The sequence below is a fragment of the Cytobacillus sp. FSL R5-0569 genome (assembly GCF_038007265.1).
In the GTDB taxonomy this organism is placed as follows: domain Bacteria; phylum Bacillota; class Bacilli; order Bacillales; family Cytobacillaceae; genus Cytobacillus; species Cytobacillus kochii.
The window spans coordinates 3,114,257-3,229,599 of the sequence record NZ_JBBOWW010000001.1 but is presented as its reverse complement, the minus strand read 5'-3'; the positions used below and the strand labels follow the sequence as shown (position 1 = coordinate 3,229,599).

The 115,343-nt window shown below is 36.6% G+C and carries 118 protein-coding genes, 1 other RNA gene, 2 pseudogenes and 1 riboswitch (2 of these 122 running past the window's edge); of the genes and pseudogenes, 102 read left to right on the top strand and 19 right to left on the bottom strand.

Features of this window, described 5'->3' with window-relative positions; all coding sequences use genetic code 11:
• The 17 genes from ybeY to MKX78_RS16310 all read left to right on the top strand — a co-directional run.
• Positions 1–288 carry the 3' portion of an rRNA maturation RNase YbeY gene (gene ybeY / locus MKX78_RS16390; RefSeq protein ID WP_095372525.1) on the top strand. 183 nt of this gene lie to the left of the window's left edge, so 288 of the gene's 471 nt are visible here — the last part of the coding sequence; its start codon lies beyond the left edge, outside the window; it ends in the stop codon at positions 286–288.
• Positions 266–649, top strand: a complete 384-nt coding sequence (locus MKX78_RS16385; RefSeq protein WP_341051610.1) for a diacylglycerol kinase family protein — start codon at positions 266–268, stop codon at positions 647–649. Before ybeY ends, MKX78_RS16385 begins: the two co-directional genes overlap by 23 nt.
• Positions 650–979: 330 nt before the next feature.
• Entirely contained in the window at positions 980–1,378 is a 399-nt protein-coding gene (locus MKX78_RS16380) for a cytidine deaminase (RefSeq protein ID WP_224935947.1), read from the top strand.
• The gene (era, locus tag MKX78_RS16375; RefSeq protein ID WP_307312867.1) at positions 1,371–2,282 is read left to right on the top strand and encodes a GTPase Era; all 912 of its coding nucleotides are present in this window, start codon (positions 1,371–1,373) and stop codon (positions 2,280–2,282) included. Before MKX78_RS16380 ends, era begins: the two co-directional genes overlap by 8 nt.
• Positions 2,283–2,429: 147 nt before the next feature.
• Positions 2,430–2,573, top strand: a complete 144-nt coding sequence (locus MKX78_RS16370) for a YqzL family protein (RefSeq protein ID WP_095372529.1) — start codon at positions 2,430–2,432, stop codon at positions 2,571–2,573.
• A 29-nt stretch (positions 2,574–2,602) separates the two neighbouring features.
• The gene (gene recO, locus MKX78_RS16365) at positions 2,603–3,358 is read left to right on the top strand and encodes a DNA repair protein RecO (protein WP_095372530.1); all 756 of its coding nucleotides are present in this window, start codon (positions 2,603–2,605) and stop codon (positions 3,356–3,358) included.
• Positions 3,359–3,730: 372 nt separating this feature from the next.
• Positions 3,731–4,621 (top strand): glycine--tRNA ligase subunit alpha, encoded by an 891-nt coding sequence (gene glyQ / locus MKX78_RS16360; RefSeq protein WP_095372531.1) that lies wholly within the window; start codon positions 3,731–3,733, stop codon positions 4,619–4,621.
• Positions 4,614–6,686 (top strand): glycine--tRNA ligase subunit beta, encoded by a 2,073-nt coding sequence (glyS, locus tag MKX78_RS16355; RefSeq protein ID WP_307312869.1) that lies wholly within the window; start codon positions 4,614–4,616, stop codon positions 6,684–6,686. Before glyQ ends, glyS begins: the two co-directional genes overlap by 8 nt.
• A 216-nt stretch (positions 6,687–6,902) precedes the next feature.
• Positions 6,903–7,523: a helix-turn-helix transcriptional regulator gene (locus MKX78_RS16350; RefSeq protein ID WP_225230375.1), complete on the top strand. Its 621-nt coding sequence runs from the start codon at positions 6,903–6,905 to the stop codon at positions 7,521–7,523.
• A gap of 33 nt (positions 7,524–7,556) precedes the next feature.
• Positions 7,557–8,375 (top strand): pyruvate, water dikinase regulatory protein, encoded by an 819-nt coding sequence (locus MKX78_RS16345; RefSeq protein WP_095372534.1) that lies wholly within the window; start codon positions 7,557–7,559, stop codon positions 8,373–8,375.
• A gap of 344 nt (positions 8,376–8,719) precedes the next feature.
• On the top strand, positions 8,720–9,154 hold the full coding sequence (locus MKX78_RS16340) for a YaiI/YqxD family protein (protein WP_095372535.1): 435 nt from the start codon (positions 8,720–8,722) through the stop codon (positions 9,152–9,154).
• Positions 9,155–9,198: 44 nt separating this feature from the next.
• A complete protein-coding gene (gene dnaG / locus MKX78_RS16335) occupies positions 9,199–11,019 on the top strand; it encodes a DNA primase (protein ID WP_307312872.1) in 1,821 nt (606 codons plus the stop codon).
• Between the two features lie 122 nt (positions 11,020–11,141).
• Positions 11,142–12,269 carry an RNA polymerase sigma factor RpoD gene (gene rpoD, locus MKX78_RS16330; protein ID WP_095372537.1) on the top strand — a complete coding sequence of 376 codons (1,128 nt, stop codon included), beginning with the start codon at positions 11,142–11,144 and terminating at the stop codon, positions 12,267–12,269.
• A gap of 418 nt (positions 12,270–12,687) precedes the next feature.
• Complete coding sequence (locus MKX78_RS16325) at positions 12,688–13,827, top strand: acyl-CoA dehydrogenase family protein (RefSeq protein WP_095372538.1); 1,140 nt, start codon at positions 12,688–12,690, stop codon at positions 13,825–13,827.
• A 351-nt stretch (positions 13,828–14,178) separates the two neighbouring features.
• A complete protein-coding gene (gene cccA / locus MKX78_RS16320) occupies positions 14,179–14,532 on the top strand; it encodes a cytochrome c550 (RefSeq protein WP_095372539.1) in 354 nt (117 codons plus the stop codon).
• An 81-nt stretch (positions 14,533–14,613) separates the two neighbouring features.
• A complete protein-coding gene (locus MKX78_RS16315; protein WP_307312877.1) occupies positions 14,614–15,318 on the top strand; it encodes a tRNA (adenine(22)-N(1))-methyltransferase in 705 nt (234 codons plus the stop codon).
• A complete protein-coding gene (locus tag MKX78_RS16310; RefSeq protein WP_095372541.1) occupies positions 15,315–16,430 on the top strand; it encodes a Nif3-like dinuclear metal center hexameric protein in 1,116 nt (371 codons plus the stop codon). The genes MKX78_RS16315 and MKX78_RS16310 overlap by 4 nt, the downstream gene beginning before the upstream one ends.
• A 44-nt stretch (positions 16,431–16,474) precedes the next feature.
• Here the strand turns inward: MKX78_RS16310 and MKX78_RS16305 are convergent, their stop codons facing one another.
• Both MKX78_RS16305 and vrrA read right to left on the bottom strand, forming a co-directional pair.
• Positions 16,475–17,431: a 4-hydroxy-3-methylbut-2-enyl diphosphate reductase gene (locus MKX78_RS16305; RefSeq protein ID WP_095372542.1), complete on the bottom strand. Its 957-nt coding sequence runs from the start codon at positions 17,429–17,431 to the stop codon at positions 16,475–16,477.
• 342 nt (positions 17,432–17,773) lie between these two features.
• Positions 17,774–18,424 carry a VrrA/YqfQ family protein gene (gene vrrA / locus MKX78_RS16300; protein ID WP_307312878.1) on the bottom strand — a complete coding sequence of 217 codons (651 nt, stop codon included), beginning with the start codon at positions 18,422–18,424 and terminating at the stop codon, positions 17,774–17,776.
• A 220-nt stretch (positions 18,425–18,644) separates the two neighbouring features.
• Between vrrA and MKX78_RS16295 the strand changes: the two genes are divergently transcribed.
• Together MKX78_RS16295 and MKX78_RS16290 are read left to right on the top strand one after the other, a co-directional pair.
• Positions 18,645–19,949, top strand: a complete 1,305-nt coding sequence (locus MKX78_RS16295; RefSeq protein WP_095372543.1) for a DEAD/DEAH box helicase — start codon at positions 18,645–18,647, stop codon at positions 19,947–19,949.
• A gap of 16 nt (positions 19,950–19,965) precedes the next feature.
• The gene (locus MKX78_RS16290) at positions 19,966–20,859 is read left to right on the top strand and encodes a deoxyribonuclease IV (protein WP_251163394.1); all 894 of its coding nucleotides are present in this window, start codon (positions 19,966–19,968) and stop codon (positions 20,857–20,859) included.
• Positions 20,860–20,951: 92 nt separating this feature from the next.
• Here the strand turns inward: MKX78_RS16290 and MKX78_RS16285 are convergent, their stop codons facing one another.
• On the bottom strand, positions 20,952–21,209 hold the full coding sequence (locus MKX78_RS16285) for a DUF2624 domain-containing protein (RefSeq protein ID WP_095372545.1): 258 nt from the start codon (positions 21,207–21,209) through the stop codon (positions 20,952–20,954).
• Between the two features lie 168 nt (positions 21,210–21,377).
• On the opposite strand from MKX78_RS16285, the gene MKX78_RS16280 reads away from it, so the two are divergent.
• The 3 genes from MKX78_RS16280 to MKX78_RS16270 are packed head-to-tail and all read left to right on the top strand — an operon-like array spanning position 21,378 to position 23,449.
• Positions 21,378–22,166, top strand: coding sequence for a metal ABC transporter ATP-binding protein (locus MKX78_RS16280; RefSeq protein ID WP_307312882.1), 789 nt, complete (start codon positions 21,378–21,380; stop codon positions 22,164–22,166).
• The gene (locus MKX78_RS16275) at positions 22,166–23,014 is read left to right on the top strand and encodes a metal ABC transporter permease (protein ID WP_095372547.1); all 849 of its coding nucleotides are present in this window, start codon (positions 22,166–22,168) and stop codon (positions 23,012–23,014) included. Before MKX78_RS16280 ends, MKX78_RS16275 begins: the two co-directional genes overlap by 1 nt.
• 24 nt (positions 23,015–23,038) lie before the next feature.
• On the top strand, positions 23,039–23,449 hold the full coding sequence (locus tag MKX78_RS16270) for a Fur family transcriptional regulator (RefSeq protein ID WP_095372548.1): 411 nt from the start codon (positions 23,039–23,041) through the stop codon (positions 23,447–23,449).
• Between the two features lie 48 nt (positions 23,450–23,497).
• Here MKX78_RS16270 and MKX78_RS16265 read toward each other — a convergent pair whose 3' ends face one another.
• Positions 23,498–24,070, bottom strand: coding sequence for a 5' nucleotidase, NT5C type (locus tag MKX78_RS16265; RefSeq protein WP_095372549.1), 573 nt, complete (start codon positions 24,068–24,070; stop codon positions 23,498–23,500).
• Positions 24,071–24,279: 209 nt separating this feature from the next.
• Between MKX78_RS16265 and MKX78_RS16260 the strand changes: the two genes are divergently transcribed.
• The gene (locus tag MKX78_RS16260; RefSeq protein ID WP_095372550.1) at positions 24,280–24,654 is read left to right on the top strand and encodes a DUF4190 domain-containing protein; all 375 of its coding nucleotides are present in this window, start codon (positions 24,280–24,282) and stop codon (positions 24,652–24,654) included.
• Between the two features lie 47 nt (positions 24,655–24,701).
• Here MKX78_RS16260 and ispG read toward each other — a convergent pair whose 3' ends face one another.
• The 3 genes from ispG to MKX78_RS16245 all read right to left on the bottom strand — a co-directional run bounded on the left by ispG (position 24,702) and on the right by MKX78_RS16245 (position 27,179).
• The gene (gene ispG / locus MKX78_RS16255) at positions 24,702–25,811 is read right to left on the bottom strand and encodes a flavodoxin-dependent (E)-4-hydroxy-3-methylbut-2-enyl-diphosphate synthase (RefSeq protein WP_180317072.1); all 1,110 of its coding nucleotides are present in this window, start codon (positions 25,809–25,811) and stop codon (positions 24,702–24,704) included.
• 125 nt (positions 25,812–25,936) lie between these two features.
• Entirely contained in the window at positions 25,937–26,275 is a 339-nt protein-coding gene (locus MKX78_RS16250) for a hypothetical protein (protein ID WP_095372552.1), read from the bottom strand.
• A gap of 121 nt (positions 26,276–26,396) precedes the next feature.
• Entirely contained in the window at positions 26,397–27,179 is a 783-nt protein-coding gene (locus MKX78_RS16245) for a DUF1189 domain-containing protein (RefSeq protein WP_307312886.1), read from the bottom strand.
• A 236-nt stretch (positions 27,180–27,415) separates the two neighbouring features.
• Here MKX78_RS16245 and MKX78_RS16240 point away from each other — a divergent pair, with 236 nt between their 5' ends.
• The 10 genes from MKX78_RS16240 to phoU all read left to right on the top strand — a co-directional run bounded on the left by MKX78_RS16240 (position 27,416) and on the right by phoU (position 38,883).
• A complete protein-coding gene (locus MKX78_RS16240) occupies positions 27,416–29,044 on the top strand; it encodes a Na/Pi cotransporter family protein (protein WP_180316948.1) in 1,629 nt (542 codons plus the stop codon).
• Between the two features lie 131 nt (positions 29,045–29,175).
• Positions 29,176–29,658 (top strand): DUF456 domain-containing protein, encoded by a 483-nt coding sequence (locus tag MKX78_RS16235; RefSeq protein ID WP_095372554.1) that lies wholly within the window; start codon positions 29,176–29,178, stop codon positions 29,656–29,658.
• A gap of 110 nt (positions 29,659–29,768) precedes the next feature.
• Entirely contained in the window at positions 29,769–30,377 is a 609-nt protein-coding gene (locus MKX78_RS16230; protein WP_095372555.1) for a superoxide dismutase, read from the top strand.
• Positions 30,378–30,618: 241 nt separating this feature from the next.
• The gene (locus MKX78_RS16225; RefSeq protein ID WP_095372556.1) at positions 30,619–31,824 is read left to right on the top strand and encodes an MFS transporter; all 1,206 of its coding nucleotides are present in this window, start codon (positions 30,619–30,621) and stop codon (positions 31,822–31,824) included.
• A 159-nt stretch (positions 31,825–31,983) separates the two neighbouring features.
• Complete coding sequence (locus MKX78_RS16220; protein ID WP_095373645.1) at positions 31,984–34,083, top strand: peptidoglycan D,D-transpeptidase FtsI family protein; 2,100 nt, start codon at positions 31,984–31,986, stop codon at positions 34,081–34,083.
• 419 nt (positions 34,084–34,502) lie between these two features.
• Positions 34,503–35,477 (top strand): PstS family phosphate ABC transporter substrate-binding protein, encoded by a 975-nt coding sequence (locus MKX78_RS16215; RefSeq protein ID WP_095372557.1) that lies wholly within the window; start codon positions 34,503–34,505, stop codon positions 35,475–35,477.
• Between the two features lie 51 nt (positions 35,478–35,528).
• On the top strand, positions 35,529–36,479 hold the full coding sequence (pstC, locus tag MKX78_RS16210; RefSeq protein WP_095372558.1) for a phosphate ABC transporter permease subunit PstC: 951 nt from the start codon (positions 35,529–35,531) through the stop codon (positions 36,477–36,479).
• Position 36,480: 1 nt separating this feature from the next.
• On the top strand, positions 36,481–37,359 hold the full coding sequence (gene pstA / locus MKX78_RS16205) for a phosphate ABC transporter permease PstA (protein WP_095372559.1): 879 nt from the start codon (positions 36,481–36,483) through the stop codon (positions 37,357–37,359).
• 25 nt (positions 37,360–37,384) lie between these two features.
• Positions 37,385–38,200, top strand: a complete 816-nt coding sequence (gene pstB / locus MKX78_RS16200) for a phosphate ABC transporter ATP-binding protein PstB (protein WP_370873266.1) — start codon at positions 37,385–37,387, stop codon at positions 38,198–38,200.
• Positions 38,201–38,223: 23 nt separating this feature from the next.
• A complete protein-coding gene (gene phoU, locus MKX78_RS16195) occupies positions 38,224–38,883 on the top strand; it encodes a phosphate signaling complex protein PhoU (RefSeq protein WP_180316949.1) in 660 nt (219 codons plus the stop codon).
• A gap of 87 nt (positions 38,884–38,970) precedes the next feature.
• Here the strand turns inward: phoU and MKX78_RS16190 are convergent, their stop codons facing one another.
• Positions 38,971–39,741: an SDR family NAD(P)-dependent oxidoreductase gene (locus MKX78_RS16190; protein ID WP_307312890.1), complete on the bottom strand. Its 771-nt coding sequence runs from the start codon at positions 39,739–39,741 to the stop codon at positions 38,971–38,973.
• Between the two features lie 148 nt (positions 39,742–39,889).
• Here MKX78_RS16190 and MKX78_RS16185 point away from each other — a divergent pair, with 148 nt between their 5' ends.
• Positions 39,890–40,480 carry a TetR/AcrR family transcriptional regulator gene (locus MKX78_RS16185; RefSeq protein ID WP_095372563.1) on the top strand — a complete coding sequence of 197 codons (591 nt, stop codon included), beginning with the start codon at positions 39,890–39,892 and terminating at the stop codon, positions 40,478–40,480.
• A gap of 210 nt (positions 40,481–40,690) precedes the next feature.
• Here MKX78_RS16185 and MKX78_RS16180 read toward each other — a convergent pair whose 3' ends face one another.
• Both MKX78_RS16180 and MKX78_RS16175 read right to left on the bottom strand, forming a co-directional pair.
• Complete coding sequence (locus tag MKX78_RS16180; RefSeq protein ID WP_095372564.1) at positions 40,691–41,137, bottom strand: endolytic transglycosylase MltG; 447 nt, start codon at positions 41,135–41,137, stop codon at positions 40,691–40,693.
• Entirely contained in the window at positions 41,134–41,514 is a 381-nt protein-coding gene (locus MKX78_RS16175; RefSeq protein ID WP_095372565.1) for a hypothetical protein, read from the bottom strand. The genes MKX78_RS16180 and MKX78_RS16175 overlap by 4 nt, the downstream gene beginning before the upstream one ends.
• Before the next feature lie 273 nt (positions 41,515–41,787).
• Between MKX78_RS16175 and MKX78_RS16170 the strand changes: the two genes are divergently transcribed.
• From MKX78_RS16170 to MKX78_RS16105, 14 genes are all read left to right on the top strand, one after another.
• Entirely contained in the window at positions 41,788–42,222 is a 435-nt protein-coding gene (locus MKX78_RS16170) for a hypothetical protein (RefSeq protein ID WP_341051603.1), read from the top strand.
• On the top strand, positions 42,219–43,400 hold the full coding sequence (locus MKX78_RS16165; protein ID WP_095372567.1) for a glycosyltransferase family 4 protein: 1,182 nt from the start codon (positions 42,219–42,221) through the stop codon (positions 43,398–43,400). Before MKX78_RS16170 ends, MKX78_RS16165 begins: the two co-directional genes overlap by 4 nt.
• A 1-nt stretch (position 43,401) precedes the next feature.
• On the top strand, positions 43,402–44,046 hold the full coding sequence (locus MKX78_RS16160; protein WP_095372568.1) for a hypothetical protein: 645 nt from the start codon (positions 43,402–43,404) through the stop codon (positions 44,044–44,046).
• A 64-nt stretch (positions 44,047–44,110) separates the two neighbouring features.
• Positions 44,111–44,260 (top strand): 50S ribosomal protein L33, encoded by a 150-nt coding sequence (gene rpmG, locus MKX78_RS16155; protein WP_057771568.1) that lies wholly within the window; start codon positions 44,111–44,113, stop codon positions 44,258–44,260.
• Positions 44,261–44,444: 184 nt separating this feature from the next.
• On the top strand, positions 44,445–44,996 hold the full coding sequence (locus MKX78_RS16150) for a 5-formyltetrahydrofolate cyclo-ligase (protein WP_341051598.1): 552 nt from the start codon (positions 44,445–44,447) through the stop codon (positions 44,994–44,996).
• Positions 44,993–45,784 carry a DUF92 domain-containing protein gene (locus MKX78_RS16145; protein WP_370873258.1) on the top strand — a complete coding sequence of 264 codons (792 nt, stop codon included), beginning with the start codon at positions 44,993–44,995 and terminating at the stop codon, positions 45,782–45,784. Before MKX78_RS16150 ends, MKX78_RS16145 begins: the two co-directional genes overlap by 4 nt.
• Before the next feature lie 46 nt (positions 45,785–45,830).
• Positions 45,831–46,022 (top strand): hypothetical protein, encoded by a 192-nt coding sequence (locus MKX78_RS16140; protein ID WP_307312900.1) that lies wholly within the window; start codon positions 45,831–45,833, stop codon positions 46,020–46,022.
• 100 nt (positions 46,023–46,122) lie between these two features.
• The gene (locus MKX78_RS16135; protein ID WP_307312901.1) at positions 46,123–47,661 is read left to right on the top strand and encodes a rhomboid family intramembrane serine protease; all 1,539 of its coding nucleotides are present in this window, start codon (positions 46,123–46,125) and stop codon (positions 47,659–47,661) included.
• Between the two features lie 172 nt (positions 47,662–47,833).
• Positions 47,834–49,294, top strand: coding sequence for a spore germination protein (locus MKX78_RS16130; RefSeq protein WP_095372573.1), 1,461 nt, complete (start codon positions 47,834–47,836; stop codon positions 49,292–49,294).
• Positions 49,295–49,411: 117 nt separating this feature from the next.
• Entirely contained in the window at positions 49,412–49,618 is a 207-nt protein-coding gene (locus MKX78_RS16125; RefSeq protein WP_095373646.1) for a YqgQ family protein, read from the top strand.
• Between the two features lie 30 nt (positions 49,619–49,648).
• The gene (locus tag MKX78_RS16120; protein WP_307312904.1) at positions 49,649–50,590 is read left to right on the top strand and encodes an ROK family glucokinase; all 942 of its coding nucleotides are present in this window, start codon (positions 49,649–49,651) and stop codon (positions 50,588–50,590) included.
• A 77-nt stretch (positions 50,591–50,667) separates the two neighbouring features.
• Entirely contained in the window at positions 50,668–51,852 is a 1,185-nt protein-coding gene (locus MKX78_RS16115) for a M14 family metallopeptidase (RefSeq protein WP_095372575.1), read from the top strand.
• Between the two features lie 198 nt (positions 51,853–52,050).
• Positions 52,051–53,169 carry a YqgU-like beta propeller domain-containing protein gene (locus MKX78_RS16110; RefSeq protein ID WP_095372576.1) on the top strand — a complete coding sequence of 373 codons (1,119 nt, stop codon included), beginning with the start codon at positions 52,051–52,053 and terminating at the stop codon, positions 53,167–53,169.
• 66 nt (positions 53,170–53,235) lie between these two features.
• Positions 53,236–53,556 (top strand): MTH1187 family thiamine-binding protein, encoded by a 321-nt coding sequence (locus MKX78_RS16105; protein ID WP_095372577.1) that lies wholly within the window; start codon positions 53,236–53,238, stop codon positions 53,554–53,556.
• 51 nt (positions 53,557–53,607) lie between these two features.
• Here the strand turns inward: MKX78_RS16105 and MKX78_RS16100 are convergent, their stop codons facing one another.
• The gene (locus MKX78_RS16100; protein ID WP_095372578.1) at positions 53,608–53,781 is read right to left on the bottom strand and encodes a DUF2759 domain-containing protein; all 174 of its coding nucleotides are present in this window, start codon (positions 53,779–53,781) and stop codon (positions 53,608–53,610) included.
• A 257-nt stretch (positions 53,782–54,038) separates the two neighbouring features.
• Here MKX78_RS16100 and MKX78_RS16095 point away from each other — a divergent pair, with 257 nt between their 5' ends.
• Positions 54,039–54,677 carry an MBL fold metallo-hydrolase gene (locus MKX78_RS16095; protein ID WP_341051592.1) on the top strand — a complete coding sequence of 213 codons (639 nt, stop codon included), beginning with the start codon at positions 54,039–54,041 and terminating at the stop codon, positions 54,675–54,677.
• Positions 54,677–55,738 (top strand): SAM-dependent methyltransferase, encoded by a 1,062-nt coding sequence (locus tag MKX78_RS16090; RefSeq protein WP_341051590.1) that lies wholly within the window; start codon positions 54,677–54,679, stop codon positions 55,736–55,738. Before MKX78_RS16095 ends, MKX78_RS16090 begins: the two co-directional genes overlap by 1 nt.
• A 63-nt stretch (positions 55,739–55,801) precedes the next feature.
• Here MKX78_RS16090 and MKX78_RS16085 read toward each other — a convergent pair whose 3' ends face one another.
• Both MKX78_RS16085 and MKX78_RS16080 read right to left on the bottom strand, forming a co-directional pair.
• On the bottom strand, positions 55,802–56,047 hold the full coding sequence (locus tag MKX78_RS16085; protein ID WP_095372581.1) for a DUF2626 domain-containing protein: 246 nt from the start codon (positions 56,045–56,047) through the stop codon (positions 55,802–55,804).
• A gap of 84 nt (positions 56,048–56,131) precedes the next feature.
• On the bottom strand, positions 56,132–56,821 hold the full coding sequence (locus MKX78_RS16080; protein ID WP_095372582.1) for a helix-turn-helix transcriptional regulator: 690 nt from the start codon (positions 56,819–56,821) through the stop codon (positions 56,132–56,134).
• 261 nt (positions 56,822–57,082) lie between these two features.
• On the opposite strand from MKX78_RS16080, the gene comGA reads away from it, so the two are divergent.
• From comGA to MKX78_RS16040, 8 genes are read left to right on the top strand one after another with little or no spacing between them, the layout of a single operon-like run.
• The gene (gene comGA, locus MKX78_RS16075) at positions 57,083–58,153 is read left to right on the top strand and encodes a competence type IV pilus ATPase ComGA (RefSeq protein ID WP_095372583.1); all 1,071 of its coding nucleotides are present in this window, start codon (positions 57,083–57,085) and stop codon (positions 58,151–58,153) included.
• On the top strand, positions 58,140–59,171 hold the full coding sequence (gene comGB, locus MKX78_RS16070; RefSeq protein ID WP_328199682.1) for a competence type IV pilus assembly protein ComGB: 1,032 nt from the start codon (positions 58,140–58,142) through the stop codon (positions 59,169–59,171). Before comGA ends, comGB begins: the two co-directional genes overlap by 14 nt.
• Positions 59,171–59,488 carry a competence type IV pilus major pilin ComGC gene (gene comGC, locus MKX78_RS16065; protein WP_095372585.1) on the top strand — a complete coding sequence of 106 codons (318 nt, stop codon included), beginning with the start codon at positions 59,171–59,173 and terminating at the stop codon, positions 59,486–59,488. Before comGB ends, comGC begins: the two co-directional genes overlap by 1 nt.
• Positions 59,425–59,916 (top strand): competence type IV pilus minor pilin ComGD, encoded by a 492-nt coding sequence (gene comGD / locus MKX78_RS16060; protein WP_445662665.1) that lies wholly within the window; start codon positions 59,425–59,427, stop codon positions 59,914–59,916. Before comGC ends, comGD begins: the two co-directional genes overlap by 64 nt.
• A complete protein-coding gene (locus tag MKX78_RS16055) occupies positions 59,900–60,199 on the top strand; it encodes a hypothetical protein (protein ID WP_095372587.1) in 300 nt (99 codons plus the stop codon). Before comGD ends, MKX78_RS16055 begins: the two co-directional genes overlap by 17 nt.
• Positions 60,186–60,644, top strand: coding sequence for a competence type IV pilus minor pilin ComGF (gene comGF, locus MKX78_RS16050; protein WP_307312919.1), 459 nt, complete (start codon positions 60,186–60,188; stop codon positions 60,642–60,644). Before MKX78_RS16055 ends, comGF begins: the two co-directional genes overlap by 14 nt.
• The gene (gene comGG / locus MKX78_RS16045; protein ID WP_341051583.1) at positions 60,625–61,020 is read left to right on the top strand and encodes a competence type IV pilus minor pilin ComGG; all 396 of its coding nucleotides are present in this window, start codon (positions 60,625–60,627) and stop codon (positions 61,018–61,020) included. The genes comGF and comGG overlap by 20 nt, the downstream gene beginning before the upstream one ends.
• A gap of 58 nt (positions 61,021–61,078) precedes the next feature.
• Positions 61,079–61,270: a YqzE family protein gene (locus tag MKX78_RS16040; protein WP_095372590.1), complete on the top strand. Its 192-nt coding sequence runs from the start codon at positions 61,079–61,081 to the stop codon at positions 61,268–61,270.
• Positions 61,271–61,458: 188 nt separating this feature from the next.
• On the opposite strand, the gene MKX78_RS16035 is transcribed toward MKX78_RS16040, so the two are convergent.
• A complete protein-coding gene (locus tag MKX78_RS16035) occupies positions 61,459–62,256 on the bottom strand; it encodes a YqhG family protein (protein ID WP_224935993.1) in 798 nt (265 codons plus the stop codon).
• Positions 62,243–63,922 (bottom strand): DEAD/DEAH box helicase, encoded by a 1,680-nt coding sequence (locus tag MKX78_RS16030; RefSeq protein WP_095372592.1) that lies wholly within the window; start codon positions 63,920–63,922, stop codon positions 62,243–62,245. The genes MKX78_RS16035 and MKX78_RS16030 overlap by 14 nt, the downstream gene beginning before the upstream one ends.
• Before the next feature lie 263 nt (positions 63,923–64,185).
• Positions 64,186–64,281: riboswitch (glycine riboswitch) on the top strand.
• 285 nt (positions 64,282–64,566) lie between these two features.
• Here MKX78_RS16030 and gcvT point away from each other — a divergent pair.
• From gcvT to gcvPB, 3 genes are read left to right on the top strand one after another with little or no spacing between them, the layout of a single operon-like run.
• A complete protein-coding gene (gcvT, locus tag MKX78_RS16025; RefSeq protein WP_341051581.1) occupies positions 64,567–65,673 on the top strand; it encodes a glycine cleavage system aminomethyltransferase GcvT in 1,107 nt (368 codons plus the stop codon).
• A gap of 21 nt (positions 65,674–65,694) precedes the next feature.
• A complete protein-coding gene (gcvPA, locus tag MKX78_RS16020) occupies positions 65,695–67,041 on the top strand; it encodes an aminomethyl-transferring glycine dehydrogenase subunit GcvPA (protein WP_095372594.1) in 1,347 nt (448 codons plus the stop codon).
• Complete coding sequence (gcvPB, locus tag MKX78_RS16015) at positions 67,034–68,494, top strand: aminomethyl-transferring glycine dehydrogenase subunit GcvPB (protein WP_095372595.1); 1,461 nt, start codon at positions 67,034–67,036, stop codon at positions 68,492–68,494. The genes gcvPA and gcvPB overlap by 8 nt, the downstream gene beginning before the upstream one ends.
• A 297-nt stretch (positions 68,495–68,791) precedes the next feature.
• On the opposite strand, the gene MKX78_RS16010 is transcribed toward gcvPB, so the two are convergent.
• Positions 68,792–69,175 (bottom strand): rhodanese-like domain-containing protein, encoded by a 384-nt coding sequence (locus tag MKX78_RS16010; RefSeq protein WP_095372596.1) that lies wholly within the window; start codon positions 69,173–69,175, stop codon positions 68,792–68,794.
• Positions 69,176–69,487: 312 nt separating this feature from the next.
• Here MKX78_RS16010 and MKX78_RS16005 point away from each other — a divergent pair, with 312 nt between their 5' ends.
• The 4 genes and pseudogenes from MKX78_RS16005 to MKX78_RS15990 all read left to right on the top strand — a co-directional run bounded on the left by MKX78_RS16005 (position 69,488) and on the right by MKX78_RS15990 (position 75,088).
• Complete coding sequence (locus MKX78_RS16005) at positions 69,488–70,324, top strand: lipoate--protein ligase family protein (protein WP_341051578.1); 837 nt, start codon at positions 69,488–69,490, stop codon at positions 70,322–70,324.
• Between the two features lie 355 nt (positions 70,325–70,679).
• Positions 70,680–71,498, top strand: a pseudogene (locus MKX78_RS16000) (ribonucleotide reductase N-terminal alpha domain-containing protein); the annotation flags it as partial.
• Between the two features lie 322 nt (positions 71,499–71,820).
• Positions 71,821–73,563, top strand: a pseudogene (locus MKX78_RS15995) (vitamin B12-dependent ribonucleotide reductase); the annotation flags it as partial.
• A gap of 637 nt (positions 73,564–74,200) precedes the next feature.
• A complete protein-coding gene (locus MKX78_RS15990) occupies positions 74,201–75,088 on the top strand; it encodes a patatin-like phospholipase family protein (protein WP_095372599.1) in 888 nt (295 codons plus the stop codon).
• A 55-nt stretch (positions 75,089–75,143) separates the two neighbouring features.
• Here MKX78_RS15990 and MKX78_RS15985 read toward each other — a convergent pair whose 3' ends face one another.
• On the bottom strand, positions 75,144–75,533 hold the full coding sequence (locus MKX78_RS15985) for an SA1362 family protein (RefSeq protein ID WP_224936000.1): 390 nt from the start codon (positions 75,531–75,533) through the stop codon (positions 75,144–75,146).
• Between the two features lie 310 nt (positions 75,534–75,843).
• On the opposite strand from MKX78_RS15985, the gene MKX78_RS15980 reads away from it, so the two are divergent.
• The 5 genes from MKX78_RS15980 to ssrS all read left to right on the top strand — a co-directional run bounded on the left by MKX78_RS15980 (position 75,844) and on the right by ssrS (position 78,791).
• Positions 75,844–76,356: a YqhR family membrane protein gene (locus MKX78_RS15980; protein ID WP_224936001.1), complete on the top strand. Its 513-nt coding sequence runs from the start codon at positions 75,844–75,846 to the stop codon at positions 76,354–76,356.
• A gap of 106 nt (positions 76,357–76,462) precedes the next feature.
• On the top strand, positions 76,463–76,891 hold the full coding sequence (gene aroQ / locus MKX78_RS15975; protein WP_095372600.1) for a type II 3-dehydroquinate dehydratase: 429 nt from the start codon (positions 76,463–76,465) through the stop codon (positions 76,889–76,891).
• A 17-nt stretch (positions 76,892–76,908) separates the two neighbouring features.
• Positions 76,909–77,970 carry a M24 family metallopeptidase gene (locus tag MKX78_RS15970; protein ID WP_095372601.1) on the top strand — a complete coding sequence of 354 codons (1,062 nt, stop codon included), beginning with the start codon at positions 76,909–76,911 and terminating at the stop codon, positions 77,968–77,970.
• Positions 77,971–77,998: 28 nt separating this feature from the next.
• Entirely contained in the window at positions 77,999–78,556 is a 558-nt protein-coding gene (efp, locus tag MKX78_RS15965) for an elongation factor P (RefSeq protein ID WP_095372602.1), read from the top strand.
• A gap of 53 nt (positions 78,557–78,609) precedes the next feature.
• A non-coding RNA gene (gene ssrS, locus MKX78_RS15960) (6S RNA) lies at positions 78,610–78,791 on the top strand.
• Between the two features lie 229 nt (positions 78,792–79,020).
• On the opposite strand, the gene MKX78_RS15955 is transcribed toward ssrS, so the two are convergent.
• Positions 79,021–80,370 carry an alkaline phosphatase gene (locus MKX78_RS15955; protein WP_233435222.1) on the bottom strand — a complete coding sequence of 450 codons (1,350 nt, stop codon included), beginning with the start codon at positions 80,368–80,370 and terminating at the stop codon, positions 79,021–79,023.
• Between the two features lie 158 nt (positions 80,371–80,528).
• On the opposite strand from MKX78_RS15955, the gene spoIIIAA reads away from it, so the two are divergent.
• The 21 genes from spoIIIAA (at position 80,529) to spo0A (ending at position 99,539) form a co-directional block, all read left to right on the top strand.
• On the top strand, positions 80,529–81,452 hold the full coding sequence (gene spoIIIAA, locus MKX78_RS15950) for a stage III sporulation protein AA (RefSeq protein WP_307312928.1): 924 nt from the start codon (positions 80,529–80,531) through the stop codon (positions 81,450–81,452).
• A complete protein-coding gene (gene spoIIIAB / locus MKX78_RS15945; protein WP_307312930.1) occupies positions 81,449–81,964 on the top strand; it encodes a stage III sporulation protein SpoIIIAB in 516 nt (171 codons plus the stop codon). Before spoIIIAA ends, spoIIIAB begins: the two co-directional genes overlap by 4 nt.
• A gap of 38 nt (positions 81,965–82,002) precedes the next feature.
• A complete protein-coding gene (gene spoIIIAC, locus MKX78_RS15940; RefSeq protein WP_095372604.1) occupies positions 82,003–82,206 on the top strand; it encodes a stage III sporulation protein AC in 204 nt (67 codons plus the stop codon).
• Between the two features lie 17 nt (positions 82,207–82,223).
• Positions 82,224–82,613: a stage III sporulation protein AD gene (gene spoIIIAD, locus MKX78_RS15935; RefSeq protein ID WP_095372605.1), complete on the top strand. Its 390-nt coding sequence runs from the start codon at positions 82,224–82,226 to the stop codon at positions 82,611–82,613.
• Between the two features lie 101 nt (positions 82,614–82,714).
• Positions 82,715–83,941 (top strand): stage III sporulation protein AE, encoded by a 1,227-nt coding sequence (gene spoIIIAE, locus MKX78_RS15930; protein ID WP_095372606.1) that lies wholly within the window; start codon positions 82,715–82,717, stop codon positions 83,939–83,941.
• A gap of 12 nt (positions 83,942–83,953) precedes the next feature.
• A complete protein-coding gene (spoIIIAF, locus tag MKX78_RS15925) occupies positions 83,954–84,592 on the top strand; it encodes a stage III sporulation protein AF (protein ID WP_095372607.1) in 639 nt (212 codons plus the stop codon).
• Entirely contained in the window at positions 84,585–85,235 is a 651-nt protein-coding gene (gene spoIIIAG / locus MKX78_RS15920) for a stage III sporulation protein AG (protein ID WP_095372608.1), read from the top strand. The genes spoIIIAF and spoIIIAG overlap by 8 nt, the downstream gene beginning before the upstream one ends.
• 20 nt (positions 85,236–85,255) lie before the next feature.
• The gene (locus MKX78_RS15915; RefSeq protein ID WP_095372609.1) at positions 85,256–85,777 is read left to right on the top strand and encodes a SpoIIIAH-like family protein; all 522 of its coding nucleotides are present in this window, start codon (positions 85,256–85,258) and stop codon (positions 85,775–85,777) included.
• 401 nt (positions 85,778–86,178) lie between these two features.
• Positions 86,179–86,685 carry an acetyl-CoA carboxylase biotin carboxyl carrier protein gene (accB, locus tag MKX78_RS15910; RefSeq protein ID WP_095372610.1) on the top strand — a complete coding sequence of 169 codons (507 nt, stop codon included), beginning with the start codon at positions 86,179–86,181 and terminating at the stop codon, positions 86,683–86,685.
• Between the two features lie 15 nt (positions 86,686–86,700).
• Positions 86,701–88,056, top strand: a complete 1,356-nt coding sequence (accC, locus tag MKX78_RS15905) for an acetyl-CoA carboxylase biotin carboxylase subunit (RefSeq protein WP_095372611.1) — start codon at positions 86,701–86,703, stop codon at positions 88,054–88,056.
• A gap of 17 nt (positions 88,057–88,073) precedes the next feature.
• On the top strand, positions 88,074–88,481 hold the full coding sequence (locus MKX78_RS15900; protein ID WP_095372612.1) for an Asp23/Gls24 family envelope stress response protein: 408 nt from the start codon (positions 88,074–88,076) through the stop codon (positions 88,479–88,481).
• A gap of 306 nt (positions 88,482–88,787) precedes the next feature.
• Positions 88,788–89,186, top strand: coding sequence for a transcription antitermination factor NusB (gene nusB, locus MKX78_RS15895; RefSeq protein ID WP_095372613.1), 399 nt, complete (start codon positions 88,788–88,790; stop codon positions 89,184–89,186).
• Between the two features lie 91 nt (positions 89,187–89,277).
• The gene (xseA, locus tag MKX78_RS15890) at positions 89,278–90,633 is read left to right on the top strand and encodes an exodeoxyribonuclease VII large subunit (RefSeq protein WP_341051573.1); all 1,356 of its coding nucleotides are present in this window, start codon (positions 89,278–89,280) and stop codon (positions 90,631–90,633) included.
• The gene (locus MKX78_RS15885) at positions 90,633–90,866 is read left to right on the top strand and encodes an exodeoxyribonuclease VII small subunit (RefSeq protein WP_095372615.1); all 234 of its coding nucleotides are present in this window, start codon (positions 90,633–90,635) and stop codon (positions 90,864–90,866) included. Before xseA ends, MKX78_RS15885 begins: the two co-directional genes overlap by 1 nt.
• A 5-nt stretch (positions 90,867–90,871) precedes the next feature.
• Positions 90,872–91,762, top strand: a complete 891-nt coding sequence (locus MKX78_RS15880; protein WP_095372616.1) for a polyprenyl synthetase family protein — start codon at positions 90,872–90,874, stop codon at positions 91,760–91,762.
• Between the two features lie 118 nt (positions 91,763–91,880).
• Positions 91,881–93,773, top strand: coding sequence for a 1-deoxy-D-xylulose-5-phosphate synthase (gene dxs / locus MKX78_RS15875; protein ID WP_307312939.1), 1,893 nt, complete (start codon positions 91,881–91,883; stop codon positions 93,771–93,773).
• Positions 93,774–93,777: 4 nt separating this feature from the next.
• The gene (locus tag MKX78_RS15870) at positions 93,778–94,614 is read left to right on the top strand and encodes a TlyA family RNA methyltransferase (protein WP_307313730.1); all 837 of its coding nucleotides are present in this window, start codon (positions 93,778–93,780) and stop codon (positions 94,612–94,614) included.
• 244 nt (positions 94,615–94,858) lie between these two features.
• Positions 94,859–95,308: a transcriptional regulator AhrC/ArgR gene (ahrC, locus tag MKX78_RS15865; protein WP_095372619.1), complete on the top strand. Its 450-nt coding sequence runs from the start codon at positions 94,859–94,861 to the stop codon at positions 95,306–95,308.
• 17 nt (positions 95,309–95,325) lie between these two features.
• On the top strand, positions 95,326–97,014 hold the full coding sequence (recN, locus tag MKX78_RS15860; RefSeq protein ID WP_095372620.1) for a DNA repair protein RecN: 1,689 nt from the start codon (positions 95,326–95,328) through the stop codon (positions 97,012–97,014).
• A 113-nt stretch (positions 97,015–97,127) separates the two neighbouring features.
• Positions 97,128–98,417, top strand: a complete 1,290-nt coding sequence (gene spoIVB / locus MKX78_RS15855; protein WP_095372621.1) for a SpoIVB peptidase — start codon at positions 97,128–97,130, stop codon at positions 98,415–98,417.
• Positions 98,418–98,744: 327 nt separating this feature from the next.
• Positions 98,745–99,539 carry a sporulation transcription factor Spo0A gene (gene spo0A, locus MKX78_RS15850; RefSeq protein ID WP_095372622.1) on the top strand — a complete coding sequence of 265 codons (795 nt, stop codon included), beginning with the start codon at positions 98,745–98,747 and terminating at the stop codon, positions 99,537–99,539.
• 76 nt (positions 99,540–99,615) lie between these two features.
• Here spo0A and MKX78_RS15845 read toward each other — a convergent pair whose 3' ends face one another.
• On the bottom strand, positions 99,616–99,855 hold the full coding sequence (locus MKX78_RS15845; RefSeq protein ID WP_095373649.1) for a DUF2627 domain-containing protein: 240 nt from the start codon (positions 99,853–99,855) through the stop codon (positions 99,616–99,618).
• Between the two features lie 214 nt (positions 99,856–100,069).
• Here MKX78_RS15845 and MKX78_RS15840 point away from each other — a divergent pair, with 214 nt between their 5' ends.
• The 11 genes from MKX78_RS15840 to meaB all read left to right on the top strand — a co-directional run.
• Positions 100,070–102,139, top strand: coding sequence for a sigma-54 interaction domain-containing protein (locus MKX78_RS15840; RefSeq protein WP_095372642.1), 2,070 nt, complete (start codon positions 100,070–100,072; stop codon positions 102,137–102,139).
• Between the two features lie 155 nt (positions 102,140–102,294).
• The gene (yqiS, locus tag MKX78_RS15835; protein ID WP_233435223.1) at positions 102,295–103,197 is read left to right on the top strand and encodes a phosphate butyryltransferase; all 903 of its coding nucleotides are present in this window, start codon (positions 102,295–102,297) and stop codon (positions 103,195–103,197) included.
• Positions 103,198–103,233: 36 nt separating this feature from the next.
• On the top strand, positions 103,234–104,331 hold the full coding sequence (gene bcd / locus MKX78_RS15830; RefSeq protein WP_095372644.1) for a branched-chain amino acid dehydrogenase: 1,098 nt from the start codon (positions 103,234–103,236) through the stop codon (positions 104,329–104,331).
• 114 nt (positions 104,332–104,445) lie between these two features.
• On the top strand, positions 104,446–105,534 hold the full coding sequence (buk, locus tag MKX78_RS15825) for a butyrate kinase (RefSeq protein WP_225230430.1): 1,089 nt from the start codon (positions 104,446–104,448) through the stop codon (positions 105,532–105,534).
• A 22-nt stretch (positions 105,535–105,556) separates the two neighbouring features.
• Positions 105,557–106,975 (top strand): dihydrolipoyl dehydrogenase, encoded by a 1,419-nt coding sequence (gene lpdA / locus MKX78_RS15820; RefSeq protein WP_095372646.1) that lies wholly within the window; start codon positions 105,557–105,559, stop codon positions 106,973–106,975.
• 120 nt (positions 106,976–107,095) lie between these two features.
• Positions 107,096–108,094 carry a thiamine pyrophosphate-dependent dehydrogenase E1 component subunit alpha gene (locus tag MKX78_RS15815; RefSeq protein ID WP_095372647.1) on the top strand — a complete coding sequence of 333 codons (999 nt, stop codon included), beginning with the start codon at positions 107,096–107,098 and terminating at the stop codon, positions 108,092–108,094.
• A 17-nt stretch (positions 108,095–108,111) separates the two neighbouring features.
• Positions 108,112–109,095, top strand: a complete 984-nt coding sequence (locus tag MKX78_RS15810) for an alpha-ketoacid dehydrogenase subunit beta (protein WP_095372648.1) — start codon at positions 108,112–108,114, stop codon at positions 109,093–109,095.
• An 87-nt stretch (positions 109,096–109,182) separates the two neighbouring features.
• The gene (locus MKX78_RS15805; RefSeq protein ID WP_095372649.1) at positions 109,183–110,502 is read left to right on the top strand and encodes a dihydrolipoamide acetyltransferase family protein; all 1,320 of its coding nucleotides are present in this window, start codon (positions 109,183–109,185) and stop codon (positions 110,500–110,502) included.
• Between the two features lie 247 nt (positions 110,503–110,749).
• Positions 110,750–112,534: a methylmalonyl-CoA mutase subunit beta gene (locus tag MKX78_RS15800; RefSeq protein ID WP_341051568.1), complete on the top strand. Its 1,785-nt coding sequence runs from the start codon at positions 110,750–110,752 to the stop codon at positions 112,532–112,534.
• Positions 112,531–114,690 carry a methylmalonyl-CoA mutase gene (gene scpA / locus MKX78_RS15795; RefSeq protein ID WP_307312954.1) on the top strand — a complete coding sequence of 720 codons (2,160 nt, stop codon included), beginning with the start codon at positions 112,531–112,533 and terminating at the stop codon, positions 114,688–114,690. Before MKX78_RS15800 ends, scpA begins: the two co-directional genes overlap by 4 nt.
• Position 114,691: 1 nt before the next feature.
• On the top strand, positions 114,692–115,343 hold the 5' portion of the coding sequence (meaB, locus tag MKX78_RS15790) for a methylmalonyl Co-A mutase-associated GTPase MeaB (protein WP_095372652.1). Its footprint extends 458 nt past the window's final position; only the first 652 of its 1,110 coding nucleotides appear in the window; it begins with the start codon at positions 114,692–114,694; the stop codon falls past the right edge of the window.

The following is a 115,343-nucleotide window of genomic DNA, read 5'->3' as shown; positions in this document are numbered from 1 at the left end:
GACAAGGCTACAGATGTGATTTCATTTGCAATGGAAGAAATGGGGGAAGGGGAAATCCCTCTTATCGGAGAAGGGTTGCCTCGCATGTTAGGCGATATTATCATCTCTATTCCTAAAGCAGTGGAACAAGCAGAAGAGTATGGACATAGTTTTATGAGAGAATTAGGATTTTTATCTGTACATGGTTTCCTACATTTACTTGGATATGACCATGAAACAACCGAGGAGGAGAAAATAATGTTTACTCGGCAAAAGGAAATTTTAGATGAATTCGGATTACAGAGATAAAAATTCACGTAAAAAACAATCATTAGTCTCGTCATTTTATTTTGCATTTATCGGGGTCATTACCGCTTTAAAAGCGGAACGAAACTTGAAAATCCACTTTGTGATGACAGTACTAGTCATTTTTTTCGGTATTATTTTTGAATTGACTAAAACAGAATGGCTGTTGATAGGTTTTGCAATAGCTGGGATGATTGCACTTGAGTTAATGAATACAGCTATAGAGCGTGTCGTTGATCTTGTGACAACAGAGCAGCATCCTTTGGCGAAGCAAGCAAAAGATATTGCAGCTGGAGCAGTTCTTATTTATGCCGTTTTAACCGTGATCATTGGCCTTTCTATTTTTTTACCAAAGATCCTTTAAGTGTATAGCCGCAATTGCGGTTATATGCTTTTTTTGTTTTTTAAAACCATTTGCTTTATTTGTTTTAAATAAGTACAAGATGGTATAAAAATTAGTTTGATTCATGAAAAATAGATTTTCATTTTCTTGATTTCAGTGAAATGAAGATAAAACCGTTTGTATAGTAAGCATGATTAAGCTAAAATGACAGAGCATAAGAAATTTATTAAATGGGCTTATTTACTGAAAATTCAATTATTTTATTACAAAATGACAACAACCCATGATTTTACAAAAAAAATAGTGTAAAATAAAAGAAGGCAATCGGCCATTTCAGAAAGGAAGAAACAATTGAACATTGATAAACTAATCGAAGAAGCGAAAATAGCAAGGGACCGGGCATATGTACCGTATTCAAAATTTAAAGTTGGTGCTGCACTTTTGGCAGTAGATGGTACAGTTTTCCACGGATGTAATATAGAGAATGCCGCATATAGTATGTGTAATTGTGCCGAAAGAACGGCGCTTTTTAAAGCATATTCTGATGGCGTAACAGAATTTAAAATGTTAGCAGTTGTTGCAGATACAGACAGACCTGTATCACCATGTGGCGCGTGCAGGCAGGTAATCTCTGAATTATGTTCAAAAGAGATGCCGGTGGTTCTAACAAACTTAAACGGAGATACACAACAATTAACAGTAGAGCAACTATTACCAGGAGCTTTTTCATCGGAGGATTTACATGAATAATCAACAAGGGCATCAATCAGGGTTTATTTCCATTATCGGCAGACCAAATGTAGGAAAGTCTACACTACTTAACCGTGTCATTGGACAAAAAATTGCGATTATGAGTGATAAACCACAAACAACAAGAAACAAAGTACAAGGTGTGCTCACAACAAATGATGCACAGTATATTTTTATCGATACACCAGGAATTCATAAGCCTAAGCATAAATTAGGCGATTTTATGATGAAAGTTGCACAAAATACGCTAAAAGAAGTCGATGCCATTATATTTATGGTGAATGCTGAAGAAGGGTTTGGCAGAGGGGAAGAATTCATTATAGAAAAGTTCCAATCAGTCAAAACACCTGTTTTTCTTGTCATCAATAAAATTGACAAAATTCACCCAGATGCACTATTGTCTGTCATTGAATCTTATAAAGAGAAATATAACTTCTGTGAAATTGTGCCGATATCCGCTTTAGAAGGGAATAATGTTGATCGCCTTCTAGAGCAGCTTAAGGAATATTTACCAGAGGGGCCACAATACTATCCTGCTGATCAAGTAACAGATCATCCGGAGAGGTTTATTATTTCCGAATTGATACGAGAAAAGGCTTTACATTTAACCCGAGAAGAGATTCCTCACTCATTAGCGGTTGTAATTGATAAGATTGAGCGGCAAGAAAAGAAGGATATCATTCATGTCATGGCTACGATTATTGTAGAAAGAGATTCTCAAAAGGGTATTGTTATTGGTAAACAAGGGAAAATGCTCAAAGAGGTCGGACAACGAGCAAGAGTAGATATAGAAAATCTCATGGGAAGTAAGGTTTTCCTCGAATTATGGGTGAAAGTTCAAAAAGATTGGCGTAACAAAATGACCCAGTTAAGAGACTTTGGATTTAGGGAAGATGAATATTAAACCTGTCAACATAGGTTATTGGTGAAATCAAAGAATTATGCATCCATTTAATTAACAATTTTTTCGTCTTATGATTTTCAGAAGACAGGCTATGATAAGAGTATAGATTTAATTGCTAGTAAAAACACAATAAAGGTGGGGTTATCTATGAAAGATTTTACCTGGAAAGTGTTTTCCCAAACAGGTAATATTGACACATATCTTCTTTTTAAAGAAATTGAAAAAGATTACCATGATATACCCGTAGAACAAGATGAAGAACTAGCAGAATTTGATTTTCCGATTTCATAGGTTGTCATCGTATAAGGATGGTGACATCGATGCTTGAAAAATGTGAAGGCATTGTCATTAGAACAGTCAATTATGGCGAAACAAATAAAATTGTCACACTCTTTACAAGAGAGTGGGGAAAGGTTGGTGTGATGGCACGCGGCGCAAAAAAGCCAAATAGTCGGCTTGCTGCTGTCACCCAGCCTTTTACTTATGGCACTTACTTAATACAAAGAAGCAGAGGGCTTGGGACCCTTCAACAAGGTGAAATTTCACTTTCGATGCGGAGCATAAAAGAAGATATTTTCCTTACAGCTTATGTAAGTTACATAGTAGACTTACTGGATAAAGGAACGGAAGAGAAGAAGCCTAATCCTTATCTTTTCGAACTTGTATTTAGATGCATACAAGCAATTGATGAAGGATATGATGCTGAGATTCTAACACATATTTTCGAAATGAAAATGCTCGGCTTATTTGGCTTATATCCTGAGCTTAATCATTGTGCCGTCTGTCAACGAACGGAAGGAACATTTGCTTTTTCTATTAGCCAAAATGGCTTCATTTGTCATCATTGTTTGGATAAAGATCCCTATCATTTAAAGCTTTCTCCTGCTACCGTTAGGTTACTTCGCATTTTTTATTACATGGACTTGTCAAGGCTTGGGAATATATCTGTAAAAGAACAAACCAAACTTGAATTGAAAAAGGTAATAGAAACATACTATGATGAGTATGCAGGCTTGCAATTAAAAACAAAAAGGTTTTTAAATCAAATGAACAATATGAAGGGTTTCATGCAATAATAAGTAAAAGTAAGCTATTGACTTTCGAAAGAAATTCAGCTATTATTTCATTAAATTATAGCTATGTTTAGCAATGAAGGAGAAAAGTACTTCACTCCCTCTATACAAGCGACTCTAGGAGAGTGTGAGCTAGGGAATAGAAAGTGAACGAAGGGCGCTCTGGAGCAACAGGTGAAGTAAAAGAGGCTACGTAAAAGTAAGTAGCAAATAGGGTGGAACCGCGGGTTAACTCTCGTCCCTATGTCTTAATTAAAGGCATAGAGACGAGAGTTTTTTATGCTTTTAAAAGAAAAAATACTTGTCGAAAAGCAAGTGTTTATCTAATGTAGATACCGGTCTTTGGTGACTGAAAAGGAAAGAAAGAGGTGGCTTATGAATATTCAAAATATGATTTTAACGTTGCAAAAGCATTGGTCAGATCAAGGATGTATCTTGATGCAAGCTTATGATACTGAAAAAGGTGCGGGTACAATGAGCCCGTATACATTTTTAAGAGCGATTGGACCTGAACCGTGGAACGTTGCTTATGTAGAGCCTTCTAGAAGACCAGCAGACGGCAGATATGGTGAAAATCCAAACCGTCTCTATCAGCATCATCAATTCCAAGTAATAATGAAGCCTTCACCAGATAATATCCAAGAGCTTTATTTAGCTTCTTTAGAAGCATTAGGTATTGATCCGTTAAAGCATGATATCCGCTTTGTTGAAGATAATTGGGAAAACCCGTCTTTAGGCTGTGCTGGACTCGGTTGGGAAGTATGGCTTGATGGTATGGAAATTACGCAATTTACTTACTTCCAACAAGTCGGAGGATTAGAGTGTAAGCCTGTTTCTGTTGAGATTACATATGGTATTGAAAGGCTTGCCTCTTATATTCAAGATAAGGAAAATGTATTTGAATTAGAATGGACAGAAGGTTTTACTGTCAGAGATATTTTTGGGCAACCCGAATATGAGCATTCAAAGTATACATTCGAAACTTCAGATGTAGATATGTTATTTAATCTCTTTAATATTTATGAAAAAGAAGCTCATCGCCAAATGGAGGTTGGACTCGTTCATCCTGCATATGATTATGTTCTTAAGTGTTCGCACACATTCAACTTATTAGATGCAAGAGGAGCGATTTCTGTCACTGAGAGAACGGGCTATATTGGTCGATGTCGTACACTTGCTCGAAAAATTGCTAAAACCTTTTATGAAGAACGTGAGAAATTAGGATTTCCGATGATACAAGAAAAGGAGGGGGAAGACCATGAGTAAACAAGATCTCCTATTAGAAATTGGCTTAGAAGAAATGCCAGCCCGTTTTGTAACAGATAGCATGAACCAATTATCGGATAAAGTAAAGGCTTGGTTAGTAGAAAAAGGTATTCAATTTGCAGGGATGAAAGCATACTCTACGCCTAGAAGATTAGCTGTACTTGTAGAAGATGTTGAGGAAGCACAGGAAGATGTCCATGAAGAAGCAAAAGGCCCGGCAAAAAAAATTGCACTGAATGACCAAGGTGAGTGGACAAAAGCAGCGATTGGCTTTAGTAGAGGTCAAGGAGCGACGCCTGATGATATTTTCTTTAAAGAAATTAAAGGTGTGGAATATGCACATGTTAAAACCTTTACTAAAGGACAAGAAACGCTGAAATTACTTCCTGAATTAAAAGAGCTCATTCTTTCTATGCATTTCCCAAAGAATATGAAATGGGCAGACAAAGAAATGCGCTTCATTAGACCAATTAAATGGTTAGTGGCAATGTTCGGTGAAAAGGTGGTTCCTTTTGAAATAACAGATGTACAAACAGGTAATACATCTAGAGGGCATCGTTTTTTAGGAAAAGATGTTATTATTACGAATCCTAAATCATACGAAAAAGCTCTGCTTGCAGAATATGTGATTGTAGATGCTGTGGAAAGAAAAGAAGCCATTCGTAAGCAAATCGATAAATTAGAAGAAGAACAAAATTGGCTCGTCCCAATTGATGAAGACTTACTTGAAGAAGTAAATAACTTAGTAGAGTATCCTACTGCTTTATTCGGCAGTTTTGAAGAGGAGTATTTATCATTACCAGAGGAAGTGCTTGTGACTTCGATGAAAGAACATCAGCGTTATTTTCCTGTTAAATCGAAAAGTGGAGACTTATTGCCTCAATTTATAACAGTGAGAAATGGTGGCCACGAACATTTGGATAATGTCGCTCGAGGAAATGAAAAAGTGCTACGAGCAAGATTATCAGATGCAGCATTTTTCTATAATGAAGACCAAAAAACATCCATTGAAACTTCTTTGAAAAAATTAGAAAAAATCGTTTATCATGAAGAAATTGGAACGATGTCTGAGAAAGTAGGACGTGTACGAGCATTAACGAATCATATCGCTCAATTATTATCACTTTCATCAGAGGATAAAAAAGTAGCAGACAGGGCTGCAGAAATTTGTAAGTTTGACCTTGTGACACAAATGGTTTATGAATTTCCAGAACTTCAAGGGTTCATGGGTGAGAAATATGCCTTGCAAAAAGGAGAAGATGCTGTAGTAGCTCAGGCTATTAATGAACATTATATGCCAAGAAACGCACATGATTCTACTGCAAAATCTGTCCCTGGAGCGATTTTATCTATTGCAGAAAAATTAGATACGATTGTTTCTTGTTTTGCAATCGGGATTATTCCAAGTGGTTCACAAGACCCGTATGCGCTAAGAAGACAAGCGACTGGAATCGTTCAAACATTGTTGAATATGAATTGGGAGATTTCGTTTGAGGAGTTAATTAATCAAGCTATCCACCTTACAGAAAATGCTGGCATTAATAAGCAAAAGAATGAGAAAATAAAAGAAGAGTTAATAGCCTTTTTCCGCTTAAGAATAAAGTATATATTACAAGAAAAAGCCATTCGCTATGATTTAATTGATGCTGTGTTAGGCAGTGCATTAACATCGGTCCCAGCGATTATTGAAAGGGCGAAAGTTCTTCATTCAAACAAGGATAATGACAGTTTCAAGGGTGAAATAGAAGCATTAAGTAGGGTCTTGAATATCGCTCAAAAAGCAGAAAGTATGGAAGATGTTCAAATAGAGCTATTTGAGAATGAAGATGAGCATAAGCTATATAATAAATACATTGAAGTAAGAAATAACCTTGATGAAACAACGAATGCAGAGGTTTATTTTAACTATCTTATATCATTAAAACCAGAAATTGATATGTATTTTGAACATACAATGGTAATGGCTGAAGATCCAAAAGTGAAAGCGAATCGTTTAAGCTTTATGGCCCATTTAGCAACGATGATACAATCGTTTGCACAAATGAATCATATACTTGTGAAATGATTTAAATGGAAAGAACCGTTAAATGCTGCCATATGGTTCTTTCCACCCTTTCTCATTTACTTCAACAAGCAAATTCTTTTCATTTCTGAGAAATAGTATATAATAATTATATAAAAGTATAACCTTATTGCTCGTTCATAATTTGCTTATTTGGGGAAACGTCTACATATGCATAGGTTTACTTAGAAGACGCTCCAACTCAAGGTGGTGAGATCAATGGAACTCAATAAACGGCAGGAAAAAATATTAGAAATAGTGAAAGATAATGGTCCAATTACAGGGGAACATATCGCTGATCAATTACATTTAACAAGAGCTACGCTTCGTCCGGATTTAGCTATTTTAACAATGGCTGGCTATTTAGACGCAAGACCAAGAGTAGGATATTTCTATACAGGAAAAACGGGTGCTCAACTTTTAACTGAGAATATGAAAAAGTTATTTGTGAAGGATTATCAATCAATTCCAGTTGTTATTAGTGAAAATACTTCAGTTTATGATGCCATTGTCACAATGTTTTTAGAGGATGTTGGCACATTATTTGTAGTTGACAAGGACTCTTTACTTGTAGGTGTATTATCTAGAAAAGATTTGTTAAGAGCCAGTATCGGAAAGCAAGAGCTCGGCGCACTACCAGTAAATATCATTATGACGAGGATGCCAAATATCACAATGTGTAAGAAAGAAGACTTACTTATTGATGTAGCGCAACAACTCATTGATAAGCAAATTGATGGTATGCCCGTTGTGAAGGAAGCTGATAAAGGCTTTGAGGTTATTGGAAGAATAACAAAAACTAATTTAACAAAAGCATTTGTTGCACTAGCGGGTGAATAAGTAAAGCTCAAATAAGGAGTTGATTATGCTAGTATGGGTAATATGCCAATTATTTATGTAGTTTCTGATTCTGTTGGTGAAACGGCTGAGCTTGTCATAAAGGCGGCTGCAAGTCAGTTCAATAATGGGGATGTAAGAATTAAACGTTTTCCATACGTCGAGGAACAAGCTCATATCGATGAAGTGGTCGCTTTAGCTAAACTCGACAAAGGATTCATAGCATATACGTTAGTGAAGCCACATATACGTAATTATATGCTTGAAACAGCTAAAAAAGAAAATATCTTCGCCTACGATATTATCGGGCCGATAATGGATCAAATTCAAAATAATTATGGAAATGAACCATTGTATGAACCGGGTGTAGTGAGGAAATTAGATGATGATTACTTCAAGAAGATAGAAGCAATTGAATTTGCCGTTAAATATGATGATGGTAGAGATCCTAGGGGGATTTTAAAGGCTGATATCGTTTTAATAGGGGTCTCTCGGACATCGAAAACACCATTATCACAATATTTAGCTCATAAAAGGTTAAAAGTGGCGAATGTGCCGCTTGTACCAGAAGTCGACCCTCCTGAAGAGTTATTCCTCGTACCAAAAGAGAAGTGTTTTGGTTTGAAGATTAGCCCGGAAAAATTAAATCATATTAGAAGAGAAAGGCTTATTTCTTTAGGACTTAGTGATAGCGCAAGTTATGCAAATATAGAAAGAATTAAAGATGAGATTTCATATTTTGATCGCATTGTAAATCAGATAGGTTGTTCAGTGATTGATGTAACAAACAAAGCGGTTGAAGAAACAGCAAATCTTGTACTGGATCATTATCGTAAAAATCTTTTAAAGGATTAGCACATAATGTAATTGATTATGTGCCTTTTCTTTGTACATTCCAGATTAAAATGTATGCCATTGCCATTTTGCTGCATAAATAGGCTAGCGCTAGTAGAAACATTCTATATAAAACATATGTCTGGAAATTATCTATTTTATATATTATAATAAAAAATCGTGATAAAAAATGATAAAATAGGTTTAGACTTGACTTTTAACGAATAAACTATTTATTGGGAGAAGTCAAGGGAATTATATAAAAAAAATTCGACAATCCTTCCATTATAAAGAAATTTCTTTATAAGGAGGAAATACTGGAGTGATGTAGAATTATAAGAACATCAGACGAACCAACCATCTTAGTGGATGCGGATGCCTGTCCGGTTAAGCAGGAAATTGTCGAATTGGCCAATATTCATTCGGTTGCTTACAAGTTCATTGCATCCTATGCACATATGAAAACAGAGTATCGCTCAGATGAGTGGACATTCGTGGATTCCAGTAAAGAAGCTGTCGACTTATATATCCAAAATTACTCCAAACGAGGAGATGTGGTAATTACCCAGGATATAGGTCTTGCTTCTACACTCCTGTTAAATGGTGTTCATGTTTTATCGCCAAGGGGTAATGTATATGAGGAAGGTCATATTCATACAGCATTAGATATGCGATACCTATCGGCGAAAGCACGGCGTCAAGGTGTTTATGGAAAAGGACCTAAACCGTTCAAGGAAGAAGACCGACAGCGATTTAAGAAAGAACTGACAAAAATATTGTCGAAAATTGAAGGATTTTAGCTTTTTTTCTAGAATACTTCTTTATGTAGTGGGGAGTTGTCGTTATGGCAGAACGTATTCCTGAAGAAAAGATTGATCAAATTCGAAATTCAGTTGATATTGTTGATGTTATTGGAGATTATGTGAATTTAACGAAGCAAGGCCGAAATTATTTTGGACTTTGCCCTTTTCATGGAGAGAATACACCATCATTTTCCGTATCTCCTGATAAGCAAATTTATCATTGCTTTGGTTGTCATGCAGGAGGAAACGCTTTTTCATTCTTAATGGATTTAGAAGGTTTTTCTTTTCAAGAAGCTGTTGTCAACTTAGCAGAGAAAGCAAATATCCCTCTTGATATTGACGTTTCTTCACATGACAAAAACGTGAAACAGTCACCTGAATTGCAACAAATGTATGATGCGCATGAATTATTATGTAAATTCTACCATCATTTACTAGTAAACACAAAGGATGGTCAAGAAGCGTTAGAATACCTTTTAAAACGTGGATTTACAATGGAGTCAATTGAGAAGTATAAAATTGGCTATTCACTAAATTCATGGGACTTTGTCTGTAAATTTTTGCAGAAAAGAAAATTTCCCTTGGATCTCATGGAAAGAGCAGGTTTATTAATCAAAAGAGAGAGAGATGGTAACTTTTTTGATCGATTTCGCCATCGTATCATGTTTCCTATCCATAATGAAAAAGGGAATATTATTGCTTTTTCAGGAAGATCATTGGGGGAAGAAGACCCAAAATATTTAAATAGTCCTGAAACGGCCATTTTCAATAAGAGCAAAACGGTCTTTAATTTTAATCGAGCAAAGAAGCACATTAAAAAAGAGCAAAGAGCTGTTCTCTTTGAAGGATTTGCTGATGTCATTGCTGCTGATGCGGCTGGCGTCATTAATGGAATTGCTACGATGGGTACTTCGCTTACAGATGAACATGTACAATTAATTCGAAAAAGTACTGACCATGTGACGATCTGCTATGATGGGGATACAGCAGGAATTCAAGCAGCCAATCGTGCCTTAGATATGCTTCAATCAGTCGGTTGTAATGTGCGAATTGCTTGGCTTCCGGAAGAGCTTGACCCTGATGATTATATAAAGGAATATGGCGCAGAAAAGTTTAAAAATGAGGTTATTGAGGCTAGTCTTACTTATATGTCCTTTAAAATGAGATATTTAAGACTAGGAAAAAGGTTGAATGATGAAGGAGAACGGCTTCGTTATATAGAAGAAGTACTAACAGAAATCAGTCGTCTAACGAAAGCAGTAGAAAGAGATCATTATTTAAGACAAATGGCTAGCGAATTTTCGCTTTCATTAGATGCCCTACAACAGCAACAAAAACAAATATTTTATTCAATGCAAAAAAATACAAAAAATCAGCCACAGTCATTACCACAAGAACCGTTTTTATTACAACAAAAGTCAAATAATGTATTACGGCCAGCTTTTCAAAATGCTGAGCGTATGTTGTTGGCTCATATGATGAATAATCACGATATTACATTGAAGGTTCAGGAAATGTTAAGTGGCAATGAATTTAATGTGGATGAGCACCAAGCGATTTATACTTATCTTCTTGCATATTATGAAAGTGGTCATGTGCCTGATACAAGTAACTTTATGCAATTTATAAAAGACAAAGAGTTGCGGCATATTGTAGCAGATATTGTGATGATGCCTGTCAATGAAGATTTTACTGAAAAGGAATTATCTGATTATATTAAGCATGTGTTAAATCATCAAAAGATGATTAAAATAAAAGAAAAAATTCATGATGAAAAAGAAGCAGAACGTCAAAAGGACTATGCCAAAGCGGCATTAATTGCGATGGAGATTCTACAATTAAGAAAATCATTAGAAAAGTGATAATCTCTCATCGTGTTAATTATATTATAGACTGCATAAGCAAAAGCAAATGATTACCATAATAACCATTTAAGTGTTATGCTGTCCCAGAGGTTTGTGATTTTTTGGAAGGAGGGGGACAAATGGCTGAAAAATCGGCCCGTTCGAAAGAGGTTGAAACAGAATTGACCCTAGAACAAGCAAAAGAGCAGATTTTAGAAACAGGAAAGAAGACAGGTGTTCTCGCCTATGATGATATAGCAGAAAGATTGTCTCATTATGAGTTGGATTCTCATCAAATGGATGAGTTCTATGAATTCCTTGGTGATCAAGGTGTGGAACTAGTTGGTGATAATGATGACGATGCAGATCCCAATGCGCAAGAATTAGCAAAAAATGAAGAGGAATTTGATTTAAATGATTTAAGCGTACCTCCTGGAGTAAAAATTAACGACCCTGTAAGAATGTATTTAAAGGAAATTGGTCGTGTCGACCTACTAACAGCAGAAGAAGAGATTTCACTTGCAAATAAAATTGAGCAAGGCGACGAAGAAGCGAAGCGTCGTTTAGCGGAGGCTAACCTACGTCTCGTTGTAAGTATTGCCAAGCGATATGTCGGTCGTGGCATGCTGTTTTTAGATTTGATCCAGGAAGGGAATATGGGTCTTATAAAAGCAGTAGAGAAATTTGACTATCGTAAAGGTTTTAAATTTAGTACTTATGCAACATGGTGGATACGTCAAGCAATTACAAGAGCAATAGCTGACCAAGCAAGAACCATTCGAATTCCGGTTCACATGGTTGAAACAATTAATAAGTTAATTCGTGTTCAGCGCCAATTGCTACAAGACTTGGGCCGTGAACCTTCTCCAGAAGAAATTGCTGAAGACATGGATCTAACACCAGATAAAGTACGAGAAATTTTAAAAATTGCTCAAGAGCCAGTCTCATTAGAAACACCGATTGGTGAAGAGGATGATTCTCATCTTGGAGATTTCATAGAAGACCAAGACGCTACTTCTCCATCTGAGCATGCTGCCTACGAGCTGTTAAAAGAGCAGTTAGAAGATGTACTCGACACTTTAACAGACCGTGAAGAAAATGTACTTCGTCTTCGCTTTGGACTAGATGATGGAAGAACAAGGACGCTAGAAGAGGTTGGAAAGGTCTTTGGCGTCACGAGAGAAAGGATTCGTCAAATTGAAGCGAAAGCCCTTCGAAAATTAAGACATCCTAGCAGAAGTAAAAGACTGAAAGACTTTTTAGAATAGAATTCAATTCATGATAGTTTACTCTAAATGGGTAAGCTATCTTTTTTTAGTGCAATATTCACTTCTAGTGGTGTGGATAATTCCTTTATTTGTATATGATACCATATATTAATAAATAAACAAATGTACGGTAATATCCATACTTATATTTACAATTTATTTTACTGAATAGTTAATTATATTGCAAATTACTTTTTGTAAAAAATTCTTAAATTATTTATTATTTAGATAATTATTACTATATTGAGAAACAAAACATGAGAGTCATAAAGCGATTTTATTTAGTTCTAATGTTTAAATCATTATTGAAACATAACTATGTACAATTTTAAATTTTTTAAATCTTGAGAATATTAGAGAGGTGATTATATAATAGGAATTGAAAGCGTATTCAAAAGTCATAAGAAGGAGGATTTATATGAATTTTGACCTTACATCTGAACAAAAGATGATTTTTAAAACGATTAAAGAGTTTGCAATGGAAGAAGTGGAACCTGGTGCATTGGAAAGAGACCGAACGAAAGAATTTCCATTGGAAGTGTTCAAGAAATTATCAGACCTGGGTATGATGGGCTTACCCTTTTCGGAAGAATATGGCGGTGGTGGAGCCGATACAATTAGTTTTGCAATCGTAACTGAAGAATTAAGTAAAGCATGCGCCTCAACAGGTATAACGTATTCGGCCCACATATCTTTGGGTGGCGCACCTCTGTCATTATTTGGTACCGAAGAACAAAAACATAAGTATTTAACACCTATTTGTACCGGTGAGAGTCTTGGTGCATTTGGTTTAACTGAACCGAATGCTGGCTCCGATGCTGGTGGGACAAGAACAACAGCAGTAGAAGAGAACGGGGAATATATCATCAATGGGAATAAGTGCTATATCACGAATGCGAGTTATGCAAAACATTTAGCCTTAACAGCTATCACTAGTATGAATGGTACGGATAAAGAAATTAGTGCGATTATTGTTCCTACCGATGCCAACGGGTTCACTGTATTGGATAATTATGAGAAGATGGGACTTAATGCATCTAATACGACTGAATTGATATTAGAAGACGTGCGCGTACCGACTGAGCACTTGCTCGGTAAAAAGGGTGATGGATTTAAGCAATTTTTAATCACTCTTGACGGAGGAAGAATTGGCATTGGTGCCATGGCAGTGGGCATTGCCCAAGCAGCATATGAGAAGGCGCTAAAGTATGCTAAAGAACGTGAACAATTTAGTAGAAAGTTATCTCATTTTCAAGCTATACAATTCAAACTAGCTGATATGGCGATGAAAATTGAATTGGCGAGAAATATGGTTTATAAAGCAGCTTGGTTAAAAGATCAAGGAAAACCGTTTTCCAAAGAAGCGGCAATGTGTAAGTTATATGCATCTGAGATTTGTATGGAAATCGCTGATCAGGCCGTTCAAATTCATGGTGGTTATGGCTATATGAAAGAATATCATGTAGAAAGATATATGCGTGATGGTAAGTTAACAGAAATTGGAGAAGGAACTTCAGAAATACAACGTATGGTGATTGCCAGACAGATTGGTTGTTAATAGGAGTATATTTTTTGCATTAAAGGAAAATGCTATCTAAGAATGGTTAGAGAGGGTGAATCTTTAGAGACTTTACGTGTATAAAATTACCCAAAACTATTTTTTAGATAGTTTTTCTTTTAAACAATACATGTTATACATAAAATATTTTTAAGGAATGAAAAGGGGTAAAATGGTAAAAAAATAAATGATAGGAAGTAAACTTTTTTGCCAGTTTATTAAAATAATTTTGAATTGCTGATAACAAATTCGTTTTAGGGCTTTTCCAATAGCGTTTTTTACAGTAAAATAGAGATTGTTTGTATATACTTACTTATATTGTGAAGTTCTTACATAAGGGAGGTTTAAACATTGAATCGTAATCCGTTAATACCGTTCGCTCTTATTGCTATCCTTGGGATTGGCGCAATGTTCCTTGTTTCATTTAAAGGATTAGGTGATCACAAAGAACTGACAAGTGAAGGGGACGAGGAAGCAACAGAAGAGGTAGCAGCGTCACCGGAGGAAATTTATCAACAATCTTGTATTGGCTGTCATGGTGACCAATATCAAGGTGGTGTAGGACCCGCACTAACGGGTGTTGGCGAGAGACTTTCAGAAGAAGAAATCGTTGATGTATTAACAAATGGTAAAGGTGCAATGCCAGGGGGACTTGTCTCTGGTAAAGAGCAAGAAATGGCTGAATGGTTAATGACATTGGAATAAACGAGTAAGTCCTTTGCATATGCAAGGGACTTTTTTTATACTATAATCAGAACTTAATACATAGAAGTGGTGGAAAAACGAATGAACACAAATCAATTATCTAATCGATTAAGAACAGTTGCTCAATATATACCAAAAGGTTCGAAAATAGCCGATATTGGCTCAGATCATGCTTACCTACCTTGTTATGCTGTTAAACAAGGGATTGCAAAAGAAGCGATTGCTGGTGAGGTTGTGGAAGGACCGTTTCAATCAGCGTTAGCACAAGTAAAAGCAGATAAATTAGAAGACAAAATCTCCGTGAGAAAAGGAAATGGACTTTCTGTTTTAACGGACGATGAAGTAGATGTAATAACAATTGCCGGTATGGGCGGAACATTGATTGCGTCCATTTTGGAAGAAGGTTCAGATCGCTTAGGTGGAGTAAAACGATTAATTCTCCAACCTAATATTAGTAGCATCTCTATCAGACTTTGGCTGCGTGAAAACGGATGGGCGTTAATAAATGAAGAAATAATCGAAGAAGATGAAAAAATTTATGAGATCTTAATCGCTGAGAAAGGCGATATCAATCGAGGATACGACGATTTAGAAGAAGGTCTTTTGTTAGGACCGTATTTATTACTTGAAAAATCGGCAGTTTTTATTAAAAAATGGAAACATGAACGAAAGAATTGGGAGAGAATAATTAGTCAAATCCAAGCAGCAAAATCATCAAATGAAAATAATGAAAAAATAGTTGCTTTACAGAAGAAAATAGCTATTGTTGGAGGGGTATTATCTTGAAGAAAGCAAATGGACATGAAATCATTCAATTATTTGAACAGTTTTCACCAAAAGCCTACGCAATGGAAGGAGATCCTATTGGGTTACAAATCGGTAGCTTGAACCAAAAAGTAAGCAAAGTAATGGTTGCACTTGATGTGTTAGAGGAAGTGGTTGATGAAGCAATTGACCAAGGTGTTAACTTAATTATTGCACACCATCCACCGATTTTCCGTCCTTTAAAGAAATTAGACAGTGATACACCTGCAGGAAGAATCTATACAAAATTAATTAAGCATGATATAGCCGTTTATGCAGCTCATACGAATTTGGATGTTGCTAATGGTGGTGTAAATGATTTATTAGCAACTGCACTTCAGATGAAAAATACAGAAGTCCTTGTACCAACATATGAAATACCTTTAATGAAACTTGCTGTTTATGTACCTGTAGAGAACGAGGAAGCAGTCAAGCAAGCTTTAGGTAATGCTGGTGCAGGTGCATTAGGTGATTATAGTCATTGTAGTTTTTCAAGTGAAGGGAATGGACAATTTTTACCAAGTAAGGGAGCAAATCCTCATATTGGCCAACCGGGTACACTTGAAAAGGTGAAAGAAAATAAAATTGAAGTAATATTCCCATCTAATTTAGAGAAGAAAGTTATCAAAGCAATGCTTGCGGCTCATCCATATGAAGAGGTGGCCTATGATCTTTATCCATTAGCTAATCAAGGAGAAGTTCTCGGACTCGGTAGAATAGGTGAAATTAAGGAAATGACCTTAGCACAGTTTGCAGAGCATGTGAAGGCGGTGTTGGATGTGCCTAGCGTGCGTGTGGTAGGAGATTTACAATCAGTTGTGAAAAAAGTAGCCGTTCTTGGAGGAGATGGCAATAAATATTATGCAAAAGCGAAGATGAAAGGTGCAGACGTTTACGTTACGGGAGATATGTATTATCATGTTGCGCATGATGCGATGCAAGCTGGTTTAAATATTATTGACCCTGGTCATAATGTCGAAAAAGTGATGAAATCAGGTGTTGCAGAATATATGAAGAAAAAATGTGCTGAAAAAGGGTTAGAGGTGGAGTTTATTGCTTCTAAAGTACATACGGATCCCTTTACATTTGTATAATTGAAGATAGAAAAAGCCATCTCCATTTGGAGATGGCTTTTTGCTTACTTTTGTACAACTTTTGGCTTTTTTATTTTTGGAAGAATTTTAGATAATGGTACTTTCTTTTCTGTAAGCCAAGTTGATTCTTCTTTTGGATCATACTGTTCAATAAAAGAAATCACTTCTTTTGTAATTGGTGTTGGTGTAGAGGCACCGGCCGTTACTGCAACCGTTTGAGCATCCTTAATCCAATCTAAATTAAGCTCGGAAATATCGCCAATACGGTAGGCTTTTGTGCCAGCAATTTCTTCGGAAACTTGAGCAAGCCTGTTCGAGTTATTACTTTTCGGATCCCCAACAACGATAAGGACATCTGCAGCCCCTGCTTGCTCTGCAACCGCTTCTTGACGTACTTGAGTAGCAAGACAAATTTCTTTATGAAATTCAGCTTGAGGATATTTCTCTTTGATTTCTTCCATGATATCGCCGACATCCCACTGGCTCATGGTTGTTTGATTTGTAACAAGAATTTTTTCATTTGTTAGTGTTAACGCTTGAACATCGTCAATCGTTTCAACTAAGTGAACGATCTCAGGTGCAACCCCAACCGCTCCTTCAGGTTCAGGATGTCCCTTTTTACCAATATATATAATTTGATAATTTTCGTCTTTCTTCTGACGAATTAAATCATGCGTGCTACTCACATCCGGGCAGGTAGCATCTAAAGTTACTAACCCTTTTTCTTTAGCTCTTTCTCGAATTTTAGGTGATACACCATGTGCTGTGAAGATAACCGTACCGCTTTGGACTTGGTCTAAAATATCGTCACGGTTTTTCCCATCTAAAGTAATAATGCCTTCTTCTTCAAATGCATCAGTCACGTGTTTGTTATGGACAATCATGCCAAGGATATAAATTGGCCTCGGTAAGGTTTTATCGAGTGATGCGTTTTTAGCAATCACCATTGCGTCTACTACACCATAGCAGTAGCCCCTTGGTGATATTTTGATGACGTTCATTGAATATCCTCCCTATATCTGAAACATATATTTTGTGTTATATAATTTTAAATAAAACATTGGATGAATGAAATTACTCATCTCTTCTAATCTATTATATAAGACATAAAGCAATAACACAAAAAGGAGAATTTATAAAAGAAATCCACGGTGATTTAAGCTCAATTCTATTGTTCCGTAAGGACGAATGAAAATAAGACAATGAAGGTGATAGGATAGATACACTTTGCATATTGGTACTTAAGAGATGACTATAACAATTTTTTTAATTCACTTAATGAAGGAAATGAGCGACTTAAATAAAATAAAAACTCGCCAAAATGGCGAGCGCTAAGCACATGATTAAACATACAGTTTCGGTACAGACTGACCACCAGCTTTTTTAGGGGGTTGTTGAGTTGGCTGGTCTTCTAAAGACTTCATAGTGACTGATGTCTCTTTTTTAGTTTTCGTTACTGACATAGTAGGATGACTATCCTTTATCGGAGATGGTGAGCTAGATTCATTTTCTTCTTCTTTTTCTTCCGTTGTTGAACTCATATTCTTAAGACCGCGATAAAGCTTCCACATTGAAGGGATATTTTTAACCATTGGACCGTACTGTTGAACCATTGGACCGATTTGCCCTGCAGTATTTAAGAATTTTTGTGTATTTGTTAAAAAACCGCTGATATTTGTTGGGTTTGTTAGCGTTTGGAGAATGCCTGCTCCACCAGCGGCTCTAGATTCTGTGGCAGCATTAGTAGCAGTGTTAACGGCTGCCTGCGCACCGGAACCACCTCTACCACCAAGAATTTTGGATAATAGACCTCCACTTCTTGAAGATCCGTTATTTCTCATGCCACCATTATTTCTTGGTTGTGTTGGTCCGTATGGAGTCATACCGGGTGGAAATGGTGGCCTACCTGATAAGTTTTGCATCATTTGTGGTGTTTGGTGTGGTGGTGGGAAGCCTGGTCTCTGCCCTCGATTTGGTCCCATTCCTGGATACATCACATCTCCTCCTCTCAAAAGGGGATTTTACTTTCATTGTATGCAAAAAGGAGAAATGGGTTTATCTTTAATAAAAGGATAAGAAGGAATAACAAGTATAACTGGTTATTTACCTGGAATTTTATTATAATAATATGATGGAGTAAATGTTTGCGATTTTAAGTGATCATGTGTGCAAGTACTTATGATCATTTCATAACGATAATGAGGAGTTAAAAAAATGAATGAAACAAGATTTGAAAGGTATGAGTTTAAACCTTTTATTATAGAAGCAGTAAAGAAGTTAGGGTTTTATGAACCAACAGATATACAGGAAAGATTAATACCGACTGTCTTAAAAGGGGAAAGTGCCATTGGTCAATCCCAGACAGGTACAGGTAAAACACACGCTTATATTCTGCCAATGGTTGAAAAACTTCAAACAAATAAAAAAGGTGTACAAGCAATTATCACTGCACCAACTAGAGAGCTAGCCAACCAAATTTATCAAGAGGTTTTAAAAATCACGAGCCATAGTGAAGATGCTATCGCAGTTAAGCTCTTTATCGGTGGTACAGATAAACAAAGAACAATTGAAAAGCTTAAAACGCAACCGCAAATAGTTGTTGGTACACCGGGAAGAATTAATGATTTAGTGAAAGAGCAGGCATTGCTTATCCATACTGCTTCATTATTAGTTGTGGATGAGGCGGACTTAATGTTGGATATGGGCTTCTTGGAAGATGTTGACCAAATCGCTTCACATATGCAAGAGAAATTGCAAATGCTTGTGTTTTCAGCTACGATCCCAGAGAAGCTTAAACCATTTTTGAAAAAATATATGGAAAACCCAAAATATGTTCATGTAGAGCCGAAGCAACCAACCGCAGCTAAAATTGAACATCAATTATTACCTTCAAGACACCGCAACAAAGTAAATCTTGTGTTTGATGCTTTACAGTCTTTTAACCCGTATTTAGCCATCGTGTTTACGAATACGAAGAAAAAGGCAGATGAAGTCGCGGATGGTTTAATGGCTAAAGGCTTGAAAGTCGGAAGAATTCACGGAGATTTGAACCCACGAGAACGAAAGAAAATGATGAAGCAAATCGTTGATCTCGAATTCCAATATATCGTAGCAACTGATTTAGCTGCTAGGGGTATTGATATTAAAGGAATTAGTCACGTAATTAACTACGAATTACCTACAGACTTAGATTTTTATATTCATCGTGTAGGTAGAACAGCGAGAGCAGGCACTTCAGGTATTGCCTTAACGATTTATGATCCAACAGATGAAGACGCATTAAATAAATTAGAGAAGATGGGCGTTACTTTTACTCATATTGATTTTGTTAAAGGAAATTGGGTAAAACTTGACGATCGTAATAAAAGAAAAAACAGACAACGTCAAACAGATGAGATTGATAAAAAAGCTAGTTCACTTGTACAAAAACCGAAAAAAGTAAAACCAGGATACAAAAGAAAGCGCAAATGGGAAATGGAAAAGATAAAGAAGAGAGAAAGAAGGATTAAAAGAAAATAAGAGAGAGGGATATTGTATGTTGAAAATCGGATCCCATGTTTCGATGAGCGGAAAAAAAATGTTGTTAGCAGCCAGTGAAGAAGCAGCTTCTTACGGGGCGAATACATTTATGATTTACACAGGTGCTCCCCAAAACACGAGAAGAAAGAAAATAGAAGATTTAAATATAGAAGCAGGCCTAGCTCATATGAAGGAAAATGGCATAAGTGATATTGTTGTTCATGCCCCTTATATTATTAATATAGGGAATACAACGAACCCAGCTACATTCGAATTAGGAGTGAATTTTCTACGTTCTGAAATCGATCGTACAGAAGCGCTTGGGGCAAAGCAAATTGTCTTGCATCCTGGTGCACATGTCGGAGCAGGTGCAGAAAACGGTATTGCAAGGATTATTGAAGGTTTAAATGAAGTACTAAATGGGGATGAAAATGTGCAAATCGCGCTTGAAACAATGGCTGGAAAAGGGTCAGAATGTGGAAGAGATTTTGAAGAACTAGCGAAAATTATTGATGGTGTAACTCATAATGAACATTTATCTGTTTGTTTTGATACTTGTCATACTCATGATGCTGGATATGATATTGTTAATGACTTTGATGGTGTATTAAATGAATTTGATAAAATCATTGGTATCGATCGATTAAAGGTTCTTCATATTAATGATAGTAAAAACATTCAGGGAGCTAGGAAAGACCGCCATGAAAATATTGGATTTGGTCATATCGGTTTTAAGGCACTAAACAACATTGTTCATCATCCACAACTTACGACAATACCGAAAATCTTAGAAACACCTTATGTTGGCGAGGACAAGAAAAATAAGAAACCGCCATATCAATTCGAAATTAATATGTTGCGTAAAGAAGCGTTTAATGAAAATCTTTTAGAAGATATTTTAGCACAATAAAAAAGCATGGAGGAGAGGGATCCTCTATGCTTCTTCTTTGCCCTTCTAATGGTCTGTTAAAATCGTAGATGTTAATGGCACTTGTAATCGACTTAAGAATTGGTAAACATAAGAAATATTTGATTGACTGACTTTGCCGTGTCTACACCTGCAATATTGGCAATTTCTTTGACAAGTTTCTTTCGTTCATTTTCATTAAAGATATTCACCTTTTTACCGCGAAGATATTGGGCGATTTGCTCCGCTTCTGAGCGGCTAACTGAGATATTAAATTGTTTTCCATACTTTAATAATTCATCTGCAGTAATGTGATTGACTTTGTGATTAATGATGTTCTCAAAGATTTTCATGTGCATCACTCCTCATTAAACTGTATGCACCTGTGCAGAAAAATTTGCCTATTTTTCTACAAAAATTGATGAAACAAGCCCCATTTCACTCCTTTACAAGGTTAGGAACTTCATGTATACTACTCTTTGTACTAAATCGTAATGATTCTTAAAACGAAGGTGAATAAGATGGAAACACTGCAAGAGCCAGTGATTAAAATAGAGGATGTTTCCTTTAGATATGAAAAGAATAATGTATTAGAGCGGGTAAATTTAATTGTAAATGAAGGAGACTTCTTAGCCATTGTTGGTCCAAATGGTTCTGGAAAATCAACACTTCTCAAGTTAATATTGAACTTATTAAAATTACAAAATGGGAAAATCACTCTTTTCGGGGAAGAAATGAATCAATTTAAGGACAGGCAAAAAATTGGCTTTGTTTCGCAAAAGGCAAATTCATTTAATACAGGTTTTCCGGCAACGGTATTTGAGGTTGTTGCTAGTGGGTTAACAAAAAAGCTGGGACTATTTAAATGGATGAAAAAGGAAGATAGGCGTCATGTTATCGATGCTATAGATTCTGTTGGATTACGCGAATATGAAATGAGTAATGTGGGAGAGTTATCTGGAGGTCAGCAACAACGGGTGTTTATTGCAAGAGCGTTAGTTAGTGAGCCTAAATTACTTATATTAGATGAACCGACTGTTGGTGTTGATGCACAACATGTGCAATCATTTTATCATATGCTTGAAGATCTGAATAAAAACCGTGGCATTACGCTTTTACTGGTTACACATGATATAGGGACAGTTTCTGAGCGGGTATCACATGTTGCATGTATGAATAAAACTCTTCATTTCCACGGGAAAACAGAGGAATTTGAGCGTCTTGATAAAGCTGAAATGTCGACGTTTTATGGACATGACGTTCATATCTTATCCCATGATCATCACCACCATCATGAAGGGGTGAGATGATGATTGCTGCTATATTTGAATATGAGTTTTTACAAAATGCTTTTTTAACTGGTATGATTATTGGTATTATTGCCCCTTTACTTGGTGTGTATATTGTAGTCAGGCGGTTATCATTGATAGCAGATGCGCTTAGTCATGTAACGTTAGCTGGGATTGCAGCAAGTTTATTACTTGAAAAGAAACTAACCGGTTTTAGCGGAGTCAATCCTGTTTATATGGGGATGGCTTTTTCCGTTACAGGATCTGTGTTTATAGAAAAGTTAAGGTCTGTATACAAGCATTATCAGGAGCTTGCCATTCCTATTATACTTTCTGGGGGAACCGGTCTAAGTGTAATATTTATTTCACTCGCTGATGGCTTCAATTCAGATCTGTTTGGTTACCTTTTTGGTAGCGTTAGTGCAGTAAGTAGAGAAGATCTATGGCTTATTATCATCATTTCGGTGATTATTATAGCCATTATTGTTTCTTTATATAAAGAACTATTCTTATTATCTTTTGATGAGGAGCATGCGCAAGCATCTGGTATTCCAGTAAAAATTGTTCATTTTATTTTTATTGTGATGGTGGCACTCGTTATCGCTTCATCTATGCGTATCGTTGGAATTCTCCTCGTATCCGCACTTATGACTTTACCGGTTGCTGCGAGTATGCGGATTGCAAAGGGCTTTAAGCAAACGATTTTATTGTCAGTTATTTTTGGGGAAGTGTCAGTACTTGGCGGTTTATTTTTAGCATATTACTTAGATCTTGCTCCTGGAGGAACCATTGTGATCATTGCTGTGTTAATATTATTAGTAACGATACTTTTAAAGAAAGTAAAGACATCTAGACCAGCTAAAGTATAATTGCAAAAAAAGGGTGAATCAGTCATGAATGTGAGTGGAGCATTAGAACTGTTGAAAAATCGAGGCTATAAGCATACAGGCAAGAGAGAAGAAATGCTTGCACTATTTGCGGATAGTAATAAGTACTTAACGGCAAGAGAAGTCTTAGAGGAAATGAAACCAGATTATCCGGGCTTGAGCTTTGATACCATTTATCGTAATTTATCGTTGTTTGTGGACTTAGATATTCTTGAGATGACCGAGTTATCTGGTGAAAAACATTTTCGGTTTACTTGTTCTCATGAACATCATCATCATCATTTTATCTGTCTGGATTGTGGAAAAACAAAAGAAATAGAAACTTGTCCGATGAATACTCTGGCAGAAAACTTAAAAGGATATGATGTTTCTGGGCATAAATTTGAAATTTACGGAAAATGCCCAGAATGTTGTTAATTGGAAAAACCCCTCATATGAGGGGTTTTTTATGTGAAGATAGTAAGATTACACAGATACTTTTAACCAATTCTCAACCCATGTGGCTGCTTCCTTCCAGCTTGTCACCCGTTTTACGCCGTCTGGAGTCGGTAAGCGGTTATAGGGTGTATCGAACAATATGACGGGAATTTGACACGCCTCATGGATCATAACAGCATTATCATGTTTATCTTCGAAGAATATGTCAATATCATATTGTTTAGCTGCTGAGACTTTATCATGAGAGCCAATAAGATCAATATGATCAAAAGTAATGCCATTCTGTATGAACCAATTTTCAGTTACGCTCATCAAATGAGTTGAGCGTGCACTAATAAAAAATAGTTCATGTTCTTCTTTCCATTGTGTTAATATTGTTTTTGCGTTAGGTACAATGGTTGACTGGCGGTAAATTTCCGGTTCATTTTCTTTAAACCATTGATCGAATGCTTGAGGTTCTATATCTACAAGCGGATACAAGTCATATTGCTTTATGTCTTCTAAAGTAAGTTGTAAACCAAATGCTTTGTTCATAAAAGGAATCATTGCCGCTGGACTCGTGACAGTTCCATCGATATCAATTCCGAATCGTTTTTTCATTTCATTGCTCTCCTTTAAAACTTGAACATTTAACCGTTCACTTCATTTTATCTCTACTTCCTAATTTTAGCTGAAACTTTTCATTATATAAACCATAAAAGCCTTTTTGTTGCTAGAAAATCTTAACACAAGTAAAAGTGTAACGCTTGTTAATAATAATAAATGCTCCACCACAGAAAAAGTGGATACCATTAAAGCGAGGGATCATGATGGCAGATCAGATGCGTAAATATGATGAAGATCAGCTTCGTCGTGACAGAGTTGATGAGAACCAGTATGAAGTCTCAAGCGATTATTCAGAAGAAACTGCAGCCGAAATTGCTGCTCCTGTAACTTATGATGAGGACAGGGGAAGGGATATTGACGATAGAAAAGGAACGCGTAGTGGTGGCCGAGGAGTAGGTATTACTGCTTTAGTATTATCAATCCTTTCACTATTCATTATGCCGATATTTCTTGGAGCTGCAGGGATCGTACTTGGTATTGTTGCAAATAGCAAAGGAGCTAGAGGATTTGGCACTTGGGCGATTGGTATCGGTATAGTATCGCTCTTAGTAGGGATTTTTATTATGCCATTCTTTTAAATAATGAACAACAAGCGCCTAGGAGTATCCCTAGGCGCTTTGTTTATTTAAACTGTTTCTTTGGCGTTTTCTTCTTCTTCTTTTTGTTTTGCAAAGTACTCTTCAGCTATTTTATCAATTTCAATCTTTAATTCATCGACCATTGTATCTTCTGGTACTTTGCGGACAATTTTCCCTTTGCGGAATAATAAACCTTCACCTCGTGCTCCAGCAATGCCAATGTCAGCTTCTCTTGCTTCACCAGGGCCGTTAACGGCACAGCCCAAAACAGCGACTTTAATTGGTGCTTTAATTGTTGAAATATATTCTTCAACTTCATTCGCGATACTAATTAAGTCGATTTCGATACGACCACAAGTCGGACAAGAAATGAGTGTCGCAGCATTCGATGATAAACCGTATACTTTTAACAGCTCTCTAGCCACTTTTACTTCTTCAACTGGATCAGCACTTAATGAAATTCTTAACGTATTTCCGATACCTTTATGAAGAATTGCGCCTAAGCCAGCTGCACTTTTTACTGTACCGGCAAATAATGTTCCGGATTCAGTAATCCCTAAGTGTAGAGGATAATCAAAAGCTTGAGCTGCTTTTTCATAAGCTTCAATCGCTAAATTGACATCTGACGCTTTCATGGAGACGATAATATCATGGAAGTCTAGGTCTTCCAGGATTTTAATATGGTGAAGTGCACTTTCAACCATTCCGTCTGCTGTAGGATAGCCGTATTTTTCTAAAATGCGTTTTTCTAATGAACCTGCATTTACACCAATACGAATAGGAATACCTTTCGCTTTAGCAGCTTTTACAACAGCTTCCACTTTTTCGCGTTTTCCAATATTACCTGGGTTAATTCTAATCTTGTCAGCTCCACCTTCAATGGCTTTTAAAGCTAACTTATAATCAAAATGGATATCAACGACAAGTGGAATATCGATTTGTTTTTTTATATCAGCAATCGCATTAGCTGCCCTTTCATCTGGACATGCTACGCGAACAACTTGGCATCCTGCTTCTTCTAATCGTTTAATTTGCGCAACGGTTGCTTCTACATCATGAGTTTTCGTTGTAGTCATACTTTGAATAAATAATTCATTACTTCCGCCAATGGTTAGCGGTCCCACTTTTACCGGACGAGTTTTCGTACGATGTATCATTTCACTCAATGGAGATTCGCTCCTTTATATATAAAAAATATATTTGAACTTCTCAATGTAAGCTCTTATCATCAACTATTGTATCAATGAAGTGATTGAATTGACAAGAAATAGATGCTAAGCATTTAGTTTTCATTATTATATGAAGGAAATTTATAGGTATTGCCGTATTGAATTTCTTCAGGCTTTATTCCGTTATTTAATGTGCTGAAATCTTCAGCAATAACATTAATTGGAAGATTTTCGATGTTCATATTTTGCTGCTCAATAATGGATAGAACGGTATCTCCCCGATTCACTTCTTTTTCGAAATAAGTAAGGCCTACCTCTTGTTCGCCTTTTTCTAAATTTGTGACCTCTGCGACAACGGGTGCAATATGTTTAGGGAGAGTTCCTTTGGAAAGATCGACGTATACAGCAAATGCAATGATAATAATTAAGATGAAGGCTGAAATTCTTCTCATATTTACAAGCTCCCGTCATTATAGAATAATCATTATCATACTTATGCATGTACATATCTAATTAGAACAGATTATGTATAAAAAAACTGCAGACGGTATAGGCGTCTACAGTATGATTCCATTATTGTTCAGGTATTTCCTTTTTCTGATGAGGTATTTCTTTGATGGCTAACATGAGAATGATGATGGATATTAACCAGTTAATAAGTGCTCCATTTGGAACAACGGTTTGTAGTGTGTCCATGATAATAAAAAATACTGTTGATAACGTGATACTATAAGCGGCTATTCGCCACATGTAGCGATAAGGAAGTGTCTTCTGAACAATTCTCACAATCATTATACCGATTAAGGCAATAATGGAAATTTCTATTAAGCGCATGGCTACAGAAAATAAATACAGTACAATAGCGAAGATACTAATTAAAATGATTAACCAAGAATCTGCCGTTTGTATTAATTCAATAACGGTTGATTTATCAATATTGATATCACCGAGCATACTATAGCTATAGGATTGTTGATTGTTTCCGCTAATGAACACCAATTCGTCTTGTAGAATGGCAATGGTATCATTTGTTTGTAATATTTCATCTTTCTTTACAATATTATTAGAGTCAAAAATAATGGTCACACCATCATTCTCAACAGTAATAGGTGCTGTTTCATTTGCTTGTAATGTCCCATTAGCAATCTCAAATTCAGGCAAATCATCCATTATTGTTGATTCCATTGATTGTACACCATTGAAGACGGATGTACTGAGAAAAAAAATAGTGGGGATAATGGATAGGAAAGTGAGAAAAAAAACATAACCTATAGTCTTTCCTATACCCTGCTGACGAAATGTTGCAATGTCTTTTGGAGAATAAATGCTTCTTATAAATTGTTTGAAGATATTCAAAAATTTTCCACGTCCTTACTTGTCATTATTCTACTTATTTTAACGACAATACTTTCGTCATACAAGAATAATAAGTTTTTTGAATAATTAATCCTTTGTCATCTAATTGTAACATAAGGGAAAAATATTAAAGGTTTGTAAATTTAACCGTTACACTATTTACATTAATAGAGAAAGCTTTAATAATAGTGTGGGGTTTACATTAGTGTTGAAATACTTTCTAGGGGTTGAAAAGCTTGGAATTAGATATTCAAAAGATGATATTTGAGTTTGTCGGTGGATTAGGTATCTTCCTTCTCGGAATTAAAACGATGGGAGATGGTCTACAAAAGTCAGCTGGAGATCGTCTTAGAGATATTTTGGATAGATTCACCACAAATCCATTAATGGGTGTACTAGCAGGAATGTTAGTAACGATGCTTATTCAAAGTAGTTCTGCAACGACGGTGTTAACAGTAGGATTAGTTAGCGCTGGATTTATGAATCTACGTCAAGCGATAGGCGTAATTATGGGTGCGAATATTGGGACAACCTTTACAGCGTTTATAATTGGTCTAGATATTGGTGAATATGCGTTGCCAATCCTAGCGATTGGGGTATTATGCTTAGTCTTCTTTAAAAATAACCGTATGCAAAACATTGGGTCTATTATATTTGGTTTTGGGGCATTGTTTTATGGATTAGAGTTAATGGGCGGTGGTATGAAACCGTTAAGTAACTTACAAAGCTTTCATGACTTGACAGTTAGTATGAGTGAGATTCCAGTATTAGGTGTTCTTGTGGGAACTGTGCTTACAGTAATTGTGCAAAGCTCAAGTGCGACAATTGGAATATTGCAAGGCCTATTTTCTGAGGGGTTAATTAACTTAGATGCAGCTCTTCCAGTTTTATTTGGAGATAATATTGGTACAACGATAACTGCCGTATTAGCTTCACTTGGGGCTACAGTTGCAGCTAAACGAGCAGCGCTAGTTCACGTAACGTTTAATTTAATTGGAGCTACCATCTTTTTAATATTACTTCATCCTTTTACTTTATTGGTTGAAATGTTCCAAGCGAATCTTGGACTGAATCCAGAGCTGACAATTGCGTTCGCTCATGGAACATTTAATATTACTAACACGTTGATTCAACTGCCATTTGTGGCTGTTCTGGCCTATATTGTGACGAAGCTTATTCCGGGTGAAGATACAGTGATTGAGCAAAAAGCCAAACATTTAGATGCTGTTTTTATTCAGCAATCGCCATCAATTGCTCTTGGACAAGCAAAAGAAGAGGTACTTCGAATGGGTCAATTTGCTGTTGAAGGATTAAATGAGACACGATCATTTTTAATAGATGGTTCTCCTAAACATGGTGAAAAAGCTTATCAAATCGAAAGTGCGATAAACAATCTGGATAGACAAATTACAGATTATCTTATTCAGCTTTCTAGAAGTTCTTTATCTAATAGCGAATCGGCTGAACATACGGTTCTAATGGATACGATTAGAGATATTGAAAGAATGGGTGACCATTTCGAAAATATCGTTGAATTAATGGATTATAAGAAAGCCAATAAGGTAAGTATTACGGAATCCGCTATGAAAGATTTAGATGATATGTTCCAATTAACGATCTCTACGGTTTCTGAAGCATTAGAAGCGCTAGATCATAATGATAAAGAAGCAGCACAACATGTTGTACAAAAAGAAGATCAAATAGATAAAATGGAGCGTAAATTACGTAAACAACATATCATTCGCTTAAGTGAAGGAGTATGTTCTGGACAAGCAGGGATTGTATATGTGGATATCTTAAGTAATCTAGAACGAATCGGTGATCATGCAGTTAATATTGCAGAGGCTGTATTAGGCGAAGATTGAGTATTATAAAGAGGTAAGGGTTGGTTCCTTACCTCTTTTTTTAAAATCTTTCGATGGAAAAGATAACATTTTAATGTTTTAATTATGGCGAGACTATGAGAAGTTTTTGTTATGAATAGGAGGGAACGGTTATGGATATTTTAGCTTGGGCACTCATTATCATCTTATTTGTTATAGCTTTTATCGGATTGATTTATCCAATTATCCCGAGTGTACTTTTTATTGCCGCTGGCTTTATTGTTTATGGATTATTCTATTCCTTTGAACCTTTTGGTGTACTGTTTTGGTCCATTCAAATTTTATTTGTAATATTACTATTTGGTGCCGACTATATCTCTAATATGGTTGGTGTGAAAAAATATGGTGGGACAAAAGCTGGAATATGGGGAAGCACTATTGGAATACTAGTAGGTCCTTTTGTTATCCCGGTGGCAGGTATATTACTTGGACCAATAGTCGGGGCAATTATCGCAGAATTAATTGTACATCGTCGCCCATTTAAGGAAGCGGTCTTAGTTGGATTTGGGTCACTTGTAGGATTCATAAGTAGCATCATTACTAAAGGAATTGTTCAAGTAGTGATGATTATCTATTTCTTATTTGTTGTTCTATAAAAAAATTAATTTTTATGTTTGATTCTATGGCAAAGTGGTATAGAAAATATAAGAAGACATTTTAATGATGTCTGCATATGATTATATTTTTTAGTAGGAGGAATGTTTACATGGCTTATGAACTACCGAAATTACCGTATGCTTATGATGCTTTAGAACCACATATCGACAAGGAAACAATGAATATCCATCATACGAAACACCATAATACTTATGTAACTAACTTGAACAATGCAATTGAAGGAAAAAGTGCATACGCATCGAAAAGTGTAGAAGAATTAATTACCCATATAAATGATATTCCTGAAGATATCCGTACAGCTGTCAGGAATAATGGCGGTGGACATGCCAACCATTCTTTATTCTGGGAAGTTCTTTCACCAAATGGAGGGGGTACACCAACAGGCGATTTAGGAGATGCGATAGCTAGTAAATTTGGTAGCTTTGACGACTTCAAGGATGAATTTGCTAAAGCAGCTACTGGTCGCTTCGGATCGGGTTGGGCATGGTTAGTTGTTGATAATGGAGAATTAGCCATAACGAGCACACCTAATCAAGACTCGCCATTAATGGAAGGCAAAACACCCCTTCTTGGGCTAGATGTTTGGGAACATGCTTATTATTTAAACTATCAAAACAAACGTCCTGAATATATAAAAGCGTTTTGGAATGTTGTCAATTGGGACGAAGTAGGCAGAAGATATCAAGAAGCGAAGTAAAAGCCAAAATAAATCTATAATCTTAAAAAAAGCGCTATTCATTGGAATAGTGCTTTTTTACATTGCTGTCTAATAAATGTCACTCTTTCCTAATGTATGGGCTTTGATTGTCTAACCATAATTGTTCTTTGTAAGAAGACCAAGTGACATGAAATATTTTTTCAATGAGGATCTTCCTTTTCTTGCATAACTCCATCGTTTTTGAAGGAGACTATTTGTAGAATCGAAGGGGAGTTTTTTTATGAGTAAATTGCAGAGAGTGATTGGAAATATTGAGCCGACCAGAGACCTTGTTTTGTTGCTGCTAATTGGAGGATTATATTCCTTAAGTATTGCGTTATCCAATACTTTTGTGAATATTTTTTTGTGGAAGCAATCTGGTGAATACGTGGATTTAGGCTTATATAACCTCGCTGCTGTTGTTCTGCAACCTATTGCATTTATTATTGCGGGCAAATGGGCGAAAAAAGTAGATCGTGTCATTGTTCTAAGGTTAGGGGTTATATTTCTTGCCTTCTTTTATATTTCTGTGCTTCTTGTAGGGGATAAAGCGTCGTCATATCTCCTTTTATTAGGTTCTTTATTAGGTATAGGTTCTGGTTTTTATTGGCTTGCGTTTAATGTATTAACATTTGAAATAACCGATCCAGAAAATCGAGACTTTTTTAATGGTTTTCTCGGGTTACTTTCATCATTTGGTGGTATGATTGGTCCTATTTCTGCCGGTTTAATTATTTCAAAAATGAAGGCTTATACTGGTTATTCAGTCATATTTGGAATTTCATTAGCATTATTCGCGATTGCCGTATTTTTAAGCTTTTCTATTAAAAGGCGTCCAGCAAATGGAAAATATTTTTTTAAGCGGATTATAGAAGAACGAAAGTATAATAAGAATTGGAAGAGGATTACAAATGCTCATTTTTTCCAAGGGTTTCGTGAAGGCACATATGCGTTTGTCGTTTCTGTCTTTGTGTTTATAGCTACGGGGAGCGAATTAGCACTTGGTACATTCGGATTATTAAATTCAGGTATCGCATTAGTTTGTTATTATATTGCTTCAAGATGGATTAAGAAAGAGCATAGGAAAAGAGCAGTGTTAGCTGGAGGTGTGTTATTATTTCTGTCAATTTTCCTGTTAGTATTTCATATAACCTACGTTAATCTTTTGCTCTATGCGGCATTAATTGCAATCGCTTATCCTTTATTACTCGTTCCTTATTCTTCAATGACTTATGATGTAATAGGCACAGCCTGGAAAGCGGCAGAAATGAGAATTGAATATATTGTTGTAAGGGAATTATTCTTGAACATCGGTAGAATATTATCTTTGTTGTTCTTTATAGTGGGTGTAATCTATTTTGATGATCATGTGATCTTGCCGATATTGCTAGTAATATTAGGGATTGGGCATAGTATGATCTATTTCTTTATAAAGAATATCGAATGATGTGAAAAAAATATTCAAAATAACTATCATTTCCTTATAGTTATGAATAGAATTATTTTTGGTTTTCTTTTAAAATAAGTATATGTAATTAAGAGGGAAGTGTGGTTTTAGCAATTGAATAAAAAGAAAAAGAAGAATCGTGTGTCCTTTCGGTTGAACATGCTATTCTTAATTGTCTTTGTGTTGTTCTCTGTACTTATTTTTAGATTAGGGTTTGTTCAAATTGTCTACGGTGATGACTATAAGCGAGAAATAGAACGAACAGAAGAAATCACTGTAAATAACCCTGTACCTAGGGGAAAGATGTTTGATAGTACAGGAAAGATTATTGTCGATAATATCCCGCAGAATGCCATTACATATACAAATAATGGAGCTAGTCAAGAGGAAATGCTTGATACTGCTGAGAAATTAGCGGAACTAATTGAAAAAGATACAGAAAAAGTCACGGAACGAGATGAAAAAGATTATTGGATTATGATTAATCCTGATCGCGCGGATGAAAAGGTAACAGAGAAAGAAAAGCAAAATATTCGCGAGGACGAAGAAGCTGATTACGATAAAGATGTCTATCAATTAACATTAGATCGTATTACGGAAGAAGAATTGGATGAACTGACAGAAGACGACTTGGAAGTGCTTGCGATCTATCGAGAGTTCTCTAGTGGGTATGCCTTTACACCACAAGTTGTTAAAAATGATGGAGTAACTGCAAAGGAATTCGCCCTAGTAAGCGAAAATTTAGATTATCTTCCAGGGGTTGACACAACAACTGATTGGGACCGTTACTATGCTTTTGATAATACATTGAAATCTGTCCTTGGATCTGTTTCGTCTTCTGAAGAAGGTATTCCGAAAGAAATGCTTGATTACTATTTAGCAAGAGATTATTCAAGAAATGACCGTGTAGGTAAAAGTTATCTTGAATATCAATACGAAGAAGTCCTCCATGGTCAAAAAGCCAAAGTGAAAAATGTCACTGATAAAGGTGGTACGATTCTAGAAACGGTTACAATTTCAGAAGGGCAGCGGGGGAAAGATTTAGTATTAAGTGTCGATATGGATTTACAATTAGCAACAGAAAAAATCATTGAAGAAGAGTTGCGTGCGGCTAAACAAACTGGAGGAACCAGTCTTTTAGATAGAGCCTATGTCGTGTTAATGGATCCGTATAGCGGCGAAATTTTAACAATGGCTGGTAGAAGGCTTGTGAAAGATGAGGAAACAGGCCGAACAAGAATGACGGATGATGCGTTAGGGAATATTACGACCACTTATAACGCCGGTTCCGTAGTCAAAGGGGCTACTATTCTTACGGGCTATAAGGAAGGTGTGATTCAACCTGGTACAGTAATTAATGACCAGCCATTAAAAATTGCTGGTACACCTGTAAAAAAATCATGGAAAACGTTCGGACCAATTAGTGATTTGTACGCATTAAGGGTTTCATCCAATGTGTATATGTTTGAAACAGCCATTCGAATTGGAGGCGGCACATATCGCTATAATAAATCATTGCCGTTAGATCCTAAAGGGTTTGATACAATCAGAGAATCGTTTGCTCAGTTTGGTTTAGGCGTTAGAACAGGGATTGATCTACCAAATGAACAAACAGGATTTAAAGGAATGAGTCAACTCCCTGGATTTATGTTGGACTTAGTGATTGGACAGTATGATACGTACTCTAATATGCAGCTCGTGCAATATGTGTCCACGATTGCTAACGGCGGGAATAGAATGGAGCCTCATGTAGTAAAAGAAATTAGGGAGCCTTTATTAGAAAATGAAGAATTAGGCCCTATTGTAGAAGAAATATCGCCGAAAGTTCTTAATAAACTTGATATGGATGCTTCTTGGATTGAACGTGTAAAAGAGGGATTCCGTCAAGTTGCACAAGAACAACAAGGTACGGCACTATCCTTCTTTGGTGATAAAGAGTATGACCCTGCAGGTAAAACAGGAACAGCAGAGGCTTTCTATGATGGACCACTACGTAGTAATTATGATGAGCCACCTGAAGTAATGAATATCAGCTATGTTGGTTATGCACCTTCTGATAATCCAGAAGTGGCAATTGCTGTCATGGTCCCTTGGGCCTATGAAGGTGGAAGTGGCCATAAAGCAAACATGATTATTGCCGAACGCGTCATGGATGAATACTTTGAATTAAAAGAAGAACGTGCGAAAGAAGAAAGTAAGAAACCAGAAGATTTAACGAAGCAAGAAGTAATTGATGTTAACAAAGAAGAGGATGAATAAGCTTGTTTGTTTTGAAAAACACAAGCATAACAGATACTAATCAACAATCAAACTCGGATTCACCCTTTTTAGGGGAATCCGAGTTATTTTTATGCTTTTCTTTTAGTTTTAGTTTATAACATCAGAAGTGAAAGAGGCAAAGAACGCTGACAATCCTACACAACTACCTCTATATTATCGTTCTTTTACTAAGGAGTGCCTCGACAATCCCCATGTTCATTACTTTGCTTTTACAGCATTGTTTGTTTACAAGGTAATGCTCACTCCAAAAATGAGATATGATTTTCCCTAAATTTCACTTTACATTTCTTCACATTGGTTTACAGAATATTTACACGACATTTATTTCCTATTAACGTTTAGGTCTTATGATGGGTTTGTAGGACAAAACAACTGATTTTCTAGGGGGAATATTTCTAATGAAGAAACGATTCAAGTATGTGGCATCAACATTAATGATTGGTTCTGTTCTTGCTTTTACAACGGCATGTGGAGCAAATGGCGGTGCGAACAGTTCAAGTAATGGAGAGCAAACAACTAGTGAAGAAAATCAACAGTTACAAGGAGAAATCAAAATTGATGGCTCCTCTACAGTTTATCCTATTATGGAAGCTGTTGTTGAAGAATTCAGTATGGATCAGCCAGGCGTACAAGTGTCAGTCGCTTCTTCTGGAACAGGTGGAGGATTTAAACAGTTTATTGCAGGAACAACGGATATCAGTAACGCTTCGAGAGAAATTAAAGATGAAGAGAAAACCCAAATTGAAGAAGCAGGAATTGAGTATTCAGAATTAAAGCTAGCCAACGATGGATTATCAATCGTTGTAAATAAAGAGAATGATTGGGTCGATTCACTTACTATCGAAGAATTGAAAGAGTTATGGATCAATACGGGAGAAACAAAAAAATGGTCAGATATTAGACCAGAATGGCCAGATGAGGAAGTCAAATTTTATTCTCCAGGAACAGACTCTGGAACGTATGATTACTTTAATGAAATCATTCTGGAGGATGAGCCAATTGTAGAACAAGCGACACTGTCAGAAGATGACAACATCCTTGTTCAAGGTGTAGCAGGGGACGAAAATGCCATTGGATTCTTTGGATTTGCTTATTATGTTGAGAATCAAGATAAGCTAAAAGTTGTTCCAATCGATGGTGGGAATGGTCCGGTAGAGCCGACTCATGACACGGTTGAATCAGGGGAGTATGCACCATTATCACGTCCTTTATATATCTACGTGAAAAATGATTCCCTAAAGAATGAAGAAACATATGAATTCGTTAAGTTCACATTAGAAAATGCGGGGGCACTTTCAGAAGATGTCGGTTATGTGAAATTAAAAGATGAAGAATATGAAACAGGGTTATCAACAATTGAAGATTTAAAATAAGTGTTTGAATGATGAAGAGAGATCATCATCGTAATGAAGGGGGGATCAACTATGAATATACAACAAGAAGAAAAAGCGTTTTCTGTGCAAGAACTTATACAACAAAAAAAATCTAAAAGTAAAAATAAACTGAAGTCAGAAAAGATTGTTCCAGTTATCTTATTATTAACCGCGATTGTGTCAGTATTAACGACGATTGGGATCGTTGTAACATTATTTGTGGAAACGACGACTTTTTTCAGTCACGTAAGTATCAAAGAATTTTTTACCGCACAAAAGTGGTATCCATTTTCTGAAACACAAGGCTCATATGGAATCCTACCGCTTATTTCAGGAACGTTAAAAGTTGCTCTTATAGCTGCAGTTGTGGCAGTCCCGATTGGTCTCGCTGTAGCTATTTTCTTGAGTGAGTATGCGAGTGACCGAACAAGGAGAGTTATTAAACCTATTTTAGAAGTATTAGCAGGCGTACCTACTATCGTTTATGGGTTTTTTGCTCTCACTTTTGTGACACCAGTGCTTAGAGAAATGATTCCATCTCTGCAAATATTCAATGCGCTTAGCCCAGGGATTGTTATCGGGATTATGATTACACCGATGATTGCCTCATTATCAGAAGATGCCATGTCGTCTGTACCTAAAGTGATGAAAGAAGGGGCTTATGCATTAGGGGCAACAAAACTTGAAGTGGCCATTAAAATTGTTATACCTGCCGCTGTTTCAGGTATTGTTGCTTCTATTGTATTAGCAATTTCAAGAGCAATAGGTGAAACAATGATTGTCGCTGTTGCAGGAGGCTCCACGCCTAACTTAAGCTTTGACGTGACAAGTAGTATTCAAACAATGACGGCTTATATTGTCCAAGTCAGTCAGGGAGATGCTGGATATGGTACGACCATCTATTATAGTATCTACGCAGTTGGATTTACATTGTTTATTTTCACCTTGTTCATGAATATGCTCGCCCAATTCATCTCCAAGCGCTTTAGGGAGGAATACTAGTATGAAATTAATTAATCATGATCAAGTACTAAAGAAAATGTCACCACGAAAATGGAAAAATTCCGTTTTTAAAGGTTTGTTCATGTTGGCGACTGCGTTTGCATTAGTGGTTCTTGCGATATTATTGTATCGCATTATCACTCAAGGAATTGGTTATTTAGACTGGCAGTTCTTGCAATCTTTACCTTCACGTGATCCAGAACAAGCGGGTATTAAAACAGCTTTAATAGGGACCATTTGGTTAATGGCTGTTGTTGCCCCTGTGACGCTTATACTTGGTGTAGGAACAGCCATTTACTTAGAGGAGTATGCGAGTAAAAATAAGTTTACCTCACTGATTCAGATTAATATATCTAACTTAGCAGGTGTCCCGTCGATTGTTTTTGGATTATTAGGATTAACGGTATTTGTGAGAGCATTAACTTTAGGAACAAGTGTATTGGCCGCAGGCTTAACGATGAGTTTACTCGTATTACCAATCATAATCGTCGCGTCTCAAGAGGCGATTCGAAGTGTACCGATGGAATTAAGAGAAGCGTCATTTGGAATGGGAGCTAATAAATGGCAAACAATTGTAAGGGTGGTTATGCCGGCTGCATTACCTGGCATACTAACAGGAGCAATTTTAGCTCTCTCTAGAGCAATCGGGGAAACGGCACCATTAGTGGTGCTTGGTTTACCACTTTTCTTAGCGTTTTTACCTCAATCTGTTTTCGATATGTTTACTGTCTTACCAATGCAAATCTATAACTGGACGAGTAGACCGCAAGAAGAGTTTCATGCCGTTGCAGCGGGGGGCATTATTGTATTACTAGTAATGTTAATTGTGATGAATTCTATTGCTGTATTGATCAGAAATAAGTTTCAAAAAAGGTATTAAACGAGGAGTGGAGAATATGAGTACATTGGTTGCACCTAAAAAAGAAGCCGCCGATTCACTTGACAACTATAAAAATCTTAATGATAACAATAAAGTTTATCAAACAAAAGAATTAAATTTATGGTATGGAAGTAATCATGCATTAAAACAAATCAATTTAGATATTTATGAAAATGAAGTAACTGCGATTATCGGTCCATCAGGATGTGGTAAATCGACTTATATTAAAGCGTTGAACCGAATGATTGAAATGGTACCATCAGTAAAAACATCAGGAGAAATTCAATATCGTGGACGTAATATTTTTGATAAACGTTATGGTGTTGAAGAATTAAGAACAAAAGTGGGTATGGTGTTCCAAAAGCCGAATCCTTTTCCTAAATCTATCTATGAAAATGTTGTTTATGGTCCGAGAATTCATGGTATAAGAGATAAGAAAGTCCTGAATCAAATTGTTGAAAAAAGTTTAAAAGGGGCAGCGCTTTGGGATGAGGTAAAAGATAGATTGCAGGATAACGCTTATGGTTTATCAGGTGGTCAACAGCAAAGACTATGTATTGCAAGATGTTTGGCGATAGAACCAGATGTTATTCTCATGGATGAACCTACCTCAGCATTAGATCCGATTTCAACACTAAAGGTAGAAGAGCTTGTACAGGTATTAAAAAAAGAATATAGTATCATTATAGTGACTCATAATATGCAACAAGCAGCTAGGATATCTGACCGAACGGCCTTTTTCTTAAACGGTGAAGTAGTAGAATTTGCAGAAACAGATAAAATTTTTTCTAATCCAACTGATAAGAGAACGGAAGATTATATTACCGGCAGGTTCGGCTAATTAAGTAAAGGAGACTGATTATATTGCCAGTAAGAGAGAAGTTTGATGAAGAATTAGCAGTATTAAGAGGAAAATTATTAGACTTAGGTCATTTTGCTGAAAATGCCCTTTCTTTATCGATTCAGGCACTTGAGAATCATGATATAGAACTAGCTTTAGAGATCATGGAAAATGACACAAAAGCAAACATATTGTACGAAGAAATTAATGATTATGCCATTTTATTAATAGCGAAACAACAGCCAGTAGCTATTGACTTGCGAAGAATTATTGTCGCAATAAAGATAGCAACGGATATTGAGAGAATAGCTGATTTTGCTGTGAATATTGCTAAATCAACGATTAGAATTGGGAAAGAAGACCATGTGAAACCAATTGTTCATATTAAACAAATGCATGCGATTTGCTTAACAATGTTAAACGATTCATTAACTGCTTTCAATGAAGAAGATCTTAAAAAAGCAAAAGCCGTTGCTGACATGGATGATGAAGTGGATGATTTATATGGGCAAACGATTGTTGATTTACTGAGAATAAGTGGGGAACAATCTGAGCGAATTCCGCAAATTACTCAATTATCTTTTGTTTGTAGATATTTAGAACGTGCAGCAGATCATGTCACAAACATTTCTGAGCATATCTTCTATTTAGTGAAAGGTAAGCAATTTGATTTGAATGATTGATAAAAGTAACGAACCTCTTTCATCATAGAGGTTCGTTCTTTTATTTATATGAAATGAATGTGAGTCTTATTTATTTGATTAAAAAAATTAGTTACTGATCCAACCACCGTCAACGACCAATTCTATTCCATTAACAAATTTAGATTCGTCTGAAGCAAGGTATAAGTATGCATTTGCAATATCCAATGACTCTCCAGCATAAGGAGGTAATGGAGCTAAACCTTTATAATTCTCTCCCATTTCTTCTTGTGTTTTAATTCCAGCTTTCTCAACCATACCTGTAAAGATTGCACCAGGATGCACGGAATTCACTCGGATGTTATCTTTTCCAAACCACTGAGCACCATGTTTAGTAAGTGCTCTAACTGCGCCTTTTGATGCACTGTACGCTGCACCTTGTGCATCAGCGACACCACCCACAATTGCTGCAATGGAAGATGTATTAATAATTGACCCTTTGCCATTCTGTTGCATATAAGGTATAACGGATTTCATTCCAAGCCATACACCCGTTGTATTAATGGCCATCACTTTATTCCAATCATCTAATTCTGCTTCTAAAATTCCTTTTGCCATATGAATTCCTGCATTATTGACTAAAATATCAATTTTACCGTATTTTTCTATTGTCGTTTGAACGACATTTAACCATGATTCTTGGCTTGAAACATCTAATTTTAAGGCAATGGCTTCTCCACCATTATCAATTATCTCTGCAACTTTCACTTTTAAAGCATCTTCAACTATATCAGTTGCTACAACCTGAGCACCTTCTTTTGCGAAAATTTGTGCACCTGCCAAGCCCATTCCGCTAGCAGCACCAGTGATAATAGCCACTTTTCCAGTTAATCTACCCATATAAAAGACCCCTTTAAATAATTATAGAATATAGCTTTTAAACATTGTTGTAATCGATTACAATACCACTATAATTATTTTTGTTTTCTTTAACAACCAACAAAAAAGTATTTATTTGTTGGGGTTACACGGAGAGGTGGCTAAGTTAATGAGTAAAAATCTAATGACTGAACAAAGAATTAAAGATGCTCTGGTTACATTATTACTACTAAAACCATTTCATAAAATTACAATAACTGACTTAACAACTACTGCAAATATTAATCGCAGCACATATTATTACCATTACTATAGGAAAGAAGAAGTTCTAAAAGAAGTGATGGACGAAGCAATTAGGGACTTAATCTACAAGATGGAAAATAGTACTGCAAATCAACGAGATTATGAAATTGACCAAAGTGTTTTACCTTCTACAAAAGAATTATTTAACCATATATTTAAATATAGACATTATTATAAGTCACTATTACAAAGTGATGTTTCTTATACATTTGAAAATAAGTTTATAAAAGCACTTAAGCAATATGTTCATAATATTCAAATAGACTTTGGAGGAAATGATAAGTTTGTGATAGATCACCAATTATATACAAATTACCAGGCATATACAGTTTTAGGGCTTATTAAGCATTGGATTGATACAGAGTTTGAAGAATCGCCCATTTATTTATCTGAACAACTAACATCTTTATTGCATGTAAAGGTAAATTCTGTATCATTTACTAGCAAAGTGAAATAAAGAAGTAGGAACTTTTTGTGATAAGCATATTCTTTTATTTATTAGATCAAGCGGGGGAATTAAGTGTCAATTTCTAAGTGGACTGATGTAAACAAAGTTCGGTAATCGGCTATATTCTTCGGTAATTTAATAATAAAAAGGCTGTAATTAACTCTATTTTAAGAGTGTAATTGCAGCCAAGTAAGATCCATTGAGATAGAGATTCGTTTTTTATGATTTGCTAAATAAATCAGCAAGCTCTTTATAAGACTGTTGATTATTCACTTGATATGTACCAACACGTAGCTTCTGACTATAATTGAATTCTTTTAAAAAGCTAGTAAAGTCCTCACTATATTCGATGATGCCTGCCTCTTCAAGTTGCTGCGCAATCTCTTGTGGAAGCATACCGCTTTCGATTTTAATTTCTGTTGTAATGGTAGTTTCTTCTTTAGGTACTTCTTCCTGTTGTTTATCAAGTTCTAATTTTTCTTCAATGAGTTTATCGATCTCATCATCCGTCAAAACATGAAAACCTTGTTCTTTTACATAAGCTTGAGCCGCTGTCTCATCAATCATTTGCTTGTTCTCGTCATTCATAAGCATATAACCAATGAGAAGAATTAGGGTTGTACAAAAAACACCAGCTGAAAAGCCTCTTAAAACATATTTTTTCATACTTTTTCACCTTTAAGTTGACTAGCTGTGATAATGGCCAATACTTCATCTTCTAATAAAGAAGATTGCTTAGCGATTTGCTCTGTGGAAAGTCCCTGCTTATGAAGTAAAAGTACTTGATTTTTTATAATATCATGAACTTCCTTCTTCTTAGGTCTAGATAACCCAGTGTCATTCGGAAGTTTGATTTCGTCTATCAGTAATTCTTCTTCTAACAGCTTTAATTTTTTCTTTATTTGATACGTTTCTTTTACATGTTGAATAGATAGTTGGTCAATCTCATCCTTTAAGGAACGGTAAGGATCTTTAAGAAAAAAGGATAAAATAAATAGCAGAAAAGCGATAACTAATAAAACAGCAAATATATATATAATCATTCTCACCTCAAAGCTTTATTATCAAAGTTATTCTACCATAAATATCGACAAGTCGTGCTAACTTTGAAGAATCTCCTATAGAATTTGTCGAGTAAGATATCATAGTTTCTGTCGAATGAATGAAGAAATAGGTCGGTGAAGAAAAAATGCTTATCATAATAACAAGTGTAGCGATAGATAGCATAAACCGACAAAATCTGTTTATTGTGGGCTTGGCCATTCAGTGCTAACATTAATGTATAGAATAATCTGACAAGGGGAATGGTTCGAAAAATGGAAAGTAAACAGAATCACATAATACATTCGTCAGGATTATTACCTTTAAAAACAGAAATTATCAACAAAGATATCTATATTAGTTGGAAGGTTAGGCAAGAAAAATATGACATCCTCTCGCTCTACTACAACAAAGATATAAGAAGTTGCCTGCAAGTAATTCAGCTTCATTCATACAGTAAAAATCATTCCGATCTATATGAATTTTTTATTCCACCATACCAATCGATGAGGGTCATTAGAAACGCCATTAAAACAGAATATCATTCTTACCGCATCACCCTGTGTTTGAAACTAATGGATGATAATTATCTCCCTTTACTTACTACTGAGATAGGTAGTGGAGCGGGAACTGTCAAATTATCATCAGAAATAAGTGCTGACTGGATCCATCAAGTGTGTGGGTATAGTTATTATGAAGTGAAGCAATGACGGAGAGTATTCTACTGTTAAGTTGGGAATACCCACCGTATATTGTTGGTGGCCTTGGTCGCCATGTAAGTGAATTAGCGAGATCACTCGCACAAGAAAAGGTGTCCGTTCATGTGCTAACAGTGAAAAGGCATGAAGTTGACGAAGAATTTGAAGTGCAAAATAATGTAGTCATTCATCGTGTGGCACCGCTTATGCAAACTGGATCATTTCTTCATTGGGTTGCTTCGGTGAATTTAGCAATGGAAGAGAAAGCAAGAGCTTTGATTGAGCAAAATGGTATAGAGATGATTCATGCCCATGATTGGATAGTTGCAGCGAGTAGCATCATTTTAAAGAAGCGAATGGATATACCGCTTATCGCTACCATTCATTCGACTGAGGCAGGTAGACATAATGGAATTCATACAGAGAGTCAAAGCTTTATCGATAGACAAGAAAAATTATTAATGGCATATGCCGATCATCTTGTAGTTTGTAGTCATTTTATGAGAAATGAGTTACTACATAAATACCAACAGCCATCTTCGACCATTTCCATCATTCCAAATGGCGTAAGTAAGCCGATGAAAAAAGATAGGAACCTACAATTTCATTTTGCCCAACATAGACCATACCTCTTTTCGCTGGGGAGGATGGTAGAAGAGAAGGGGTTCGATATTCTTATCGCTCTTGCTGAAAAATTAAAGAGAAAAAATACAAACTTAAAAATCATTGTCGCTGGGGAAGGTCCGTTATTATCGTATTACAGACAAAAAGTTCGTGCTAAACAAATCGATGAATGGATTCAATTTATTGGTTATGTTGACGAATATGAGCGTGATAACTGGATGGAATATGCTAGCTTAGCTATTTTCCCTAGTTTGTACGAACCATTTGGAATAGTTGCTTTAGAAGCGATGGCAGCTGGACTCCCAGTAGTTTTAGCTAAAACTGGCGGGTTCAGTGAAATAATCATTGAAAATGAGTCGGGGCTTTTTTTCGATCCTCGAGATGTAGTAAATCTTGAAAGTAAAATAGATTCTCTACTATTAAAACCTAACTTTAGAAGCCAAATCGTCAGTGCAGCTCAAAAAAGAATCAAGACAGAATTTAGCTGGCAATCGGTAGCGAAACAAACGTTAAAGGTGTATAGAATTCACGGACGAGTCAATAAATTCCAAAGAAAAGGTGATTAAAGTGAAAATAATTGAGCAAACGCCTTACACAACTGAATATTGGAATCAGTCGAATCAGGAAAACTTATTGCATCAAACGTTAGGTATCGCCGTTGGTAAAAGTGTTTATTGGATTGAAATGAATGATATGGCGGAAGGAAGAGAACATCAAGTAGAAGGTTTATCGATACGTACAGAAAAGGTGAGAATTGATCATCATATTTCTATGTTAAATTTCAACATTTACAATGAACTATCTACGAGTAAAGAGATAAAAGTACTTATGGCGCATAGTAATCCAAGAGAGTGTGACTACCAGATTTCTTTTATATCTCCGATTGAACACTTGATATATCACATGATTGATCGCCAATTATTCTTAGTGAATGGTCATTTGAACGGGGTGAAAATGAAGGAAAACACAGTTATGCAACAATCACAAGTGGATAATAACAAAATATGGTCATATGGCAAAGGTGGAAAACAAACATTATCATACAATCCAATAGGAAAAGGAAAGGTAGTTAGTTTATGTGGGGATACTGTTAAAATAACAGGGAAATCTGCTATTGACGGACAAGCTTGGTCAATTACAGATGATTGTCAAAAACAGCTTTTACAAGTAAATCAAACACTTTTAAAAAAACATACTAGCATTTCAAACTAAAAAGTGATATTATATAAAAGTCGTATGAAACGAACTAGTGCTTAGTAGTTTGGAGGGAAATGACATGCGTGTAAATATTACGTTAGCTTGCACAGAATGCGGAGATCGTAACTATATTTCTAAAAAAAATAAAAGAAACAATCCAGATCGTCTTGAGCTAAAAAAATACTGCCCAAGAGAAAAGCGTTCTACAACACACCGTGAGACAAAATAAGCAGTAGGTAGATTCCTGCTGCTTTTTTTGTCTCTTTTTTTATGGTTTCATCACGGGGGTGATACCGGGTAAGGTTCAAGAGGTGAAATTACGAGTAATGGTTGTGACTTCATATGTTTAGTTTGAAACTAATATTTTTATAAGATAAGTGTGTTTTTTATAAATAGAGGTATAGGAGAGTTAAATGGTGGATAAAAAACAACTGAGAAAGATGATTATGCAACAATTAACAGAAATGCCTAGTGAACAATATTCATCACTATCAGAAAAATTAGCATCGCAATTATTCCTCACATCTCATTGGCAACAATCCAAAGTAGTTGCCCTTACAATATCACGCTTTCCAGAAGTCGATACTTTTCCAATTATTAATAAGGCTTGGTCAGAGGGAAAACAAGTGGCTATTCCAAAATGCTTACCTAAAACGAGGGAAATGAATTTCAGGATTTTTTCAAGTTATGACAATCTTGAAGTCGTCTATTCTGGATTACAAGAACCAGTAGTAGACAAAACTAAGAGTGTTCAGCCTTCTGAAATTGATTTATTAATAGTTCCAGGCGTTGCTTATACATTAAAGGGAGATCGTATTGGTTTTGGAGGCGGTTATTATGATCGTTATTTAGTGGATTATAACGGCTTTACACTTTCATTAGCTTTCCCCCAGCAAGTGGTTAATAAAATACCATTAGACCAACATGATCTACCTGTTCAAAAGATTATTACAATAACGGAGTGAAAGAATTGATATTTATTTTTCTTGTACTCATTGCCGCCTTTTTAGGCTACCTTCTTCAACTTCTTACAAAGTCAGGCGCCATAGCAGCAATTGTTGTGGGTGTATTGATTAACTTAGGTTTTGGGTGGAGGGGACTGCTGCTGCTTGGCTTCTTTTTCACTAGTTCAAGCTTATTGTCTAAATACAAGAAAAAGCAGAAGCAACAAATCGAAGCACGCCATGAAAAAGGGTCTACTAGAGATTGGCAGCAAGTGGTTGCTAATGGTGGGTTACCTGCATTATTTAGTGTGCTTTTTATTATTTTTCCATCTCCCATTTTTTTTATAGCTTTTACAATAACCATTGCGAGTGCGAATTCAGATACTTGGGCCTCAGAGATAGGTTCATTAAGTAAAAGAAGACCTTTGTCAATTCAGCATTTTAAGCAGGTAGAACCTGGTACTTCAGGAGCGATGAGTTTCCTCGGAACCTTTGCTGCAATAATGGGTTCCTTCTCTATTGCTATTATTGCTATGTTGTCCTATTCATTATCTTTTTCCACCATGTTTATTATATTTGTCTTTGGTTTCCTCGGAAATATCTTGGATACCTTATTAGGTGCCTTCATACAGGTAACTTATCGTTGTCCGTCTTGTGAGATGGTGGTCGAATCGAAATGGCATTGTAATCGTAAAACGGTACATATAAGCGGTAACACAATAGTTAATAATGACCTTGTTAACCTTTCATCTTGTGCTCTTGCGAGTTTATTAGGTGTTTTGTTCTTTGTGACTGTAGCAGGTGGATAATTGCAGAGAATGATTCGCATAATAGTGATAGACAGGAGGGAATGAAATGGGAAAAATAATGACTTTGATACTGTTTGTATTGTCAGGTGTTTTCATTTATCAGTATCGTTATCGCTTAGTTGGTCTTTTAGCGAGACAAAATTTTATCATTGCTACCATATTAAATTGCCCTTTTTTAAGAGAGAAAGCAATGAAGCTAGTTTTTCCTCAACCACAATATAATGATGAACGTTTATAACAATGTACTTTTTGGCCCTGTTTATATAAGGGCTTTTTATTTTGTTAAAAAGAAACATTGACTATAATAAGATATATAACTGTAAGGAAGTGAGAAAACAGTGCATAGTAAAGAGGCTTATTTATTTTGGTCATTGGCCAATCATCTGCTACATAAAGAAGAATATCGCTTCATTCAGCTTTCTGAAAAACAAGATGAACTCTGGATTGAGAAGTTAGAGAATAAACAGACAAAAATCATTCGTTTGCTAAGGAAGGATTTAGATTGGAGTAACTGGTTACAAAGAGATATAGAATCAGTTGCCTTTAATGGTGAGCGTATTCGAAAACAAGTAAGGCATAGAGAAATGACTGTGCTCAATATATATATTTCACCATTTGTACCTGTTGACGATTATGAGGATAAGCTTAATAAGCCCTTTCAGCATTCCAAAATGGAGAAGACAACGGTTGAATCTGTCATTATGACTGTGGATAGGCTGGAAGAGGTGGCCAAACAGTTGCAGCGACACTTTATGAAACCTCTTCTCTTTTTAGAAGAACCATCTGAAGATATTGATGAACAAGTAATTGAAAACTTAAAAAAACAGACATTATGGCTAGCAGCAAATAAAGCGAAAGAAGAAACAGAGGTTTTTAATCAAGGTAAGCCCATTTTTACATATCTATTTATTGTGCTACAAGTCCTAGCTTTTCTTTGGCTGGAGTGGAAAGGTGGAAGTACAAATACCTCGGTGCTGATTGAAAGTGGAGCAAAATATAATCCACTTATTTTGGCAGGTGAGTGGTGGCGTTTTTTCACACCGATCATTTTACATATTGGTTTCCTGCATTTATTGATGAATACTCTTGCTCTTTTTTATTTAGGCTCTGCTGTTGAACGAATAATGGGCAATACAAGGTTTATAGTTATTTACTTGTTATCTGGTTTTATGGGTTCATTGCTTAGTTTTATTACTAGTCCTAACGTATCGGCTGGAGCGAGCGGAGCGATATTTGGCTGTTTTGGAGCGTTGCTTTTCTTTGGGATATTGAAACCAAAATTATTTTTCCGCACAATGGGTATGAACATTATCGTTGTTCTTGTGTTTAACCTTGCATTAGGCTTTATGATCCCAGGAATTGATAACGCTGGTCATATTGGTGGTTTAATTGGCGGGTTCTTAGCAACGGGAATCGTTCTTTTGCCTAAGAAGAGAAACAGGATTGCTCAACTATTGATAGCTTGTTTCACGGCTCTTCTCATAAGTGGAGGTCTCTATTATGGCTTTCATTTCCCTAATGATCAAACACAAGAAGAGATGGCTTTGATTGAAGCACAAACTTATTTAGAAAAAGAAAATTACTCAATGATGATTAAAGAGCTTACTCCGTTTGATAAAGAAGGTGCAACCGCACAAACTTATTTTTTATTGTCCTATGCGGAAATTCAATTAGGAGAAACAGAGAAAGCGAAGCGTCATTTGCATCTTGCTATTGAAGTAAACGAACAATTCCATGAAGCTTACTATAATCTTTCCTTATTATATTTAAGGGAAGGCAATACGGATGAAGCGAAAAAGTATCTTGATCAAGCTGTAGAATTACACGACTCAGAAGACTATCGGCAGCTACTAGACAATCTAAATGAAAACAAATAAGATATTTCGACAGGAAGGGAATATTTCCTAGGAAATTCTACATCTTTTCTTAGAAACTTAAAAAACTTGTTGTTTAACATAATGTAAAAGGAATCAACCTCTTAGGAGGGTATGATTCCTTTTTAGTATGTCTATGATGTTTGTTAGGAATATATTTGAATGAGGTGAACTCATGGAAACAAACAAACATCATAAAGTATCTAAGGAATTGATTAACAATACATCATATTTAAAAGAAGCATTAGCAGTCGGAAAAAACTTTGATGTGTTACAAATAGATGTGGAATATACTGGGATTGACATGGCAATCTATTTGGTTGATGGCTTTGCTAAAGATGATATTATGAATCGGTTAATGGAATTTCTTGCTCAGCTTGGAAGAGAACAATTAGAAGAGGATACTGTTCCGAAGCTAATGAAGAGATATATCCCTTATATCGAAATTGCTACAGAAAGTGATCTGGATGCAATTGTTGATGCTGTATTAGCTGGTCAAACGGCATTGGTCATTGATGGAGCAGATGAAGCGATATTAATTGATACAAGGTCTTATCCGGCCCGCGGCCCGGAAGAGCCTGATATTGAAAGGGTTGTAAGAGGCGCAAGGGATGGCTATGTTGAAACATTAGTTTTTAATACAGCACTAACGAGGCGGCGGATAAGAGATCGAACGTTAAGAATGGAGTATTTACAAATCGGTAGACGCTCAAAAACTGATATTGTCATAACTTATATTGAAGATATTGCAGACCCTGAGTTGGTCAATAAAATAAAAGATAGTGTATCTAAAATTGATACAGATGGCTTACCGATGGCCGAGAAGACAATTGAAGAATACATTTCTGGTCAGCATTGGAATCCTTATCCGATGGTTAGGTATACAGAGAGACCGGACACAGCAGCTTCGCATTTATTTGAAGGTCATGTATGTATCATAGTGGATGGTTCACCGAGTGTGATTATAACACCGACTACTTTCTGGCATCATTTGCAGCATGCAGAGGAATATCGAAACAAACCGATTATTGGTGCTTATTTAAAATTCGTTCGCTTTATTTCCGTATGGGCTTCGCTGTTCCTTTTACCTATTTGGTTTTTATTTGCTGCGAATCCAAGTTTATTACCAGATTCTCTATCATTTATAGGACCAGAAGAGGCAGGGAAAATCCCTTTGATTTTGCAAATCTTAATTATTGAAGTAGGTATTGATATGTTGAGGATGGCCTCCATTCATACCCCCTCGAGTCTTGCTACTGCTCTCGGCTTAGTAGCGGCACTCATGATAGGTGATTTGGCTGTTTCAGTGGGCTTATTTACAAGTGAAGTCGTTCTTTATTTTGCGATTGTAGCAATTGGTACATTTGCTACACCAAGTTACGAATTAGGATTAGCTAATCGAATTGTTCGTATTGTTTTATTATTACTGACAAGTGTATTTCATATGTATGGTTTTATCATCGGTATCACACTATTTGTCATTTGGTTGTCTAAAATGAAGTCTTTCGGAGTCCCTTACTTATGGCCGTTTATTCCCTTTAACCTAAGAGCCTTTAGAGATGTCCTTTTACGGTCACCAATGCCTTTGAAAAATAGACGTCCAAGAATGTTGCATCCAAAAGATCCAGATAGATAAAAGAACACTTTTCTTTTGATCGTTAGAATTACTCTTTCTCTCATGTTTTAATGATTGAGGAAGAGTTTTTTTTCGTTTATACTTTGCTTTATGAAAGAAAGAATCGAGGGAATGAATGTGAAAAGTTTTTATGATGTACAACAGTTGTTAAAAGCATATGGTGCTATTATTTATATGGGTGAACGTTTATTGGATATTGAAATGATGGAGCTTGAAGTGAGTGAATTATATAAAGCAAAAATAATTGAAGTAGATACCTATCGAGATGCTTTATTAGTCTTAAGGGCTGAGAGAGAAAAAGAGAAAAAGAAAACAAGAAAATAGTTGCTCATTACTTCTCTAGGGGGTGTTGTTTTGTTTGTTGGTGTGGATATAGGTGGTACAACAATTAAATTTGCTTTTGTTAACGAGAATGGCGACATTCACTTAAAATGGCAAGAAATGACGAAGCAGGATTATACAGACAACAGTTTAGCAGAGCAAATTACAACTTCAATTGAACATCATAGAAAGAGGGCGCAATTAAAAAAAGAGCAGATTTTATCTGTTGGAGTCGGTGCCCCAGGACCGGTTGATAGCAAAAATGGAATTTTACTTTCAGCAACAAATATAAATTTGTCACCTCACTACCGCTTACAAAAAGAACTATCAGATTACATGGCGCTTCCAGTGATATTGGAGAATGATGCTAATTGTGCAGTGTTAGGCGAACGCTGGGTTGGTAGCGCAACTGGCTACAAAGACATTGTACTCTTAACAATTGGTACTGGTATCGGTGGTGGCATTATTAGTAATGGTCAGTTAATGCGTGGGAATGGGGGTTCTGCTGGTGAAATAGGCCATATCAATGCCGTTTCTTCTTATGGCGTGCGATGTAATTGTGGAAAATGGGGTTGTCTTGAAACGATTGCCTCAGCTTCTGGAATAGTACGTGTGGCTAAGGAAATCATTCATTCTAACAAGAACACATTATTAGTTGACCATTTATCAGTTCAGAATATATTTCACTTAGCAGGTAAGAATGACGTAGTTGCTAAGGAAGTGGTTCAAAGAACAATGAAGCCATTAGGCATTGCCTTAGCGAATGTAGCAGCAATACTAAACCCTGAGGTGATTATAATCGGTGGTGGGGTTTCTCAAGCCGGGAAATTATTATTAGAGCCATTACAATTCTTTTATGACGAAAACTTATTTCCTGAGATGCGAGGGTCTACTTTATTGAAACTAGCTACTTTAGGGAATGATGCAGGAGTAGTAGGTGCCGCCTGGAGTGCAAAGCAATTAATTATAGGGTAAGGGTTCTGTAATAGTGAGTAAGTCATCTTTTCTTCTCATTCATCATATGTATGAACTGATGGAGAGGAGGATAAAAGGTGAAGATTAAAGTTAGGTCAGGTGATTCTTTATGGTACTACAGTCAGCTGTTTATGGTTCCAATTAATTTAGTCATTGATAGCAATCCACAAGTGGACCCTTCCTCATTGCAGATTGGCCAAAGCATTCAAATTCCTGGCTTTCATACATCTACTATTAAACTTCAAAAAGGTGATTCACTATGGCAAATAGCATCAAAGAATAATCTTCCTGTCGATGCATTGCTTTTATTGAATCAGCAGTTACAGCCTCAAAATCTACAAGTAAATCAAACAGTCCTAGTGCCAACAAGAGTGATTATGCCTTTAATGGATAGGAAAAAAAGTTATAGTTTTAAAACTTTGCAAGACGATCTCAACCAATTAAAAGAAGTTTATCCATTTATAAAAATAAATGAGATTGGTTATTCGGTGACAGGCAAGCCTTTATATGAGATAAGAATAGGTACAGGTGAAAAGCAAGTTCATTATAATGCGTCATTTCATGCAAATGAATGGATTACAACGCCTGTCCTCATGTCTTTAATAAATGCCTATTTGTTATCTATGACTAATGCAAAACCTTTAAGGGGAATTGAGACTTTACCTTATTATAGTCGTGTTGAGTTATCCGTTGTTCCAATGGTTAATCCTGATGGAGTTGACTTGGTTTTAGGGGGACCACCAGAAGGCTACAAAGAAGAAATATTAGCAATTAATGAACAAAAAGATGATTTTTCCCTATGGAAGGCGAATATTAGAGGAGTAGATTTGAATAAACAATATCCCGCAAAGTGGGAATATGAAAAAGAAAGAAAGCCAGATGTTCCGTCATCTCGAGACTTTCCTGGATATGAACCGTTATCCGAGCCTGAAGCGATAGCGATGGCCAATCTTGTTGAGAATAACAACTTCAGCTTATTATTAGCTTTTCACACACAAGGTGAAGAATTTTACTGGGGATATGAAGGACTTGAACCGCCTGATTCAAAAGTCATTGCTGATGAATTTGAACGAGTAAGCGGTTACCGTTCAGTACAGTATGTAGATAGTTTCGCTGGGTTTAGAGATTGGTTTATTAAAGAGTATCGACGGCCAGGCTTTACGATGGAACTGGGAAAAGGAGTAAACCCCCTGCCGTTATCACAGTATGAAGACATGTATGAAGAAATGCTTGGTGTCTTTTTGGCTTCACTTTATCTTTAATAAAAAATAGTTGTTGCTTGTATTTCCTCCATAATCAGTATAAAATTTACTATTGATTACAATGTTTTTGGGAATTAATTAGGAAGAATTTCGTAGAGAGCGAAGAAAAGCCGGAAACGGCTTTTTCTCGCGTCTATTCAGATAAAAGTGCGCTAGAATGAAGCTAGATTGGAATTCGATGGGGGGCAAGCCAAGTTTATGAAGCACAAAGCGGAACACCAAGATTATATGCTCATATTGCTTTTATTTTTTTCCACAATGATTATAGCTGGCTGTCAAGTGAATGAAACAGGTGATAAGCCACCTGTAAAAGAAACGAATATGACAGAGAAGCAAACTTCAAAACAATCAGTTATACCTCTTGCTGTTTCAGATTCTGATCAAATTTTCTTCTTTGGCTGGTTAGATGCCAAGCACTTATTATTCCTCAATCACAAAGATGAAACATTGAACAAAATTTTTAAATATAATATTTATACCGGAGAACAAGAGTTGTTTTTTGAAGGTGAGGCACCAATTAATAATGTCTATATTAGCCCAGATCAACAATATATATTTGTCCAGTCTGAACCAAGTAATCAAAAATGGCGTATTGCTATAGTGGATCATAAAGGTGATTACATATTGCAGGAGTTAATAGATGGCACCGAACTAGCTGTTTCTTGGAATCAATATGATCCGACAAAGTTATTGGTTTCGAGTTTTGCCGAGGACTGGTCTTACACTTCTTATTTGATTTCAGCTGAAACAAAAAATATGGAACATATATCTATAGCGGAGCCGTTTGTCCATTGGTTAAGTACTGATTCATTTGTTTATTTGGACTGGAGTACGGTTGGACCTTCAATCGTGACGCAGTTAAAAGAACAAAAAAAGACTGGAACGGCGGAAGTGAAGAAAGAAAACGTGTATTTTGTTGATACATTTAATGATTTAATGGTGACCATTGGTGTAAACGAAAATCATGATGAAGAGGCACAATACACATTCATGAATAACGACTTTGAATCGGTGTTATCTTTTTCAGTTCCTCATTTAACAAGCTTTTCCGGTTGGATGGTTCCACAATATGCCATGATGGATAAAGAGTTTTTATACTTTAAGCCGGAGTACAGTACAGATGCAGATACGTATCGGGGTAGCTTTGATTTCATGGCTACAGATATGGAAACGGGAGAACAGACCGTATTATTAGAAGATATGGACAACGAACCTCTTTCCTGTTCTAATAATGCCAATGCTTGTTTATACGGTCATTATTTAGATAAAATCATTTTATTAGATGAGAAAGAAGTCATTTCACTTATAGAATCTTGAGCAGATAAATTTTCTTCGCTCTTTATTTTGTGCATACTAATATTGATATTTAAAGGAGATGACATGATGGCAATAGTAGACGTAACAATTATTCCAATAGGAACGGAGAGTCCAAGTGTATCAGCTTATGTAGCAGATATTCAAAAGGTTTTAAAAGAATATAAAGATGCTGGGAAAATTGATTACCAATTGACACCGATGAATACACTCATTGAAGGAGAATTACCAGTGTTATTCGAGGTTATCCAAGCAATGCATGAAGTTCCATTTGAAAAAGGACTAGCGCGAGTGGCAACAAATATTCGCATTGATGACCGTAGAGATGTAAAACGTCAGATGGCGGATAAAGTTAAACGAGTAGAATCATTGCTACAAGAGGATGAATGATAAATAAAAAGTCTGCCCTTAAAGAGGCAGACTTTTTATTTACATCCCCTTTTAATGGACAGCTGGGAATCCGCTATGAATTAATGTCATCACAGCAAACCATCCGAAAACGGCAGCTGTCCCGAAAGCGAATACAATCCCTAGGAGATTTTTGTTTCGTAGTGCACTGATTAGACCGAAAATTGCTAAAATAGCTGTTAAACCAGTAATAATTACTAGTCCCATGTTTATAGCCCCCTTTTCATTCAATCAACAAATGAGTCTATGCTCATTCCTTGCAAAGGTTTGGAACCGTATGTAATACTTATTTTTACATTCACATCATATTTTATACTTTTTTTCAAAATTTGTCGAGGTGTATTCTACGAACTTTTCAGATAATAACATTTTAAGGAAGATACATCAAGTCCATTAACGATGTTTGCTTCTCGTAGACTATAGAGTTGTGTACAATAAAAGAAAATAACCAAGGAGGAATTCATTTGAAATACGCACAGTTACCATTAGGACCATTACAAACGAATTGCTATCTTCTTATAAAAGAAAACAAGGACTGCTTAATTATTGATCCAGGGGGAGAAGCAACAAAACTAATCAAAATAATGGATGATGAAAAATTGAATCCGAAGGCGATACTTTTAACGCATGCACATTTTGATCATATTGGTGCAGTAGATGACGTAAAAGAAAAGTACCAAATCCCTGTTTACATACATGAAAAAGAAAAGGATTGGCTAATAGACCCAGCCTTAAATGGTTCAGCAAGATTTCAAATGGGCACAGCGATTTGTTTGCAACCTGCCGATGAGTTATTTGTAAAAGAGCAAGAGATAGATATCTCAGGTTTTTCCTTCAAAGTATTAGAGACACCGGGTCATTCTCCTGGTAGTGTCTCCATTTATTTCGCAGACATTGCCTTGCTGTTTGGTGGGGATGCCCTTTTTCAAGGCAGTATTGGGCGAACAGATCTACCTGGTGGCCATCATGAGACGCTTCTGCAAAGCATACATGATAAATTACTCACTTTACCTGAAGACACACTCGTCTTACCAGGACATGGGCCAGTGACTACCATTGCCAATGAAATAGACACAAACCCTTTCTTGAACGGCTTTTCATAATGAATCCAATCATCCGCTATATCGAAGAAAATAGGATGGAACGGCTTACTTACGCCGATTTTATTCAGTTAGCCCTCTATCATCCTGATTTTGGATATTATATGAAGGATGATAAAAAGATTGGTGTAGATGGGGACTTTTATACATCACCAACAATGACACCTATGTATGCAACAATAATAGCTAAATGGTTTATAGAGCAGGTGAGAGTGAATCAACTGCCTGCAGCCGTGTTAGAAATTGGTGCAGGTGATGGTTCATTTGCTCAAGTCTTTATAAATCAATGGGAAGAGATGACCGATGAGTCGCTAGTTTATATATTAGTTGATGAAAGCCCTCATCATAGAAGATTACAAAAGGATAAATTAAGTAAACATCACAGTGTAGAACTTCATTTTCTCCAATCATTAGATGAATGTCATACGTTTTCAGGGCTTGTTTTTTCTAATGAACTACTTGATGCGCTACCTGTTCATTTAGTAGAAAAAAAAGATGATTGTTTATATGAAATAATGATTACTTCCAACCAAAAGGGGCTAACCGAAGTCTATATTCCTATAGAAAATCAGGAAATCATTTCATACATCGAGCAAATGTCGATTTCTTTATACAATGGCCAAAGAATGGAGATTCCATTATTTATGGATGGCATAAGTGCATCGATTAGCGAAGTGTTAGAAAAAGGACTTGTATTGACAGCTGATTATGGTTACACGGACGATGATTGGTTAATACCGACGAGAAAAGATGGCAGCCTGAGGGGATACAGGAAACATCAGCTTATCCCCAATATCCTTACACACGCTGGTGAGATGGATATAACTCATGATGTGCACTGGGATTCGTGGATCCGTTTTGGTGAGAAGTATGGATTGACTTTTATGCAGAAATGGCGGCAAGATGAGTTTTTAATTGCATCAGGTATTCTAGATGAATTATCCAATCATAGTGGAGATCTATTTTCAAATGAGGCTAAGAAAAATCGTGATATTCGAACATTATTAATGGATAGTGGAATCAGCCAATCGTTTCAGCTTGTTCTTCAGAAAAAGAACCTTTAAAAAAACATAATAAAAAGAGGATGCCGTTGCATCCTCTTTTTATTATGTTTGTTATGTGTGCTTTTAGTGTGACCCCATACCTGGTACCATCATAAAGACAGTCCAATATGTGAATCCGATAAAGGCAACAGTCAAGTATGCGCCAAAAATATAAATGTACATACGCTCTGTAAGCTTTAAGTAGCCTAGTAGCACAAAGAAACCAGTTTGGCCAAGGAATAGTAGTGCTGGTGTATACATATCACCTACATAAAACATAATTGCAAAAATAGCAGTCCAGAATCCCATCACTCTATACATGCGATCCATATGTATCCCTCCTTTAACACACACATATGTCCATTACTCAATAATTATAAGGTAATACTTGGTTAAAAGTAAACAGTATGTTTTTTATTTTGCGACAGCTTCATAAGAACATGAAATACACCCGTTTAACATATTACCCAATTCCCTTAATTCTATATCTAAAAAAACCGTCTCAAACATGCCTCGTAAAAATTCAAAGTGCATATGACATATTTCACCTTGATTTTTCTTTGCGGTTTCTTTAAAGGGACAATTAAACATTTCAAACATGATCTTTTTTCCATCAAAATTAAATTCTGGCTGAAGACCAGCCACTTCTGCTGCTTCAATGACGAGAGCTAATTTTCTTTCAAATGAGTCCTCTAATGTAACCATTTGCCTGTGTAATGCCGTCTCCATCAATTTCTCGCCATATTTTTTACCAGTTATATATAATGCTTTTTTTCCTTCTGGCCCAAGTGTAATCATTGTTTCGAGAAGAATATCTGATAACATTTGATAATTACGATAAGGAAAATGTAGTCCAATCTCGCTATCAGTTAGGTGATAGCGCTTGCTCGGTCGGCCACCTTGACCGGTTTTTTCTATTTTAGCTTCAAGCATGTGGATTTCTGCGAGTTTTGATAAATGCAATCTAGCAACATTCGGGTGAATAGAAAACTCTTTAGCAATTTCTTTAACAGTGACAGGGAAATGTTTTTTAAGAACATACTGATAAATATAGTATCTCGTTGGATCGGATAATGTATTCGTAATTTTTAATGTTTCATTCATTATTCTCACCTCTCATATGGTTTTCATTATTCTTTTTTTCTGATATGAATAGGATTTTAAAGATGCGATTGCACTGTCAGTCATTTTTAAATGTTTTATTTGTTAATACCATTATATAGTAAAGTATGTGGAAAGAGGAGAGGGTGGAGGGAATCTCTTAAATGTTCAAAAAAAAGTTAAAGAAAAGGACTAAAATCATGCAGGAAACGATCTTTTTTTGGCGAATAATAAAATATCTTAAAAAAGGTGGTGACTAATTACTTGGTCTCAATGCAACGCATGGCTACCTTAATTTTAAGGGAAGCTGTGAAAACAGAAGTAACAGATATTCATTTTGTCCCCAGAAAGAATCACACAATCATTTATTTCCGCTATGGCAAGCGCCTTGTCCCTAAACATTACATCCCTCATTATGAATCTGATCGCTTAATTTCTCATTTCAAGTTTATTGCATCCATGGATATTGGTGAAAAACGAAAGCCACAAAATGGCGCCTATTCTACAGATATTGAAGGATATGAGATAGGCTTACGTTTCTCCACATTGCCCTCTCAATACAATGAAAGTCTTGTCATCCGCATCCTGCCACAATCGTCTCATATTTCTTCTCACAATGTTTCACTATTTCCAACGATGTCCCGAAAAATCCTTGCGATGCTTAAACATGCGCACGGGATGATTATACTAACTGGTCCGACCGGTAGTGGAAAAACCTCAACCTTATATAGTCTGCTAAATGACAATTCCAACCTATTCAATCGAAGTATTATCACTTTAGAAGATCCGATTGAGAAAAAGACTGACTCCTTACTGCAAGTCGAAGTAAATGAAAAGGCAGGTGTAACATATGCTACTGGTTTAAAAGCTATCCTTAGGCACGATCCGGACATAATTATGGTTGGGGAAATACGCGACGCACAAACAGCTAAAATAGCTGTAAGAGCAGCTTTAACTGGGCATTTAGTATTGACGACGATGCATACGAGAAATGCTGTTGGAGCCATACATCGGTTAGTGGAATTTGGGGTAGCATGGAAGCAAATAGAACAAACGTTAGTAGCCATAACAGCACAGAGGCTTGTAGAATTAACCTGCCCATTTTGTGAAGGAGAATGCACCGATTTCTGTTATAGCTGTGGCAGGTTAAAAAGAGCTGGTGTATTTGAATTATTGAGTGGAAGGGAATTGAATCAAGCTTTGAAGGCGGCGAAAAGTAGTGAGAACAATTATGAACCATATTTTTCGCTCAAGTCAGCTTTGAAAAAAGGGGTAGCCTTAGGGTATGTAAAAGAAAGTGAGTTTAATCGGTGGATTTTAGATGAAAAAAGTTAAATGGACATTAAAGGAGCAATGCGACTTCCTGAAGAAAGTAGGAGAATTATTATCCAGGGGTTATTCGCTCTCAGAAGCGATGGCGTCCTCGAGTTTACAATTGACCTTAGAGAAAAAGCTACAATTACAAGAGGTTATATATCAGTTAAAAGAAGGTTTCCATCTGCACTCTGCCCTAGGGTCAATGAACTTTAATTCACATCTAGTTGGTTATGTCTTTTTTGCTGAGCAGCATGGAGGATTACAACAAGCTTTTATTGATGGCAGTGAAATGATGCAAAAGAGGGGAGAGGATATGAGAAAGTTAAAAAAGGCATTAATGTATCCATGTTTCTTATTCATTATCACCATTCTTCTGTTTTTTCTCGTTGATAAAATCATTCTTCCTCGCTTTACCTCACTTTTTCAGTCGATGAATGTCAATGAAAATACCTTTATGGCGCTCCTTCAATGGATTGGTTCTGTTGCTCCTCTATTTTTAATTGTAATGTTCACCCTGTTACTATTATGTTCTTTGTATTACTACTTTATTTTTCGACGGTTTTCAATGATCAGACAAGTATCTCTTGTTGTTCGCATACCGATTATTGGCAAACTAGTCGCCCTTTTTTATACACATTACTTTGCTATCCAATTGCATTATTTACTTGCAGGTGGGATGTCTATCACAACTTCCTTGAACTTATTTGCTAAAGATGAAAAACAACCATTAATGAAGGAAGTTGGTCAATATTTGCGTCGTAAGCTAGAAAATGGTGAACAATTAGATGAATTGATTCAGGTTTTTCCCTTTTTAGAATTAGATTTAAGGGCAGTTATTCGTCATGGGCAGCAAAATGGAAAGCTAGAAGAAGAACTACAATTCTTTAGCCGCTATTGTCTGCAGTTGTTAGAAGAAAAAATAGATCAGATAATGAAAGTAATACAACCCGCTATTTATCTTATTGTCGGTTGTCTAATTATTTCATTATATTTAGCAGTAATGTTACCAATGTTTCAACTAATGGAGGGCGTATGATGAAAAATATAAAAAATGAAAAAGGGTTTACCATGATTGAAATGATGATTGTCTTGTTAGTCATATCTGTACTCCTAATTATTACAATCCCAAACATCACAAAAAACCAATCAGCGATAAACGAAAAAGGCTGTAGTGCTTATACAAAAATGGTTCAGAGTCAAGTGCAATCGTATGAATTAGCTAATAATAAGCTTCCTGAATCATTGGATGTGCTTGTGACGGAGGAATATTTAAATGAAGGTGAAACAACATGTCCGACCGGAGAAACACTTGTTTTAATAGACGGCATTGTGACGGCGGTGAGAGACGAATAAATTTACAGTCAGGGTTTACTTTGATTGAATCATTAATTGTTTGGTCTGTTTTTAGTGTTATTCTTTTTATTACTGCTATAAGCATGCAGCACCAATTTGAAGAGTATGATAATCAAGCTTTCTTTGCCAAATTAGAAGGTGACCTTCTATATGCTCAGCAGTATGCAATTGTAAATCAAACCACGGTTAGTGTTTATCTTTTACCTGATGAGCATGAATACATCTTTTCTAATGGTCGAAATATTTTCTTTCGTCAGAAATATAGTGACGATTATTTCATTACTAGCGGTACAATGCCATTACATTTCAAATTTTTAAATACTGGGAAAATTAACCGTTTCGGTTACTTGCAAATCAAAAGCTCGCTTAAGCAGTACAAATTTGTTTTTCAAATAGGTAGAGGGAGATTTTATGTGGAAGCATACTAGTGGTTTTATGCTCATTGATTTACTCTTCACGTTATCGGCGATGCTTTTAATCGCCACTCTTTTTATTCCTGTTATGATTCATCTCTATACGTACGCACATATTGAAGATTTGAGATATGAAGCCACTCAAATTCTATATGAGGAAATGATGGACAATGATAGGGTGCTACCTAGAATGGTGAGAAAAGACGAAATGTCATTTCACCTTTTTAACAGTGAGGCTAATAATATTTGTATCTCTTATCTCTATCAACGAGAAGTGATGATCTGTGAAAAGTATTAAAAGTAACGGATTTACATTAATAGAAGCACTTATAACTTTAGCTTGCTTTTTAATCATTGTGAGCTTTATGCCACTTGTGTTTAAGGTTATTTCCGTTAACGAGAATATTGATGAAAGAAAGCAAAAGATTGAATGGCTCGTATTTATTCAGCAATTAAAAAAAGAAGTACGTGTTGCTGAGAAGATATCATTAGATAATCGAGGAGAGCTCATTTTATTAATAGACAATCAATCTATTAGCTATGAAAAATATGGTGATAAGTTAAGAAGGCGTGTGAATGGGGCAGGCCATGAAGTTGTGTTACAAAAGCTTCAATCCGTTCAATTTGAGGTGAAGGAAGATAACATGGTGCTTATTTATAAAAATATTTTCCAAAAAGAGTATCGGTCTTCTTTTTATCAAATGAAAATAAGGAGTACAAACGGTGACGAAGAAGATGAATGAGAAGGGGCTGTTTTATCCTTTTGTATTATTCCTCATTGTTTTGCTTTCTTTTGTGATTACCATTCAAGCAGATTTTTTAATAAGAGAAAAAAGAATTTTGAAATTAAGTAGTATACTTTTACAACAGGAGTACTATTTTAAACAATCTATTACTTATTTAGATGAACAATTTCATTTGAATGATGAGCTACCAATAGAAGGAGAGTATTTATTCAATCATGGAACGGTTTATTATGATTTAGAAGATCAAGAAGGAGGCCTCATCAAAATCAATCTGGAAGTACAAATAAACGGTGTTGCGAACGTAGAAGCGATTGCGTATTATTCATTGATGGAAAAAGAAGTGGTCAAATGGATGGAAATCGAGAGAAAATAATAGGAATAAATGGTTTATGAATGGGAAAGACTAGTAGCTAAAAAAGCAGGGATGCCAGATGAATTCTAATGATTATGTCAAGTTTATTACTCAGACATTCGTTCAATATATGGAACAACCAAAGTCTGAGAGAAAGAAACAAAGAATAGAAAGAAAGCAAGAAAAAGCGCCTGTTTTATTTAGGTGGTTTGGAATTGTACCTTATCTTTTGTTTTACGGAATGAAAGGAACGAAAAAAAGAAATCATTAATCAACAACAATCAAAAAATATGAACAAAACCCATTGTTGGGTTTGTTCATATTTTTTTTAGTGTCGATAAGAATATTGGTGCCATCGTTGTTAAAAGGAAGAATGAGGAATACTCTAGCAGTATGGTTAAGCCATAGGTACTTAGTGTTTCCTTAAGAATCTCATGAGTCGTCCACGTTTGTTAATGCTTAACTAATCGCTTCATCTGTTAAATAAAATAATCCACCATTAACGATAGAAATATGAACTTGGGGTTCATACTGCTCTTGTAATGCAGTCATTTCGTTTTCGAAGCTTTCTCCTTTTTCATCCGCATCTTCATAGAATCTTTCTAATAGTTGCAGGTCCTTTTGCCATCTTAGTCGTGCTTCATCTGCCCATGTGTGATCTTCTTTTTCAATTTCCGACTGTAAAAAATTCGCTACACGCATCACACCACTTTGAGGCTTGATAAATGGTGACAATGTAAAGCTAAAGTCTGGTATTTTAGGAGTAAGTGATAAATGAAGGAGCTTATCATGGAATTGTTCAACCATCTGCCCGTTAATTAAGTGCAAGCCGATTGACTTGAACAAATCTTTTTTACGATCACATTGATAGGATATCCGTAGATTTAGCCCTAGCCAAGGACGTAAGGCGGTTTGCGTTCCTGGTGGGGCCTCGTAATTTTCATACAAACGGATATAACCAGCCAAGTTTTTCGTCGATTGAAAAATTTGATGCAAGCGAGGTGATCCAAAGTGAATGATCTCTCCCTTTATATCATCTGGTGCTAAGGACGGATTGGTTATAAGTGTAAGTTCCATTGGGTTTGCAACACCGCCTGTTTTTTCTAAATAATGCCAATAAAAGGGACGGTTCATTAATTCTTTGTCTAATTCTACTGTCAACTGAATGACTAAATAGCCTGGTTTATTTTCAAGGATTTCACAATGGTTGGCATGAAAGTATCTTAATAGAAAATGGTGGATTTCATGTTGCTGCATGTTGATTTTCCTCCTTTACAGACTCAGCAAATTCAATCATAGATGTTAAATTATCCATTTTTATGCGCATTTCTCCTTCTGAAGCCGATTGTCCGAAGATATCAATTAGGTGATCATTAATACTGCCAAATTGTAGTTTAGTTAAAATATCATCCAATTCGCCAATCACTTTTTCGAAGAGATGGATTTTTTCATACAATAGTTTGAGTACATGTTCTTCTACTGTATCTTTTGTAGCGAAGTTATAAATATGGACATCGTTTTTTTGACCAAGACGGTGAATCCTACCAATTCGTTGTTCTAGTCTCATTGGATTCCAAGGAAGATCGAAGTTAATGATATAACTACAGAATTGTAGGTTGATCCCTTCACCGCCTGCTTCTGTGGCAATTAACACCTGGGCATGGTTTTGGAATAACTCGCGCATCCAATCTTTCTTCCCGCGTTTGAAACCACCGCGAAAAGGAACAGACGTAATGTTATGCTGTTTTAAGAACCATTGTAGAAATAGCTGTGTGGCTCGATACTCTGTAAAAATAATGACTTTATCATTGATTTGTTGAATGATTTCTAATGCTTTTTGGGCTTTTGCATTTTGTTGAATATTTTCTACTAACCCAATTAACTCCTCAATTTTTTGCTGAAAGGCAACAGAGGGTTGTTCTTGTTTCTTTAACATATTTCTTAAAGTGTAAAATACCGCTTCGCGACTGCTACATGCTTCACGTTGTAAAGTCATAAGTGAAAATTGGTTATCAGTCATCCAATTACCTTCTCTGTGCATGGAAGAAATTGCATCATATAAGGCTCTTTCTTCTTTTGAGAAATGGATGGGAACGGTTTCGACATGTCTTTTTGTCCATTCAATACCCGTATCTTGTCTACGATTACGAATCATTACTTTATTGACTAGCTCCTTTAAACCTTCATCATCATCGAGAGAGCGTGCATTTTTTTTGTATTTTTCATAGAAAGATGTTTCTGTTCCTAAGTGACCTGGTTTTAACAAAGAAACAAGATTGAAGATCTCACTAATTCGATTTTGTATAGGTGTTGCTGTAAGTAGTAAGCAAAATTTCTTTTTTAAAGACTGTACAAATTCATAGTTTTTTGTTTTATTATTCTTTAATTTATGTGCTTCATCAATAATAATCAAATCATAGTTTTGTTCAAAGACTAAACTCCTATGCGGTTCTCTTTTCGCTGTGTCGATTGATGATACAACAACATCACATTGCTCCCACACATAGCTCTTTTTTTGAGCGACAGCTGGGATGAAGAACTTACTGTTTAATTCAATTGCCCACTGAGACACTAATGAAGCGGGTACAAGGATGAGTGCTTTCTTTACAAGCCCTCTGATCATGTATTCTTTTAATATTAACCCTGCTTCTATCGTCTTCCCTAATCCGACCTCATCAGCTAGAATTGCTTTACCATTCATGTTTTCCACTACTTGTTCGGCAACCTCTAGTTGATGTGGTAGTGGGGTGAGGTTTGATAAATGTTTGTCTACTTGCAGTCCATCAAACGCAGGGATGACCGTTTGATTCTCAACCTCAATGGTAAGCTTGAATAAATCCCAGTTTCCCCATGGTCCATCATTATCAATACGGTTTTGAAATTCATCTTGCCAAGTTGCATCAAAATTTATTTGTAAAGTCATTTGCTCTCTCCTTTTTATACGAACATTATTATAATTTTTAAATATAATGTTCGTATTAAGCTTAAGTCTTGTTGAAAAAACATTAGATTTTTAAATAAAAATATTGCTCAAATAATGATAGGATGGTAGGATGTAAGTAGCTTTGAAAGTTGTGAATTTTCAACGCTAAATCTGCAAATACGTACAATACGTCTTTGTAAGCTTCGACTCTCTAAAGCAGTTAATTATAGTATGTGCAAAAATGGAAAAAATTATAAACGCGAATGATAGCAAGGGGAGAGACTGCAGTGCTGCAGCGCCGAAGGAGCAAACAATCATCGTATTGTGAATCTCTCAGGCAAAAGAACACTTGCTTGACGCAACTCTGGAGAGAGCTCAAGGTAATAAGCGAGCCACCAAAGGGGAAAGGCTGCAATATCGCCGTAAACTCTCAGGTGAAAGGACAGAGAATCTGCTCAAATGATCGGTTTTGAGGAGATTCTCTGTCCTTTTTGTGTGCTTTAGAACACTTAGCTTCTTTAATGGGTTAAAGTGGAGAGCGTGTAGCTTTCGTCGTAGCATTTGGCGAGAAGCCAAGTACTTCTATGGCTAGTATGCAAATATTCATCTTAGAAAAAAACAGAAATATAAAGGAGGATGAGTGAATGTCACAGTTGATGAAAACACCACTACATGACATTTATCAACAGTATGGTGGAAAAACGATTGATTTTGGTGGATGGGCTCTACCTGTTCAATTTTCTAGTATTAAAGAAGAACATGAAGCAGTACGTACAAAAGCGGGTCTGTTTGATGTATCACATATGGGAGAAATTGAGGTTAAAGGTCAAGATAGTTTACGTTATCTTCAGAAAATGATGACAAATGACGTCGCAAAACTAAAAACGTTTGGTGCACAATATACAGCAATGTGTTATGAAAATGGTGGAACTGTGGATGATTTGCTTATTTATAAAATGACTGAAGATGAATATCTCTTAGTCGTAAACGCAGCTAATATCGAAAAAGATTATCAATGGTTACAAAGTCATTTAGAAGGAAATGTTGAACTTAAAAACCTTTCAGAGGATATGTCACAATTGGCCTTGCAAGGTCCTATGGCTGAGCTTGTTTTACAGAAGATTACAGATGTTGATTTAAGTGAAATTGGATTTTTTAAATTTAACCAAACAGTAAATATTAATGGCAAAAATGCATTAGTATCGAGAACTGGCTATACCGGTGAAGATGGATTTGAAATTTATTGTCAAAATGAGGATGCAGTCTTTTTATGGCAGTCGATTTTAGAAGCAGGAAAAGAAGATGGAGTTCTTCCTTGTGGTCTAGGTGCCCGAGATACCCTTCGCTTCGAAGCAAATTTAGCTTTATATGGTCAAGAGTTGTCTGCTGAAATTTCTCCGCTTGAAGCAGGTATTGGCTTTGCCGTAAAAGTGAACAAAGAAGAAGATTTTATTGGAAAAGTGGCATTAAAATCACAAAAAGAAAATGGGTTAAGTAGAAAAATTGTTGGGATTGAAATGATTGAACGTGGGATTCCTCGTCATGGTTATGCAGTTTATGCTGACGACCAACTGATTGGTGAAGTTACTACAGGTACACAATCTCCTACTTTAAAGAAAAATATCGGCTTAGCACTTCTGGACAATCAATACACAGCGCTAGATTCTGAAGTGGAAGTTGAAATTCGTAATAAGCGTGTCCGTGCCAAAGTAATTGCAACACCGTTTTATAAAAAAGAGAAAAAGAACTAACTTATCAGGGGGAGAGAAGCGATGAAACACCGTTATTTACCGATGACTGATTCTGATCAAAAAGAAATGCTTGAAGCAATCGGAGTCAAAACAATTGATGATTTATTTAGTGATATTCCTGAAAGCGTTCGTTTTAAAAGGGAATATAATATTAAACCAGCTAAAACGGAATCTGCTTTAATGAAAGAATTGATGCTTCTATCACAAAAAAATGCAGATTTAAAAACAAATACTTCATTTTTAGGTGCAGGTGTTTACGATCACTATATGCCAGTTATTGTTGATCACGTGTTATCGCGTTCAGAGTTCTATACCGCTTATACACCATATCAACCGGAAATTTCCCAAGGTGAGTTGCAAGCGATTTTTGAATTTCAGACAATGATATCTGAACTAACAGGAATGGATGTAGCAAACTCATCTATGTATGATGGTGGGACGGCACTTGCGGAAGCTGCTATGTTAGCAACTGGGCATACAAAGCGTAAAAAAGTATTGATTTCAAGTACAGTACACCCTGAATCAAAAGCTGTAATTCAGACTTATGCAAAAGGCCAATACATCGATGTAGTTGAAATCCCACACAAAGATGGATTAACAGATATGAGCGCACTAAAAGAAATGATTGGTGATGACATTGCCGCAGTAGTCGTGCAATACCCTAACTTTTTTGGAAGAGTCGAGCCACTCGCTGAATTAGAAGAAATTATCCATGCTCATAAATCTTTATTTGTTGTATCAAGTAACCCACTATCTTTAGGAGCGTTAACACCTCCAGGAAAATTTGGTGCAGATATCGTTGCTGGCGATGCGCAAGTTTTTGGTATTCCAACAGCTTTTGGCGGTCCTCACTGTGGTTACTTTGCCGTGACAAAGAAACTCATGAGGAAAGTACCTGGACGTTTAGTGGGGCAAACGGTTGATGAGAACGGACAACGTGGATTTGTACTCACACTTCAAGCAAGAGAGCAACATATCCGTAGGGATAAAGCTACATCTAACATATGTTCTAACCAAGCTTTAAATGCACTAGCCGCATCTGTTGCTATGACAGCCTTAGGTAGAAACGGTGTTAAACAAATGGCGATAGATAATATTCAAAAGGCGCATTATGCGAAAGAACAATTTAGAAGTGCAGGCTTTGATATTACTTTTGATGGCGGTTCATTCAACGAGTTTATTATTAAGTGTAATCGTCCAGTTCGTGAGGTAAATCAAGCATTACTGAAAAAGAATATTATTGGTGGTTATGATTTAGGCAGAGATTATAGTGAATTGGCTCATCATATGCTTATTGCTGTAACAGAACTAAGAACAAAAGACGAAATTGATACATTTGTGGCAGAAATGGGGGATTACCGTGCATAACGAAAACCAGGCGCTCATTTTTGAGCTAAGTAAACCAGGGAGAATCGGCTATAGCCTTCCCGAGATGGATATCCCAGAAGTAGAATTATCTGATTTGCTCCCAGCTGAATATATCCGTCAAGAGGACGCGGATTTACCTGAAGTATCTGAACTTGATATTATGCGTCATTATACAGCTTTATCTAAGCGTAACCACGGAGTAGATTCTGGTTTTTACCCGCTTGGGTCTTGTACGATGAAATATAATCCTAAAGTAAATGAGAATGTAGCACGCTATAACGGCTTTGCTCATTTACACCCATTACAGGACGAAAGCTCTGTTCAAGGTGCAATGGAGTTGTTATATGATTTACAAGAGCATTTAATTGAGATCACAGGAATGGACGAAGTCACTCTACAACCGGCAGCAGGTGCCCATGGGGAATGGACTGGGTTGATGATGATTCGTGCCTATCATGAAGCAAATGGTGATTTTAACCGTACAAAAGTTATTGTTCCAGATTCAGCTCATGGTACAAACCCTGCCTCGGCAACTGTGGCGGGCTTCGAAACCTTAACAGTTAAGTCTAATGATCAAGGCTTAGTAGATTTAGAAGATTTGAGGAGAGTGGTGGGAGATGATACAGCTGCTCTTATGCTAACAAACCCTAATACGTTAGGTTTGTTTGAAGAAAATATTCTAGAAATGGCAGAAATAGTTCATGGAGCAGGCGGGAAACTGTATTATGATGGAGCCAACTTAAATGCCGTTTTATCTAAAGCAAGACCGGGAGATATGGGATTTGACGTTGTTCATTTGAATTTGCATAAAACATTTACTGGTCCCCATGGCGGAGGAGGACCCGGTTCAGGTCCTGTTGGGGTAAAAGAAGACTTAATTCCTTATTTGCCTAAACCAATCTTAGTGAAAACAGAAGAAGGTTATACATTTAATTATGACCGTCCACAGTCAATTGGAAGAGTCAAGCCTTATTACGGTAACTTCGGTATCAATGTCCGTGCCTATACGTATATTCGTTCTATGGGTCCAGATGGTTTGAAAGCTGTTACTGAAAATGCAGTACTTAATGCCAATTATATGATGCGTAAGCTAGCGCCAGCATTCGATCTACCATATGATAAACATTGTAAACATGAGTTTGTACTAAGTGGAAAACGCCAGAAAAAATTAGGTGTACGCACGCTTGATATCGCGAAGCGTTTGCTTGATTTCGGTTATCATCCACCGACTATTTACTTCCCGTTAAATGTTGAAGAGTGTATGATGATCGAACCAACAGAGACTGAATCTAAAGAAACACTCGACAGCTTTATTGATGCGATGCTCCAGATTGCCAAGGAAGCTGAGGAAAACCCTGAGGTCGTCCAAGAAGCGCCTCACACGACAGTAATTGGCCGTTTAGACGAGACGCTAGCAGCAAGAAAGCCAGTATTACGTTATCAAAAGGACTAATATAAAACGCCCTCTTACAAATATGTACGAGGTCTAAATAAAACGTGAACAAATTCATTTATGTGTATTTGTTCGCGTTTTTTTATCGCAAAAATCACTCCTAATAGGAGTTTATAATTGTAGATTAAGAACGGAACTTATTCTTCTAAATAAAATAAAAAAGATAAGTATATTGGGACTCTTTACGTAGGATATAAATGGTCTAATGAGGTTTGTAATCTGGTAGTTTAGAGGGAATAGAGGGATCATGAAGAATGAGAATAAACCACCCGTTTTAAGGCGGGTGGTAGGAGAGATCTATTTTTTAGATTTAATTTTCCCGCCCCATTTTTTGAAGCCGCCTTGTAAATGAGAAAGATTTTTGTATCCCTTCCGATACAATAGTTGAGCCGCTCTACCGCTTCTCATTCCGCTCTGGCAGTATAAATAAACAGGCTTATCTTGACGAAGTTCAACAAGTCTTGTTTTTAACTGAGATAAGGGAATATTTCTGGCACCTAAAATATGGCCACCTTCATATTCATTTGGTTCTCGGACATCAATCAATTGCGCTTTACGATATCCTTCTCTGAATTCTTGTTCTGATAATGTTTTTACAATTCTCTTTTGATACAACCTTGTGATTACTGTGTAAACAATAATAGCACCGATTATAATTAATAAAAAATATAGAGTAGACAATTAATATTTGCTCCTTTCAAACATTGCTTACGCCAAGATATATTATATAAGTTTTTCATAGGTTTAGTAAAGGACAAGAACGAGAAAATTGTAATGAAAACTTAATGAAGCCCGCTTTTTTTGCACATTTAGTAAAGGTGAAAAATCTTTCCATTAAGCGCTCATCTTTTTAATGCTTCATCAGTTGTAAGGACAAATCATTTTTTTAGACTATATGGAAAGAAGAATGTATGGCTTTTTTTTCTGGTCGAATTTTGATAGACTAAAATACGCTTAAACGTTTACTAAAAATAGATGTAAAAGAGGGTTATTATGGGGAAGGAAGTATGGCGATTTATCCATTCAGGTATGGGTTCTCCATCATTTAATATGGCTTTAGATGAAGCTTTATTAGATTGGAATAGCGAAGGGAAAATGCCACCAGTGATTCGTTTCTATGGTTGGAACCCAGCCACACTATCTATCGGGTATTTTCAAAAAGTTGGTAAGGAAATTAAGCTTGAAGCTGTAAAGGAAAATGGATTAGGTTTTGTTCGTAGGCCTACAGGTGGTCGTGGGGTTCTGCATGAACATGAGCTGACTTATAGTGTAATTGTTCCTGAAGAACATCCACAAATGCCGAAAACAGTGACTGAGGCTTATCGTGTGATTTCAGAAGGGGTATTACGAGGTTTCCAACAACTAGGCTTAGAAGCATACTTTGCTGTACCTCGTTCAAAGGAAGAAAAAGAAATGCTAAAGAATCCTCGTTCATCCGTTTGTTTTGATGCACCAAGCTGGTATGAATTAGTTGTAGAAGGTCGTAAAGTAGCAGGTAGTGCCCAAACACGGCAAAAAGGTGTGATTCTACAACATGGATCCATTCTACTTGATTTAGATGAGGATAAATTATTTAGTCTGTTTAAATATTCTAACGATCGCGTGAAAGAAAGAATGCAAAGAGCATTTAGTAGTAAAGCGGTAGCGATAAATGAACTGACGGATCGAAAAATTACATATGAAGATGCAGTAGTGGCTTTTAAAAAGGGATTTGAAGAAGGACTTGACATCATTTTAGAACCATATGAGCTTAATGCAGAAGAAATAACTTATGTTGAAAAGCTAGCAAAAGAAAGATATGAAAATGATGAATGGACATTTAAACGATAATAAATTTTTTTCGACTCGCTCTTTTATTTTTAAAAGAGTAGAGTCGAATTGTTTTGTCTACTAGATTTGTGAGAAACGATTTAAAGTGCAAGTCGTAAAATTGGTGAAAATCATTTATTTTATTAACTTAAATAAATAATTGCTCTTGTTTTCGAGTGTTTATCCTCTTTCTTGCATTTGACAAAATAAAAATAACACAATATATAGTGTTATATTTTATAAAGTAGGTACTATATATTGATTATCTAGGTTTATTTATGATAACGTAAGGGTATTCTCTAAAAACAATATAAAAGCATAAAACGATGTAAACATAAAGAGAAGTAAATTTTTAATGATTGAAGGAGTTGTCGTAATGTCTGTTGCTGTAGGACAAGAATTAAAGTTAAATGTTGAGAGGTTAAATGAGGACATCCGCTTATTTCCACAAGTGCATCCTATTACTCCAGAGATGAAATTAACCCATAAAGGTGTTTCCCGCCTAGTTATGCTTGATAGATATACATTTAAAGATACAGAAAAAGTAACGTTATCTGAAGGTGACTTTGTTGTTCTAACGATTAAGGAGGATCCGAAGTTTCCTGCGCGAGGTTTAGGCTACATTGTAGAGATTGATTGGGAAAATAAAAAAGCAGTTGTACAAGTTGAACAAGATTATCGCGGTGTACTCGATACACAAGAAGAGATAGAAACGGGAATCATTGTACGTTCTTTAGACGTTATAGAGAAGCCGTTAGAAGTATTTTATGAGCAAATTGCTAAGCGCAATGCCACAGGGTTAGCTTCGGTTGAAAAGACTGAAGAAAAACAGAAAGAATGGTTTGAAAAGTTTTATCAGGAATTAGCTGATTTGAACTTTATTCCAGCTGGTCGTGTTTTGTATGGTGCCGGTGCTGATACTGAGGTTACATACTTTAATTGCTATGTAATGCCGTTTGTACAAGATTCTCGTGAAGGTATCTCTGAGCATCGTAAACAAGTCATGGAAATCATGTCTAGAGGTGGCGGTGTTGGAACGAATGGTTCGACATTAAGACCGCGTAATACACTAGCGAAAGGAGTGAATGGGAAATCTTCCGGTTCTGTTTCTTGGTTAGATGATATTGCGAAGTTAACACATCTCGTTGAACAAGGTGGTTCAAGAAGAGGTGCGCAGATGATAATGTTAGCGGATTAATTGATGCTGTAGTCCGCGTCATTCAAACCAATGAATGACTAGAAAATCGGGTGAATTGCGGGGATATCCTGTTAAAGGCAAAACTGCTACAACGTGACTGGCAACGGTGAGCGTGAACGCTATAAAAAATGTTTTGCATGGGACAATCCGCAGCCAAGCGCCACTGGGCATAGGTAGTGGTGAAGGTTCAACGACTAGAGAGTGAGCCCCAACAATAAACTCTCAAATAGCGCCCGGCCCCTATACATAAGGGTGATGATATAGTCTAGTCCGACTGCTAAGAGCAGTGTAAATATCCTGAAAGGGACGGTAGTTAACGTGGCATCCTGATATTATTGAATTTATTATTTCTAAAATGCAAAATCCAAGAATTCTTCGTTTCTTACTTGAAAATACGGAAGATGAGACAATTAAACGTTACGCTAAGGAAAAACTCAAGTTCACTCCATTTACAGAGCAAGAGATTGCCATGTATCAAGGAATAATCAATTATAAAACCATTCCAGGTTTAGGTGGATTTAATGAGAAAATCATTAAAGATGCAGAAGAAAAACTATTAATAGGCGGAACATATGCTGTTCATAATTCTGAATTCCTTACTGGAGCAAATATTTCAGTTTGTTTAACGAAGGAGTTTATGGAAGCAGTTGAAAATGATGGTGAATATGAACTTCGTTTCCCAGATGTAGAGAGTTACGATCGTGAGCAGATGGACAACTACAATAAGCAATGGCATGAAGTTGGCGATGTGCGTGAATGGGAAAAGTTAGGTCACGGTGTTCGTGTATATCGTAAAATTAAGGCAAAAGAGCTTTGGAACTTGATAAATATTTGTGCAACTTATTCAGCTGAACCAGGTATCTTCTTCATTGATAACGCCAATGATATGACCAATGCAAAAAGCTATGGCCAAAAGGTAGTAGCAACAAACCCTTGTGGCGAACAGCCATTAGCTCCTTACAGTGTTTGTAATCTAGCAGCAGTGAACCTAGCTGAAATGGCTGACAAGGAAAATAAGACAGTTGATTTCGCAAAGCTGGCAAAAACTGTTGAGATTGGCGTACGTATGCAAGATAATGTCATCGATGCTACACCTTATTTCCTTGAAGATAATAAAAAACAAGCTTTGGGTGAACGTCGAGTTGGCTTAGGTGTCATGGGTCTGCATGATTTATTAATTTATTGTGAAACAGAGTATGGCTCAGAAGAAGGTAATGTATTAATTGACCAAGTGTTTGAAACGATTGCTACAACGGCTTATCGTGCGTCAGTAGAAATCGCTAAAGAAAAAGGTAGCTTCCCATTCTTAAACGGAGAAACAACGGAGGAAACGAACCGTTTAAGAAAAGCCTTTATCGAAACAGGTTATATGGAAAAGATGCCGGCTGATATCAAACAGGCAATTCTAGAAACGGGGATTCGGAATTCTCATTTATTAACAGTTGCTCCTACAGGTTCAACAGGGACAATGGTTGGTGTTTCTACTGGATTAGAACCATATTTCTCATTCTCTTATTTTAGAAGTGGTCGACTTGGTAAATTCATTGAAGTAAAAGCAGACATTGTTCAAGAATATTTTGATCGTCACCCAGAGGCGGATCCTGAAAACTTACCAAACTGGTTTATTGCTGCAATGGACTTAGCTCCTGAAGCGCATGCTGACGTGCAATGTGTGATTCAACGTTGGATTGATAGTTCTATTAGTAAAACAGTGAATGCGCCTAAAGGTTATAGTGTAGAACAAGTGCAAAAGGTGTATGAGCGTTTATATAAAGGTGGAGCAAAAGGCGGCACTGTATACGTGGATGGCTCAAGAGACTCTCAAGTATTAACTTTAAAAGCCGAAGAAAATTCTTTTGAAGAAGAAACCTTAGAGAAGAAATCATCCAATAAACAGCATGTTGTCCTTGTAGATACAATTAATGACTTACGTTCAACTGATGTCACTATTGGATCTGAAGTTGGTAATACTTGCCCTGTCTGCCGTCAAGGGAAAGTGGAAGAAATCGGTGGCTGTAATACATGTACCAATTGTAATGCACAATTAAAATGTGGGTTATAAGTAGCAAGACTGGAAGGAAAGTGAGCTTAGCTCACTAAATAAAAATACAAGCATGAGCAAATTATCTAGCGAATTTGTTCATGCTTTTTTTTCTGTCTGTATAATCAAGAAAAGTAGCTAGAAGGTTCTAGTTGGAGGTTGTTAAGTGCATTCGACATAAGATAGTTTGCTTGTACATATTTAGTTAAAAATGGAAAGATAATTTTTGGCAAGGTGTGTGCGTATGACTTTGTAGGAATTCGTTAAAATTGCTGAGCAAAGGGGTATTGCTCGTACATCAAAAGTGAAATCGCCAAAGATAGCAGAACAAAAGAGTTTCATCGGCCCTCATCATAAAACGTGGGATAAAAAAGAATGCCAGCACCACCAGAAATTCTAATCATCCACATGAAAACTCCCCTTAACTCTTCTTAGGGACTTAACAATCAATTTCACTGTCACCATTATTAGCTTCATAATTGTTCTGGAAGAGTAGAGTTTAATAGGGGATTTACCGAGTTCTTTTATAACAAATGCCAGTTTTGTGATTTTCGCAAAAATCGGACTATTGCCAAGCTCAAGTGATTACAAATGTATTATAATGCTTTTTTCTTTTTGCAAAAGGATGTATGCAAATTAGAATGGGGTGATTGTATACATGGAAATCGATGGTGTATTTTCAGGAGGGGGCATTAAAGGGTTCGCTCTAATTGGTGCTCTTGCGGAAATTGAAAAGCAAGGTTTCCAATTCAAACGTGTTGCTGGAACGAGTGCCGGGTCAATTATATCTGCTTTAATTATTGCAGGCTATTCAAGTGATGAGATAGAAAGAATGATGGACGATTTAGATTTAAAAGTGTTTTTAGATAGTAGAAAATCACTTATTCCTATTGCTGTAGCAAAATGGATATTTTTATTTTGGAGTTTGGGATTATATAAGGGAAATGAATTAGAAAAGTGGATAGAAGCTCGATTAGCAGCAAGGGGGATTCGGACATTTGCAGACGTTCCCCCGCTTTCTCTACGCATTATTGCATCAGATTTGACGAATGGGAGATTACTCGTGCTGCCAGATGACTTACCGAAATACCAAATTGACCCAAATCGTTTTTCCGTAGCTAAGGCAGTGAGGATGAGTTGTAGTATGCCTTATTTTTTTGAACCTGTGAAAATCGGTGGCCGTGGCAAGCGTAATAATCTCATTGTGGACGGTGGTGTATTAAGTAACTTCCCAATGTGGTTGTTTGATAAAGATAATGTAAAGAAAACGAGACCGGTTCTCGGAGTGAAATTGAGTATTAATAATAATGAACAGCCACCGAGAAGAATCAAAAATGCAATTCAAATGTTTGAAGCATTATTTGAAACAATGAAGGATGCTCATGATTCCCGTTATATTTCGAGAAGTCATGAACAGAATGTTATTTTTGTTCCTACAGAAGGAGTATTAGCGACAGAGTTTGAGTTAACTGAAGAAGGGAAGAGAGATCTACTGAAACTTGGGAGGGAAAGAGCGAAGGAATTTCTTGCCACATGGACTTATTGAGAATAAGCCTAAAATGTCACTAATCACGCAATCTGACATGAAAAAATCGGACCTCTTATAAAGAAGCCCGATTTTTCTTTTTGCCTTTTTTTCCTTCAATGACTGTTAGATGTACAGAGGTATTTCTTTTTGATTTTTTTATAGAAGTTAAAGTGACTGGCTTACTTCTTCGGTTTGAAGAAGTTTGATTCTCTTTATTTTTAAAACGTTTTTTTGATTTTTTAGCGGCTTGCGCAAATGCTTTTCGCTCACTCTTATTGGGACTTGATGACCCGCTAAGTTTCTGGACGACAAAATAGATGACGACCCCAACAAGCGCCATAATGGCTATACCTCGAAATAATCCGGCTGGGTCTTTAATTAATTGAGAACCAAGCCCAATCATTGCAAGTAAAATAAGTGCGCCAAAAATATATAAGGATTTCCGATTCTTCAAGAAAGCCACCTCCCTATGAGCATGATGAGCATATTTGTAAGCTTTTAAACTTCGAAAGAGTAAAAAACCAATTTATCGTACCCTTTTAAAGTTATCTTACCCAATATTTGAGATTTCAAGCAGTACTTATATAAGAAAAATATTATCTTAGACTATCTTGTACAATCAATAAGATTTTATATATAAATTTCTCTATTTTCACTGTGAAACCCTCTACAAATAGATAAAAAACAAGAAAAAAATACGGATTTTAACAATTTTATGAAAGATGCAATGGTTTCTACCTGCATTGGACATAATAAGCACGGAGGTGAATCATATGAGTGATAAACATGAATTAGAACAAAACGAACGGGAACAACCATTATCAATGACATCTTTAACTTTTATCACTGGATTTGTCGGAGGTGTTTTTTGGAGTACGATTGGTTACATCGCTTATGTCCTTAATTTAACAGAAGTAGGACCAAGAGTCATTTTAGAACCATGGACAATAGGTGATTGGAAGGATGGTTGGCTTGGAACAGTGATTTCGATTATTTTAATTGGAGCTGTTTCAGTTGTAGCCGCTTATATTTATTATTGGACAATGAGAAGGTTCAAGAAAATGTGGTTTGGTGCCCTTTATGGACTTGTTTTATTTGCCCTTGTTTTTTTTGTCCTAAATCCGATGTTTCCTAATATTGCCCCTGTAGGAGATTTGAAAATAAATACAATTATAACATCTGTTTGCTTATATTTATTGTATGGTGTATTTGTTGGTTATTCCATTTCATATGAAAATGAAGAACAACAAAAGATGAAAGAAGCACAAGAAACGGAAGAAGCTTAAATTGTTAGAAGATTGATTGCTTTTATTTGCTTTATTATAGTGAGTGTTCTCTATTTTGTGATAAAATAGCCATATTGAATATTTCAGTATTCGTAGGAGTGGCGCCATGAAAAAAATATTGCTCATCAATGGACCGAATTTGAATCTTCTAGGCCAACGTGAACCAGGGATTTACGGTTCGGACACATTAGAGTCGCTTGAACATAATTTAAAACAAATAGCAGAACAAAGAAATGTTGCGCTTACTTGTATGCAATCTAATCACGAAGGCGTAATCATTGATCAAATCCATCTGGCGAATAGGAAATATGAAGGTATTATATTTAATCCAGGAGCATTTACTCACTATAGTATTGCTATTCGTGATGCCATTGCAGCCATTGATGTCCCTGTTATTGAAGTACATATTTCCAATGTGCATAAAAGAGAATCATTCAGACATCATTCCGTCATGGCAGCAGTAACAAAGGGGCAAATTGTTGGTTTAGGAATGAAAGGCTATGAGCTTGCTTTATTTGCATTAACAGATGAATAAGAGGGAGAGTAGAAGTTATGACAAAGATAGATAAAATAAGAAATAGTTTTGATCGAGTAGGTATTGATGCTATTTTGATTACGAGTGCTTATAACAGACGTTATGTTTCTCATTTTACAGGGTCTGCCGGTGCTGTTTTAATTAGCAAAAAAGATGCATTGTTCATTACTGATTTTCGTTATACTGAGCAAGCTAGCAAGCAATGTACTGGATATACGGTTGTGCAACATAAAGGAACTATACCTGAAGAAGTGGCATCAATTGTAAAGCAATTAGGTATTAAGAAATTGGGATTTGAAAAAGATTATGTTACATATGCTTCTTACCAAACTTTTAATGAAACAATTGATGCTGAATTAATTCCTGTATCAGGCGAAATTGAAAAGTTACGCTTGATAAAGGATGAATCAGAGATTAAGATATTAAAGGGAGCCGCGAAAATAGCGGATAGCGCTTTTTCTCATATTCTTAACTTTATTCAACCTGGTAAAACAGAAATAGAAGTCGCAAATGAATTAGAATTTTTTATGAGAAAAGAAGGAGCAACTTCATCTTCGTTTGATATGATTGTTGCTTCAGGTGTTCGTGGTGCATTACCTCACGGTGTAGCGAGTGATAAAGTCATCGAAAAAGGTGAGCTTGTTACAATTGACTTTGGTGCGTTATATAATGGATACGTTTCCGATATAACAAGAACCGTTGCCATCGGTCAACCAAGTGATAAGATGAAAGAAGTATATGATATTGTTTTAGAAGCACAGTTACGCGGTATGAAAGGGATTAAAGCTGGAATTACTGGGAAGCAAGCTGACGCTTTAACGAGAGACTATATTTCAGAAAAAGGCTATGGTGAATATTTTGGTCATTCTACCGGTCACGGTATTGGCTTAGAAGTCCATGAAGGACCAGGACTCTCTTTTAAATCTGACATCGTATTAGAACCAGGAATGGTTGTTACTTGTGAACCGGGTATATATTTACCAGGCATCGGTGGCGTTAGAATTGAAGATGATACGATTGTAACTAAAGAGGGTAACGAAAACCTTAATACATCAACAAAAGAATTAGTTATTCTTTAATGAGTGAATAGTAGGAGGAACTTTTTGCATGATTTCAGTAAATGATTTTAAAACAGGTTTAACCATTGAAGTAGATAATGGGATTTGGCGTGTAATGGATTTCCAACACGTGAAACCAGGTAAAGGTGCGGCGTTTGTTCGTTCAAAATTACGTAATCTACGTACAGGAGCTATTCAAGAAAAAACTTTCCGTGCGGGTGAAAAAGTAGCTAAAGCACAAATTGATAATCGTAAAATGCAATATTTATATGCTAATGGTGATCAACACGTCTTTATGGATACAGAATCTTATGATCAAATTGAATTAAGTGCTTCAGCAATTGAATATGAATTGAAGTTCTTAAAAGAAAATATGGAAGTTTCCATTATGTTATATCAAAGTGAAACATTAGGTGTTGAATTGCCAAATACGGTAGTACTTGAAGTAACTGAAACAGAACCTGGCATCAAAGGTGATACGGCCTCTGGTGGTACAAAACCAGCCATTTTAGAAACAGGCTTAAGTGTGCAAGTACCTTTCTTTGTGAACCAAGGCGATCAGCTTATTATTAACACAACAGATGCTTCTTACGTATCTCGTGCTTAATTTTTGCGTTTGATGACTTGTTATTTTCGTGATCTTATAGTAATATAATAATCAACTTGCTGCGTTGTTCGTTTGTATATGAAGTTTCAACCTTTACGTTAATTTAGGGAGCTTAAGATCATAATTGAAATAACATGCCTACATTGTTTAGGACGTTAGGAAGATTATTGCAAGCACCCACCTGGTGGAGCAGGTATGAAACTCCATATAAATCGGCGGCAACAGCGGCTACTTGATTTACTAATGAAGACATTTGAGATGATTCTCAGATGTCTTTTTTACGTTTCAACCTTTAGAATGACTTCCAAAGAGAGGTTAAAGTAAGTCGAAGTTTACAATAAAATGAAGATAACAAGTAAGTCTTATAAACCCGATTGGTTTACTTTATAAAAGCATGAGTAAAATTTTTTACAACCATCTTAAAGATAAAGGTGGGAATTCCCCCACCTATTATACTTCCATCATTAATCCCATTGATAACCCAATAATTCCGCCATTTTTTTAGGAATATCCGTATTATCCAACATACCATGGAAATGTTCTGCACCTGCACCGTATGCAAATAACGGAACTGGATTGGCTGTATGGCCACCCGCACTGCTTATACTACGGATTTGGTGATTAACGATACCAGTATTATATCTTTCTGAGATAAAGCTACCAAGTTCCCATGCAGCTTTATTTTTTTTGTATACTTTTCCCCGAGCGTTCATTAATCTTGCATTGAGCTGTATACCTTCTTCCTCAGTTAAAACAATCCCAGTATATTTAACTAAATTGTCTACTATGTGAGAGGTAATGAATTTACCATCCTCTCCCATTTTCGTTTGTGCAAGCACATATTCTGGTGAAGCTTGAATTTTTTTTATCATCTTTCGCTTTAGTGGTTCGGTCGCAGAAATACCCATTGTTTCATGATCAGCAACAACAACTATCAAAGTATCTGAACGGTTATGAGCCCATTCGACGGCCGTTTTCACAGCCTCATCAAATTCTACTGTTTCTCTCCAAACACTTGCTATATCTGCTGAATGGGCTGCATGGTCAATTCTTGCCCCTTCCACCATTAAAAAGAAACCATTTCCATTATTAAGCTTTTGTAGTGCTGTTTTTGTCATTTCACTTAAGCTGGGTTCTGTGCCATCTGTATATTTGCGGTCTATTTTAAATGACAGATGATACGGAGCAAAAAGGCCCAGCAGTTTACCCTCTGTCTGATTGCTTAATAAATCATGTCTATTTCTGACAATGGTATAACCTAACTTCTTTGCTTTTTCTAACAGGGCAGGACCATAAAAAACTTCTCCCCCACCTAACATGACATCAGGGGCGAGTGTGAGTTGTTGCTTCGCAATATCCGCCTGATCTGCCCAACGATTAAGAACGCTTGCTGTGAAAGCGGCAGGTGTGGCATCCGTGATGGCATTGGTGGAGATGATACCAGTCTTTTTCTTTTGCTCTTTAAATAAATCGAGGATGCTTTTTACCTCCTTGCCATCTGGCGTGACTCCGATCATTTCATTATTGGTTTTGCTTCCTGTTGCGAGGGCAGTACCGGCAGCAGCAGAATCAGTTACGACTCGATTAGCAGAATAGGTTTGAACAAGGGCACTAAAGGGGAGGGAAGTCAGAAACAATTGCCCCTCTTTACCTCTTTCCAATTCGCGCGCTATCTCTAGTTGGCCCACCCCCATACCATCTCCAATCATATAGATAATGTTTGTAGGTTTGTTTCCTTCTGCCGTAACAGACGAAGTATTTATTAGTAGTAATAAAGAAAAACATAGAATAGATAAGTACTTTAATTTCCTCACACATTTCACATCCTCTTTAATAGATTGTCATGTGAATTATTGTCTCTCTTTTAATAATAATTATTTGTTATCTGGTCATACGTTAGATTCATCTTGCATACATTGAGAGTAGAAAAGAGCAAGTCCTATGGAGACAAAGGAAAGGGAGGACTTTCGAGGTGGAAACAATTCTAGCATTTTTACCACGTTCAATCTCACAACAGTTACGGCAATTACCAACTCGTCAGTTAGCAGAAATAGAGGAAATTAGGATTAGGACTCATCGCCCGATTGAAGTTGTTACACATGGTAACTATGTTTTGTTACCTTATCAAGCAACGGAAGAGGATGCGATTCATTTATTAGATAAGATGAGTCACTTCTCTATTTATACTTTGGAAGAAGAGTTACGTAGAGGTTATATCACGATAGAGGGCGGTCACCGGGTCGGACTAGCAGGTAAAGTTATTTTAGAAGGCGGACAAGTAAAAGTGATTAGAGATGTCGCTTCTTTTAACATTCGTATTGCTAAAGAAAAAATCGGGATTGCCGAAACTGTTGCTCATCATATTTATCAGAATGGTTGGATGCATACAGTTATTATCGGCCCTCCACAAACTGGAAAGACAACTTTGCTTAGAGATTTAGCGAGAATGGTCTCTAGTGAAAATAAATACACAACTGCTAAAAAAGTAGGCATCGTCGATGAAAGATCAGAAATAGCTGGAAGTATTCATGGTATACCACAAATGAGGTTTGGTCCGCGTGTTGATGTTTTAGATGCGTGCCCAAAAGCTGAAGGTATGATGATGATGATTCGCTCGATGAGCCCAGATGTCCTTGTGGTCGATGAATTGGGTAGCAAAGCAGATGTAGAAGCCGTATTAGAAGCAGTTAATGCCGGTATAAAGTTAATTACTACTACCCACGGCTTCTCGTATGAAGATATAAAAAAACGTCCGTTAATGGCACCTTTACTTGAATTAGATATATTTGAACGTTTTGTTGAACTTAATAGACGTGCAGGACCGGGAAATATACAAGCTGTCAAAGACGGTAATGGTATGCGGTTATATAGGAAGCAAGAGGTATTAGGACCATGATTAAAATAGTGGGAGCAATACTTATCATCGTAGCAACTACTCTCGTAGGATTTGAGATATCAAAACGATTAAGTGAAAGGCCACGTCAACTAAGGCAGCTAAAGAGTGCCTTGCAATCATTAGAAGCGGAAATCATGTATGGCCACACTCCATTACATGAGGCATCACGACGCCTCGCTTCTCAATTAAGTCAACCAGTTTCGTTATTCTTTGCTGATTTTGCTTCTCGGCTAACAGAAACTGAAACGACAGTAATGAGGGCCTGGGAGAATAGCTTGAATCACATTTGGAAAAAAACGGCTCTGAAAAACAGTGAATTTGAAATCATGAAACAATTTGGAGAGACATTAGGGCGACATGATCGCATCTCCCAACAAAAGCAAATTTTGCTGACATTAGCCCATCTGGAACGTGAAGAAGTAGATGCGCATGAGAAACAGGCAAAATACGAAAGAATGGCGAAAAGCCTCGGGTTTTTATCAGGACTTCTGCTAATTATTTTATTAATGTAGAGAAAATTTCTCATGTTTGAGTGTAGGAGGAGAAAATAATGGGATTAGATGTCGAGATTATTTTTAAAATTGCCGGTGTTGGGATAGTCGTCGCTTTTTTACACACGATTCTTGACCAAGTGGGAAAGAAAGAATATGCCCAATGGGTCACTTTGTTTGGATTTATCTATATTTTATTTCTGGTTGCATCAGTGGTAGATAACCTCTTTCAAAAAATCAAATCAGTATTCTTATTTCAATAAGAAGGGAGAGGTATGCCATTGATATTCTTAAAATAGTAGGCATTGCTTTAATAGCTACATTCTTGGCACTAATTATCAAAGAACAAAAACCTAACTTTGCTTTTCTTTTAGTTGTTTTTGTTGGTTGTACGATTTTTTTATATCTTGTCGATCAGATATATATGATTATTCATATGATAGAGCGCATTGCTGTTAATGCCAATATTAATATGGTGTATTTGGAGACCATACTGAAAATAGTGGGTATTGCCTATATTGCAGAATTTGCCTCGCAAATTACGAAAGATGCTGGTCAAGGTGCAATTGCTGCAAAGATTGAGATGGCAGGGAAGATTTTTATCTTAGCAATGGCTATCCCGATATTAACGGTTTTGATTGAAACAATTATTCAAATGATCCCAAGTTAATCAGTGTAAAGAGAAAATGAAGGAGCCACCCATGCGGTGTGAATAGAAAATGACAACATCATAAGAGAGTAGCACCTTCCCTATATAAAGAGGTGTAAAAGATGAAGCACTATTTATTGAAAACATTGCTGTTTAGTATGTTGTTTATTTTCATGACAAGCCACATTGTACATGCCTCAGATGAAGAGGCAGATAAACCAGATGAATACCGAACTGAAGAAGCTCAAGAAGTTTTTAATCCGGAAGATATTGTAGAGTCACAAATAGATACACTCCATTTGGATGAATTAAAGGGATTCTGGGAAGATATCACCAATGAATATGGAGGTTTTTTGCCGGAAAGTCAAAAGGGCAGCATTTACGATTTTATAAAAGGTGAAAAAGAGTTTTCGTTTGATCAATGGGCATTAGGCATACTTAAATTCGTTTTTCATGAATTTGTTGTAAATGGAAAACTTTTAGGAACCTTAATCTTACTAGCTGTATTTAGCATGTTTCTGCAATCATTGCAAAATGCTTTCGAATCCGGAACAGTAAGTAAAGTCGCTTATGCGATTGTTTTGATGGTATTGGTTATTTTAGCATTGAATAGCTTCCATATCGCGATGGAGTATGCAAGTGATACTGTCCATAAGATGACTTCATTCATTCTAGCGCTCATTCCTTTGCTGCTAGCATTAATTGCCTCCTCAGGTGGACTCATCTCAGCAGCCTTTTTTCATCCAGTTATTCTCTTCTTAATGAATACGAGTGGTGTGTTAATTCAATATGTTGTGTTTCCTTTGCTTTTTTTATCCACGCTACTGCATATCGTCAGTACTTTGTCAGATCAATATAAGGTTACACAATTGGGGAACCTCTTGAGGAATTGGAGTGTGGGCTTACTCGGTATTTTCCTTACTGTGTTTTTGGCTGTGATATCAATCCAAGGAGTTTCTACAGCCATTACAGATGGTGTCACACTAAAAACAGCGAAGTATGTAACAAGTAATTTTATCCCTGTAATCGGGCGAATGTTCACAGACGCAACGGATACGGTAGTGACAGCATCTGTATTATTGAAAAACACTGTCGGAATTGCTGGTGTCGCCATTTTGATGATTATAGTAGCTTTTCCTGCAATCAAAATATTAATGATTGCGTTTATATATAAATTTGCAGCAGCTGTTCTTCAACCTTTAGGCGGAGGGCCGATTATTAAATGTTTAGATATTATCAGTAAAAGTGTCATGTATGTATTTGCAGCATTAGCCATTGTGTCTCTTATGTTTTTTCTTAGTATTACTGTCGTGATCGTAGCTGGAAATCTCACGATGATGGTGAGATAGGGAGGGTCGCTAATGGAATTTTTAAAAGAATGGATTACAACAATTATCATATTTATTTTGCTAGCAACGGTTATTGATATGATTCTTCCAAGTTCAAAGCTACAGAAATACACAAAAATGGTTACGGGCTTATTATTAATAGCGATTATTTTAACTCCTATATTTAAATTTGTTTCTAGTGATTTCGAACAAACGATTATGTCGTTACCATCAATTGAGTCTACTTCTTCAAAAGAAGAAATAGAAAATTCAATAGAAATGCAAAAAAAAGAAATACAAGCCTCCTCTCGTGCATATGCTTTAGAAAACGTAGAAAAAGCCATGAAAGCATCGGCGAATGAGGAGTTGGTAGAAAAGTACGGTTTAGAAATTACAAAGATAGAAATGATTGAAGACGATAGGTCCGAGCTTGAGTTCCCTCAAAACCTTCAAAAGGTCTATGTGCAAGTACAACCAGTAGAAGAAGGGGAACAAGAAGCAGTTGAAGTTGTCCAAAATGTAGAAGTAGACACAGGAAAGCCGATTGAATCAGAAGCAACAACTACTGTCCCAGGTGATATTACTTCTCTTCTGTCTACTAATTGGGAAATCGATGAAAAAGTGATGGAAGTATTTTTAGAAGAAGGGGGGATGGCGAAAAACGATGGGTAAAAAAGGACCAATTACATTACTGAAAGAATGGTTATCAAAAGAAAAAGATGGCGAAAAAAAACCCGGTAAAGTTCAATACTTGATGATCGTTCTCTTATTTGGTGCCGCGATTATGCTAATTAGTAATATATTTTTTAATAATGACACGTCTGATGAAGTCTCTGTCTTTAACTCCGAGAGTGAGCAAACAGAGAAAGAGCAAGAAGTCTTTGGACAATCTAAACCACAATCAGCCAATTCAATTGCTGATTATGAAAAGGCATATGAAGCACAGATTAAAGAAGCGCTTGACACAATAGTTGGAGTGGATGATGTCTCTATTGTTGTAAATGTTGATTCCACAGAGAAAAAAGTATTAGAAAAAAATACAACGAATCAAGGACAAATTACTGATGAGACGGATAGAGAAGGTGGCAAAAGGGTGGTGGAAGATCAATCGAAAGAAGAACAGGTTGTCATCATCCGTGAAGGAGAAAAAGAAGTTCCAATTGTAATAGAAACAAAAAAGCCTGATATAAGAGGCGTTCTCATAGTAGCAAAAGGTGCTGATAATATCCAAGTGAAAACATGGATTGTGGAAGCTGTCTCACGTGTACTAGATGTACCTGCACATAAAGTTTCTGTTTTACCTAAGAAAAAATAATGTTTAAGGGGGATTTAATGATGTTATTAAAAAAGCAAACGGTATGGTTATTAACTATGTTGAGTTTAGTCGTTGTTCTGTCAATTTATTACTTAACTTCTCCAGATGGACAAATGAATCTTGCGGGAAATGACCAAGAAGAAAATGAAAATGCAGAAACCGGTGGTGCGGTAATTTCAGATGTAGCATCTGATGAAGAATTTGCCCAAGAGAGACTTGATCAAATGAACGAAAGAAGTATGGAAAAAGAAAGATTAACAGAAGTCGCAGCTTCGACAGAATTACCTGCAGAGGAAAGAAGTGAAGCGAAGGATCAACTTGATTCACTTAATGAGTTAGCTGCTAAGGAAGAAATGTTAGAGAACTTGATAAAATCAATGAACTACGAAGATGTTCTTGTGAAAGCTGATGGTGCCAATGTAAAAGTGGTTGTTAAGGCGGAAGAACAATCAAAAGCTGAAGCAAACAAGATTATTAGAGAAGTAATGAATGAGTTAGGCACACAAGCTTTGGTAGCAGTAGAATTTCAAGTAAGTAAGTAGTATGAAAACTGAGCGATGAATACAGTCGCTCAGTTTTTTGCATTTATTTATAGGGGAATGATAAAATAATTACAATAGTTAGATAATAGTTTTTGATAAGTGCATAATTTTTGTACGTGTTTGACTGATGAAATATTTTACATAGTTAAATAATCCGAGCCTAGCAAAAATGAAGAACTTCAACTTTCACTTGTTCTCTTAATAAATCAGAAGGAAAGAAAGGGATATAAGTGGTGTATTTAGAGGGAGACTTATTATTTGGATAATATTTACTATTAAAGTTAGTGTTGAACTTTCATTAGGTCTTAGCGTATGATTATAGTAGCTAGTCATAATTATTTTACATAACTAGTATTTCATCTATTAAAGTTGAAGCGTAAATGAAGAACAGGGGTGTAAGAATGCTAAAAGTCCAAGAAATTCGTGAATTGATTAAATTAGTTGATCAATCAAATATTGATGAATTTGTTTATGAACATGAAGGTACAAAAGTAGAAATGAAGAAAAATGTCACTGCTATTCAACCTGCAGCAGTACCAGTTGTTCAACCACAGGCACAGGCTGTAGTAGCGCCTCCTGAACAACCTCAGAAAACAGCAGCAGTCCAAATGGAAGTACAAAAAGTAGAACAAGTAAATGAAAAGAATGAAGATAAAGATACTTCAAATCTGCATCAAGTAGTTTCTCCTATGGTTGGAACTTTTTATCAGTCATCCTCACCAGATGCAGATGCATATGTAAAAGTTGGTTCTAAAATCACCAAAGATTCTATTCTGTGTATTGTTGAAGCAATGAAATTATTCAATGAAATCGAAGCAGAAGTAGATGGAGAAATTGTGGAAATTTTAGTTAAAGATGGTCAATTAGTTGAATACGGGCAACCATTATTTTTAGTGAAGCCTGAGTAAGGAGGGCTTTTGTCGATGATAAAAAAAGTATTAATCGCAAATAGAGGAGAAATCGCTGTACGTATTATTCGTGCATGTCGTGAAATGGGTATTGAAAGTGTAGCTGTCTATTCAGAAGGTGATAAAGAAGCTCTACATGTTCAGCTTGCTGATGAAGCTTATTGTATTGGTCCAGTTTCTTCAAAGGATAGTTACTTAAACTTCACTAGTATCATTAGTGTGGCGAAGTTAACAGATTGCGATGCGATCCATCCAGGTTACGGTTTTCTAGCAGAGAACAGTGACTTTGCAGAATTATGTCGCGAGTGTCATATTACATTCATTGGGCCAACTCCAGAAGCGATTGCCAAGATGGGTACGAAAGATATTGCTCGTGAAACGATGAAGGAAGCAGGCGTACCAATCGTACCTGGTTCAAATGGAATTATTGAAGACATTAGTGAAGCGCTTGAATTGGTGCAAAAAATAGACTATCCTGTTATTATAAAGGCAACTGCTGGCGGTGGCGGTAAAGGAATTCGCGTCGCACGTAATGAAGAAGAGTTAACGAAAGGAATCAACATTACACAGCAGGAAGCATTAACAGCTTTTGGTAATGCAGGTGTATACATTGAAAAATACATTGAAGATTTTAGACATGTAGAAATTCAAGTACTAGCAGATACTTATGGAAATACGATTCACCTTGGAGAGAGAGATTGTTCCATTCAGAGAAGATTGCAAAAACTACTTGAAGAAACGCCTTCTCCAGCCTTAGATGGTGAAACACGTGAAGAAATGGGGAAAGCTGCAGTAAAAGCTGCAGAAGCAGTAAATTATACCGGTGCAGGTACAATCGAGTTTATTTATGATTATCATAACCGTAAGTTTTATTTCATGGAAATGAATACACGTATTCAAGTGGAACATCCAGTAACAGAAATGGTAACAGGCGTTGACTTGATTAAAGAGCAAATTAAAGTTGCTTCTGGTGAACGTTTAGGTATGACCCAACAGGATGTTACTTATAGTGGATGGGCGATGGAATGTCGAATAAATGCAGAGAACCCGGCGAAAAACTTTATGCCATCAGCAGGGAAAATTTCGATGTACCTTCCACCAGGTGGTTTAGGTGTTCGTGTTGATTCTGCTGCATATCCTGGATATACGATTCCTCCGTATTATGATTCAATGATTGCAAAAGTGATTACTTATGGTGATACGAGGGAGGAAACAATTGCTAGAATGAAACGAGCACTAAGTGAATTCGTTATTGAAGGTGTTCATACTACAATCCCGTTCCACTTAAGACTTCTTGAGAATGAGAATTTTGTTGCAGGGGAGTTTAATACGAAATTCCTGGAATTGAATGACGTTATGAAATCTGAATAAGAATTGGAGGTTTCAAAATGAGCGATCAAAATATTCTAGAAATGAACCAAGAGGAAACAGGGTTAGGTAAGGTGGAAATTGCACCTGAAGTAATTGAAGTAATTGCAGGAATTGCGGCATCTGAAGTGGAAGGTGTTGCACAAATGCGCGGCAACTTCGCATCAGGTGTAGTTGAAAAATTAGGCAAGAAAAACCATGGAAAAGGTGTAAAAGTCGAATTAGCTGAAGAAGGCATTAAAGTGGATGTCTACTGTTTAATGAAATTTGGCGTATCTATTCCAACTGTTGCACAAAGTATTCAAGATAATATTCGTCAAGCTCTATTAAATATGACAGCGCTTGAAACGAAAGAAATTAATATTCATGTAGTTGGTATTCTTTTTGAAAGCCAAAAACAAGAAGATGAATACGAACAAGAAATATAAAAAGACAAAAAAAGCGACTAGAGACATCGGTGTCTTTAGTCGTCTTTTTTTTGTATTGATATATCCGCTTCATGACTTAAAGGTTTGTTTCAACAAATTTTAGATAAGTCTATTCATATTAATAACTATGTTCTCATTATTTAAAGTTCATCAGACTGTAAGGAAAAATAGAGGAAAAATTATTGACTACACTGTGCGAATCATAGTCAGTTATGCTATTATCTTCTTATGTGTTTTTTTATGTGTCGTTAAAGAAATCCACGAGGACATTTATATAATAGATTGAATGACAAAGGAGAAATAAGAATGAAAAGAAGAACAGCAAGAGAAAAAGCATTGCAAGCGCTATTTCAAATCGATTTAAGTGGAACGGAAATGAATGAGGCCATTCATCATGTGTTAGATGAACAGCGAGAGGATGCTTATTTAAACCATCTTGTCAGTGGTGTTCTTCAGCATAAAGCCCAGATTGATGAATTAATATCTAACAATCTGGAGAACTGGAAATTGGATCGTTTGGCAACCGTGGATCGCAATTTACTACGTCTTAGCACTTTTGAATTTGCTTTTAGCGAGGATGATATACCGGTTAATGTTGTTATTAATGAAGCCATTGAGATTGCAAAGATGTATGGAGACGACCAATCGCCAAAGTTTATAAATAGTGTATTATCAAAAATAAAAGATAATTATAGTGAGAATTAAGAGCATCTATTTTATGCGATTACATCATTTGAATCCGCTGCTTAAACTTTCCTATTACAATTAATTCGTTGTAATAAAGAAGGAGATAAGAATGGAAGAAAAGAGATATTTAACAGTTTACGCATTAACAAAATATATAAAGCGGAAATTTGATAGAGATCCACATTTACAACAAGTAATGGTCAAAGGTGAAATCTCAAATTTCAAGCGCCATTCGAGTGGTCATATGTATTTTACATTAAAAGATGAGAAATCAAGAGTTCTTGCAGTGATGTTTACAAGATACAATCAAACGATGAAATTTGTCCCTGAGAATGGGATGAATGTTCTTATTACCGGTGATTTGTCCTTATATGAAGCAAGTGGACAATATCAAATATATGTGAAAGAAATGACCCCTGATGGTATTGGTGACCTTTATCTAGCCTATGAACAGTTAAAACAGAAACTTGAAAAGGAAGGGTTGTTCTCAGAGAAATATAAGCAACCGATTCCTAAGTATCCGAAAGCGATCGGGCTGATTACTTCACCAACTGGTGCAGCAATCAGAGATATGATTACAACATTGAAACGCCGATATCCTGCTGTTCCTATTTATATTTACCCAGCACTTGTACAAGGAAAAGGGGCCGCACCTTCCATCACTCAACAAATCAATCGAGCGAATGAAAGGAAAGAGGTTGATGTATTAATTGTTGGTAGAGGTGGAGGTTCAATTGAAGAGTTATGGGCATTTAATGAAGAAGAAGTGATTAGAGGTATATTTGCTTCATCTATCCCAATTATATCAGCGGTTGGTCACGAGACGGATTTTACGATTGCAGACTTTGTCGCAGATTTAAGGGCACCGACCCCGACCGGTGCTGCTGAGCTTTCAGTGCCTCATATAGATGACCTAAGTGAACGGATCCATAACCAACAAGCACGGATGATCCGAGCAACGAGGGAGAGGTTAACAAGGCAGTTTGAACGTCTTCATAGAGTGGAGAAATCTTATGCTTTTCGATACCCCCAAAAACTTTATGAGCAAAAATTAGAACAAGTTGATCGTACGAAAGAACAATTAATTAAAAGTACAATACGTTTATTAAAATATAAGCAGGAACAAGTCGATCAGCAACGAAAACGCTTGCTAAGAACACCACCACACTCATTAGCCATAGAAAGCAGAAAGCTATATATAGATATGAATAAACGGTTAAGGCGTTCCATGAATGTCATGAATGAGCGAAAGCAAAGGGAATTCTCACATCTTATATCAAAATTAGAGACGTTAAGTCCTTTAAAGATTATGGACCGTGGTTATAGTTTACTGTATTCGGAAAAAGAAGAACTCATCAAATCTATTCATCAAGTTAAACAAAATGACGAAATAAAAGTAAAGGTAAAAGATGGAACGATCTTAGCTGAAGTAAAGAATATAATCGATAATCGAGGTGAAAAGTAATGGCTAAAGAGAAAACACCTACTTTCGAAGAAGCAATGGAGCAGCTTGAGCAAATCGTAGAAAAGTTAGAGGAAGGGGATGTCCCTCTAGAAGAGGCTATTTCCATTTATAAAAATGGGATGGAACTTTCCAAGCTTTGTCACGATAAACTAAAAAATGTAGAAGAACAATTAACAGAAATGATTACTGATGATGGAAAAAAACAGCCGTTTGTTATACATGAGGAGGAGTAGGGAGAATGGGTGAGTCACTACAAGCTTTTTCACAACATCATAAAACACTACTGGAAGAGAAAATGGCATCCTTTGTAGAGAGATTAGAATCTCCAGCTGTGCTAAAAGAAGCAATGCAATATTCTTTATCGGCTGGAGGTAAACGCATCAGACCTTTATTGCTCTTCGCTACTTTAGCTGCTTATGGACAAGAAACAATTAAAGGGCTTAACAGTGCATGCGCACTTGAAATGGTGCACACATACTCTCTTATTCACGATGACCTTCCTAGTATGGATGATGATGATTTAAGAAGAGGAAAGCCGACAAACCATAAAGTGTATGGGGAAGCCAATGCAATCTTAGCAGGGGACGCGCTTTTAACTTTTAGCTTTCAATTAATTGCAGAAACGGATGAAGCATTTGCTTCTCCTGAAGCTAAATTAGCTTTAATTAAAGAATTTGCTCAATCAGCAGGAGCAGAAGGCATGGTTGGTGGCCAAGTTGCTGATATGTTGGGTGAAAAGAAAACACTTACACTTCCTGAATTAGAATACATTCATGTACATAAAACAGGAAAGTTACTAAGTTTTGGTGTCATGGCTGGTGCCATTTTAGCTGGTGCCTCAGATAAGGAAAAGCAGCTTTTACTTGAATTTTCCACACATTTAGGTCTAGCCTTCCAAATAAGAGATGACATTTTAGATTTAGAAGGTTCTGAGGAACTAATTGGTAAGCCGGTAGGTAGTGATGAAGTCAATGCGAAAAGTACTTATCCAAGCATATTAACAATGAATGGTGCAAAAGCAGCTCTTGATGAGCATACACAGTTAGCGAAAGAAAAATTAGCAAAAACAGGTTTGAATACTTATTACTTGGAAAAAATTACAGATATGCTAGCTGAAAGAAACCATTAAAAGGGATAACATTTGGCTTATTTTTATTTTTGCTGTAATCTAGTACTAATCATGAAAAGGAAATGAGAAGAAGTATACTCAATTTATGAATAAGTAATGAAAGTGAGTGATCCGTCTTATGGATCTGTTATCAATTAAAGACCCAAGCTTTTTAAAGAAGCTCTCTAATGAGGAATTAGAGAATCTAGCCTCGGAAATTAGACATTTTTTGATTGAAAAATTGTCAGTTACTGGTGGCCATATTGGGCCTAATCTAGGTGTTGTTGAATTGACCATTGCTCTGCATAAAGCGTTTGATAGCCCAACAGATAAAATTTTATGGGATGTTGGGCATCAGTCATATGTTCACAAAATCCTTACTGGTAGAGCTAGCCAATTCGATACGTTAAGAAAGTATAAAGGATTATGCGGGTTTCCTAAAATGATCGAAAGTCCTCATGATGTATGGGAAACCGGCCATAGCTCCACCTCTTTATCAGGTGCTATGGGAATGGTCATTGCAAGAGATATTAAAAAAGAAAATAGCCATGTGATACCAGTAATAGGGGACGGTGCCTTGACTGGTGGAATGGCATTAGAAGCGCTCAACCATATTGGTCACGAGCAGAAAAACATGATTGTTGTTTTGAATGATAATGAAATGTCAATCGCTCCTAATGTTGGCGCCCTTCATAATGTTTTAGGTCGTCTTAGAACTGCGGGGAAATACCAATGGGCAAAAGATGAGTTAGAAGCTTTTCTGAAAAAGATCCCAGCTGTCGGTGGTAAAATTGCTTCAACAGCTGAAAGATTAAAAGATAGCTTAAAGTATTTACTTGTTTCAGGCGTGTTTTTTGAGGAACTCGGCTTTACTTATCTTGGACCAATTGATGGTCATAATTATGAAGAATTATTTGAGAACATTAATTATGCCAAGAAAACAGAAGGTCCAGTTCTCTTACATGTAATTACGAAAAAAGGAAAGGGTTTTGAACCTGCAGAACGTGATACAGTTGGTACTTGGCATGGAACAGGCCCTTATAAAACGGAAACAGGTGACTTCCTGAAACCTGTTAATACTGCACCGGCATGGAGTAAGTTAGTTAGTGAAACAGTCAGAGAATTGGCAAGAGAAGATGAACGAATTGTTGCCATTACGCCTGCGATGCCTGTGGGATCTAAGTTAGAAGGTTTTGCAAGTGAATTTCCCGATCGCATGTTTGATGTAGGAATAGCGGAACAACATGCGGCTACAGTAGCGGCAGGTCTTGCTACACAAGGAATGAAGCCATTTTTAGCAATTTATTCGACATTTTTACAAAGAGCGTATGATCAAGTGGTCCACGATATTGCTAGGCAAAACCTAAATGTTTTTATTGGGATCGATCGTGCTGGGTTAGTAGGTGCTGATGGAGAAACGCACCAAGGTGTTTTCGATATTGCCTTTTTAAGACATTTACCAAATATGGTACTGATGATGCCAAAAGATGAAAATGAAGGTCGTCATATGACATATACCGCTATTCAATACAATGATGGTCCAATTGCAATGAGGTTTCCAAGAGGAAATGGACTTGGAGTTGAGATTGATGAGAAGATGACGGCACTTCCAATTGGTTCATGGGAAGTGTTAAAAGAAGGTAAAGACGCAGCTATTTTAACATTTGGAACAACCATTCCAATGGCTATGGAAGCGGCAGCTCTTCTTGAAGCGAAAGGCTATTCAGTAAAAGTTGTTAATGCCCGTTTTATTAAACCATTAGATGAGACAATGTTACATGATATTTTAAGTATGAACATGCCTATTTTGACAGTTGAAGAAGCCGTCTTACAAGGTGGATTTGGTAGCGCCGTGTTAGAATTTGCTCATGATCATCATTACCATCATGCGAAAGTGGATAGACTTGGTATCCCGGATCATTTTATTGAACATGGTAGTGTGGACAAACTCTTAGAAGAGATAAATTTAACATCTGAAGAAATTGTAAAGCGCATGAGTAGATTAGCTGAAAAAAAACAAAAGAGGGCATGAAGCGATAATGAGTAAAAAGGAACGAGTGGATGTTCTTCTTGTAGAACGAGGCTTGGCAGAAACAAGAGAGAAAGCAAAAAGAGCGGTAATGGCAGGCATCGTCTATAGTAATGAAATGAGGCTAGATAAACCTGGAGAAAAGGTAAAGAGTGATATTCCATTACAAATCAAAGGGAAAGCAATGCCTTACGTAAGTAGAGGTGGCTTAAAGCTCGAAAAAGCATTAGAGGTATTTGATTTAACCGTTGAAGATAAAATTCTATTAGATATTGGGGCATCAACAGGGGGCTTTACAGATTGTGCATTGCAAAATGGGGCACAAATGTCTTATGCCCTAGATGTTGGATATAATCAGTTAGCCTGGAAGCTAAGACAGGATGAACGTGTGGTTGTAATGGAGCGGACTAATTTTCGCTATGTTACACCTGCTGATTTAGTCGGTCAAATGCCAAATTTAGCTTCCATTGATGTCTCATTTATATCTTTACAACTAATTCTTCCTGTTTTGCGAACATTACTCGTACCTGGTAGCGACGTGATCGCATTAATCAAGCCTCAATTTGAAGCAGGAAGAGAACAAGTTGGGAAGAAGGGAATTGTTCGTGATTCGTCAGTACATGAACAAGTAATTGATAAAATTCTAACCTTCGCTCAAACGGAAGGATATCATATTAAAGGCTTATCCTATTCTCCGATTACAGGTGGAGATGGTAATATTGAATTCCTCGCTCATTTGCAGTGGCCACATGGTTCAGAGGAAGTGCATGCTACCAATGATTTTGATATCCAATCAGTAGTAGAAGAAGCCCACAAGCAATTAAAAGCAAAACTGAAAGAATGAACACAGACTAAAGTGAGCAGGCTAGGGGAGCATTTTCCAGCCTGTTCTTTTGTGTCAGGCATCATAACGGATATAAATGAGATTTGAAATTCTCTTATGAAACAATCTTTTTTACCAAAAAAACACAAATTATGCAGAATAAATTGTACAATATAGAGAAAATCAGCTAACATATGAATTAAAAGATAATAAGAATCGTGTTGCTGATTTCAGGCAGCGCTTTGTATTCATAGAGGTGAAAAGAATGAATAAAGGACAACGACATATTAAGATTAGGGATTTAATTACGAACAATGATATTGAAACCCAAGATGAACTAGTAGAAGAGTTAAGAAATGCTGGGTTTAACGTCACACAAGCAACGGTTTCAAGAGATATTAAAGAACTACATTTAGTGAAAGTTCCCCTTTTGGATGGAAGATATAAGTACAGTTTACCAGCTGATCAACGCTTTAACCCTTTACAAAAATTAAAGCGTAACTTAATGGATGCATTTGTTCGTCTAGATTCTGCCGGTCATTTACTTGTGATGAAAGTTTTGCCAGGGAATGCAATGGCGATTGGTGTATTGATGGATAACCTAGATTGGGATGAAATATTAGGAACAATTTGTGGCGACGATACTTGCTTAATTATCTGTCGAACACCTGAAGAAGCTGAAGTGATTTCCAAAAGATTTTTAGAAATGCTATAAGCTGGGGTGAAATGTCAGTGTTAAATGAAATATCAATTAGAAACTTTGCTATTATCGAATCAATCACAATTGCCTTTAATAAAGGTCTAACTGTGCTTTCAGGAGAAACAGGAGCAGGAAAATCAATTATTATTGACGCCGTTCACCTGCTTGTTGGTGGCAGGGGTTCTTCAGAGTATGTAAGACATGGTGAAGAGAAAGCTGAGATAGAGGGTTTATTCATATTAGATGATGAACAACATCCGTGTTACAAACGGGCGCAAGAATTTGGTATAGATATCGATGAAGGAATGTTGATTCTAAGACGAGATATATCTAAATCAGGTAAAAGTGTCTGTCGAATAAATGGAAAACTTGTAACCATTTCTATTCTTCGAGAAATTGGTAGTACTCTAATTGACATACATGGTCAACATGAACACCAAGAATTAATGAATGAAAGTTTGCATTTGCCTTTATTAGATCAATTTGGTGGTACCAAAATCGCTAAAAGCAGACAAGAATACGAAGAGGTCTATAGAGAATACGAGCAAACAATGAAAAGAATCAAGACATTAACAGAAAATGAACAGCAAATGGCTCATCGCCTGGATCTTATTCAATTTCAATATGAAGAAATAACAAACGCCAATTTAAAATTGAATGAAGATGATGCACTTTTAGAAGAGCGAAACCGCTTACTTAATTTTGAGAAGATGTATGAAGGCGTAAAAATTAGCTATAATGCTTTGCAAGGAGAACAAAAAGGGCTTGATTGGATTAGTTTAGCTATGAATCACCTTCAACAATCGGCAGAAGTTGATGAAGAGTTAGTTGAGTTGCAAGAAGTTGTTGCCAACAGTTTTTATCAATTAGAGGACACGGTAGCTATTTTAAGGAGTAAATTAGATTTTATGGAATTTGATCCTGTTCGATTGAATGAAATTGAAGAGCGATTAAATGAAATCAATATGCTCAAACGAAAATATGGACCATCAATAGAGGAAATATTGGAATATGTTGCAAAGATTGAGGAAGAAATTGAAACATTAACCAACAAAGAAACTCATATCGAACACTTGCTCAAGCAGGCTAAAGAATTACAAGCTGATTTACTTGTCGAAGGAAAGGAATTGAGTGAATTAAGAAGAAATGCTGCGGAACGATTAACAAAAATGATTCATCGTGAATTAAAAGCACTTTATATGGAAAAGACTGTATTTGAGGTCCATTTTATTACGGATAAAGAAAGCTTTCATAAAAAAGGTATTGATACAGTCGAATTTTACTTATCCACTAACCCAGGAGAACCGTTAAAACCATTATCAAAAATTGCATCAGGTGGTGAACTATCCCGAATTATGCTTGCTTTAAAGAGTATCTTTTCTAAACATCAAGGGGTAACATCTATTATTTTTGATGAAGTTGATACAGGGGTAAGCGGAAGAGTCGCACAAGCTATAGCCGAAAAAATTCATCAAGTAGCGATTGATTCGCAAGTTCTTTGCATTTCCCATTTGCCACAAGTAGCTGCAATGGCAGATACGCATTTATTTATTTCTAAAACACTCAAAGCTGGCCGTACAAAAACAACGGTAAAGCCGTTGGATGACGAGGAAAAGATTAAAGAAATTGGTCGTATGATCTCTGGTGTGGAAATGACTGAACTGACAAGGGAGCATGCGAAGGAATTACTGAGCCTTGCCAAAAATGTAAAAATACCATGAAAAGCTATCCAATGGAGGGTAGCTTTTTTTATTAAGTTGCCAGTTATAATTGCTCTTGAAGCAGGCAAAATTATATATGTAGCCATGAAACAAGAAGCGAGGAGAGTGTTGAAATGACAAGAGATATATTGAGAAAAATAATTGGTGGAATTCTCCTTGTTTCAATCATATGTATAGGATTTTCTAAACCGTTTCAAGAGTATATTCACATTCCTATAAACCTTACCGTATTTGAGGGTGAACAAGTACGATATAATATGGCGGAAACAGTAAATGCAACAACACAAGCACCCGATGGACAATTGGCGGTTGTTCAGGATAAAGAAGTCATTACACTCTCTGCTAATGAACCAGGCAAGAATGAAATGTTTCTTGATTTGGCTGGTTTTCCGATAAAAAAAGTAGATGTGGAAGTTTTAAAGGACTTTAAAGTTATACCGGGTGGGCAATCAATAGGTGTAAAATTGAATACAGTTGGCGTATTGGTGGTCGGACATCACCAAATTAATACAATAAATGGAAAGATGTCACCGGGAGATTTAGCAGGTATTAAAATAGGTGATATTATTACAGAAATAAACGGAACAAAAATTGAAAAAATGTCTGATGTTGCTCCATTTGTACAAGCAGCAGGAGATAGTGGTAAACCCCTAAAAATATCAGTTACTCGTGATGAAGGGAAATTTGAGACAGAATTATTACCATTGAAAGATAAAAATGAACCAAACTTTAAGCTTGGATTATATATACGTGATTCAGCGGCTGGAATAGGCACAATGACTTTTTATCATCCACAATCAAAAAAATATGGTGCTCTTGGTCATGTTATTTCTGATATGGATACAAAAAGGCCAATTGTCGTTGATGATGGTCAAATACTACGGTCTACTGTTACTTCCATTGAAAAGGGGAGTAATGGGAATCCAGGAGAAAAATTAGCACGCTTTAAAGATGAAAAAGAAGTTATAGGCAACATTGATCGAAATAGTCCATTTGGCATTTTTGGAAGGCTTAATCGTGGATTGGCTAACGGGCTAATGGATAAACCAATGCCAATTGCTCTTTCACATCAAGTAAAGGAAGGACCAGCAAAAATTCTAACAGTCGTTGAAAATGATAAAGTTCAACTGTTTGATATCGAAATTGTTAGTACGATCCCGCAAAAATTTCCTGCTACAAAAGGAATGGTCATTAAGGTCACTGACGATGAATTGCTCGAAAAAACAGGGGGTATTGTCCAGGGTATGAGTGGCAGCCCGATTATTCAAAAGGGCAAGGTTATAGGAGCGGTAACACATGTTTTTGTGAATGACCCGACCAGTGGTTATGGTGTGCATATTGAATGGATGTTAAATGAAGCGGGCATTAATATTTACGAAAACCATGAAGAGCGAGCATCTTAAACAAAAAAGCGGTTTTGCCCGCTTTTTTGTTTGTTTAGATATATAAGGTGAATGTGGATTTAAATCATTCAATTTGAAAAAGCATGACTAACATATATATGTTAAAATAAGCAAAGAAACAAAGATTTTTCGACAATGAAGAAGAAAGATATCGATTATAGTCGAAAAATAGAGGAAAACAAAGAAAACTTAAGATTTTATTAGTTTTTTAAAGAAAAATAAAATTTGGTAAAGGATTTTTATCCCCTTTGTCGAAATTGTCACTTAGCAAATAGAGACAAAAAAATAGAAAATAGATTCAACTATGGGTTGAGGAGGAAAAAATTAGTGAAAAAAATCAAAGTATGTGTAGTTGATGACAATCGAGAGCTAGTAGCTTTACTTGAAGAGTATATTTCTTCTCAAGAAGATATGGAAATAGTCGGAGTCGCGCATAATGGACAAGACTGTTTAAATATTCTTGATGAAATCGAAACAGATGTGCTTGTATTAGACATCATTATGCCGCATCTTGATGGACTTGCAGTTCTCGAAAAAATGAGAGAACTTAACTTAAAAACTCTTCCTAGCGTTATTATGTTAACTGCTTTTGGTCAAGAAGACGTGACAAAGAAAGCTGTTGATCTTGGTGCATCTTATTTTATATTGAAACCTTTTGACATGGATAATTTGGCTAGTCATATCCGCCAAGTGAGCGGAAAATCAAGTCCGATGATTCGTAAATCACCTTCTACAACCAATTACCGTTCACAAGCAGAGCCAAAACCCAAAAATCTCGATGCAAGTATTACAAGTATCATACATGAAATTGGTGTGCCTGCTCATATAAAGGGTTACTTATATTTAAGAGAGGCGATTTCAATGGTATATAATGATATTGAGTTACTTGGCTCGATTACAAAAGTTCTGTATCCTGACATTGCCAAAAAGTATAATACAACAGCTAGTAGAGTGGAAAGGGCAATTCGTCATGCAATTGAAGTGGCATGGAGCAGAGGGAATATTGACTCTATCTCTTCTTTATTTGGCTATACAGTCAGCATGACAAAGGCCAAGCCAACAAACTCAGAATTCATTGCAATGGTTGCCGATAAGTTAAGGTTAGAGCATAAGGCTTCTTGAAAAAGCTAGGCGTGTGAACATATCGTCCACACGAATAAACAAAAAAGCGTCAGCATTTTTATTATGCTGACGCTTTTTATGATTCTTTCTTAAAACGGTCTTGCACTTTATTTCTTTTACGATCACGATGCAAAATAAATCCGGCAATAAAGCCAATTCCTAATATAACAAATAATAATCCACACACAAACTGCAAAGGTAAAGATGGGAAAGGGCTTTGTAAAATGCCAAATACCATATCCCTCATTAATTTAATTCCGTATACCGCTAAAACACCGGGAAGTACAAGTATCATTAATGCAATTAGTCTAATCATATTTTTCCTTTCTTCCGCTGCTAAAATATTCAATAAACTCATTATATATGATAGGAAACGTTTATTAAAGGGAGATTTCATAGGTGCATCATATGAGAAAAAATATTAACACTAACAGTATAAGATATTTGTCAACAAGAACAATTAAGGTTACATTATAAATGAAAGAAATTGCATAGTAGATTTGAAAGAATATTCAGGGTAAGGTGAAAGTATGCAAAAAGTAATTATCATCGGGGCTGGTCAAGGTGGCTCCTCGATATATCGATTATTGAAAGAAACAGAAATGTTAATAGTAACAGCGGTTGTTGATATTAATCGCGAAGCAAAAGGACTTCAACTTGCGAGTGAAGATGGTGTGCAAATTGGTTATGATTGGCGCCAATTTATTAAAGAACCTGTTGATATTATTATTGAAGTAACAGGAGATGAAGAAGTTAGTAAACAAATTAGATCTTCAATCAAAGAAGAGGTAATTTTTATCCCTGGTAGTGTCGCTTATTTAATGGCCAAACTTTTGTCTCAAAAGGAAGAGCTCATATCCGCACTTTCTAATCAAACATATAAATTCAACCTCATATTTAATACGACCGATAACGGTATGATCGTCATCAATCCTGACGAGGAAATTATACTTTTTAATAAAAGCGCAGAAACGATGACAGGAATAGAAAAGAAACAGGCGATAGGTAAAAAGATCGGAGATGTAATTAGCGGAAGCTTACTGCCGAGAGTGTTGCATTCAAGGAGAGTGGAAACAAACCAAGAGTTTGTTTTAGGTAGTGGGTTGAAAATTATAACTACGAGAATTCCTGTAATCGGTGATAACGGTCAATTAATCGGTGCGGTTTCTATTTTTAAAGACATTACGGAATTAGTTGATTTAGCTGAAGAAATTACTGATTTGAAAAATTTAAAAACAATGCTTCAAGCTATTATACAATCAAGTGATGAAGCGATCTCTGTAGTAGATGAAGATGGGAAGGGGTTAATTATTAACCCGGCCTATTCAAAAATCACTGGATTAGCAGAAGAGGAAGTCATTGGTAAACCGGCAACTGCTGATATCTCAGAAGGTGAAAGTGTTCATATGAAGGTGCTTAAAACACGCAGAGCCATCAGGGGTGTACCAATGCGTGTAGGTCCGAAGAGAAAAGAAGTTGTCGTCAATGTAGCTCCGGTAATTGTAGATGGTATTTTAAAAGGAAGCGTCGGGGTTTTGCATGACGTTTCAGATCTACAAAGTATGAGTCGCGAATTAAACCGCGCGAGACAAATTATTCGAAATTTAGAAGCTAAGTATACTTTTGAAGATATTATTGGTCAGTCTGATGAAATGGCCATTGCTATTGAACAAGCTAAACTTGGAGCAAAAACGCCAGCAACCGTTCTATTGAGAGGTGAATCTGGAACAGGTAAAGAATTATTTGCACATGCCATTCATAATGCAAGTGACCGTAAATATAATAAATTTGTTCGTGTAAACTGTGCTGCCTTATCGGAATCACTACTGGAAAGTGAATTATTTGGTTATGAGGAAGGTGCTTTTTCTGGCGCGAAAAGAGGCGGAAAAAGGGGTTTATTTGAAGAAGCGGATAAAGGAAGTATCTTTTTGGATGAAATTGGCGAGTTAACTGCCAGCACACAGGCTAAACTATTAAGGGTGCTACAAGAAGGAGAGATTACCCGAGTAGGTGGTACAAAGCCTCTTCAGATTAACGTCCGAATTATTGCTGCAACCAATGTTAATCTGGAAAAAGCCATTGCGAACGGCGGATTTAGAGAGGATTTATACTACCGTTTGAATCGAATGCCAATTCATATTCCGTCTTTGAGAAAAAGAAAAGAAGATATCCCTTTACTAGTGGACCGCTTAATTGAAAAAATCAATATTGAATATGGCCGTAATGTAGAAGGTGTAACAGAAGAAGCGATGAAGGTTTTAATGGCATATGATTGGCCAGGTAATGTCCGTGAACTAGATAATATTATTGGAAGAGCGATTATATTTATGGGCTATCAAACACATATTGACAGTGAACATTTATCTACATTAGCGAATAGTGACAGTCCAGTTCTCGTAGATTCTGAAATGCATGCATCTATTCAACAAGGAGAACCATTAGCAAAGCAACTGGAAGGTTTTGAAAAAGAAATTATTACGAAAGCAATGAAACAAGCGGATGGTAATAAGACACAAGCAGCCAAACATTTAGGGCTATCTGTAAGGAATTTATACTATAAATTGGAAAAATATCAAATTGAAAATAAAAGCATGCAATAATTTGCATGGTTTGCAATAAATTTCACGGTAGATTTTGAGCAATAAAGCGTTTTCATCGCATTTTAATTTTGGCACGGTAATTGCATAATAAAAATATGAGTGCAGCAAAAAAACTTTTTACTTGCACGCACTTTGAAGTAAAGGGGTTGAGACAGATGAAATTGGATTCGCTTATAGAGAAAGCAACCCAATATGAAGGCAATGTAGTTGCAGTTGCCGCAGCAGAAGACGAAGAAGTCTTAGAAGCTGTAGCTGGTGCACTAAAGAAGAACATGGCAAGCTTTCTATTATTCGGTAACTCTGAAAAGATTACGCAAATACTGAATGCAAACCATGCAGATGTCGCTAGTAGCGACCACCTAACAATTATGCATGCTGAAACAGCTGCTTTAGCTGCTGAAATGGCGGTTAAATCTGTCAAAGAAAAAAAAGCAAGCGTACTTATGAAAGGAAATGTTCCTACAGCAGTTATTCTAAAAGCCGTACTTAACAAAGAATATGGCTTGAGAACTGGTAGCGTTCTTTCACATGTTGCTGTTTTTGAAGTTCCTAACTTTGACAAATTTACGATTGTCACTGATGCTGCGATGAACATTGCGCCTGATTTAAGTCAAAAAGCGCAAATAACAGCAAATGCAGTAGGTATTGCTAAGAGTATCGGGGTGGAAATGCCTAAAGTTGCACCAATTGCTGCGGTTGAGGTAGTCAACCCAAATATGCAAGCAACATTAGATGCAGCGGCATTAACGCAAATGAATCAACGTGGTCAAATTAAAGGCTGCATCGTTGATGGACCTTTAGCACTTGATAATGCAGTTTCTATTGAAGCTGCTGAGCATAAAGGTATTACAAGTGATGTTGCTGGACAAGCAGATATCTTACTTGTGCCTACTATTGAAGTTGGAAATGCTTTATACAAATCATTGATCTACTTTGCTCAAGCAAAAGTTGGTGCAGTGATTGCAGGTGCAAAAGCACCAATCGTTTTAACTTCCAGAGCAGACTCAGCAGAGAGTAAATTATATTCACTTGCTTTAGCTATTTGCTCTGCTAAATAATATATTTTCTTTTAAAAACAAGGAGGATTTACAACCATGGAAATTTTTAAATATCTAGAGAAATATGATTACGAACAAGTCGTTATTTGCCAAGATAAAGAATCAGGATTAAAAGCAATCATCGCTATTCATGATACAACTTTAGGACCTGCATTAGGCGGAACACGTATGTGGACTTATGAGTCAGAAGAAGCAGCGATTGAAGATGCTCTTCGTCTTGCAAAAGGTATGACTTATAAAAATGCTGCAGCTGGACTTAACCTTGGTGGCGGTAAAACAGTTATCATCGGTGATCCTAAGAAAGATAAAAATGAAGCATTATTCCGTGCTTTCGGACGATATATTCAAGGTCTTAACGGACGTTATATCACTGCAGAGGATGTTGGTACAACTGTAGCTGATATGGACTTAATTCATGAAGAAACTGATTATGTAACTGGTATTTCTCCAGCATTTGGTTCTTCTGGTAATCCTTCTCCTGTAACTGCTTACGGTGTGTACGTAGGTATGAAAGCAGCAGCAAAAGCAGCATTCGGAACTGACTCTCTTGAAGGTAAAACAATTGCTGTTCAAGGTGTAGGTAATGTTGCATATCACTTATGTAAACACCTTCATGAAGAAGGAGCAAAATTAATCGTAACTGATATTAACAAAGAAGCTGTTCAACGTGCAGTTGATGATTTCGGTGCAGAAGCAGTAGGAATTAATGACATTTATGGTGTTGAATGTGATATTTATGCCCCATGTGCATTAGGTGCAACTGTAAATGATGATACAATTCCACAACTTAAAGCAAAAGTAATCGCAGGTTCTGCTAACAACCAATTAAAAGAAGAACGTCATGGCGATCAAATCCACGAAATGGGTATCGTATACGCTCCTGACTATGTAATCAATGCTGGTGGTGTTATTAACGTTGCTGACGAACTTTATGGTTACAATGCTGAACGTGCAATGAAAAAAGTTGAAGGTCTATACGATACAATTGACCGTATTATGCAAATTTCTAAAGAAGAAAATATCCCAACTTATAAAGCTGCTGACCGTATGGCAGAAGAAAGAATTGCGACAATGAAACAATCTCGCAGCACATTCCTTCAAAATGGTCATCACATCTTAAGCCGCCGTAAGTAATTATGGTTCATATTGAAGTGGCGAGCGCCTTCATAAGGCGCTAGCTATTTCCTTATGTAATTTCAAAAATGGATAAATAATGGAGGGTCTGTTGTGCAAGATCAAATCAAGAGAATGCTCGTCATCAACCCAGGATCTACTTCAACGAAGATCGGTGTTTTCGATAATGATAGTTCTGTGTTTGAAAAAACATTAAGACATGATACAGACGAGATTAAAAAGTTTAAAACAATTTTCGATCAATATGAATTCCGTAAAAACGCTATTTTAGAAACTTTAGACGCTGAAGGAATTAACATTTCAAAACTAAGCGCAGTAGTCGGTCGCGGAGGACTTTTACGCCCAATTCCTGGTGGTACTTATGCGGTTAATAAAGAGATGATTGAGGACTTAAAAGTTGGTTATGCTGGTCAGCACGCATCCAATTTAGGTGGGATTTTGGCTTACGAAATTGCTTCAGGTCTAAATATTCCTTCCTTTATTGTCGATCCGGTTGTTGTTGATGAATTAGCACCGATCGCCCGCGTTACTGGTTTCCCACAAATTGATAAAACAAGCATATTCCATGCATTAAATCAAAAGGCAGTAGCAAGAAGAGTATCAAAAAAATTAGGTAAGAAATACGAAGACTTAAACTTAATTGTTACACATATGGGTGGCGGAGTTTCTGTTGGCGCTCATGAAAAAGGCCGTGTAATTGATGTGAATAATGCACTTCATGGTGAAGGGCCATTCAGTCCTGAACGTGCAGGAACTGTTCCAGCTGGCGACCTTATTGATATGTGCTTCTCTGGTGAATATTACCGTGAAGAAATCATGAGCATGTTAGTTGGTGAAGGTGGACTTGTAGGCTACCTTGGTACGAACGATGCTGTTAAAGTGGAAAAAATGATTGAAGCTGGCGATGAAAAAGCGAAGCTCGTTTACGATGCGATGGGTTACCAAATTGCAAAAGAAATTGGAACTGCAAGTGCGGTATTAAAAGGTAAAGTAGACGCGATCATTTTAACAGGTGGACTAGCTTATGGGAAAGCATTTGTAAATGATATTTCAAGCTATGTTAACTGGATTGCAGATGTCATCATTGAACCTGGTGAAGATGAACTTCAAGCGCTTGCAGAAGGTGCACTTCGTGTTCTTCGTGGCGAAGAAGAAGCTAAGAATTACTCTATTGATGAATTAAATACAACAACAGTTAAGTAAGTAGTAATAGGAGGGTTTATTAATGGCACAAGAATATGATTTAGTCATTCTTGGCGGAGGTACTGGTGGTTATGTAGCTGCTATTCGTGCTTCTCAACTTGGTCTTAAAACAGCGTTAGTAGAAAAAGGAAATCTTGGCGGTACTTGCCTTCATAAAGGTTGTATCCCAAGTAAAGCATTGCTAAGAAGTGCGGAAGTTTTTGCGACTGCTAAGAATAGTGATGAGTTCGGTATTTCTACTGGCGAAGTATCAGTAAACTTTGCAAAAGTGCAAGAGAGAAAAGGCAAAATTGTTGATCAATTGCATAAAGGTGTTCAACACCTTATGAAGCAAGGAAAAATTGATGTATACGACGGTTTCGGACGTATTTTAGGACCATCCATCTTCTCTCCAACAGCAGGAACAATTTCTGTTGAAATGAATAATGGTGATGAGAATGAAATGCTTGTACCTAAAAATGTTATTGTGGCAACAGGTTCTCGTCCAAGAACATTACCTGGTTTAGAAGTTGGCGGAAATGTAATGACTTCTGATGAAGCATTATCGATGGAGGAAATTCCTAAGTCAATTATTATCGTTGGTGGCGGTGTAATCGGTATCGAGTGGGCTTCTATGCTTGCTGATTTCGGTGCAGAAGTAACTGTACTAGAATTTGCTGACCGTATTATCCCTACTGAAGATAAGGATGTAAGTAAGGAAATGCAACGTCTACTGAAAAAACGTGGCGTAAATATCGTTACTAAAGCGAAAGTACTTCCTGAAACATTGAAACAAGATGGCGGTGTAACGGTTTCTGCTGAAGTAAAAGGCGAAACAAAAGAATTCACAGCTGAAAAGCTTCTTGTATCTGTAGGTCGTCAAGCAAATACTGAAGGTATTGGTCTTGAAAATACTGATATTCAAGTAGAAAAAGGAAGCATCGTTGTGAACGAGCATTACCAAACAAAAGAGTCTCATATTTATGCAATTGGTGATGTAATTGGTGGACTTCAACTTGCACATGTTGCTTCACATGAAGGTATTCATGCAGTAGAACATATCGCAGACCAAAATCCAGAGCCAATGGATTATGATCTTATTTCTAAATGTATCTATTCTTCACCAGAAGCTGCAAGTGTAGGTATCACAGAAGATCAAGCGAAGGAACAAGGCTATAAAGTGAAAGTCGGTAAATTCATGTTCCGTGCGATTGGTAAAGCGCTTGTATTCGGTGAGTCTGACGGCTTTGTTAAAATTATTGCTGACGAAGAGACAAATGACATCTTAGGTGTACACATGATTGGACCACATGTGACAGATATGATTTCTGAAGCAGGTCTTGCAAAAGTATTAGATGCTACACCTTGGGAAGTAGCACATACGATTCACCCTCACCCAACTTTATCTGAAGCAATCGGAGAAGCTGCATTAGCAGTAGACGGAAAAGCAATTCACGGATAAGCGTTAGGATTTATTAAAGTGGACTTCTAGATTTTGTTGGAAATCTAGAAGCCTCACTTCATTAAGTGGAGAATATAAGAGCGTTCCACGTTCTTCTATATATATTTAGGAGGTTTTGAAATGGGTAAAACTAAAAATCGTCATAAAGCTTTAGGTTTAAGTGATGAGCAAGTATTAGAAATGTATGAAACCATGCTTTTAGCACGCCGTATTGACGAGCGTATGTGGCTTTTAAACCGTGCAGGTAAAATTCCTTTCGTTATTTCATGTCAAGGACAAGAGGCTGCGCAAGTAGGTGCATCTTTTGCATTAGACAGAGAGAAAGATTATGCCCTTCCATATTATCGTGACATGGGTGTTGTTCTTGCATTCGGTATGACTGCGAAAGAATTAATGTTATCAGCATTCGCTAAAGCGGAAGATCCAAACTCAGGTGGCCGTCAAATGCCAGGTCACTTTGGGCAAAAGAAAAACCGTATCGTAACAGGTTCTTCTCCAGTTACAACACAAGTTCCTCACGCAGTAGGTATTGCACTTGCTGGGAAAATGGAAAATAAAGATCTTTGTACATTTGTTACTTTCGGTGAAGGTTCTTCTAACCAAGGAGATTTCCACGAAGGAGCAAACTTTGCAGGTGTTCATAAATTACCAGTTATTTTCATGTGTGAAAATAATAAGTATGCGATCTCTGTACCAATTGAAAAACAATTGGCATGTGAGAAAGTATCAGATCGTGCAATCGGTTACGGTATGCCTGGTGTAACTGTAGATGGTAACGATCCATTAGCAGTGTACCAAGCAGTTAAAGAAGCAGCTGATCGTGGACGTAAAGGTGAAGGTCCTACATTAGTTGAAACAGTTTCTTATCGTTTAACTCCACACTCTTCTGATGATGATGATCGCAGCTACCGTGATCGTGAAGAAGTAGACGCAGCGAAAGAAAAAGATTCGATTATTACTTTTGCAGCCTACTTAAAAGAAATTGGTCTTTTCGATGATGAAAAAGAAAAAGAAATGAACGATCGTATTATGAAAATCGTGAATGAAGCAACTGATTATGCTGAAAATGCACCATATGCAGATGCAGAAGATGCATTGAAATATGTGTACGCAGAATAAGTAGGGGGGAATAACACATGGCAGTAATGTCTTATATTGACGCGATCACTTTAGCGATGCGCGAAGAAATGGAAAGAGACCCAAAAGTATTTGTACTAGGAGAAGACGTTGGTCGTAAAGGTGGAGTTTTCAGAGCGACAAACGGCTTATATGAAAAATTTGGTGAAGACCGTGTGCTAGATACACCACTTGCAGAATCTGCAATCGCTGGTGTTGGTGTTGGTGCGGCAATGTACGGTATGCGTCCTATCGCAGAAATGCAATTTGCTGATTTCATCATGCCTGCTGTCAACCAAATTATTTCAGAAGCAGCAAAAGTTCGTTACCGTTCAAATAACGACTGGAGTGCTCCAATGGTTATTCGTGCACCATATGGTGGCGGTGTCCATGGTGCCCTTTATCACTCGCAATCAGTAGAAGCTGTATTTGCAAACCAACCAGGTTTAAAAATTGTTATGCCTTCTACACCATACGACGCAAAAGGACTTTTAAAAGCAGCGATTCGTGATGACGATCCTGTTATGTTCTTCGAGCATAAGCGTGCTTACCGTTTAATTAAAGGTGAAGTACCTGAAGATGATTATGTACTTCCAATTGGTAAAGCTGACGTTAAACGTGAAGGTGAAGATATTACAATCATCACTTACGGATTATGCGTACACTTTGCTCTTCAAGCAGCAGAAAAACTAGCGAAAGATGGTATCTCTGCTCATATTTTAGACTTACGTACGGTTTATCCATTAGATAAAGAAGCGATTATCGAAGCAGCTTCTAAAACGGGTAAAGTCCTTCTTCTTACAGAAGATACAAAAGAAGGAAGCATTATGGGTGAAGTAGGATCGATTATTGCTGAGAACTGCCTATTTGACTTAGATGCACCAATTATGCGCCTTGCAGGTCCAGATGTACCAGCAATGCCATATGCACCAACAATGGAGAAATTCTTCATGGTTAACCCGGATAAAGTAGAAAAAGCAATGAGAGAATTAGCTGAATATTAATCAAAAGTGGCAATGAGAGCGGAAATCCGACTCTTTTTGCCACATTCCAAATAGATGTTGATAAGTAATAAGGAGGTCACTTTAATAATGGCTATCGAACAAATAAAAATGCCTCAATTAGGTGAAAGTGTAACAGAAGGTACAATTAGTAAATGGTTAGTATCTGTTGGAGATAAAGTAAATAAGTACGATCCACTTGCAGAAGTAATGACTGATAAAGTAAATGCTGAGGTTCCTTCATCTTTTGATGGAGTAATTAAAGAGCTAATTGCCGAAGAAGACGGCACATATGAAGTAGGAGAAGTCATTTTAACAATTGAAACTGAAGGTGGCGGAAGCAGCGAGCCTCAAGCTTCTGAAGAAACTTCTGCACCAGCAAAAGAAGAAGCGCCAAAATCAGAAAGCAAATCAGTCGCTTCTACACCTGCAGCAGATGCACCTAAAGGTGGACGTTATTCTCCAGCTGTACTTAAGCTTTCTCAAGAGCATGGCATTGACCTTAGCCAAGTAGCTGGTACTGGAGCAGGCGGAAGAATCACACGTAAAGATTTAAACAAAATTATTGAGTCTGGTAATATTCCAACTGCTGATAATGCACCAAAAGCAGAAGCACCAGCAAAAGCAGAAGCACCTAAGCAAGAAGCACCAAAAGCGGCAGCTTCTAAACCAGCAAAAGCAGCAGGCACAAATGTACCAGTTGTACCAGGAGATGAAGAAATTCCTGTGACTGGTGTACGTAAAGCAATTGCAGCTAACATGCTTAAGAGCAAACATGAGGCTCCTCATGGTTGGACAATGATGGAAGTAGACGTAACAAATCTTGTTGAGTATCGTAACTCAATTAAAGGTGAGTTCAAGAAGAAAGAAGGCTTCAACCTTACATTCTTTGCTTTCTTCGTAAAAGCAGTTGCGCAAGCACTTAAAGAATATCCACAAATCAACTCTATGTGGGCTGGCGACAAAATTGTACGTAAAAAAGACATCAACTTGAATATTGCAGTAGCAACTCAAGACGCTCTTTATACACCAGTTATCAAAAATGCTGATGAAAAAACAATCAAAGGTATTGCGCGTGAAATCGGTGAGTTAGCTGGTAAAGTACGTGCTGGTAAATTAACAGGTGCTGATATGTCTGGTGGTACATTCACTGTAAATAACACTGGTTCATTCGGTTCTGTTCAATCAATGGGCATCATCAACCACCCTCAAGCAGCGATTCTTCAAGTAGAATCTATTGTGAAGCGTCCAGTTGTTATGGACAACGGTATGATTGCTGTTCGTGACATGGTTAACCTTTGTATGTCACTTGACCACCGTGTACTAGACGGATTAGTATGTGGTCAATTCATGCAACGTGTAAGAGAAATTCTTGAAAATACTTCTAAAGAAAATACATCTGTATACTAAGAAGTGATCGTAAAAAAAGAGAGGCGAATGGCCTCTCTTTTTTCTATGAAAATAAATATCAAGTTTCAAGAAACACAATAAATTACCCCATAAATAAAGTATTTCTAGATGATAAATTGATGGAATTCTACAAAAGATTGCAGCTTTTTCCTATCTATACTACAATAAAATTAAGATTTATTAGAATTTTATTAATGTTTTGATCGCTATGATGAGGGGAGGTCCTGTCTTTTTAGACAGATATTTTATGAATTTAAATAAAATGAAAAATGAGACATTTACAAAGCCGACTTTACGCGATTGGCAGGAGAAAGCAGAGGAATCATTAAAGGGTGGGTCCATCGATCGTTTATCAACAGTCACTTATGAAGGGATTAAATTGAAACCGCTTTATTCACGAGAAGATTTACCATCACCTATCCAAAATCCACTTCCAGGAAGTTCAGACTTTCGTCGAGGATATACCTCTTCAGGATATCTTGAAGAACCATGGAACGTCTCGCAGCGGCTTTCTTCTACATCGGCAAAAGAAATGAAAAGACAATTATTAGAAGAATTAAATAAAGGACAATCAGCCATTTCATTTAACCCTGATCTTTACAAGCTTTCAGAAGTAGCAGAGATTGTTGAAGGCTTAGAAGAATATCCATTTTGTTTAATGACGGAAAATTCTTTACTCGATTTATACAAGACGATTGGTCAGCAAAATTCGAAAGGGTTTATTGGGAAAGATCCGTTAGCCAGTTTAATGAATAATAGTAAAGGTTACGATAATGATTGGTTGGAAGCAATTGTACATGCGAAAAATTCCTCACCTAAGCTAAAAACCATTTTAATTCATACGACCATATATCATGAACTAGGTGCAAATGCTATTCAAGAACTGGCCATTGCCATTGCTTCTGCTGTTTCTCATATTGAGCGCTTGCTCAGCGAAGACTTCTCTATAGAAGAAATAGTAGATAAGGTCGTATTTCATTTTTCCATTGGCGCTCAGTTTTTTACGGAAATCAGTAAATTAAGAGCGGCAAAAATCCTATGGTCTAAAGTTTTAGAAGCATACGGACTAAATGAGAAGCTAATGAACATGACCATTTCTGCTCAAACTTCACCATTTACAAAAACATTGTACGACCCCTATGTCAATCTTTTACGGGCAGGGAATGAGGCCTTTGCAGCCATACTAGGTGGGATCAATTATTTACACGTGTCACCATTTGATGAACCTAGTGAAGCCTCCTCTTTTACTGCGAATCGAATTGCTCGAAATACCCAATTGATTTTAAGGGAAGAAGCGCATCTAAATAAAGTCATTGATCCGGCAGGAGGGTCTTATTATATTGAATCAATCACGAATCAAATTGCTGAAAGAGCTTGGGATTTATTTTTAGCAATAGAAGATCAAGGTGGTATGGAAGTTGCCATAGAGACAGGTTGGATTCAAGAACAGATTACGCAAGTGCAAAAAAAGCGGTTAGCTGATATTTATACGCGAAAGCAAAGTATTGTTGGCACGAACAAATATGCGAATTTAGATGAATCACCGCTGCAGAATGCAGTGACCCTAGGCAACCGTTTATCCATTCCATATGAAAAGCTGCGCTATCAAGTAGAAATGATGAAGGCGAGTAGCGTTGATATTCAGGTGGGCTTATTATGTCTTGGAGATTTAAAAAAGCATAAGCCGCGTATGGATTTTGTAACCGGCTTTTTAGCTCCAGGTGGTATTCGTTCTCATTTTATACCAATTATGCATACAGAGAACCTAAAGGAACAAATAGAAAATAATCCTTTATCTCATTACGTGATTTGTGGTGCAAACGATCAATATGATGATGATCTTTTAACTGCTGTGAAGTTAGTAATGACAGAGAAACAAAGCATATTTAAACTATATTTGGCTGGTCATCCTACAGTAGAGGAACAAAAATGTTGGAAAGAGGCGGGCATCACCGAGTTTCTCCATATGAAAAGTGATTGCTACCATATACTAAGCACCATTGTGGAAGATTGGGAGGGTGAAGTGAAATGACCAAACCTGATTTTACGAAAGTGAAATTATTTGATGAGGGTGACAAAGCGCAACATCCTGATAAAATCCATCATGATGTGTTTGAAACAAATGAAAGTATAAATATTAAATCAATTTATTCCCATAATGATCTAACGTCGATGGAACATCTTGATGATATGCCAGGAATCGCACCTTACACACGAGGTCCATATCCAACGATGTATGTTAATCGACCTTGGACTGTTAGGCAATATGCTGGGTTTTCAACAGCGGAAGAAAGTAATGCGTTCTATCGTCGTAATTTAGCGATGGGGCAAAAAGGACTTTCAGTCGCTTTCGATCTTGCTACACATCGTGGCTATGATTCCGATCATCCGCGAGTGGTTGGCGATGTCGGAAAAGCAGGCGTAGCCATTGATAGTATTTTAGATATGAAAATATTGTTTGATGGCATTCCTTTAGACCAAATGTCAGTCTCCATGACAATGAATGGAGCAGTTTTACCGATTATGGCGTTCTATATTGTCACGGCTGAAGAGCAGGGAGTGAGCCAGGAAAAGCTTGCGGGGACGATTCAAAACGATATCCTTAAAGAGTATATGGTGAGAAACACCTATATTTACCCACCCGATATGTCAATGAAAATCATTGCAGACATATTTGAGTATACGTCACATTATATGCCTAAATTTAATAGTATCAGTATATCTGGTTATCACATGCAAGAAGCAGGTGCGCCGGCAGATATAGAATTAGCATACACGCTCGCAGATGGACTTGAATATGTGCGTACAGGGATGAAAGCAGGGATTGATATCGATTCTTTTGCTCCTAGATTGTCCTTTTTTTGGGCAATTGGGATGAACTATTTTATGGAAGTGGCAAAGATGAGAGCGGCTAGACTTATATGGGCAAAGATGATGAAAAACTTTGCACCAAAAAATCCGAAATCGATGGCGTTAAGAACACACTCGCAAACTTCCGGTTGGAGTTTAACAGAACAAGATCCATACAATAATGTAACAAGAACTTTGATAGAAGCGCATGCAGCAGCGATGGGACATACACAGTCACTACACACAAATGCACTAGATGAAGCGATTGCCTTACCAACCGATTTCTCAGCAAGGATTGCGCGCAATACACAGTTATTTTTACAAGAGGAAACAGGCATAACCAATGTAATCGATCCTTGGGGCGGTTCTTATTATGTAGAAAGTCTAACAAATGAGTTGGTAGAGAAAGCTTGGGCGCATATTGAGGAAATTGAAGAACTTGGCGGAATGGCTAAAGCGATTGAAACAGGATTACCAAAAATGAGGATTGAGGAGGCGGCTGCAAGAAGGCAAGCACAGATAGATTCGAATAAAGAAACAATCATTGGTGTAAATAAATACCGGCTTGAGCAGGAGGAGCCTCTAGATATTCTAAATATTGATAATACTGCAGTGCGGTTAAAGCAAATAGAACGCTTAGAGCATTTAAGAGCGACAAGAGATGAAGATAAGGTGAAAGAAGCGCTTGCAGCTATTACGAGAGCAGCTGAGACAGGTGAAGGGAATCTTTTAGCTTTATCCGTTCAGGCGGCACGAGTGCGGGCATCTTTAGGAGAAATTTCTGATAGTATTGAATTGGTAGCTAAACGACATAAAGCGATGATTCGCTCTATTAGTGGTGTATATAGCTCCCATTTTTCTAATGAAGAGGAAATTAATGAAGTAAAGGCAATGGCTGATGAATTTTTAGAAAATGAGGGGAGAAGACCTCGTATTTTAATTGCTAAAATGGGACAGGATGGACATGATAGAGGAGCGAAAGTCATTTCTACAGCCTTTGCAGATTTAGGTTTTGATGTGGACATTGGACCACTTTTTCAAACGCCAGAGGAAACAGCGATTCAAGCAGTCGAAAATGACGTGCATGTGGTTGGGTTTAGTTCTCTTGCTGCTGGTCATAAAACATTGTTACCACAATTAGTGGCTGAGTTAAAAAAGCTAGGGCGTGAAGATATTTTAGTTGTCGTAGGAGGCGTAATTCCACCGCAAGATTATGAGTATTTGCTTGCTAATGGTGCATCAGCTATCTTTGGACCAGGAACAGTGATTCCAGTGGCTGCGCAAAAGGTAATAAGAGAGATTTATCATCGTTTAGGCTATGAGGAAGTGACGAATTAATATGGACACATATAAGAAGCGTGGAAGGCCGTCTAATGAAGCTTTTACAGATTCTGTTCAGGCTGGTGACTTCTCATCCAGTTTTTCGTCTCTGACAAGAGGAAGTAACTTTAAAAAGAAAAAAGAAACCTCTCCACCCATTGATGAACTGGAAAAAGGCTTATTAGAAGGTAACCGAAGTGCACTTGCTCGTGCCATTACTTTAATAGAGAGTAATGCTGAGCATCATTTTCAAGGAGCTCAAGAGTTATTGCATAGAGTTTTACCACATGCGAATCAATCTATTCGTATTGGCATTACTGGGGTGCCTGGTGCAGGGAAAAGTACTTTTATAGAATCTTTTGGTTCGTATTTATGTAATGAGTTAGGGGCAAAAGTAGCTGTTTTGGCTGTTGATCCTAGTTCAAAATTAAGTGGTGGTAGTATTCTTGGTGATAAAACGAGAATGGAGCAACTCGCCAGAAATCCTCTCGCATTTATCCGTCCATCACCAACATCAGGAAAACTAGGTGGTGTCCATCGCAAAACAAGAGAAACGATGATCTTATGTGAAGCGGCTGGTTTTGATGTCATCTTAGTGGAAACGGTCGGTGTTGGTCAAAGCGAAGTGATTGTACGTGATATGGTTGATTTCTTCATGCTCCTTGTTTTAA

Excerpts from the sequence above, each read along its gene's own strand:
- MKX78_RS16385 (WP_341051610.1), top strand. The coding sequence starts at position 266 with ATGAATTCGGATTACAGAGATAAAAATTCACGTAAAAAACAATCATTA.
- era (WP_307312867.1), top strand. The coding sequence starts at position 1,371 with ATGAATAATCAACAAGGGCATCAATCAGGGTTTATTTCCATTATCGGC.
- MKX78_RS16370 (WP_095372529.1), top strand. The coding sequence starts at position 2,430 with ATGAAAGATTTTACCTGGAAAGTGTTTTCCCAAACAGGTAATATTGAC.
- recO (WP_095372530.1), top strand. The coding sequence starts at position 2,603 with ATGCTTGAAAAATGTGAAGGCATTGTCATTAGAACAGTCAATTATGGC.
- glyQ (WP_095372531.1), top strand. The coding sequence starts at position 3,731 with ATGAATATTCAAAATATGATTTTAACGTTGCAAAAGCATTGGTCAGAT.
- glyS (WP_307312869.1), top strand. The coding sequence starts at position 4,614 with ATGAGTAAACAAGATCTCCTATTAGAAATTGGCTTAGAAGAAATGCCA.
- MKX78_RS16350 (WP_225230375.1), top strand. The coding sequence starts at position 6,903 with ATGGAACTCAATAAACGGCAGGAAAAAATATTAGAAATAGTGAAAGAT.
- MKX78_RS16345 (WP_095372534.1), top strand. The coding sequence starts at position 7,557 with ATGGGTAATATGCCAATTATTTATGTAGTTTCTGATTCTGTTGGTGAA.
- dnaG (WP_307312872.1), top strand. The coding sequence starts at position 9,199 with ATGGCAGAACGTATTCCTGAAGAAAAGATTGATCAAATTCGAAATTCA.
- rpoD (WP_095372537.1), top strand. The coding sequence starts at position 11,142 with ATGGCTGAAAAATCGGCCCGTTCGAAAGAGGTTGAAACAGAATTGACC.
- MKX78_RS16325 (WP_095372538.1), top strand. The coding sequence starts at position 12,688 with ATGAATTTTGACCTTACATCTGAACAAAAGATGATTTTTAAAACGATT.
- MKX78_RS16315 (WP_307312877.1), top strand. The coding sequence starts at position 14,614 with ATGAACACAAATCAATTATCTAATCGATTAAGAACAGTTGCTCAATAT.
- MKX78_RS16305 (WP_095372542.1), bottom strand. The coding sequence starts at position 17,431 with ATGAACGTCATCAAAATATCACCAAGGGGCTACTGCTATGGTGTAGTA.
- vrrA (WP_307312878.1), bottom strand. The coding sequence starts at position 18,424 with ATGTATCCAGGAATGGGACCAAATCGAGGGCAGAGACCAGGCTTCCCA.
- MKX78_RS16295 (WP_095372543.1), top strand. The coding sequence starts at position 18,645 with ATGAATGAAACAAGATTTGAAAGGTATGAGTTTAAACCTTTTATTATA.
- MKX78_RS16290 (WP_251163394.1), top strand. The coding sequence starts at position 19,966 with ATGTTGAAAATCGGATCCCATGTTTCGATGAGCGGAAAAAAAATGTTG.
- MKX78_RS16285 (WP_095372545.1), bottom strand. The coding sequence starts at position 21,209 with ATGAAAATCTTTGAGAACATCATTAATCACAAAGTCAATCACATTACT.
- MKX78_RS16280 (WP_307312882.1), top strand. The coding sequence starts at position 21,378 with ATGGAAACACTGCAAGAGCCAGTGATTAAAATAGAGGATGTTTCCTTT.
- MKX78_RS16275 (WP_095372547.1), top strand. The coding sequence starts at position 22,166 with ATGATTGCTGCTATATTTGAATATGAGTTTTTACAAAATGCTTTTTTA.
- MKX78_RS16270 (WP_095372548.1), top strand. The coding sequence starts at position 23,039 with ATGAATGTGAGTGGAGCATTAGAACTGTTGAAAAATCGAGGCTATAAG.
- MKX78_RS16265 (WP_095372549.1), bottom strand. The coding sequence starts at position 24,070 with ATGAAAAAACGATTCGGAATTGATATCGATGGAACTGTCACGAGTCCA.
- MKX78_RS16260 (WP_095372550.1), top strand. The coding sequence starts at position 24,280 with ATGGCAGATCAGATGCGTAAATATGATGAAGATCAGCTTCGTCGTGAC.
- ispG (WP_180317072.1), bottom strand. The coding sequence starts at position 25,811 with ATGATACATCGTACGAAAACTCGTCCGGTAAAAGTGGGACCGCTAACC.
- MKX78_RS16250 (WP_095372552.1), bottom strand. The coding sequence starts at position 26,275 with ATGAGAAGAATTTCAGCCTTCATCTTAATTATTATCATTGCATTTGCT.
- MKX78_RS16235 (WP_095372554.1), top strand. The coding sequence starts at position 29,176 with ATGGATATTTTAGCTTGGGCACTCATTATCATCTTATTTGTTATAGCT.
- MKX78_RS16230 (WP_095372555.1), top strand. The coding sequence starts at position 29,769 with ATGGCTTATGAACTACCGAAATTACCGTATGCTTATGATGCTTTAGAA.
- MKX78_RS16225 (WP_095372556.1), top strand. The coding sequence starts at position 30,619 with ATGAGTAAATTGCAGAGAGTGATTGGAAATATTGAGCCGACCAGAGAC.
- MKX78_RS16220 (WP_095373645.1), top strand. The coding sequence starts at position 31,984 with ATGCTATTCTTAATTGTCTTTGTGTTGTTCTCTGTACTTATTTTTAGA.
- MKX78_RS16215 (WP_095372557.1), top strand. The coding sequence starts at position 34,503 with ATGAAGAAACGATTCAAGTATGTGGCATCAACATTAATGATTGGTTCT.
- pstC (WP_095372558.1), top strand. The coding sequence starts at position 35,529 with ATGAATATACAACAAGAAGAAAAAGCGTTTTCTGTGCAAGAACTTATA.
- pstA (WP_095372559.1), top strand. The coding sequence starts at position 36,481 with ATGAAATTAATTAATCATGATCAAGTACTAAAGAAAATGTCACCACGA.
- MKX78_RS16190 (WP_307312890.1), bottom strand. The coding sequence starts at position 39,741 with ATGGGTAGATTAACTGGAAAAGTGGCTATTATCACTGGTGCTGCTAGC.
- MKX78_RS16185 (WP_095372563.1), top strand. The coding sequence starts at position 39,890 with ATGAGTAAAAATCTAATGACTGAACAAAGAATTAAAGATGCTCTGGTT.
- MKX78_RS16180 (WP_095372564.1), bottom strand. The coding sequence starts at position 41,137 with ATGAAAAAATATGTTTTAAGAGGCTTTTCAGCTGGTGTTTTTTGTACA.
- MKX78_RS16175 (WP_095372565.1), bottom strand. The coding sequence starts at position 41,514 with ATGATTATATATATATTTGCTGTTTTATTAGTTATCGCTTTTCTGCTA.
- MKX78_RS16170 (WP_341051603.1), top strand. The coding sequence starts at position 41,788 with ATGGAAAGTAAACAGAATCACATAATACATTCGTCAGGATTATTACCT.
- MKX78_RS16165 (WP_095372567.1), top strand. The coding sequence starts at position 42,219 with ATGACGGAGAGTATTCTACTGTTAAGTTGGGAATACCCACCGTATATT.
- rpmG (WP_057771568.1), top strand. The coding sequence starts at position 44,111 with ATGCGTGTAAATATTACGTTAGCTTGCACAGAATGCGGAGATCGTAAC.
- MKX78_RS16150 (WP_341051598.1), top strand. The coding sequence starts at position 44,445 with ATGGTGGATAAAAAACAACTGAGAAAGATGATTATGCAACAATTAACA.
- MKX78_RS16140 (WP_307312900.1), top strand. The coding sequence starts at position 45,831 with ATGGGAAAAATAATGACTTTGATACTGTTTGTATTGTCAGGTGTTTTC.
- MKX78_RS16130 (WP_095372573.1), top strand. The coding sequence starts at position 47,834 with ATGGAAACAAACAAACATCATAAAGTATCTAAGGAATTGATTAACAAT.
- MKX78_RS16110 (WP_095372576.1), top strand. The coding sequence starts at position 52,051 with ATGAAGCACAAAGCGGAACACCAAGATTATATGCTCATATTGCTTTTA.
- MKX78_RS16105 (WP_095372577.1), top strand. The coding sequence starts at position 53,236 with ATGGCAATAGTAGACGTAACAATTATTCCAATAGGAACGGAGAGTCCA.
- MKX78_RS16100 (WP_095372578.1), bottom strand. The coding sequence starts at position 53,781 with ATGGGACTAGTAATTATTACTGGTTTAACAGCTATTTTAGCAATTTTC.
- MKX78_RS16090 (WP_341051590.1), top strand. The coding sequence starts at position 54,677 with ATGAATCCAATCATCCGCTATATCGAAGAAAATAGGATGGAACGGCTT.
- MKX78_RS16085 (WP_095372581.1), bottom strand. The coding sequence starts at position 56,047 with ATGGATCGCATGTATAGAGTGATGGGATTCTGGACTGCTATTTTTGCA.
- MKX78_RS16080 (WP_095372582.1), bottom strand. The coding sequence starts at position 56,821 with ATGAATGAAACATTAAAAATTACGAATACATTATCCGATCCAACGAGA.
- comGB (WP_328199682.1), top strand. The coding sequence starts at position 58,140 with ATGAAAAAAGTTAAATGGACATTAAAGGAGCAATGCGACTTCCTGAAG.
- comGC (WP_095372585.1), top strand. The coding sequence starts at position 59,171 with ATGAAAAATATAAAAAATGAAAAAGGGTTTACCATGATTGAAATGATG.
- comGD (WP_445662665.1), top strand. The coding sequence starts at position 59,425 with ATGTCCGACCGGAGAAACACTTGTTTTAATAGACGGCATTGTGACGGC.
- MKX78_RS16055 (WP_095372587.1), top strand. The coding sequence starts at position 59,900 with ATGTGGAAGCATACTAGTGGTTTTATGCTCATTGATTTACTCTTCACG.
- MKX78_RS16040 (WP_095372590.1), top strand. The coding sequence starts at position 61,079 with ATGAATTCTAATGATTATGTCAAGTTTATTACTCAGACATTCGTTCAA.
- MKX78_RS16035 (WP_224935993.1), bottom strand. The coding sequence starts at position 62,256 with ATGCAGCAACATGAAATCCACCATTTTCTATTAAGATACTTTCATGCC.
- MKX78_RS16030 (WP_095372592.1), bottom strand. The coding sequence starts at position 63,922 with ATGACTTTACAAATAAATTTTGATGCAACTTGGCAAGATGAATTTCAA.
- gcvT (WP_341051581.1), top strand. The coding sequence starts at position 64,567 with ATGTCACAGTTGATGAAAACACCACTACATGACATTTATCAACAGTAT.
- gcvPA (WP_095372594.1), top strand. The coding sequence starts at position 65,695 with ATGAAACACCGTTATTTACCGATGACTGATTCTGATCAAAAAGAAATG.
- MKX78_RS16005 (WP_341051578.1), top strand. The coding sequence starts at position 69,488 with ATGGGGAAGGAAGTATGGCGATTTATCCATTCAGGTATGGGTTCTCCA.
- MKX78_RS15990 (WP_095372599.1), top strand. The coding sequence starts at position 74,201 with ATGGAAATCGATGGTGTATTTTCAGGAGGGGGCATTAAAGGGTTCGCT.
- MKX78_RS15980 (WP_224936001.1), top strand. The coding sequence starts at position 75,844 with ATGAGTGATAAACATGAATTAGAACAAAACGAACGGGAACAACCATTA.
- aroQ (WP_095372600.1), top strand. The coding sequence starts at position 76,463 with ATGAAAAAAATATTGCTCATCAATGGACCGAATTTGAATCTTCTAGGC.
- MKX78_RS15970 (WP_095372601.1), top strand. The coding sequence starts at position 76,909 with ATGACAAAGATAGATAAAATAAGAAATAGTTTTGATCGAGTAGGTATT.
- efp (WP_095372602.1), top strand. The coding sequence starts at position 77,999 with ATGATTTCAGTAAATGATTTTAAAACAGGTTTAACCATTGAAGTAGAT.
- spoIIIAB (WP_307312930.1), top strand. The coding sequence starts at position 81,449 with ATGATTAAAATAGTGGGAGCAATACTTATCATCGTAGCAACTACTCTC.
- spoIIIAC (WP_095372604.1), top strand. The coding sequence starts at position 82,003 with ATGGGATTAGATGTCGAGATTATTTTTAAAATTGCCGGTGTTGGGATA.
- spoIIIAE (WP_095372606.1), top strand. The coding sequence starts at position 82,715 with ATGAAGCACTATTTATTGAAAACATTGCTGTTTAGTATGTTGTTTATT.
- spoIIIAF (WP_095372607.1), top strand. The coding sequence starts at position 83,954 with ATGGAATTTTTAAAAGAATGGATTACAACAATTATCATATTTATTTTG.
- spoIIIAG (WP_095372608.1), top strand. The coding sequence starts at position 84,585 with ATGGGTAAAAAAGGACCAATTACATTACTGAAAGAATGGTTATCAAAA.
- MKX78_RS15915 (WP_095372609.1), top strand. The coding sequence starts at position 85,256 with ATGTTATTAAAAAAGCAAACGGTATGGTTATTAACTATGTTGAGTTTA.
- accB (WP_095372610.1), top strand. The coding sequence starts at position 86,179 with ATGCTAAAAGTCCAAGAAATTCGTGAATTGATTAAATTAGTTGATCAA.
- accC (WP_095372611.1), top strand. The coding sequence starts at position 86,701 with ATGATAAAAAAAGTATTAATCGCAAATAGAGGAGAAATCGCTGTACGT.
- MKX78_RS15900 (WP_095372612.1), top strand. The coding sequence starts at position 88,074 with ATGAGCGATCAAAATATTCTAGAAATGAACCAAGAGGAAACAGGGTTA.
- nusB (WP_095372613.1), top strand. The coding sequence starts at position 88,788 with ATGAAAAGAAGAACAGCAAGAGAAAAAGCATTGCAAGCGCTATTTCAA.
- xseA (WP_341051573.1), top strand. The coding sequence starts at position 89,278 with ATGGAAGAAAAGAGATATTTAACAGTTTACGCATTAACAAAATATATA.
- MKX78_RS15885 (WP_095372615.1), top strand. The coding sequence starts at position 90,633 with ATGGCTAAAGAGAAAACACCTACTTTCGAAGAAGCAATGGAGCAGCTT.
- MKX78_RS15880 (WP_095372616.1), top strand. The coding sequence starts at position 90,872 with ATGGGTGAGTCACTACAAGCTTTTTCACAACATCATAAAACACTACTG.
- dxs (WP_307312939.1), top strand. The coding sequence starts at position 91,881 with ATGGATCTGTTATCAATTAAAGACCCAAGCTTTTTAAAGAAGCTCTCT.
- ahrC (WP_095372619.1), top strand. The coding sequence starts at position 94,859 with ATGAATAAAGGACAACGACATATTAAGATTAGGGATTTAATTACGAAC.
- spoIVB (WP_095372621.1), top strand. The coding sequence starts at position 97,128 with ATGACAAGAGATATATTGAGAAAAATAATTGGTGGAATTCTCCTTGTT.
- MKX78_RS15845 (WP_095373649.1), bottom strand. The coding sequence starts at position 99,855 with ATGATTAGACTAATTGCATTAATGATACTTGTACTTCCCGGTGTTTTA.
- MKX78_RS15840 (WP_095372642.1), top strand. The coding sequence starts at position 100,070 with ATGCAAAAAGTAATTATCATCGGGGCTGGTCAAGGTGGCTCCTCGATA.
- yqiS (WP_233435223.1), top strand. The coding sequence starts at position 102,295 with ATGAAATTGGATTCGCTTATAGAGAAAGCAACCCAATATGAAGGCAAT.
- bcd (WP_095372644.1), top strand. The coding sequence starts at position 103,234 with ATGGAAATTTTTAAATATCTAGAGAAATATGATTACGAACAAGTCGTT.
- buk (WP_225230430.1), top strand. The coding sequence starts at position 104,446 with ATGCTCGTCATCAACCCAGGATCTACTTCAACGAAGATCGGTGTTTTC.
- lpdA (WP_095372646.1), top strand. The coding sequence starts at position 105,557 with ATGGCACAAGAATATGATTTAGTCATTCTTGGCGGAGGTACTGGTGGT.
- MKX78_RS15815 (WP_095372647.1), top strand. The coding sequence starts at position 107,096 with ATGGGTAAAACTAAAAATCGTCATAAAGCTTTAGGTTTAAGTGATGAG.
- MKX78_RS15810 (WP_095372648.1), top strand. The coding sequence starts at position 108,112 with ATGGCAGTAATGTCTTATATTGACGCGATCACTTTAGCGATGCGCGAA.
- MKX78_RS15805 (WP_095372649.1), top strand. The coding sequence starts at position 109,183 with ATGGCTATCGAACAAATAAAAATGCCTCAATTAGGTGAAAGTGTAACA.
- MKX78_RS15800 (WP_341051568.1), top strand. The coding sequence starts at position 110,750 with ATGAATTTAAATAAAATGAAAAATGAGACATTTACAAAGCCGACTTTA.
- scpA (WP_307312954.1), top strand. The coding sequence starts at position 112,531 with ATGACCAAACCTGATTTTACGAAAGTGAAATTATTTGATGAGGGTGAC.